Raw genomic sequence first — 115,343 nt, 5'->3', positions numbered from 1 at the left:
CACTGCATCATCAGCTATCAATGGCTCCGTGGGATCGGCTTGTATTCCTCCACGCCCAGTAGTAAAAAACGAACTTCTTCCTATTTTTCCACCAGAACTACAACTAGCAACAATTTGCTGCGAAGCATCAACCAGATTTACAGGTAGTTCCACTAATCCTTTACTGGGGTCAGCATCTGGTGAGTTGATTTGTACAGTGCCACTTAATGAAGGGTTTTGCTGAGAAAATGCAGTGATGTCACTTGTTGAGATGTTATTCGGGTTTATATCTTTTGGATCAAATATCTCCACCTCTGCACGGGTGCGTGGCACAAATCCAAAGATATTCTTAGCGGCGATCGCAATTTTACCACCAGAACCAAAGTTGGCATTGGCGGTAATATCGCTATTTCCGAAAAGAGTGGCGACGAGAAAGCCATTAGGTGCATTGATGGTGATATTACCGCCAGTTTTATCACCTCCGGCATTAGTAGAGATTTGACTGTTGCGACGCATCAGTAATAAGTCCCGCACCTGTACCGCAATGTCACCGCCCTTACCTGACTCACTATTAGATGTGAGTTTTCCTTTATCCAGCAGAATGGAACGAGCGCTTATATTGAGTTCGCCTGCTAGACCTAAATTGGGTACATCCCCTTGATAGTTAACATTTTTTCGAGCTTCACTGCTGACAGTTATTGCCGCCCCATCTTTGATAATCAATTGCCCTGTAGTTAGGGTCAAGTTGCCGCCATTTCCAGTCCCTTGAGTCCCAGCAAACAAGCTACTGAGCCTAGAACCATTTGCTGAGGTTCCTATTAATTCTACGGACTCAGAGGCGTTCACTATCAAATCTCCTCCATCTCCTGTAGCTGGTATAAATTGGTTAGAAAAACGCCCAAGTATACCCTCAGAACTTGTTGATATTGCTGCCCCTCCCTCAATACGTAACTTTCCAGTATTAATTATTATGCTGCCAGCATTTGGAGTGCCATAAGTTGCACTAAATAATCCACTGGATGTTAAATCACTACCATCTGGCAAAGGAGAAATGGGGATGCCTGCAATTAGTTCTACGGAATCTGAGGCGTTGATGGTCAATTGCCCCGCCAATCCCGACCCCAGATTGAACATTAAGACTTGCGCTCCATCTTTGACAATCAACTTTCTGGTAGTGATATTTATATCTCCAGAGTTTCCAGTGTCGAAAGTTCCAGTAGACAAGAACGCATTTAGTCCAAGTTCTACAGATTCGGAAGCGTTCACTGTCAAATTTCCTCCTGGTTGCGTTCCCAGGCTAAGAGCCAAAATTTGTGAACCGTCAGTCACCAATACTCGTTGTCCTTGCAGGTGGATATTACCGCCACCTTTGCCACTGGTATCTATAGTAGATGGAATCTCACTTTGCTGGGTGAGTTCGATGTTCTGAAAATTTTGAACACCTTCATATCCTAATACCCAACCTTGATTCGTTGAATTCAGACCAACCAAACTATTGCCAGCAACGCTTCCTAACTCAATTCTTCCCCCACTTGCCGTTAAATTTCCGCCCTCTAGCGTTATATTACCGCCTATAAGTGCTAGGGTTTTGCCTTGCTGCACCTGTAGACCAACACCTTGTCCGAAGGTATTAATTGTATTATTGGGACTTGCTTGGGATTGATTGCGGATGGGCGCCGCATTTGTTCCGAATTGTAAACCTATAGGAACACTTTCTGTGAGTAGAGGTGCAGTTTGACTAGATGTAGCACTAAAGTTTGTACCATCAGCAAAGTTCACACTACTCGCCGTACTCGCCACAAATGAACCGCCAATATTTAAAGAAGCATTGGTACCAAAAACAATGCCGTTAGGATTAATCAAAAATACGTTAGCTGTACCGTTAGCTTTGAGAATGCCATCTATATTAGAAACAGAATTGCCTGTCACCCGACTGATAATGTTCTGAATATTGATTGCATTGTTAAAATGGGCTGTCCTTCCCGCAGAGATAGAAAATTTTTCAAAGCTGTGGAGCAAGCTTGTACCACGAACTGCTCCACCATCAATCTGGTCTATAGGCTGACCATCAATGAGCTTTGGTGTAATGATCGAACTTTCAGATCCAAGTGTGGCATCTTTTTGAATTTGAGCTAAGGCAAAACTCTCAGCAAAAATGAGCACTCTAGCAATTACTAAAGTACTCACTATTCCTAACTTCCAGTGGCAACTGCTTCGATTTTGAGACATGAAAAACTGGCTCTCAAAACATCAGAGTTTATTAAAATACTGCTTTTTGCTAATTAGCGATGTTAGTACGCTGAGGTTATCTTTGTAGCCTAACTACTACATAAAAGCAAAGTTTAGTATTTTTACATTTACTAGAATAAACTCTTTGCAGTCCGAAGATTAAATTATTTAGCAGTTACAGCCTAAAGGGCTACCAGTTGATGGACAAGGGATACACAATGCTTTTTTGACTAACACAATTTCTGGTATTGAAGGTCTTGGAGTTGTTGGCAATAATGCATTGGGTTGCTGTTCATCAACTGCATCATCTGATTTGAGTTGATTGGGATCGAGATTACACTGCCAATGAATTCTCAAGACTCTGTACTCTAATAAGCCGTACTTTTCAAGCACTGAATGTAAGTCAGCGTTTTCTAGGCTTTCATTCATTTTCTGCTGAATCTCTTCTTGTAACTGCTGTAATATTTGAGGATCTATGACTTGTTGAGAACTCATGAGTGTTTTCGTTCCTGACGGGATGTGTATAATTACTGCTTCAGTTTAGTTAGCAATGATTACGCTCAGTGTCATAAAAGTTCATAATTTTCCTGCGGGATTTTCTTTACAGCTATTTTTATTAATACCAATTCAAATTATTTACAGCACTTCCGGCAGCTATGAGGTACATCCTCAAAGCTGAAAGCTATGATAGAAAAGGGCAAAAAGAAAAACTGTACTGTATTGCATAATAGCTGTCAGTGCTTTAACCCAAGTTTTTCTAGTCCTCTTCTAGAGGACTTGCACCATTAGACAGGGAATTCTATTCCCTGGCGGTCTGTATTGCATAATAGCTGTCAGTGCTGTATTGTCGAGTGGGCGTCTCGTCTAGTAACTCAAATCGGGCTTCCACTTACCGCCTGTTTCTCCACTAATTCTTAATCCCCGTCGCAGCAATACCTTGAAGAAATTGACGCTGACCGATGAGGAATAATACCATCACTGGCACTGTTGCTATTGTCACTGCCGCCATCATCAAGGGCCAATTATTCGTAAATTGCTCCTGAAACTCAGCCAACGCTAGTTGCACCGTTCTTAATTCTGGCCTTGTGGTAAATACTAGAGGCTTAAACAAATCATTCCACTCACCGATGAATGTGAACAAAAACAGCGTCACCAATGCTGGACGGGCTAAAGGTAACATCACCCGCCACAAAATTTGCAGTCGATTCGCCCCATCTATAGCTGCGGCTTCCTCTAATTCCACGGGAATTGTCTGGAAATACTGACGTAATAAAAAAATCCCAAATCCGCTAACCGCAGTGGGTAAAATCAGCGCCCAGTATGTATTTATCAGGTGTCCCCACTTCAATACCAAAAAGATGGGAATCACCAATAACTGAAAGGGAATTACTAAAGTTGCTAAAACGACTAATAGCAGTGCTTGGCGTCCCCGAAACTTCAATCGTGCTAGGGCGTAACCAGCCAAAGCAGAAGTGACAATCTGAAACGCCGTCACAGCGATCGCTACCAAGGTAGAATTAGCAAACGCCAGCAAAAATTTTCCTTGTTGCCATGCAACGCGGTAATTTGCTAAAGACCAGTTATTTTTGAACAAATTTTCTGGGCTGGCGGATGTCGGTGCAAAGGAGGTGAGAAAGACCACAAACAGCGGTAGTAGAACGATAAATGCCCCTAGCAGTAAGATTACTAGGCTCAAAAAATCACCAGATTTCACATTCAGGTTTGGTTTAGACATAACTTGAGCCGCAAAGCATTTATTTCGCTAGTACTAGAGCATTGCCCCCAGCAACCATTAATCTATAAACATAGTCTACTTGTTAAGTTAAATTAAACCACAGAGATTGTTACCCTCAATTCATAGGGTAAATTGAATCCTGGTGTCAAATAATTCAGGTTTACAGGAGTAAACATAACCATGCAGCAGCTTGCAGACCAATTTAAAGAATTAGATTTCAAGAGCGAAACATACAAAGATGCTTATAGCCGGATTAATGCGATCGTGATTGAAGGGGAACAAGAAGCCCATGAAAATTACATCACATTAGCCGAACTGCTGCCAGAATCTCATGATGAATTGATTCGCCTCTCGAAGATGGAAAGCCGTCACAAGAAAGGATTTGAAGCTTGTGGGCGCAATTTGAATGTTACCCCAGATTTGCAATTTGCCAAGGAATTTTTCTCTGGACTACACCAGAATTTCCAAACAGCAGCGGCGGAAGGCAAGGTCGTCACTTGTCTGTTGATTCAGTCTTTGATTATTGAATGTTTTGCGATCGCAGCATATAACATTTACATCCCCGTCGCCGACGCTTTTGCCCGCAAAATCACGGAAGGAGTAGTAAAAGAAGAATATAGCCATCTCAACTTTGGAGAAGTTTGGTTGAAAGAACATTTCACAGAATCAAAAGCTGAACTTGAACTTGCAAATCGCCATAACCTTCCCATAGTCTGGAGAATGCTTAACCAAGTAGAGGGTGATGCCCACACAATGGCAATGGAAAAAGATGCTTTGGTAGAAGATTTTATGATTCAATACGGTGAAGCATTAAGTAACATAGGCTTCACGACTCGCGATATCATGCGCTTGTCAGCCTACGGACTCATAGCCGCCTAACAAAGTGCTGAGTAACGAGTGCTGAGTGCTGAGTAGTTTAAATTCAGAACTCAGAACTCAGAACTCCTAACTCCTAACTCTACTAAATTCCACGCCTCAAGACAGCACAAGCCTAATAATCACTACATGTTTGGTCTAATTGGACATCTGACTAGTTTAGAACACGCTCAATCGGTAGCTAAAGAATTGGGATACCCAGAATATGCCGATCAAGGGCTAGACTTTTGGTGCAGCGCCCCACCGCAAATTGTCGATACCATTATTGTCACCAGTGTAACTGGGCAAAAAATTGAAGGACGGTATGTAGAATCTTGCTTTTTGCCAGAGATGCTGGCTAGTCGCCGCATCAAAGCCGCGACGCGCAAAATCCTCAACGCGATGGCTCACGCACAAAAGCATGGCATTAACATTACAGCTTTAGGCGGATTTTCGTCGATTATTTTTGAAAACTTTAAGTTAGACCAGTTTAGCCAAGTCCGCAACATTAAACTAGAGTTTGAACGCTTCACTACAGGAAACACACATACTGCCTACATTATTTGTAAGCAGGTGGAAGAAGCCTCAAAACAATTGGGAATCGATCTATCAAAAGCGACTGTTGCTATATGTGGGGCAACTGGAGATATTGGTAGTGCAGTTACCCGCTGGCTAGATGCGAAAACAGATGTCCAAGAACTTTTGTTGATCGCCCGCGATCAAGAACGTCTCAAAGAGTTACAAGACGAACTGGGACGAGGGAAAATCATGGGTTTGACAGAAGCACTGCCCCAAGCCGATGTTGTAGTTTGGGTTGCTAGTATGCCCAGAGGCGTGGAAATTGACCCGACCACTTTGAAACAACCCTGTTTGTTGATTGATGGTGGCTATCCGAAAAACTTAGCAACAAAAGTTCAGCATCCTGGTGTATTTGTGTTAAATGGTGGGATTGTCGAGCATTCCCTAGATATTGACTGGAAAATTATGAAAATCGTCAATATGGACGTGCCAGCCCGTCAGCTGTTTGCTTGTTTTGCCGAATCAATGCTGTTGGAATTTGAGAAGTTATACACGAACTTTTCGTGGGGACGGAATCAGATTACCGTAGACAAAATGGAGCAGATTGGTAAGGTATCAGTGAAACATGGATTTAGACCGCTGCTGGTTTAACTGTAAAAGTTAGGAGTTAAAAGTTAGAAGTTAAGAGTTAATAACTTTCATCAGTACACGCCTTCTAATACCTAACTCCTCACTCCTAACTCCTAACTCCTCATCCCTCACTCTGAAAAACTCATAACTCGTACTTATAACCCCTACGATGGCAACTACTGAGCGTAAACCGCTACTGTTAGATTTTGAAAAGCCCCTAGCAGAACTCGCAACCCGAATCGATCAAATTCGGCAACTTGCAGAAGAAAACGGCGTTGATGTTTCTGGTCAAATTCGTCAACTAGAAGCACGCGCCATGCAACTACGTGAGGAAATTTTCACTAGTCTATCCCCGTCTCAGCGATTGCAAGTCGCTCGTCATCCGCGTCGCCCTAGTACTCTCGATTACATTCAGGCAATTAGTGATGAATGGATGGAATTGCATGGCGATCGCTGTGGTGGTGACGATCCGGCTTTAGTTGGTGGTGTTGGTCGTCTGAGTGGGCAACCTGTGGTGATGTTGGGTCATCAAAAAGGGCGCGATACTAAAGACAATATTGCCCGTAACTTTGGAATGCCTTACCCTGGCGGCTATCGCAAAGCTATGCGGTTGATGGAACACGCCAACAAGTTTAGTATGCCGATACTAACTTTTATCGACACGCCGGGAGCTTGGTCTGGGGTAGAAGCAGAACACCAAGGTCAAGGAGAAGCGATCGCTTACAACTTGCGTGAAATGTTCTGTTTGGATGTGCCAATTATCTGCACAGTCATTGGTGAAGGTGGTTCTGGTGGCGCACTCGGTATTGGCGTAGGCGATCGCCTACTCATGTTTGAACACTCCGTTTATACCGTCGCCACTCCCGAAGCCTGTGCCGCAATTTTGTGGAAAGACGCTGGTAAGGCTCCTCAAGCCGCTGTGGCGCTAAAAATTATTTCCCATGACCTGAAAAAGTTGGGAATTATCGACCAAATACTGCCTGAACCCACTGGTGGCGCTCATTCTGACCCCTTAAAAGCCGCTACCACTCTCAAGCAAGTACTGATGGAAAATTTAGACGAACTCAATCGTTTAACCGCTCCAGAACGCCGCCAACTGCGCTATGAAAAATTCCGCAAAATTGGTGTTTTTACAGAAGTTGCCCACTAACGGCACTGCATAATGATTTATTAGTAAAGCAGCAATGCTATAATTGCCTATGTGCTTAAAGATTTTTAACAATCTAGCCATAGGCATTTGCATGTTTGGCAAATCTACTCAATTTGATTGAGTGGGTTTTGTCTTATGTAAATAATCTAATTTGAATGTACGGCGTGGTTTTCCAGGCAACAATTTGTTGTCTTCACTCTTAAAACCCACAAGATGGGGAGTATTGTGCTGCATCATAGCATTTGCTTAATGGAAATCATCATATTTTTAGATTCCTTTAATCTATCCAAACCAAGAAGTGTGAATAATGGGGTGGTAATCGGCTTTGGGAACTGCCAAAAAATTGGGAGACACCATGAGTGTTGAGCAAAAACGACGCGCCCTGATTACTGGGGCAAGTAGTGGAATTGGGAAAGCAACGGCTTTAGCCTTTGCAAAAGCGGGAATAGATATCGCCTTAGTCAGCCGTTCTTTGGATAAGTTGGAGGCGGTAAGAGAAGCCGTAGAGCATACTGGGGTCGAAGCTAAAGCTTACGCTGTAGATTTAGCGCGGATTTCCGAAGTCAAAGACAAGATCCAAGCGATCGCCCTTGACTTTGGTGATATAGACATTCTGGTAAACAGCGCGGGCATTGCCTATACAGCTACTTTGAGCGAAACTCCCCTAGAAGACTGGCAGCAAGTAATTAACTTGAATCTCACCAGCGTGTTTGGGTGCATTGTGGGGATTTTACCTTCAATGCGCGATCGGGGCACAGGCACAATTATCAACGTCGCCTCAATTGCTGCCAAGCAACCCTTTCCCGGTTGGGGAGCATATAGCGTCAGCAAAGCGGGTCTGATAGCCCTCTCTCAAACCCTGGCACAAGAAGAACGCACTCACGGCATTCGGGTCACAGCTATTTGTCCCGGCGCAGTCAATACCGAACTTTGGGATACAGAAACAGTCCATGTCAACTTAGACCGTTCCAAAATGTTAACCCCGGAAATTGTAGCTCAGTCAATTCTCTACACAGTTCTGTTACCACAACAGGCAGTTATTGATGAAATGACCCTAATGCCCAGCGCTGGCGCACTCTAATTGCGAAGTTAGAAGTTAAGAGTTAGGAGTTAGAATTTTTAACTCATAACTCATAACTCATAACTCATAACTAAATTAAAACCATAACCAAGACTGAATCATGACTATTGCTAGTTCCAACGGTTCCAATTGCTCTCAATCGCCTCTGATTCCCGACTTGGCAGAAGCCATAACTCCTAGACCCGATCGCAATACTCATAACGGGCGACAACCGGATGTGTTCCCGCCAAAAGAGGAACAACTTGAGGAAATGAAGGATGCCGTGCGAGCAATAATATTGGGAGTTGGCGAAGACCCTGAACGCGAAGGACTCCTGAAAACACCCAAACGAGTAGCCGAGGCAATGCGGTTTCTTACCAGTGGCTACAACCAATCCCTTGAAGAACTCGTTAACGATGCCATCTTTGATGAAGGGCATAGCGAGATGGTACTAGTTAGAGACATTAATTTCTTTAGTTTGTGCGAACACCACATGCTGCCATTTATGGGTAGAGCGCACGTTGCTTATATTCCCAACCAAAAAGTTGTCGGACTGAGTAAGCTAGCTCGGATTGTTGAGATGTATTCCCGGCGCTTACAAGTACAAGAGAGACTAACTCGCCAAATTGCTGAAGCAATCCAGACGATTCTAGAACCTCAAGGCGTTGCCGTAGTAATGGAAGCTAGCCACATGTGTATGGTAATGCGTGGCGTTCAGAAACCAGGTTCTTGGACTGTCACTAGCGCAATGGTTGGTGTGTTCCAAGATGAGCACAAAACCCGCGAAGAATTTTTTAACTTGATTCGCCACCAACCAGCATTCTTTTGAGTGCTGTTAGCGAAAGCGGGGCGTTTAGCCCGTGCTGAGTTAGGAGTTAGGAGTTAATTCACAACTGATGACTCCTAACTTCTAAGTAACTCAATGTTCTTGAGACTGTGAAATAGGAGTGCTACTTTATCTAAATCCTTATCTCCTGGTGTCCGTTCCACACCACTAGATAAATCAACGCCGCTAGGATTAACCTGATTTAGGGCTTGCACAATATTATCGGCTGTTAATCCTCCTGCTAAAAGCCAAGGACAATTGGGGTTAAATTGCTCTAGCATCGTCCAATCTAAAGTTTTGCCTGTACCACCCAGTTGTTGCGGATGGTAGGCATCAAGTAGCAAAGTATCCACGTATTTTGTATAATTATTTGCTGTATCAAGATGCTCAAGACTACGAATTCTCAGTGCTTTAATAATTTCGACATTGGGTAAAGCTTGACGCAATTGGTCGCAAAAATCTGGTGATTCATCTCCGTGTAACTGCACACCAGTCAATCCAGAATCAGCAACTATCTGACTGATTTCAGCAATATTAAGATTGGCAAAAACCCCAATTTTGTCAATATTTGCCGGGAGTTCTGCCACTGCTGCCCGAATTTGAGATGTAGTCACGTAACGAGGTGAGTTTGGCACACAAATAAATCCTAGGGCCGTTGCGCCTAGAGAGGCGATCGCTATAGACTGCTGTGGTTGAGTAATGCCGCAAATCTTAACGCGCATGAATATTTAAAAAATTTAAACTAATCATCAGAAAAGTCTAAACTATCTAAAAAATTTTTGAGCCTTGTAATTTTATAATCTTGTAGGTCTACATTAAATTTTCCATTCAGGAGACAAAAGCTTGATTTCCTCTATTTTACTAGCAGCAGCTGCAACTGTTCCCGCAACACCTGCGTGGAATCCCACAGTAGGAATCATCATCAGCATCAGCAGCTTAGTAATGGTTTTACTAAGTACTAGGATTGAAAAACCCCTAGTTGGCCCCAAGTTCCCTATTCTGCCGATTAGTATTCCAACATTCGCTGCTGCTATGGCTTTTGGTCATATTATTGGCATTGGCATCGTTTTAGGATTGACTAACATCGGTCGTCTATAGTTTTGTGATGACAGAGGTGTTACTTGTAACCGCACTATCAATGCAAAACTCCTAAAAATGATTTTGGGCAGGGGGAGTAGGGAGTAGGGAGCAGAGGAGCAGGGGAGCAGAGGAGAAGTTACAGTGAGTCTTTCCCTTCTGCCCCTCTGTCCCTCTGCCTCCGCTTCCCTGCCTCTTATGCCTCATGCCCAATTCCCAATTCCAGAGTTTTGCTCACAGGCATTAATTGTCTATTCTAGAAATAAGGGCATTTCGTCACTCGTTACTACCGAATTGATGCTCAATATAAATGTGTATACGAATATGCATAGTATCTCAGTATAAAAAGTACTGATTATATCTAGTTTTAGGGCAGTGTAATGCAAACAAATTGGAGAATTGGGTCATTATTTGGAATTCCCCTGTTTTTAGACCCGTTATGGTTTGTGATTTTAGGGTTGGCAACCCTTAACTTTGGGGTAGCTTATCAGGAATGGGGGCCTGTTATAGCTTGGAGTGCTGGAATAGTTATGGCACTGCTGCTATTTGGTTCGGTGTTGTTACATGAGTTGGGTCATAGCTTAGTAGCCCGATCGCAAGGCATTAGAGTTAATTCAATTACCCTATTTATGTTTGGCGGGATTGCTGCCATTGAAGAAGAATCTAAAACTCCTTTCAAAGCCTTTCAAGTTGCGATCGCTAGCCCTTTGGTGAGTATCATCCTATTTGTCCTGCTCCGTCTGGCAGCTTTTGTAATACCTGATACTAATCCCCTCAGTGTCATGATTGGAGATTTGGCGAGAATTAACCTAGTGGTGGCTCTATTTAACCTAATTCCCGGCTTACCTTTAGATGGGGGACAAGTGTTAAAAGCAGCACTATGGCAAATCACAGGTAATCGTTTTCAATCCGTACACTGGGCTGCAAGGGCTGGGCAAATATTGGGTTATGCTGCGATCGCTTTCGGATTTGTTGTAGATTTCGTCACCAGAGAGTTAGTACTTGGTTTGTGGATTGCACTGTTAGGTTGGTTTGCTGTCCGCAACGCTAACACCTATGACAACATGACTACATTGCAAGAAAGCTTGCTCAAGGTGGTGGCGGGCGATGCAATGACCCGTGACTTTCGCGTAATTGATGCTGACCAGACATTACGTTCCTTTGCTGATTTGTACCTGTTGGAAACCACTCCCTCACAGGTTTATTTTGCTGCTTCTGATGGACGTTATCGGGGTCTAGTTTCCATTGACGATTTCCGTTTAACCCAAAGGGGTCAATGGGAAACCGAAACTTTACACAGCATAGTACATCCGTTGACAGAAATACCTACCGTTGCAGAGTCAACAGCGATCGCTGAGGTAATTAACAAGCTAGAAAATGAGCAGTTACCGAGAATTACCGTCCTGTCTCCTGCTGGTGCTGTAGCTGGTGTAATTGACCGGGGAGATATTGTGCGATCGCTGGCACAAAAGTTAAATTTACAGATAAGCGATGCTGAAATTAAGCGCATCAAGGAAGAAGGTAGCTATCCGCCTGGGTTGCAACTGGGAGTAATCGCGAAATCAGCTACAAATTAAACGTCACATCCTCGTCATAGGTTTGCAATAGATACGTCAAAAGCGTGTGTGATATTGAATTTGGTATTTGGTTACAAAATGCTTTTTTTGGGTAAAAGGTAGGATTTCCTACCTTTTTTATTTTTCAAAGTATGGTATTACCAAACAGCCCATCGTAGACATCGCCTCAGATGATGGGGAAATTATTAAAACTTCAAGTTTAAAGCGAGTAAAATGTAAGTACATGATATACTACGTCTCTCACTTACCCTGGTTTTATGGCACTGCCAATTGTTGCAATTATCGGACGCCCAAATGTGGGCAAATCCACCCTGGTTAATCGACTCGCCGGGGAACAAACGGCGATTGTCCATGATGAACCGGGAGTGACACGCGATCGCACTTATCTTCCAGCTTTCTGGAATGATCGTGAATTTTTAGTGGTGGACACTGGTGGTTTAGTTTTTAATGATGATACCGAATTTTTACCACTGATTCGCCAACAGGCAATGACAGCCCTTGCAGAAGCATGTGGCGCTATTTTTGTCGTCGATGGTCAAACAGGCCCCACATCGGCAGATTTAGAAATCGCCGAATGGATGCGCCAACAACCCGTCCCTGTACTACTAGCTGTAAATAAATGTGAATCGCCAGAACAAGGCTTAATGCAAGCTGCCGACTTTTGGGAATTGGGATTGGGCGAACCTTACCCCATCTCCGCGATTCATGGCAGTGGTACAGGGGAGTTACTCGACGAGTTAGTTAATCACATCCCTGCTATTGAAGACATTCCAGAAACGAATGAAATCAAAGTAGCAATTGTGGGACGCCCAAATGTGGGCAAATCGAGCTTACTCAATTCTTTTGTCGGGGAAGAAAGGGCAATTGTCAGCCCCATTTCCGGCACTACCCGCGATGCTATTGATACCGTCATTGAACGAGCCGGACAAACCTACCGCTTGATTGACACCGCCGGCATTCGTAAAAAGAAACACATCGAATACGGCACAGAATTCTTTAGTATTAACCGGGCTTTCAAAGCGATTCGTCGCGCTGACGTGGTTTTATTAGTAATAGATGCCGTAGATGGAGTCACCGAGCAAGACCAAAAACTAGCTGGGCGGATTATTGAAGAAGGCCGAGCTTGTATCATCGTCGTTAATAAATGGGATGCTGTCGAAAAAGACTCTTACACAATTTACGATTACGAAAAAACTCTGCAATCACGGTTACATTTTACCGAATGGGCAGAAACAATTTTTGTGAGTGCCTTGTCAGGACAACGGGTAGAAAAGATTTTAGAATTGGTGAAAACGGCGGCGGAATCACACAAACGCCGTGTCAGCACATCAGTGATTAATGAAGTCTTAACAGATGCCGTTAGCTGGCATTCACCGCCAGCATCCCGTGGTGGGCGTCAGGGTAAGATTTATTATGGTACACAAGTTAGCAGTCAACCACCAACGATCGCTCTATTTGTCAACGACTCGAAACGCTTCAACGACAACTACCGCCGCTACATTGAACGGCAATTTCGTCAACAGCTAGGATTTAAAGGCACGCCAATTATTTTGCTGTGGCGGAGCAAAAAAGTCCGTGATGCCGAAAGTGGTAATGTTAATAGAGCTACTCGCGTCAAAATAAGTTAGGAGTTAGGAGTTAAGAGTTAGGAGTTAGGAGTTATGAGTTAAAGTCAAAGTTGCTAACTTATAGAACCCTATCTACTTGAGTTTGATAGCGGTACAAGGTGAAAGTTATAAGTTAAAGTCAAAACTCCTAACTCCTCACTCCTAACTCCTAACTCTATAACTCTAAAATGGATTTATTGCGATCGCTGCCACTTGGACTTTATTTAGAACAACCCCAAACTTGGCTGCATAAAATCGATCCGCGAGTCAAGTTCGCCTGGTTGATGAGCTTTTTAACAAGCTATGTTTTAGCCAACAACAATTGGCGGGTGCTGCTGGTGGTAGTATTGATTCTTGCCACCTTGATTGCCAGAATTCCTCGACGTGTATGGCAGCAGCAAATGGGTTGGCTATTAATGCTATCGTTTTTTGTGTTAGTGATCGCAGCCATTAGTCCTGATGGATTGGGTGTAGATTATCAATCACGTTTGCCAGCTAACGAACAAATCTTAACCCAGCCAGCAAACTCTAATAATATTAAAGAGCCAGCAGCCGAGAAAAAAGCATACAGCTACGTGCTATTTCACAAAGGCCCGGTTAAAGTAACTCGCTACTCATTGAGTTTGGCAGTACGCCTGAGTACACTTATATTTACCGTCATTTACAGCACCAACCTCTATCTGCTGACAACCGCACCAGAAGAAATCACATCTGGCATAGAAAGCTTAATGCAACCCTTGCGACGCTTCAAGTTGCCTGTCACAGAAATTGCTTTAACTTTAACCTTGTCCTTGCGCTTTATTCCCTTGGTTTTAGAAGAAGTGCAAAATTTATTTCGCTCTGTGATGACAAGGGCAATTAATTGGAAAAAGCTGGGATTAAAAGGAGCATTCAAGGTTTGGATGACAGTCGCAGAGAGACTTTTGGAAAATCTCCTCTTACGAGCCGATCAAATGGCGAATGCCATGATGGTACGGGGTTTTACCAGTCCCAACGAGCATCGAGTCCAGTGGCACGATTTACGATTAAAAGGGCGTGACTGGCTGGCGATCGCAACTTTAATCTTATTCTGGGGAATACGGCTAGCTATAGGAACTCAGGCGTAATTTTGCACCGAGAAAATGGTAAGAGGTAATACAGCAGAATTCAGGAGCGATGCCCTGAGCCTGCCGAAGGGTCTAGAATGGGCTACGCCCCGCTGCGCTAACAGGAGTCAGAAGTAAAAAATTAAATCGGCGTCTCTACCAAAGACTGATTATTGTAGAGACGGCGATTCATCGCGTCTCTTGCCTTAACCGAATAGTATTGAGCTATAGGTAACAATATGGTAGGGTAATTTGAATAGCTAACCCAGCCATAAAATTGATCCCCTAACATTTCCTGTAGATTTTAGGTATTAACCAGCGTTGCGCGAACACTACAAATTAATCTTAAGATTTTTGACCGAGTACCCTTATGAATCTCTGCACAATGCTCAGACACCAATTCCACCATTGAAAATACTGGATAATCAATAGACTTTTTGCATAAATGATAGTTTTCTTTCCANGTACCCAATCCNNNCTCCCAATTTTGTGCCATNNNGCGACAGTTGTGGCAGTATGGAAAGAAGTTGAAAAATTCGCTGTTGCCGTTGGGAATTTCAAAGGGTGTTTTTCCTTCCCACGTCGAACTTTCAACCAGAGGATCGGGAATATTTTGTACCTTGTCCCTACACATTGCTAAATTGAAGTCACCAAAGCAGATGGTGATATTTGTTGAACAGCCTCTACTCTTTGAATCTACGCTTCGCGGCATCTGTTGTACCATTGCGCTTCACTACCACTAGCTTCATCTGCCCATTAGGAACTAGATCAAGGTCTTCGTAACCGCAGCTTCGCATTTTAACCAAATATTCTGACGAATGTTGGTATTATCGTCTGAATGTTTGGAATTCACTGCGAAAAGATATATATACTTCCACCTTGACTACACCTTGACTCTTAAATGAATCCAGAAAACGCAGAAACTTACATAAACCATCCAACTTGGGGTTTACTCTACAAAATCTGTATGGTTGATGAGAACCAGGATTTGTTCACCACACTTTATGCTCAGCGCTTATTTTTTTTGGTGGCAAATGACGTTAAAGGTGTTAAATTCCAGTCTCTAGGACGTACTGAGGCGAGAATGATGTTGGAAAATCGCTTACGTACCCTGCGGCGCAGTGGGCATTCTCAGGAGTACGATCAGCTTCAGAGTGTTTTCCAGCGCACCTTCCAATGAACAGTTCGATTTCCGAACGTATTCTTTCCATTCGTTCCTCACTGCCAACTTCAGTCAAATTGATTGCTGTTAGCAAGCAAGTTTCTGCCCAGGCCATTCGGTCTGCATACAACGCCGGAATTCGTGATTTCGGGGAAAGTCGTATCCAAGAAGCTGCCAGCAAACAAGCCGAGTTGCAAGACTTACCGGATATTACCTGGCACTTTATTGGACATTTGCAAAGCAATAAAGCCAAAAAAGCCATCGAGCATTTCCCTTGGATTCACTCCGTGGATAATTTGAAGCTGGCACAGCGCTTAGACCAATTGGCGCAACAGCTAGGAGTGAGTCCCCAGGTTTGCCTGCAAGTGAAAATTCTCCCCGATCCCAACAAGTCTGGTTGGAGTGTGCCAGAACTTTTGGCTGATTTACCCACACTCAATCAATACAAAAATTTACAAATTCAAGGTTTGATGACAATTCCGCCATCAGGATTAAAAGATTCTGAAATTCTCAGTGTGTTTAATCGCAATCGTGAGCTAGCCAAAGAAATCCAGGAGCAAAACTGGTCGCATATTAAAATGCAGCACCTATCTATGGGTATGTCAGGCGACTACGAACTGGCAGTGCAAGCAGGCACAACGATGGTACGATTAGGAACAATCTTGTTTGGCGATCGCTCTTAGCCGATTAATCATCAGCCTTGTAGGGCAGTATTAATCGAAGCTAAGGATTTGATGACAAGAATTTTGTAACAGACTGGTGCAATCGGAAACAAAGGATATAGTATTGACAAGAGCAATCGCCAAGGGAAAATGGGGTATAAAGAAGTTTCCTTCGGATAAACCGTAGGATATAATCTTTACTCATTATTATGTTTAGGCGATGCACAGACCTTTCCAATAAGTGTCAGTTCATCGCCAAAACCCGTAGTATGGGCTACAACTAGCAATACAGTTGCTGAAGTATCCACCGATGTAGCGAGCGCTCCTATTTCAACTAATCCTCAGCCAAGTCAATACAGGCTATTCGCACCAGGAGAGTACACACACAATGAACAACATTTTTTCCAAACTCAGAGACTTTGTGGGTCTAAATGAGCAAGTAGAATACGAGTATTACGAAGAAGAACCAGAAACAGATAATAATAATTATCAAAATCTGTATCAGCAAGAAAATCCCCAGCCAGCACCACAAGAGAATCCAGCCGCTCAAAATCGACGCTGGCGGGAACCAGTGCCTACAATGGGAGATGATATGACAGCAGGTTCAAAGCCAATGGGGAATGTGATTGGTATGCCAGGAGCAATTAACGGAATTTCGGAAGTTTTAGTACTCGAACCACGCACCTTTGAAGAAATGCCCCAGGCAATTCAAGCGTTGCGCGAACGCAAGTCAGTGGTATTAAATCTGACAATCATGGATCCAGATCAAGCTCAACGAGCAGTAGATTTTGTAGCAGGTGGTACTTACGCACTAGATGGACATCAAGAGCGCATCGGAGAGAGCATCTTTTTGTTTACACCAAGTTGTGTCCAAGTTAGTACCCAAGGTGGCGTTCTTCATGAAGTACCACAACCACCAGTACGTCCTTCCCGTCCGACAACAGGTACTCCAAATCAAAGCTGGGGCAACGAAACTAACCGGATGGCACAATAAAGTTAAATTAGTAGTTAGTCCTTTGTCCTTTGTCATTTGTCCTGGGTTTTGCTCATGGTGACAAATGACAAACGACTAATGACCAATGACTAATGACTAATGACTAATGACTATAAAATTTGGCTTAATTGGTGGTGGGGTAATGGGAGAAGCGCTCTTATCCCGCCTTATCACGCGTGGAATTTATCAATCATCAGAAGTCATAGTTAGCGAACCGCTATCTTCACGCCTAGATTTTTTAAAGCAGCAATACGGTGTTACTGTGACGACAGATAATAGCCAGGTTTTCACTGAAGCAAAAGAAGTTCTATTTTTGGCAGTGAAACCCCAGGTATTTAGCGCGATCGCTCAAGAATTAGCAGATATTGATATTCTTAATAGAGAACATTCACCTCTCATCATTTCTATTTTGGCGGGTGTGCTCTTAAGTCAGCTAGAAGCAGCGTTTGTGCAATTGCCAGTGATTAGAGCAATGCCCAACACCCCGGCAACAGTAGGAGCAGGAGTTACTGCGATTTGTTTCGGTGCATATACCAATGCCTTGCATCACCAAATAGCACAGCAAGTTTTTTCTGCTGTGGGTGAAGTCGTAGAAGTTTCAGAAGGGCTGATGGATGCAGTTACAGGGCTATCTGGTAGCGGCCCCGCTTACGTGGCGTTGTTAATAGAAGCACTTGCAGATGGCGGAGTAGCCGCAGGTTTACCTAGAGTAATTGCCAATCAACTAGCCTTGCAAACCGTACTGGGAACAGCAAAACTGTTGCAGGAAACCAAAATGCACCCAGCAGAACTCAAAGATCGTGTTACCAGCCCCGGAGGTACAACCATTGCCGGGATTGCCAAGCTAGAACAGGCAGGATTTCGTTCCGCTTTAATTGAAGCAGTCAAAGCTGCCACAGAGCGATCGCAAGAACTGGGAAAATAAAGTTATGAGTTATGAGTTATGAGTTTTAACTCCTCACTCCTAACTCTTAACCTAACGAAGTTGACAAAAGACTCGTTAGTATAGTAAACAATCTGGTTGCAAATGTGATTGAGTGAATTATCCTGCACCGTCTCCAGAACTTGACTTAGGGACTATATTTCCCTTTGATCTGGATCAGTTTCAAAAAGAAGCGATCGCGTCCCTAAACGCTGGACGCTCCGTAGTCGTATGTGCCCCCACAGGTTCGGGCAAAACATTAGTCGGGGAATACGCCATTTATCGTGCCCTATCACGAGGGAAGCGTGTATTTTATACTACTCCCCTGAAGGCGCTGTCTAATCAAAAATTACGTGACTTTCGAGAAAAATTCGGGTTTGATCAAGTCGGGCTATTAACTGGAGATGCTTCCATTCACAGGGATGCACCGATTTTGGTGATGACCACAGAAATTTTCCGAAATATGCTCTATGGTACACCCATCGGGCAAATCGGCATCTCATTGGTAGACGTTGAAGCAGTGATACTTGATGAGTGCCACTACATGAACGATCGCCAGCGCGGTACAGTTTGGGAAGAATCAATCATCTATTGTCCCCGTGAAGTCCAACTGGCAGCCCTCTCAGCAACGGTTGCCAACAGCGATCAACTCACCGATTGGCTAAATCGCGTTCACGGCCCAACAGACCTGATTTACTCCGATTTTCGCCCAGTCCCCTTAGAATTTCACTTTTGCAATCCTAAAGGTTTATTCCCCCTGCTGAATGATAGCAAAACCAAAATTAACCCCCGGCTTCAGAAAAAAAAGGGGAAGGGGGGAGAAAGGGATAGGGGGAGAAATGGCAGACCGGAAGCTCCCGGTATAATTTATACCTTGAGCCAGTTAGAACAACGGGATATGCTACCAGCAATTTACTTTATTTTCAGCCGCCGGGGATGTGATAAAGCGGTGGCAGAAGTGGGTGACTTATGGCTGGTAAATAATGAAGAGTCTCAGATTTTGCGGCAACAGATTGATGACTTTTTAGCCCGCAATCCTGAAGCAGGGCGTTCTGGACAAATTGCACCCCTGTATCGAGGAATTGCTGCTCACCACGCGGGGATTTTACCTGCTTGGAAAGCACTGGTAGAAGAACTATTTCAGCAAGGGCTGATTAAAGTAGTATTCGCCACTGAGACACTAGCAGCGGGAATTAATATGCCCGCTCGAACAACGGTAATTTCTACCCTTTCCAAGCGTACCGACACCGGACACCGCCTGTTGAACGCTTCCGAATTCTTGCAAATGGCGGGACGAGCAGGCCGGCGGGGGATGGATAAACAAGGTCATGTGGTGACAGTCCAAACTCCCTTTGAAGGAGCCAAAGAAGCGGCGTATTTGGGAACATCCAAGCCAGACCCTCTAGTAAGTCAGTTTACGCCCAGTTACGGCATGGTACTCAACTTGTTGCAAACCCATACCCTAGAGCAAACCAGGGAACTGATAGAGCGCAGTTTTGGGCAGTATATGGCGACCTTGCATTTACGGCCAGAATACGATGAGATTGCCGAATTGCAAACCCAATTAGCTCAACTTCATGAGCAAATCGCCGCAGTTAATGAAAATGAACTGGCTGTTTATGAGAAATTGCGGCAACGCCTGAAGGTGGAACGCCAGATATTGAAAACCTTGCAAGAGCAAGCACAGGACGACAGACAAGAAGAATTGGGGATGATGTTGGGCTTTGCAGTGTCAGGAACTCTATTGAGTCTCAAGGGCAAAAATATCACAGTGTCTTCACCCGTAACCGCAGTTTTAGTGGGAAAATCGCCGGGTTCTGGTCAAGCTCCTTACTTGGTATGCTTGGGGCACGATAACCGCTGGTATGTAGCAACTACAGGGGATGTAGTCGATTTGTATGCCGAACTGCCGCGAATTGAGGTGCCACCTAATGTACTGCCACCGCCAGAGATGCCTTTGAAGCCAGGACAGTCACGCCGTGGTAACGAAGAAAGCTTTGCGATCGCTGTGCGTATTCCCAATCCGATAGAATCTTTGCATCTAGCACCAGAAGTAGCGGAACAACTCAGTCACGTTACCGCTATTCAAGAGCAATTAGAAGCTCATCCCCTACATCAATCAGGCAATGCCGCAACGCTTTTCAAGCGTCGAGCCCGCTATGTAGAACTAGAAGCCGAACTCGAACAGTTGCAAGGGCAAGTAGAGCAACAGTCACAACGTCATTGGGAAGAATTTCTCAATTTAATCGCCATTCTGCAACATTTTGACGCTTTGGATAACTTAGTCCCCACAGTATTAGGGCGAATCGCTGCCGCCATTCGAGGGGAAAATGAATTGTGGCTGGGTTTAGTATTCGCTAGTGGTGAATTAGACAATTTAGATCCGCATCATTTAGCAGCAGCAGCAGCGGCTTTGGTGATGGAAACGCCCCGTCCAGATAGCAAAGTTAATTTTGACCTTAGTAATGAAGTGGCAGAAGCCTTGAAAAAATTGCGGGGAATTCGCCACCAAATGTTCCAACGACAACGGCGGTATAACGTAGCCCTGCCGATATGGTTGGAATTTGAGTTAATTGCCATAGTCGAACAATGGGCACTGGGAATGGAGTGGACTGAACTCTGCGAGAACACTACCTTGGATGAAGGCGATGTAGTGAGAATTTTACGCAGAACTCTGGATTTATTGTCGCAGATACCCCACATTCCCCATTTGCCAGACTCTTTCTTGCGCAATGCCTATCGGGCGATGCAGTTGATTGATAGATTCCCTGTAAATGAGGTGGTTGAATAGTCTTTTTCTCTCAGCACTTACACAAAAGACGCTGTAGGGGCAACTAATAGATCGTTGGTGTCAACTTAAGCCGAAAACTATATCGGACAGGCGTTTTGCAAATCCCTTACGCCCTCATCCCCTAACCCCTTCTCCCAAGGGAGAAGGGGAATTGAATGTCTACCTCCCCTCTCGCGGATGGGAGAGGGGCTGGGGGTGAGGGCAAAACTTTGACACCTATGTTCATGGGTTGCCCCTACAAATCGCCGCAATAATCAATTTACATTTGGCCAAATAATAGTAGTGGTAGGTAGTTAAAAATGCTTTTTTGGTTTCGTATATCTTTTATAGGTGATTAATCACGTGTATCTAACAAAAGTTATAGTCGCTATCAGCGCTATTCAACCTTAGTACACCAAGTTTCCAGTACCGCGCAACTGACGCAAAGAATTTACACACAATGGACAGTCGCAACCAAAGACCTTAATTGCAGCATCGCTTTCCTCTTCAGTAAAGTTCAACATGGCAACATTCTGATCTGATACTGATGTGGCAATAGTTGAGGAACGTGTAGAGGTATAAGGTTGCTTTCTCTCTGAATCTCGAATGCACACAAAATCTTTTCCACCATGTGGGTTCGTGATACAGGTACGACCATCTTGTGTGTGCATTAATCGCTGAGTCATACTAGCATGGGCAGGGTTAAATGCCACCAGCGTAGACATCATCGACACAAAAATTGAGGAAGTGGAAAGCAAATTCAGAAGAATTTTTTTGTTCATAGATTTCCTTGAGAAAATTGTCTACTAGATTAGGGTATTCGATTAACTTTCAAACTTCAAGTAAATTTTCCCTGAGAATAGCTAGATAGACACTTGTTACCCAAGAAAGTTCCATCTCTTCACCAGTTGGATCGGAAATTATTTACTACATCATAATTCAACAATTAAATAGGCTTGATATCTAGCTTTTAGATGGAACGTTATGTAATTCAGCAAATTTCAATCTGCTGTATATTCCCAAGACGGTTGTGATTTGCTTGATGTAAGTATAAGAGCTTAATTTAGATTAAACCTCGTAATTAGCAGATCTAACCCTTTAAATTCTTATACAGAGCGATAAATCGCTCACTACGAACAAAAGTTATATCTTAGATTTTTCTATCCAATTGAGAACTGTTACCGCTAATTTTACCAGATTACAAATCTTCATTTTAACCAAAAAATAGCGTATATATTTAGCAATATATTTGAGATAGATTCTCGTTCTTAAAATCTCAACTTGTAAAAACTTCTTTTTTTCATTACATTTAAAAAAAGGCTCATATCTCAATTAATTTACTAGCCTACATAGAAAAAATGAAGCAGAAAGTACATTCGGAATCTTCAGATTGTTGTAGCTGTGAACATGACCATCACGAGAATCATAACCATGTTCATAATCACAATCATGATGAGAATCATAACCATGACCACAATCACGAACACGGTGGAGAATTCAATCTGAAAAATGAGATATTGCTTTTGGTAGCAATTTTAAGTTTATATGCACCTGGTGTAATTTTTGAAAATCAATTACACAATACATTCTACTCAATAGGTGAATATCTGCTTTTCATTCCTGCTTATTTATTAAGTGGATGGAGTGTTTTAAAAACTGCTGGGCGCAATATAGTCAGAGGTAGAATATTTGATGAAACGTTTTTAATGACAGTAGCAACATTAGGGGCGATCGCAATTCATAAATTACCCGAAGCTGTCGGAGTCATGTTATTTTATAAAATTGGAGAATTGTTTCAAGATGTTGCCGTCAGTCGTTCTCGTAATTCGATCAAATCATTATTGGAAATCCGCCCAGACTATGCAAATATTCAAGTAGAAGGAAAACTGAAGAAAGTATCGCCAGAAACAGTAAATATTGGCGATATTATTATTGTCAAGCCTGGAGAAAAGATTCCCTTAGATGGCGAAATTATAGATGGGAATTCGCAAATTGATACATCTGCATTAACTGGAGAATCTGTACCACGAACGGTAATAATTGGAGAAACAGTTTTTGCTGGGACGATTAATAAAATAGGTGCGCTCGTCATTAGAGTCACAAAACTATTTGATGAATCTTCCATTGCTAAGATTTTAGACTTGGTGCAAAATGCCAAAAGCAAAAAAGCAGCTACAGAAAAGTTTATTACTAAATTTGCCCGATATTACACCCCAATCGTAGTTTTTACATCTTTAGCAGTTGCAATATTACCTCCTTTATTCATTTCGGGTGCAACTTCTTCCGAATGGGTTTATCGTGCCCTAATTTTACTAGTTATCTCCTGTCCGTGTGGACTCGTTATCAGTATTCCATTAGGTTACTTTGGAGGTGTAGGAGGTGCAGCTAAACGTGGTATTTTGGTTAAAGGCTCTACTTTTTTAGATACTTTAAATGCAGTTAATACAGTGGTTTTTGATAAAACTGGAACCTTAACAAAAGGGGTATTCAAAGTAGTAGAAATAGTCCCATTAAATGGCTGGAATAAACAAGAACTGTTGCAATTAGCTGCCAAAGTAGAATCGCACTCAAATCATCCCATCGCACAATCTATCTGCAAGGCTTATGGTGGAAAAATTGATGAATTTGAGATTGGAGATTATGAAGAAATAGCAGGCTATGGAATTCGAGCCAAGATTGAAAATAAGGTAGTAATAGCGGGAAGCGATCGCCTATTGCATAGAGAGAAGATTTCTCACGATAATTGCCAGTTAGAAGGAACAGTTATTCACCTAGCAGTAGATAATATTTACGCTGGATATATTGTGATTGCTGATGAACTCAAAGAAGATGCAAGACTTGCTATTCAAGCACTCAAGCGCATGGGCGTAGAGAGAACAGTAATGTTGACAGGAGATAATCAAGCGATCGCTTCCCGCATTGCTCAACAGCTTGGCATAGATACCTACGAAGCAGAGTTATTACCTGAAGAAAAAGTTAATGCCATTGAGAAGTTACTCAGCACCGCCTGACAAGCATGGTAAAGTTGCCTTTGTTGGGGATGGAATTAATGATGCACCAGTGATTGCTAGAGCAGATGTTGGTATGGCAATGGGTGGATTAGGCTCAGATGCAGCGATCGAAACTGCTGATATTGTAATCGTGACAGATGCACCATCCAAAGTTGCAGAAGCAATCCAAATCGCCAGAAAAACAAGGCAAATTGTTTGGCAAAATATTGGGTTTGCGTTAGCAATTAAAGGTGTATTTATTGGATTGGGTATTTTAGGGATAGCGACAATGTGGGAAGCTGTATTTGCTGATGTTGGAGTAGCAATGCTGGCAATTTTAAACGCAACTAGAGCGATGAAATAAAGTTATTATAAAATCGGGAATCTTTAATTGGTAATTTGTAGTAGTTAAATTATGAGTACTCCTCACTCATATTCTACTAACCAATAGTAAAACCTATGAATTCATCGCTCAAAGGGATTGCTACAGCTACTTTAGCTTTACTGCTAAACTATTCAGCAAACCAAGCCTTTGCACTACCCCAGAAAATCAATCACCCAATTACTGTTGCTAAATCGCAACCCTTAAAAGATACCTTAATTGTTCCTGGGGAAAGAGTTAGCCTGATAACACGCAAAACCACCAAGCAGGATTTAGTCAGACTGTTTGGTGTATCCCATCTCGTTGATAAAACTATCTCTGGTGCTGAAGGAATAGGTAGTTTTGCAGCTACTCAGGTAAATCTAAATCAGGGACGCTCTCTGCTAGTAGTTTGGAGTGATAATACTCGTACCAAACCTCTAGATGTGCGTAACTTGGGTTCAGCTTGGAAAACCCCCGAAGGTATCGGTATTGGAACACCATTGAGCGAGTTACGTAAGAAGTTAGGTAACTTTAAACTCTATGGATTGGAGTGGGATTACGGCGGTACTATCTTGTTGGATAGTAGTAAATTATCCCGTTATCAAGGCAAACTCATTTTACGAGTAAACGCTGCTCCCAATGCTTATGAAAAGTTTCCCAATGACTACCAAGCAGTGTTAGGGGATAGTACTTTTTCCTCTAGCAATCCCCACTGGAAACGTTTGGGAGTCAGGCTAGCAGAAATTATCGTTGTATTAAATCCTAGTGAGCAATGATCGGCTAACATCTAATTTGCTGGCTTAGGTAAAAGCGGACTATCTAAACCAGATTTTTATACTAGGTCTGGAAGTGGTAAATTACTTTTATAAGAAACTACATAAGTTATATCTATTGTCAGCATGATGTTTCAGCTATTGAAACAAAAGGCGATCGCTCAGATTGCTGCATCAACATTCTGGCTACTCCTTTTGAGTAAAGATTATTCACTAAAAAAGTAATTGAATGTCCGATGAACAGTACTTAGAGCGTAGACGCCAAGCATTAGAACAGCAGCGTAACTTACTGATAGAGAAGGAAAAAAAACTACGGTGTGCTTGTGCAATCGAGGCAAGCACTGCCACTCGCTTCCAGCTCGAAAAGGAAATTGAACAAACAGAAACACAACTCAACGAACTCACTCAACAGCTTGATGCACTAGAACAAGCTTTATCTAGTGGAAGGGTGTATCGTGCTTTATTGAAATTGGGATATCAAACTCAGACGGGAGCATTCCGACAATTTATTAAAGCTCATTCTGTAGCAGCTTTCCTGATTCATGGCTCACTGTGGTATGGACAAGGCTGGTTATTGAATCGGTTGGTGTCAAAGTATGTTAGCAATAACGTTAACGCTAAGAGAGTGGTGATTAACCTTACCCGCATTGCCCGTAGAAGTGATGTTGCTGCACTATGGCGTGAACTTAGCTATGGGGTCGGTCTTGGCTGGGGAAGCTCAAACTCAGACATTATAGAAAGAGTGTATAAATGGTCGCGAACTCAAACCATCTTGCTGATTTTTGACAATGTGAATCACCTGTCTGAAGCTTTTTTACAAGAAATGATCCTTAAGTTCTGGTTTCCATTGGTGACTAAAGCTAGGGAGACTACTAGACAAACCAATCAATTCCAGCTATTCATGTTTTTGGTTGACAATGAGGGCTGTGTGGGCAGTTGGAATATTTCTTTTGCAGAGCAACTCAACCCAGATTGGGAACCGGATACCCCTATTAAGCTACCTATGATTACCGAATTTTCCGAAAATGAGCTAGTTACTTGGATAAAGTATGAAGCCGAGGAACTGTTAATCGACTTGGCAACAGAGGTAGAGGTAGATGAAGCAGTACGTGACATACTCCAAAAAAGTGGAATGGTATTCCAGAACCCGCCTTACAAGAAATTTGTCGCTTGTCTAATTGTGAATGGGAGCAAATATGGTTCAAGCCGTAGGTGGAAAACTCTTGGAATATACAGGTAAAGTTCAGCCACAGTTGGGAGAAAGAGGCGCGAACGGACAGCTTTTATATCCCTATTTTCCTAATCCCGAACTGGTAGAAGCGGTGAATTTGGCGATTTACTTAGAACGCCCCTTACTACTGAAGGGAGAACCAGGATGTGGGAAGACTTTACTGGCAAGTGCAGTTGCCTACGAGCTAGATTTGAAATTAGAAGCTTGGTATGTTAAATCCACCAGTCGAGCGCGGGATGGTTTGTATATTTACGATGCCGTGGGACGGTTGCGTGATGCCCAACTTGCAACCTCCAGTCGCCTAACACCAGAACAAATTCTGCGAATTGATGACCCGACTAGCTATGTACGCTGGGAGCCATTAGGACGAGCATTTCAGCAACAGCAGCGCAGGGTAGTGTTAATTGATGAAATTGATAAAGCTGATATTGATTTTCCTAATGATTTGCTATTGGAATTAGACCAAAAACGATTCTTTGTCGAAGAAACAGGACAAAAAATTGAGGCCAAAGCAGCACCAATTGTTTTAATCACCAGTAATGATGAGAAGGATTTACCGGATGCCTTCTTGCGTCGATGTTTGTTTCACTATGTGGAATTTCCAAGTCGTGAGCGATTAATAGAAATTGTTAATGCTCTGTTTCCTACTTCACCCGAAGCTTTGGTGAAGCAAGCCATAGATAGCTTCTGGCGTCTGCGGGAGAAAATGCAAGAAGACAAGGGGGAGGCTGGCAAAAAGGTCAGCACTAGCGAATTAATTGATTGGTTTCGCGTTCTGCGCCGTTATCCTGAAGATGAAGCTCTAGCAAAACTGGATGGCAAGATACCTTATGCTGGCGTGTTGCTGAAAAGGTGGGATGACCATTTACGTTATTTGAGACAAAGCCGTGGACGTGAATGATTTGCCTCTGCTGGAACTGTTTACCAAACTGTGCGATGCTGGCTTACCACTTGGCATAGAGGAGTATCAGTTAGTTCTACAAGCGATGCAAGCAGGCTTTGGAATTAATGACCAAGCTGCTTTGAAACGTCTGTGTGAGACTTTGTGGGTTAAATCATCACAAGAAAAGAAGCTATTTGAAGATTATTTTGAACTGGTAATAGCTAATGACCCTGCATTGCCAACTGCGGAAATATTGCATACACAATCCGAACAACATAAAATTTCCCCAATTATCCGCTACCTGATTTTAGGAATTGTAGGAGTTACTATTGGCTTGGGTGCTGGATTCTTTTCACAAAAGCCAATTGAAAAACTAATACCAAGTCAAACATCAGAACTAATTCAAACACTAATACCAAGTCAAACATCAAAACTAATTCAAACACTAATACCAATTCAAACACCAATTCAAGATCCAATACTATTGCCAACCACAAAACCAACTACAAACCCGACAGCCCAGCCAACTACAACACGAAAGCCGAACTCAAACCCAAACCATTCAGATTGGCTTTTTTGGAGTTTTTTATTAGTTACAGCCATGATTTTTAGGTGGTTAGTTAGGCGAAATAATCAACAGCGCATTGCTGAAAGTACCTCTCCACAAGTAACCCCCATTACAACTAATTCATCTCTGGCTGCAAAATTGACCCAGACCATAGAAGATGAGGTACAAGCAGTCAAAGCAGTTCTGGAAGCTACCAACAGAAATGAAGAAATTGTTTCCAGCCGCCTCATTTTGACTAGCGAGTATTTGCCTGTAACCGAGCGACAAATGAAACAAATTTGGCGTTACTTGCGCCACCCAGTACGTGAAGGGCCAAAAATAGAGTTAGATATGGCAGCAACTATTCACCAGATTGGATGCCAAGGTTTATTGCTTGAACCTGTATTCATACCGCGTCGAGTGAATAAATCAGAATTACTCTTACTAATTGACCAAGATGGTTCAATGGTGCCTTTTCACTCACTATCACGGCGGTTGGCTGAAACTGCCTTGCGTGGGGGACGTTTGGGCAAATCTGGAATTTACTACTTTCATAATTGCCCTATTGAATATCTTTATCACGACCCTCATCATCAGCAAGCAGAATTAATCACTAATATTGTTACCAATATTTGCTCAAATAGAACTGCTGTATTGATTTTTAGTGATGCTGGTGCTGTTCGTGGCAGATATAGCGACGAACGCTACGAATTAACTCAACAATTTATTGCCCAAATGAAACAACGGGTGCGTTATGTTGCTTGGCTTAATCCTATGCCGAGAAAGCGTTGGGTTGGTACAACAGCCGCAGAAATTGCCCATCTTGTCCCCATGTTTGAATTTAGCCACCAAGGTTTACAGGATGCTATTGCTGTGCTGCGTGGACGCTTTGCTAACTTTGAGAGGCAAATAATATGAGTAAGATTAGACTTGAAGAAATTGCGAAGCAACGCATTGAGTCTTTTGCAAAACTCGGCAAAGCTCATCTGTATTTAGCATATCATGCTGCTTTTCCCTTAGCACTCACACCAGATTTGTTGTATCGTCTATGGGTTCAGTTCCAACGGGATATTGATGACCAAGTGTTAGGTATCCCTTGGGTAGCAGTAGCAGATTTGCTGGTTTCAAGCTTGTGTAATGAAGTCGGATATGAACTATACGAGATGGATTTAACAGTACGAAATCTGTTGTTGAGTCGTTTGCAGGAAGATAAAAAATTTGGTCAACAGCGGATTAATGAACTATCAAACTTTTTACTCGACTATGTAAGGCCAAAACTTGAGAGTAAAGATCCAGATATTCAAGATTTTGCTCTAACCCAGCAGTGGACAGCTTTAGCATACACGCAGCCTAATAAGGTAGCTCATGAATTGGCATTGGAATTCGATAAATTGGATTTTAATAATGAAGCAGAACTGATAAGAATCGTCTCATTAACAGAAACATTTGCACAACCATTAGCTGAATTCGATCCTTTACTCAGTTATGCACGCGGAATGGGAAAGTTAGCCCGTGGCAATTTGGAAGCTGCAACAGATCAAATTAGCAAAATCTTAGAAGGAGAAAATAAAATACGGGTTGCCGGAGTTGATTTACCTATTCCCGAAAAGATAAAAGCAAATCTTCCAGAGCTATTCGAGCAACTCACTAACCATAAAAACGCNGCTAAAAAGAAGNNNATTTTCATCACTATTCTTTTTATCTATATTAGCTCTAGGAATGCTGATTGGAGGCACAGGAATATACATTTTTCGATTTCATACATCTCAACTTCCACAAAACTCATTATGTCCTAAAGATACGTATAGTTTGAATGACAGAATTAGCTTGGGTGAAGAAATTTTATTAAAACAAGATACAAACTCAGATAAAGAAGCTGGAGTTCAAGCATTTTTAGAGAGTAACTGTCAGCTTGCTATTGATAAGTTAAGTTTATATCGCAAAGCTAACAGCACAGACCCAGAAGCATTGATTTACTTGAATAATGCTAAGGCTCGTCAGAAAGGAGATCGGCTCAAAATTGCTGTGAGTGTACCTATTGGGACAAATCAAAATGTAGCAAAAGAGATGCTACGTGGTGTCGCTCAAGCTCAAGATGAGGTGAATAGCAGTGGCGGTATCAATGGCAAAGCTTTGGAGGTAGTGATCGCTAATGATGATAATAACTCAACCCAAGCCCAATATATTGCTAAACAACTCCTCCAAGATAAAAGCATTTTAGCTGTAGTAGGACATAACGCAAGTGATGCTGCCGTCCCAGCAGCATACGAGTATAGAGATAAATTAGTAATGATATCTCCTACCAGTTTTGACCAACGCTTGTCTAATCTTAGTAACTATATATTCCGTACAATTAGTACTAATGATTTAGCAAAATTTCTCTCCAATTACATAAACAATACTACTGCCAAAACTAATATTGTCATTTGTTTTGATGCTAATTCTCTCGATAGTAACTCGTTCAGAAATGAGTTTACCAAAGCGATAGAAGAGAGTAAAACCACGAAGATTAATCTTACTTCTTGCAACCTTTCTGACTCTAATTTTGACCCCAATAGAATGATTTCTCAAGCTATAACGAGTGGAGCAGACAGTTTGTTCTTGGCTCCTGATGTGCAGAGAATTGATAAAGCTTTAGAAGTAGTAAAAGCTAATCAAGGGCGGTTATCGCTATTTAGCAGTCCTACAATGTACACACAACAAACCTTAGCAGGTAGAAAAGCCGATGTTAATGGAATGGTACTGGCTATACCTTGGCATCCTCAAGCAATTCCTGGTAATAGCTTTCCCCATCTTGCTCAGAAACTTTGGGGTGGCCCTGTAAATTGGCGAACAGCGACAACTTACGATGCAACCAAGGCAATCATTGCAGGTTTGCAGCAGAGTAATACCCGCGAGGAACTGCAAAAGACGCTGCACAGTCCAGGTTTTTCAGTCGATGGTGCAACGGGAAAGATTCAGTTTTCACAATCAGGCGATCGCATAAATAATTCCATCTTCTTAGTCAAAGTTCAACAAATACCTGGCACTGACAACTATGAGTTTGTGCCGATTCAACCTTAAGCACAACGCAAACGATATAATGCTTTCACAGATTGCTTGTTGAAAGCCTTACCAGGGAAAGCAGCGGTGAATAAAATAAGGAATAAGGATGGCAGCGATAGTGAAATATCTACTGAAAGCGATCGCACTTCTCCACAAGTTATAGAGTATAAAAGGCGATGTCTAACGACAAGTTAGGAGCTACGCATTTATCACCCACCGCATGACAAACAAACTTTTACCAACGGTTATGCATTACTCATTGGCGTAGGTGCTGATTTACCAGTCACAGTCAAAGATGCAACAGCTATACGAGATATACTGATTAGATAGCGATTCGCCCTGCCTCACCATCCGCCAAATATAAATCACCCCATGAAGCTTTAAAGTTTAGCTTCATCAAATGCAATACCCCGACGCGCAAAATATTTATCAATATTGATTTGCACAAATAAATCTTTGAGTTCTTCGGCAATCTCAGTCGGCGGATTTCCTGATAAAGCGATCGCAATTAAACGCTCTGCTGTGTGAATTTCACCACATTCAACTCCGAGAGTTGCCGCACTACGATGTAACACTGAACGGGTTGGTTCTGCTTCGAGATTACCTGCGATTAATTCTGCCGCTAATCGTTCTTTTTCAAATGCTTGCCTGGATAATTGCGAAGCTGAAATCAAGTCACCTCTAGGTTTAGCAACCTGTGCCATCTCTGCCAAATCCATTGCCTGTTGATGTAACTCTTGAATTTGACTCATTTTTTCACGATGAATGCTAATTGCCAATATAGTTGAAAAACAGCCGTAAAGTCTCCTTTGACTTTGAGTTCTACACCCTGAATATAATCTTGGTCGGTTAAGCAGACAGCACAAGCTTCTGCTAATGCTGCACCAAATGCTGGGGTGATAGCGGGTAATCCTTGCTCAAGTTTGGTAATTACCAATTCCTTCGAGTTTGAATTCATCGAATAGCCCTCTTGTACCCCATTAGATTGTGAAGCAGTGAAAAGCGATCGCCTAATTATTGAAACTAGCATATCAGTGAGCTAAAGTGTGTCACCAAACAGCGTGTCTAGACATTGCACTTCTCCACAAGTTATAGAGTATAAAAGGCGATGTCTAACGACAAGCTAGGAGCTACGCATTTATCACCCACCCTATGACAAACCAAACTTTTACCAACGGTTATGCATTACTCATTGGCGTAGGTGCTGATTTACCAGTCACAGTCAAAGATGCAACAGCTATACGAGATATACTGATTGACCAAAGTCGCGCCGCCTATCCATCAGAACAAGTCACACTACTAACCGAAACCTCTGCAACTCGGCAAAATATCCTCGCAGCTTTTGACCAAATCATCGCTCAGGTAAATCAAAATTCTGATGCAACTGTAATCATTTACTACTCCGGTCACGGTGGACGCATCCAGCGTACCAATGAATACTTCCTTGTACCATTCGGTTATAACCCCAGTCAACGCACAGACACAGCAATCTCAGGTGTAGAATTTACCCAAAAAATTGAAGCAATTACAGCGCGGAAACTCGTAGTTTTATTAGATTGTTGTCATGCTGGTGGTGTTCCAGCTTTGAAAGAACCAGGGGAAGCCTTTGTAAAATCGCCCTTACCGCCGGAACTGTTAAATGTGCTAGGAACAGGAAGCGGTCGAGTTGTGGTTGCTTCTTCGCGAGAAGACGAATATTCCTACACTGGTCAACCCTACAGTGCTTTCACAGATTGCTTGTTAGAAGCCTTGCAAGGTAAAGCAGCAGTGAATAAGGACGGCTATGCACGTATTCTTGATATTTTAGTTTACTTGTTTGACCAAGTACCTAAAAGAGCATCAGAGCCGCAGCACCCGTTTGTAAATAAAGTGCTGGATTTGGGCGATAATTTTCCCCTTTGTTATTACGCAGGTGGAAGTAAATTGTTATCTGGTGAAGCAGCAACTATTGAAACTAGTCCAGTTTCTACTAGCTTAACTTCTGGACAACGACGGCGATCGCAACAAAAACTAGACGCACTTCAGGCAGAATTTGATATCCGCAGTGAAAAGTTAAAGCAAATGAAGAAAGCTGTAGCTATTGAGGCTGGTACGGCAGTCAAGTTTCAATTAGAACAGCAGCTTCTTGATGAAGAGACAAAACTGGCACATCTTAACGAGGAACTAGAGAAACTTGAGTCTGCATTACAATCATGAGACTTATGTAAATATACAGTTATTTAGTGCATATAAATCAGGGTTTACTCACCTAGAAACAAGGAAAATAGAGATATTCAGTTAATTGGTGTTTGTTTATACTATTTCATTTTTTTGTAATCGTTATACTCATAACTTAGGTTCTACCTGGGAATTAGGAAGTGGCTTTGCCACTTCTTTTTATTTATCTATTAGTCCAGTAAAAAATCGATTAAAAGTTAAAAGTAACTTTGTTGAACTTTTAACCTTTATTAATTGTTATACCATTTCGCCAAATATCTGCTAGTCATACATTGGTAGAGGCGTACATTTATACACCTCTACAAACGATTCATTTGTTACAATGATTGTTGACAATAGTTATGATATCGCGTGAGTTTAATTGGCCAAGCAGTCTGAGAGAATTTTGGTCATATAGACATGATGTTAGTCGTTACTCATTGTATCTTGCCATCTCTCACGCCTGGGCTTGTTCTCTACATCGCGCGATCGCATTTCTTTCCAAGTCCCCCAAATTAGGGATTGCTGTTTTTCAACATGGTTAATAAACTGCATAATTGAGTGATCTGCTTTAATGGGAGTTTTCAAATCAAACTGAATTGTTTGAAGAATCTTGATGTCACCCATGAGAAAGTACTTAGCTGTAATCTTAGTCAGCCATAGCACAACTCGATTACATAGCCAACCAACAATTCCTTTACGTTTTTTAGTCATCAACAGAACTTGGCCTTCAGTTTTTCCCCCTTCATGGAGGCGAACTGCAACCATCATGTGGATATGAAAGAAATCAGGGCCAATTGTCACAATGCCAATGCTACCATACCAATAGCAAATACTGTAAGTTATGACATTTTTGTAGAAAAGACGGATGAGCTTAATCAAGAAGAAATTGTCTTTGATGGGTGTAGTATTACTGAAGATAATCGCATTTTCGTTCAGTTCGTCTCTTTCAAAAATAATTTCTAGTGGCAATTTGTGAACTGTATTGAGGTGTTGAGCATCAATTGCATTAATCATCACCACATTGGGGTGACAGTTCAGCAAGAAGTGAGAATGGATAGCGACATCACACTCTTTTTGTTCCAACTCTGGAACAAAAGGTAGAGGTTGTTGTGGTATTTCTCCAGTCCAAACCCAAATCATCCCATATTTTTCAGCAGTAGGCCAAGTTTGTAATTTTAGGGAAGGTGGTATATCTAAACATGGGATATCAATACACATCCCCTCTGCATCAAACTTCCAGTGGTGGAAAAAACAACGTAGTGCATTACCCTCAACTTTCCCTTCAGCAAGGTGAGCGCCCATGTGTGGACAGTAGGCATCTAAAGTAACTACTCTTTTGTCTTTACCACGGTAAATTACTAATTCTCTACCCAAAATCGTGACAGGTTTTACTTCACCCACCCGCAGATTTTGAGAAGGTATTACCCAATACCATCCCTCAATAAAACGCTCTGGATTATTGAAAATTTTAGGTTTACGGATTGAGCTAGAAGTCTGCGAGTTGAGATTCATTTTATGGTTTCACTTGAAGTGAAGCAGTTGATCTAGAAGTAACATGGGAACTTCAAAAAAACAGTTACTTTCAGTACCATGAGAAACAGCTACCCCATAAATGAATAAAAATCATCAGTAGAATCTTGAACAAATATTATTAAAAATGTCAAAACTAGGCCGATTTAATATCAGCTAAATCACAAATATCCATTTATAATAGATAATTGAAAAATTATAACTTAGTAAAATCTCTAATTAGATAAAAAGTTCCAATACTGATGATAATATTTGCCTAAACTCTCCAACCGCTTGAATTTAGCAAAATATGTAATAATAATTACAAGAGTTGGGAAAATCTACCATGTTAACTCAAGATAAAAAACTGCTTTTAATTGGTCAGGTAACAGATTTAACTGGAATACCCATCAGGACAATTCGTTATTACGAGAGTTTAGGTTTAATCAATTCATTAAAACGAACAGAGGGAGGCTTTCGCCAGTTTTCATTGGATGTGCTGACTCGTCTAGCATTCATTAAAAGGGCACAAAATCTTGGTCTTAGCCTAGAAGAGATTGGAAATATTCTTCAAGTTTATGACCAAGGGCAAACTCCTTGTGGTGAAATCAAAGAAAAACTTGAAGATAAAGTCTTGCAGATTGATCGCCAAATCGATCAGCTGTTAACTTTGCGCTCTGAAATCAAGGGATTACTTTCAGGCTGGAAGAATATCAGCGCTCATCATGAGGAGACAATTTGTCCGATTATTCAAAACACCTCTCAGGACTGACACTAATCAGGAATCAGGACTTTTATAGAGAAGAAACCACCACAACTCTAGTCCAATTAAAGCTAAACCTGCGATCGCAACACCAACTTTCAAGCCTAAAGGTTGCTCAATGCGTTGAAATTGACTGGTTTGCTCTGATGAATGGGCTGGCATTTCTGCGAATGTTACACCTGATGTTCCAGTGAGCAGCACTAAAGCTATCAGGCTTCCCCAAAGCGTTTTTTGACTGAACATTTCCTAAATTACCCTGCAATTATGAGCTAATTTTTGGTTGAAAGTTACGCAATCTGAGGGCATTGCTAACAACAGACAGCGAAGAAAGAGCCATCGCCGCCCCAGCGATAATTGGATTGAGTAACCAACCAAAGATGGGGAACAAAATTCCTGCCGCAATGGGAATACCAATAACGTTATAAATAAAGGCAAAGAAGAGATTTTGCTTGATATTGTTGATGGTGGCGCGACTAAGTTGAATTGCTGTGACAATTCCTTGCAAATCTCCAGAAATTAGGGTGATATCGCTAGCTGCGATCGCTACATCTGTTCCCGTACCAATAGCAATTCCCACATCAGCCTGTGCTAGCGCTGGCGCATCATTTATCCCATCACCAACCATTGCGACAATTGAGTGCTGAGTTTTGAGTGAGAATTTATAAGAATTCTCTCCCCTTACTCCTCTGCTCCTCTGCTCCTCTGCTCCTCTGCTCCTCTGCTCCCCTTGCAATGATTGGATAATCGCCGCCTTCTGATCTGGACGCACTTCGGCAAAGATTCGCTCAATGCCAACTTGCAGAGCGATTGCATCAGCAGTTTTACGATTATCTCCAGTGAGCATTACTACTTCTAAACCTAACTTCTGTAAGGCTTTCACCACTGCTGCTGACGAAGGTTTTAGGGCATCAGCAATACCCATTATTCCTTGTAGTTCGCCATCTACAGCAATCAAAATAACCGTTTTACCAGCCGCTTCCCAGGCATCTTTATACTGCTGGAGAGTGATGGTGTTAATTCCAAGTTCTGTTAACCAGCGTTGTGTACCAATTTGCACAAGCTGATTTGCAACAACTGCTTGCACGCCACTACCTGCATTAGCTACGAAATCCTTTGCATCTATTAAACTCACTTCTTGGGACTGTGCATATTTCACCACAGCTTCAGCTAAAGGATGCTCAGAATTGCGTTCTACCGTTGCTGCTAACTGTAAAAGCTGGATTTCATTACCATTAGCTGTGCCGTTAACAGTTACAAAATCTGTAACCGTAGGTTTACCCTGAGTCAAAGTGCCAGTTTTATCTAGAACGATAGTTTGAATTTTGTGTGCTAGTTCTAAACTGTCTGCACCCTTAATCAAGATGCCATTTTCCGCACCTTTGCCCGTCCCCACCATTACAGAAGTGGGAGTAGCTAAACCCAAAGCACAAGGACAAGCGATAATCAGTACACCCACCGTTGTCATTGTTGCTAGGGTGAGGTTGCCCGTGAAATTAAACCAAATGACGAAAGTGGCGATCGCAACAGCAATCACAGCTGGTACAAACCATCCTGTCACTTGATCTGCCAAGCGCTGAATGGGTGCTTTAGAACCTTGCGCTTGTTGCACTAATTTGACAATTTGAGCCAAAAATGTATCATTTCCGATTCGTGTCACCCGAAACTGAAATGCACCCGCACCGTTAATCGTCGCCCCAATTACCTCATCACCTGGCTGCTTTTTAACTGGCAAACTTTCACCAGTCACCATCGCTTCATCTACTGTCGAAGCACCTGCAATCACTTCGCCATCTAGGGGAATCTTTTCACCGGGACGCACCAAAATCACGTCGTTGATTTTGACTTCAGCGATGGGAACATCAATTTCCACACCATCACGGATAACTCTGGCATCTTTGGCTTGCAGTCCGATGAGTTTGCGGATAGCTTCAGAAGTTTGTCCCCTAGCGCGATTTTCTAACAACCGCCCCAGTAAAATTAAGGTAATCACAATGGCGGCAACTTCATAATAAATATGAGGTATCAAGCCTTGAGCAATAAAAAATTTTGGGAAAACAGTGACAAACAAAGAATATAGATATGCTGCACTTGTACCCAAAGCAATCAGCGTGTCCATCGTCGCCGTATGGCGTTTGAGCGATTTCCAGCCATTCCGGTAAAAAGATCCTCCACACCAGAACACGACAGGTGTTGTCAGCACTAACTGCACCCAAGGATTTTGCAGGAAGTTGGGAATCAAGGGTAAATTTAGCCCAGTCATCATGGGCAACGACCCCAAAAATAGGAAAATGCTGATTACACCTCCCACCGCTACCTTGAGGGAGAGTTGGCGTTGTAATGCTTGCCTACTCGCAATCTCTGCATCATCTTCTTCGGTGAGCAATTCTTCTTGGAGTGAGTCAGAAGAGTATCCCGCAGCTGCGATCGCACTTTGGATTTTCTCTAAACTTGCTAGAGAGCGATCGTACTTGATGGTAGCTTGTTCTGCTCCAAAGTTAACGTTACAGTCAATTACCCCAGGAACAGAGCGAATTGCCTTTTCGATGTTGCTGGCGCAAGCGGCGCAACTCATGCCTCGAAGTTTGAGCGTGAGAGTATCCATAACTAGATGAACCCCTGTCATTGATGTGGGAGGATCTTAAAGATTAAGCAACTGGATAGCCAGCAGCAGCCAACGCTTCCTTAATTGCTGTTTCTGATGCTTGAGTTTCTACACTGACAAGCTTGGTTGTTGGATCGGCCTGAACGCTAGCATTGGCATCGACTGCTTGAAGGGCTTTGGTGATGGTGTTTGCACAAACCGAACAAGCCATGTTGGGAACTGTGAGTTGGAGAGTCATAGATTTACGGGATAAAATGAACAACTTAGCCAGATCGAGCTGGATGACTGAGACGTATCCCTCACACATCAGAAATAACTGGAAAGAGAGTCGTCTTAAATTCATCCTAGACTCTCTAGCTAGGCTGGAGAGTCTAGAGATTTTTAAAAGTTTTTCGCTAAACTTTAAATTTCTTTACAACTTTGGTTCTATCGAGTAACCATTGCCTATCAAAAATACAACGTACTACAAAACACTTGTCATTTGATGAAACTGTGTGTTATTAAGGCTATATAACCACATTAGTCAGAATTAACCTGTTGTTTTCCCCACAGTTCTGGAAAAATGACCTTCTGCACTAATTGAGACGCGGCTGCTGAACCAAGTCTCCTCCTCTCTTCACAACAAAGGGTCTTCTTTAAGACCTTATTTGGAGTTTTCATGCAGCCAAAAAATCTCAAACGTCTCCTGCGTGCTTTAGAGCGCCAAGGTTTAGATGTAACTTATAACAATCGCACTTATTCAGTTCGTTTAGTTAATTCTCCTGATGCCCCTGTAGCAGAAGTGTTGCTGCCAGAAGACTTCCCCGTAGAAGCTAAGGCATTGAAGCAGTTAGCAAATTTAGCAAGCGTCTGTCACCCGTCAGGTGGATGCGTTTGTCGTGCCTGTGCTACGCCTGACTTTCACCCAGGTGATGCGGGTGTTGCCATTGGTTCAATCGTAGAAACAGTAGGTCAAGTTATCCCTGGCGCTGTCGGTTCTGACATCAATTGTGGGATGCGCCTGCATATTGTTGATTTGACAATCGAGGAATTTCTGGCAAAGCGCGACCAGTTCGTAGAACGGATGAAGGGGGATTACTTCTTCGGTACGCGTGATGTAACTATGACTGCTCGTACAATGCAAGCTTTGTTTCAGTACGGAGTTCCCGGTTGGCTGGATGCCATGCTAAATAAGCCTACAGGGAGTATAGTCAAGTCCGATTTGCAACAACTTGCCCAAGAGAGCTATCGCATTTTCTTAGATGGTTCAATGGATGGTGACTGGAAACTAGCGCCTGAAGAATTAGTTCCCGATGCTGGACTAGTGCGCGATGGCGGACTGGCAACCATTGGCGGCGGTAATCATTTTGTCGAAGTGCAACGGGTTGATAAAGTCAAAAATCGCACACTTGCCCACGCCTGGGGAGTGCGCGAGGGACAGCTAGCTTTTATGATTCACTCTGGTTCTCGAAACGTGGGTAAATATATTGGGGGAATTTGGCGAGATAAAGCTAAGGCGACTTGGCAAAAAGGTCTGAAATATCCCGATTCTCAGATTTTTCCTCTCTCTACTTCTTCTCACCCCGAACTAGTCGCCAGTTACCTGCAAGCTGAAGCCACTGCTGCTAACTATGCCTTTGTCAATCGCCTGTTGTTAGCAGAACTGCTACGTCTGCGTTTGCGGGAAGTATACAAAGATGTCGAAGCACCTTTAGTTTATGACTTGCCCCATAACATCACCTTACCAGAAGGTCAGGGATGGGTAACACGCAAGGGCGCTTGTCCTGCCCATACAGGACAAGCAGTGATTATCCCAGGTTCAATGGGTGCTTATTCTTATCTGATGGTGGGTAAAGGAAATCCAGCATTTTGTAACTCGGCGTCACATGGGGCGGGAAGAATTCGTTCTCGGTTCGACCTCAGTCGCAGAGGTGCATCTCAAAGTGAGACAGAACTGGGATTAACTGGAGTAGACTGCATTACCCTGCGTGAAGAACGCCGAATTGAGGAAGCACCTGCTGCCTACAAACCGATTCAGTCTGTGATTGATGTGCAGGTTGAGGCAGAAATGGTAGACGTTGTAGCGCGATTGAGTCCAGTGTTGACGTTTAAGGCGTAGATGGCCAAATAAAAAGCCCCTGGCGTTGACCAGGGGTTATCCATCTTTATTCCCTCATCTAGAATGGCATCTGTGAAGCGATAGTAAACCCGTATTAATGCAATAAATGCATATTAATGATGATTATTTTGCAATCGGCTAGTTTAGATAGGAATTTACTCAGTTTCATAGATGAGAGCGATGTCTACGACGAGCTACGCCTAAGCTTTTTTCTCTTCACTCGATCAAAAAAAGGTTTAGGCTGCTAGTCTGTTTTGTCAAATTAAGCAATTGTTCTAATTGTTTGTATGTATAGCTTCTGAGTGCAATCTCCATTTAAAACATGGGATTGTGTTCATTATCCCAACACTTGCGATCGCTCCAATTTCTGCCAGTATCTTCGCATTCAGATGCATTATCTATCCAAGGAATCGATGTAGAGTGGTACGAGTTTCCAATGGCAGCAAATAAGCTAGCACTGAATAAGGGTAATAATAAGGATAAAATTATTAATGTACAAATTGGTAGAGTGATTAAATATCCAGTGAGCAGTATAATGTTGCTATGAGTCAAAATAAATGTACCTATTTTCTTGTTTTTTTGACGAGTTTTTAAGCTGGTTCTTGAATTCGAGAAATGCATAATGCAACCCTATTAATACCAGTTTATATAACAATCAAATTTGATTTCTAAAAGCCAAGCTAACTAAGAGCAAGCCCGATTGGGTTTTGCTCTCACTCTGTTTAGCAAAAATCAAATATGAGTCTTATATAAGTATGGATTTTTACGTAAGAACATTATTCAGGCTATACACTCTGATGTCAAAGCTATAAGTGATGACTTCTTAGAACTTTTAATCTCTGGGCGTAAAAAAATGTTTTACGTGAAAATATCTTGAAGTTTTGGCACTCGCTTTTGTGTAAATACTGACAAACTTCACTCACAGCCTTCTTTCGCAGATCCAGCAAAAATACTGATATATTGCTGGATATTTATATATAGCAGTTTTCAAGTTGGTGAGGTACACAAGCTAAGTCTATTATCCAGACAGAATGTTTTACTTCTGAAGTCTGCTGTATCTGTATCTGATACCAAAATTTGGTGTAATCCTGGCAGAATAGAAGTAGCACTAATTCTTTTTTATGCCTAGAGACGATAAATCCGAAACTTCACAAAAGAGTGCATCTGCGATCGTTAGTTATGANAGATTTTTAACTGAACTCAAAATCAAAACACGAATTTCTAGCGCTCAGTTACGGGCCGCAGTTGCAGTCAATAAAGAATTACTGTTACTCTACTGTCAGAAGAAAATATCTTCAATCTGCTGTCAGCGCGAGACGCAAAGAAGCAGAGAGTATTTGATAACTTCTCTGTATCCCTGCGTCTTCCATAAACTACTACTACCAAATTCGATTTCCATTTTCATCAAGTCGTGCCTGCCGAATTACGTCAGAGATTTCTTCAGCATCTTTAACGTGATGGAGTGCCTTCTTTTCGCCGTTGGGTTCATCCACAACAAAGTAAGTCGGTACTGTGATTCTATCGCCTGTAATGTCTGGTACATCATCAACCGCTGCCTGTTTAGCCTTCTCTTCAATTGATTGAGGCTTATCAGAAATTCTATCTCCTGGATTCGCGGTTAGGTTTCTTTCGTTCACATCTGGCTTTTCACGAGAATCCCGGTCTTCGCTTACTGGTTGATTAATTTGGTTTTCTTGATTTTTATCACTCATGGCACTTTCAGTTATTAAAATATATTGCTTGACTAACAACAGCTTAAAAAATCAAAAGCATAAAGAGTTCTTTCCCTGGAGAGAGTTTGAGAATATATTTTGAAGAGATTTTGTGAGGAACATATCTTAGGTTATAGCCTAGCTCTGAGGTTTATAAATAACCTCATACTCCAGAAATAAATAATAATTAAAAATTAAAGTTCAGGAACAGTTCTTAAAAAAGCCAATTTTATGAAAATCAATCCACAGTAAACATAAATGTACATTAATACTAATGCGATCGCGCCGTAGTATATTAGTAGACCTTTCTTGGTAAATCGAATCATCATGGAAGATTCTTCTAGTAATGGCAAAATTCCAGCGAAGATAAAAACACGCCGGGATTTTTTAACCTATATGCTAGGTACTACAGTTGCATCAGTAGCTATTAGATATCTTTTTCCCAAAGTCAGCCAAAGTCGTGAGATAGACCTAGAAACCCAATCTTCGCTTTATCCAAAGAATTCACGCTGTCAAAATTATCTTCCAGGGTCGGTGGCACTGGCTGAAGACGGCAAGCAAATTGAAGCTAATGCACTATTAGCAACCGCAAAGCCAGGAATTCCGATTCTCGTGAAAGGCTTGCCAGATCGTAGCGTTGATTATCTGATTATTCAAGACGGGCTACAAATTGCTGAGTACGCTATCAGTCCAATCTGCACCCATTTAGGATGTACAGTCGAGTGGGATCTTGAGAAAAATCACTTTATTTGCCCTTGTCATGGATCTCAATACGATTCTCAAGGTCGAGTTGTTCATGGCCCAGCTAAACTCTTAATACCACTAATCACCGTAGTAGTCAAGCAAAACCAAATTCGTTTAGTCGATCGCAAACCTGGTGTAGATCCTCGTTAACCTAGCATTAACAAATCAAATTTACAATGCCACCATACTTTTTCAGCAAATTTATGAATTATAAAAGACTAACAAAAATTACTGCATGATTTAAATTTGTCAGGTAAGCTGACAACAGCAGTTTCATTCTCAAACCAATGACCACAAGTAGTCCCAAAATTTTAGCTCTGGACTTTGATGGAGTGATTTGCGACGGATTAATTGAATATTTTGAGGTAGCATGGCGTACCTACTGTGAAATTTGGTCTTCTGCTAACGATACACCCCCAGATGATTTAGCTTTGAGATTCTATCGACTAAGACCTGTTATTGAAACAGGTTGGGAAATGCCCATTTTAATTAAAGCCTTGATAGATGGAATTCCTGACGAAAAGATTCTGCATGAATGGGTAAGCATTGCCCCAAAAATTTTGTTAAATGATAAGCTCCAAGCAAGAGAAATTGCTGCGAAACTAGATAACCAGCGAGATGAATGGATTACCACTGATTTAAGTGGTTGGCTGAGTCTGCATAGATTTTATCCGGCTGTAATAGAAAAAATAAAATTAACTATTGACAGTGGAGTTAAACTATACATTGTGACAACTAAAGAAGGGCGTTTTGTAGAGCAGTTGTTGCAACAAGAAGGAGTGAATTTACCACCGGAAGCAATCTTTGGGAAAGAAGTCAAGCGTCCTAAATATGAAATTTTGCGAGACTTAATTCAGTCAGCAGGAGACAAGTCAGTTAGTCTCTGGTTTGTAGAAGATAGACTCAAAACATTACAGTTAGTCCAACAGCAAGCAGACCTTGAAGATGTGAAACTTTTTCTTGCGGACTGGGGCTATAATACCCAAGCAGAAAGGGAATCGGCTCAAAACGATCCGCGAATTCAGTTGTTATCACTTTCACAGTTTGCCAAAGATTTCTCAGCTTGGCTTTAATATATTAAATATCTAGTGAAAAAGAGACGTAGTAGTGCTACGTCTCTACAAGGATTCTGAATAACGCATATTTAATTTGTAGACGTATATATGTAAATCAAACTATGTGTTTTATAAATTTAGGTGAAATAATAACTCATATCATATCCGCCAAATTATCCATAATAATAAAAGAACCCCACCCCCAACCCCTCCCCGCCTGCGGAGAGGGGAGCTAAAGCGCAGCTTTGGCGGGGTGGGGTTCCGGGTATTATGTTTAATTGCCCAGACATGATATCACAAGTATTCACTCCTCACTTACTTTTATGCTTGACCTAACAAAACTGGCGCGACAAATGCAGGGTTTAAGCCAGCATCTTACCTTAGAAGCTGCTGCCAGTCGTCAGCGTTTAGAATTGGCGCAACAACATTTAAAAAATGCTTACGAGTGTCAACAAGATTTAATCGATCGCCAGGAAAAATGGCGCGATCGCATTCTCTTTGCTAATGCTACCCCAATTGAACCACTAGAAACTTGCATTGATATCCCAGTTCCCCCAAAAGTCCATACTGTCATCGCTACCGATGGTTCTCAAATTGCCCCCAACCATCACGAAATTGCTTACTGTTATCTCCTAAATATTGGCAGAGTCGTCCTACACTATGGACAAAATCGCCATCCGCTACTCGATAGTTTACCAGAGGTATTTTATCGCCCAGAAGATTTATATATGTCTCGGCAGTGGGGAATTAGAACTGAGGAATGGATGAGTTTTCGCCGCACTGCTTCAGAAGCAACGGTGTTAGCAGAACTGGCGTGTGATGCAGCACAAGCGGAAATGCCAGCACTAGCAATGGTAGATGGTTCGCTAATTTACTGGTTTTTAGAACAATTGCCGATGGATGCACGCGATCGCATTTTACCCCCCATCTTAGAAGCTTGGCAGCAGATGCGTGATGCTCGAATTCCTTTAATGGGCTATCTTAGCGCCTCTCGCAGCATCGAAACAATGAACTTTTTACGGTTATTAGCTTGTCCCCATCCAGCGCCAGACTGTAAAAGTCATTGCCCAAATCAGCTAGAAAAAGTACCTTGTAAAATTTTTGAACAGTTGCGAGATACTTCTGTTTGGGCAACTCGACTCAAACCAGGACAACGCAGTACTCTGTGGCGCAGCAATTCTCCCATTCTCGAACTTTATGGCGATCAGACAATTTACTTTTGCTACGTCCACGTTGGCACTGAAATCGCCCGAATCGAAGTTCCGGCATGGGTAGCGGAGAATGCAACCATGTTAGACCAAGCACTGGGACTGATGTTAGCACAAGTGCAAAAAGGGTATGGTTATCCTGTAGCGATCGCTGAAGCCCATAACCAAGCAGTAGTAAAAGGTGGCGATCGGGCGCGTTTCTTTGCTCTTCTCGAACAACAAATGATTAAAGCTGGTTTGAAAAACGTGGGAACTTCCTACAAAGAAGCCAGAAAGCGCGGGAGTATTGCTTAAAATAATTTGTAATAACGCTCCTGCGTCGCTAACGCTACGCTAAAGTAATTCGTAATTGAATTCTTAGCTACTTAAGGACAATTACAGATAAAAATTCTGATTAATTCAGTTTACGTAACACTTCTTATCTTAAATTTAAAATATAAATGTTTACTTTACAGCTTTTTAGGGAAACCTTTACTTAGTAGAGAACTAAGTCAACAGCTAGCTAGCTTACTCAGTAAAAACTAGTAGATACTTATTGGCTTTAGGGACTTGCGTGAAAATAAAGTACCAATAAACCGAGTTTCGAGTGCGCTCAACTCTCGACATCTGAGGGTTGAGCGCAGCGATGCACTGAGCGCAGTCGAAGTGTCGAAACCCTCCTGGCTGGGACACTATTAACCCGCAGATCCCTTACTATCAAGCTCATTAACCAGTCTTCGTCATAACTGATATTAGGCGAGTCTCTAGATTGGAAAATCCTATTGCAATGGTTATTAAATTTTAACAATACACGTATTAAGTTTTCTCCAAAAATATTCATACCTAAAAAAAGCTGATGAAACTAGTTAAATCTGAGTACAAAAAATGCGAAGAAAAATACTCTCGATTTTTCTCACTTTCTATAGATTTATTGTGTATTGCTAACTTTGATGGTTATTTTAAGTATTTAAATCCAGTATGGACAAAAACACTAGGTTGGTCAATTCGTGAACTTATTGCTAAACCTTTCATCGAATTTATTCACTCTGAAGATCGTGAATTAACTATTGCAGCAGCCCAAAAAATTACACAATCTCTAGATGCAGTCAGTTTTGAAAACCGCTATCTTTGTCGCGATGGTTCTTATAAATGGCTGTCATGGAATGCGACTAGTTTCAGTGAAGAAAAATTAATTTATGCAGTAGCTCGTGACATCACTGCTAATAAACAGAATGAGATAGCACTAAAAAATTCTATCCAAGAATTAGAAGCTTTTAGATTTGCTTTAAATGCCCATTCACTAGTAGCTATTACTGATAGAACTGGAAGAATTACCTATGTCAATGACCTATTTTGTGAAGTTTCTAAATATTCTTCAGAAGAACTTTTAGGGCAAGATCATCGGATTATCAATTCTGGACACCACACAAAAGAATTTTTTGCAAACTTATGGAAAACTATTGCCCAAGGGAAAATCTGGAAAGGAGAAATTCAAAATAAAGCTAAGGATGGCACTTTTTATTGGGTGGATACTTTGATCGCCCCAATGTTGGGACAAGATGGAAAGCCTTATCAATATGTATCGATTCGTACAGATATTACACAGCGTAAGCTTTCAGAGTTAGCTTTATTGGAGCGATCGCGCTTGTCAGTTTTGAGTGCAGAAGTCAGTTTAGCATTATCTCAAAGTGGCACACTTCCAGAAATTTTGCAAAATTGTACAAATACTATTTCCCAATACCTTGATATCGGCTTTGTTTGTATCTGGACATTTGAACGACAGACAAACCAGCTACAATTGCAAGCTGGCGTTCATTGCACAGATATTACTTGTAGTACTTTGAGCGATACTCAAGATTTCCCAGAGCATATCGCTTTAGTCAATAATACTATTGGCTTAATGATTCAAAACCATCAAGCTATTTTTAACCAAGAACTGTCAATTAATCATTCAGAAAAGCTTATCGAGTCTACATTTTCAATTTCTCGATTTTCTGCTTATCCCCTAATAGTAGAGCAGCAAATAATCGGTATCATGGCTTTATTTAGTAAGCAATTATTTACCGAACCAACTCATAATCTATTAAATTGGATTGCTAATAATATTGCTGTAGCTATTGACCGAATCTGGGCGCGCGAAGAACTCCTCAGCCGTCGGGAAGCCTTGTTACTGCGTCTAGCTAGTCAAATCCGCAGTTCTCTTGACCTAGATATGATCCTAGAAACTGCTGTGAACGAAATTCGCAGCTTATTACAAATTGACCGTTGCTACTTTCTTTCTTATTTACCGCACCCATCCCAAGCAAGCCTAACTATTACCTATGAAGCACGAAACCCTAACTTGGCAAGTATGTTAGGCAGTATTCCACTGCACAAAAGCACTTTTTTGACTCAAAACCTTCTTTCTCAAGAGCTAATTTGTATAGAAAATATTAATAATAAATCACAACTTGATTATGATATGCAAGAACTTTTAACTGAGTTTGGGATCACCTCTCAACTAATGCTACCAGTTAAAAGCAATTCTGGAGAGATTGGAGCAATTGTTTGCAGTCATTGTAGTGGCGATCGCATTTGGAATAACAGTGAAATCAACCTGTTACAAGCTGTTTGCGATCAAATAGCGATCGCAATCGATCATGCACAACTTTATATCCAAAGTCGCACTGCTACTTTAGAAGCTCAAACTCAAGCTGAAAAACTCACCGAAACCTTGCATAAATTGCAACAAACTCAATCTCAACTGATCCAAAATGAAAAAATGTCTAGCTTAGGACAATTAGTTGCCGGAGTTGCTCATGAAATCAACAATCCAGTTAATTTTATTCATGGTAACTTAACCTATGCTAACGAATACTTTCAAGAGATGTTAACTCTCTTGCACCTTTATCAACAACATTATCCTCAACCGGAAGTAGAAATTGAAGATTTCGCTAAAAAAATTGATTTAGAATTCCTTACTAGTGACCTTTCTCAACTCCTATCCTCGATGAATATGGGTACTAATCGTATCCGGGAAATTGTTTTGGGATTGCGAAATTTTTCTCGTCATGATGAAGCAGATAAAAAATTAGTTGACATTCATGAAGGAATTGAAAATACGTTATTAATTTTGCATCATCGCTGGAAAAATAATGGAATTGGGTTAGATATATCTATAGTTAAAGAATATGGTGATTTGCCTCTAGTTGATTGTTATCCTGGGCAGCTAAATCAAGTATTTATGAATATTTTAACTAATGCGATCGATGCTTTAGAAGAGTCAATGGTTAAGATAAAAACAAATTATAAACCGCAAATTATAATTCGTACTGAAATTTTAGAGAGTAAATTTGTTGTCATCCGAATTGCTGACAACGGATTAGGAATGGTAGAAGATATTAAAAAGCGGTTATTCGATCCATTTTTCACCACGAAACAAGTAGGTAAGGGAACAGGTTTAGGACTGTCAATTAGCTACCAAATTATAGTAGAAAAACATGGTGGAATTTTGAATTGTCTATCAGAACCAGGAAAAGGCACAGAATTCTGGATTCAAATTCCAATTTAAAAAGACTCTACCAGAATATCTCAAAATTGAAATAATCAAGGAATATGGTGAGTTACCTCTGTTAGAGTGTTATGCAGGGCAGTTAAATCAAGTGTTAGGGTTAGGCTTATCGATTAGCTATCAGATTGTGGTGTAGAAAAACTCTGGAGTACTGCGGTGTGAGTCAGAACTAGGCAAAGGAAGCGAGTTTTGGATTGAAATTCCTTTGCATCAGGTGGGGAAATCGGTAAGCCACAACGGATTAAAATTGCTTACTGATTTGCAAAAGTCAAAAGTCTAGAGAAATTATTGACTAAAAACTATGCAAAATTTAAGTACATCCAACGCTATTATCGGACTGAGTTTGGAACTTTTTCATGTCCAAACCAACACTGCTTTTGAGTTAGCACCAAATACTGCGGTGTTTCATATGGGTAAACCCAATGACCAAATTCCGCCAGATATTGATGTTTCCAACTTGCCAGATGCAGATGTAGTGTCTCGCATCCATGCAAAGATTAAAATCTACAAAAACAATTACTTTATTGAAGATTTAGGGAGTTCTAATGGGACATTTGTCAACAACACTAAATTAGAACCTAGAACACCCTGTCAAATCAATTTAGGAGATAAAATAGACCTTGGTCAAGGAGAAAAAGTCACGTTTATATTTCAAGATAATATACAACATCAACAAAATCTTCTTCCCCTTGCAAGTTCCACAAAAATGCAGGCTCAAATTGCTGTTAACAATAGACAACCTCCAGTGAAGAAGACAAGCAAGTATATAGGCTTGGCTTTGATGATTGCAGGGATCATCATTTTAACTGCAAATATTCGTGTTGGTATATTTTTTGGCATTCCTGGTTTATTGCTATGTATTTCCGGTATTTTCGTCCTTTGTCAGCAGCGAATAAACCCTAACTTAGGATGGATTTTGATAGCGCTAGGCATTGTAGTCATAGCTTTTACTGGTAATGTATTTGCGTCAGTTAATCTTTTAGTTGTTGTGGCATCATCTGCGTTATTTTTCGTAGGATATCAACTTTTGAATACTGGAAAAATCTTAAATTATGATTTGCGATCGCTCCAGGAATTAATTAAAAAATAGCTTATTTTCAATAATTTAAAATTACCTTTTTATTCTTTCCACAATGCCACTTGCTCTTTCAGTTCCGTCATATCCAAATAATCGTGAGCAAAAGCTTTCCATAAAAGTGGATGAGGAATAAAACCATCATATTTTTGAATTTCTGGTGCTTCTGAGGTACTTACTAAATCTTCTGAGGTAATTCTTTGTTCACACAATGAAGCAATTTCACGATAAAGATATTTAAATTTATCCTTACCTAATTTGATTGTCAAATAATAGGGATTGACTCCACTAATACTTGTAATTTCCAATGATTCCCGACAGTATGAGTTGAGTAATCTTTCTAAGGTGCGATAAGCAAGCGTGCCCATCCAAGGAAAAATACAGCATTTACCTTTTTCTAATTGCAAAATATTCTGCTTATCTAATCCAACCTGCTGCACCAATTGGCGAACTTGATATAAACGTTGTAAAGCATTTTTTTGCAAGTAACTGTATTCAATATTCTCAAATAAGACTTGCTGCATTCGTTGCAAAACTTTCGTATGAATAGTACCACCACCACCACGCCAATAAATACTAGATTTACCCTCAGCTTGTTTAACAAAAATAACCTTCTTTTTAAAGTCAACTTCTACGACTTCCCAACTTCTGCCAGCTAAAGCAAATTGATTACCAACAGGAAGTGGCGTGACAATACTGCCAATTTCTGTTGCACCTTGCTTAACAATATATTCTTGCTGTTCAGCAAAGACGGCATAAAACTGAAATTTTCTTACTACCTTTTCTCCTGACAAACCCAGGATGAATTTACCATGTTCAGTATGCTGAATATGACCAATATCAATTAAATAGCGTAGTAATAGTTGTAAATCTTCTTTGGAAATCGCAGCAAAGGGCGGCAGATTAAAAATTTGTTTAGCTAAAGCATTAGCTGAAATTTCTCCTGCTGCCGTTAAAATACTCATTGTTTGGTGATAAAGCAAACTCAAAGGATATTTAATTGGTCTAATTGGTTCAATCCATTGTTCCTCTAAATAAAGTTGAATTATCGCAATACACTGTAAAAGTTGCCAGGGGATTTGTTCTGGCAGAGAAGCTTCTGCTAATGGCTTATCTTCAGCGCAGACAAAACGCATATCAGCAGCTTCGCCTCTTCTGCCACTTCGTCCCAAACGTTGTAAAAAGCTAGCTACAGACAAGGGTGATTCTAATTGAATAACTCGCTCTAAATAACCGATATCTATGCCTAATTCTAGAGTCAAAGTAGCGGCGGTAACAGCTGGATTGTTGGGTTCACGCATTGCATTTTCAGCAGCTTGCCGCAAACTAGCAGATATACTCCCATGATGCACATGATATATATCTGGTAATCCTTGTTCCGTGGCAATTTGTCGCAAAGATGCAATTACAGACTCGGTACGTGTGCGATTATTAGCAAATATCAGGCATTTGCGAGATTTGCTAAGGTTAAAAATATATTGTTCATCAGATGTCGCCTCTGATTCATCTACTTCATCAGTAATATAAAAATGTTCTACAGCTAGTTTTATTTGCCGTTTTATACCATCAACTCTTGGTGTAATAACTGGCTTATCTGTTCCCGATCGCAGCCAATTTTCCGCTATTGAGTAATCACCCAGAGTTGCCGATAAACCAATACGACGCGGTTGTTTTTGTGTCAACTTTGCTAAACGTTGTAATTGGCAAATAATTTGACAACCGCGTTCTGAACCCATAAAGGCGTGAATTTCATCAATGATCACAAACCTTAAATCACCAAATAAGCGAGGTATGTCACTATTTTTGTTAATTAACAAACTTTCTAGAGATTCTGGGGTAATTTGGAGAATGCCTTGAGGATTCTTTAAAAGCTTGTTTTTTCGAGTTTGCGAAACATCGCCGTGCCAGTGCCAAACTGGAATATCTGCTTCTTTGAGTAAGTCGTTAAGACGCTCAAATTGATCGTTAATTAAAGCTTTGATTGGACTAATGTATAATGCGCCAATTGTGGCAGCAGGGTTGGCATGTAATAGAGTCAAAACTGGTAGAAAAGCTGCTTCTGTTTTACCCGCAGCAGTTGCAGCAGTAACTAGCAAGTGAGCATCAGTGTCAAATATAACTTGACAAGCGGCAATTTGAACTGGACGTAATTCAGTCCACTGGTGATGATAAATATATTCTTGGATGAAGGGTGCAAGTCGGCTAAAGGGATCGCTCATATTTTTTATGGATAAAATTTTTAGTAAAACTACTCCTTGGTATTTCAGAACCCTCGAATCATGTATCAACCAGTTCCATGCTTGGGAGTAGCGATCGCTAACCTTCAATTTCTGCTATGGAGATTCTACGACAAGAGCATTCTATGTCATATATGGAGATTGTTGCTTAATTATTTTATGTCTATTCAAGTCTACGGAATTCCCAATTGCAGCACTTGCAAAAAAGCTATGATGTGGCTCCAACACAACAACATTGACCATGAATTTATCAATACCAAAGATACTCCGCCGACTCGTGAGATGATTCAAAACTGGGTAAAGTCTTTGGGTTTTGCTCCTATGCGAAACACCTCCGGTCAATCCTACCGCGCTTTAGGAGATGAAAAGAAGACTTGGGGTGATGAACAGTGGGTTGATGCATTCACTCACGATGCAATGCTGCTTAAACGTCCACTTTTCGTCAAGGATGGAAAAGCTGTGCTGGTTGGCTTTAGAGATGAGGGAATAGTTCGAGAAAAATTAGATTTAGCTTAAAGAGTTCTAAGCGTTGAGTTTCCCGATAGTTAAAACTAGGGAAAACTATTATTTGGCGTTATTATAGCGTTTCCTAATAAAACAAGTTACATCATAGCCCAGAGGGTTGGGGGTTGGTTTCTGTACCTACTTAACCGAGAATCGGTCGCGATCGCTTTTGTAAGTACTTTGGAAAATTTTGTCGATTTTTACTCCTATTGACTCAATGCAGATTAACATCCGTCAGTCAAACTGAAGTAATAGGGCAAGTATATAAATAGGCAAAAACCATGAAGAAGTATAAGGAAATATTACGTGTCATCCTGGCTATAGCCATTATTGTGGTTGGAGTGACACACTTTGTTATCCCAGAACCGTATGTCAAAATTATGCCACCACAACTTCCTTACCCTTTAGAGTTAGTTTATCTCAGTGGCTTTTATGAAATTTTGGGTGGTATTGGGTTATTAGTTCCGCCTGTAAGTCAAGCTGCTGCTTGGGGACTTATTACTCTTTTTATTGCGGTTTTCCCTGCCAATATCAACATGGCGGTTAATCACATTCAGCTAGAACATATACCAAACTCACCTTGGGTACACGTAGTGAGACTTCCTTTTCAAGCTGTTTTAATTGCTTGGGCTTGGTGGTACACAAAATCTTCATTTGGGGAAAAACAAGCTTCGATCATTCCTAAATCATTGATTCCCAAGGAACTAGAATGAGAATAAGTGCGTTTTTTTATATCTGAATCATGCGCCTTGCAACTTTGTTTGGAATAACACTCTCATTAGCAATTGGCATTGGAGAAGTTCCACTTCCGATGACTCAAGCTGTGCAGCTTAGAGATGGCTTAGTCTATTTCGTTCAACCGCCAAAACTTGTTAATGCAACAACTACTTACAAAGAGGTGAATGTTTGGGGCGCAACTTACTATTTCACCATCAATGTGCCGGAAAATGCTGGAGAATCCCTCCAAAAGGTAACGATCGCCCAAAAAGAGGGGTCAGAATACATCCGCTACAATCTTGATGATACCCGTGCATTTGTCGGCACACACCTACGCAAAGAAACGCAACTGAAACTAGGCTCAGTCACAAACGAGCGCGACACACGCACGGTTTCTGTAAACTTTGACCCACCTGTAACTCCAGGACAGACAATTACCATCGCCCTTCGCCCTGTAAGTAATCCAAGCTTTTCTGGTGTTTACTTATTGGGTGTTACAGCATTCCCTGTGGGTGAAAAATCTCACGGTCAATTTCTTGGCTTTGGACGGTTTCAGTTTTACAGCAATTGGGGAAGTTGGTAGTTTCGATAAAGGGAATAGGGAATATTTTCTAAAAGTTGTGTTATAAAAACGGGCAAGAGTCTTAAACAATACGAAAGGGCTTACCATCAAGCTTTTTCGTTAAATATTTTTGAGGATTCAGGAAAAATTAGCTGTATTTTTCCTGAGTCGCTGACGTATACTCTGATTTTTCGATAAATGCGTAATTCTTACAGCAATGGAATCAAATGCTACTGTCAGCAATCAAGCTTTAGCGTTTAATCATCAGTAATCTTTAAAACCCGAAAAAAATATGTTAAGTATTCCTATTAACTTAAATTTACCTCGTACACCCCATTTAATAACTTCCTTACCTGGGCCTCGCGCTCAAGCAATTGTACAACGCGATCGCGCCGTAACTTCCCCTTCTTATACCCGCGATTACCCGTTAGTTGTATCTCGCGGTCAGGGCTGTATGGTAGAAGATGTGGATGGCAATGTATTTCTGGATATGACCGCAGGTATTGCCGTCACAGCCACCGGACACGCCCACCCGGAAGTCGTCAAGGCAATTCAAGAACAGTCGGCGCGGCTGTTGCACATGTCAGGGACAGATTTTTATTATGAGCCGATGGTGGAACTAGCGGAACAATTAGCGATTCGCGCTCCCTTTCCCCACCCACATAGTAATAGTGGGTTTCCTGCAAAGATATTTTTCACCAATTCCGGGGCAGAATCCAACGAAGGAGCAATCAAACTAGCTCGATATTACACCAAGCGATCGCTAATCGTAGCCTTCTTAGGTGCATTTCACGGACGCACTTATGGAGCAATGTCTCTAACTGGTTCCAAAGTAGTGCAGCGAGCTAATTTTGGGCCTTTAGTTCCTGGGGTAACTCATATTCCTTATGGCACTCACGCAAGTTTAGATTATCTGGAACAACAGCTATTTACGACGATTTTACCACCGCAAGAAGTAGCAGCGATCGTCGTCGAACCGATTCAAGGAGAAGGTGGATATATCGTACCCGAAGATGGTTTTTTGCAGCGAATTCGGGAGATATGCGATCGCCACGGTATTCTGATGGTAGTGGATGAAGTACAAGCAGGGATGGGGCGGACTGGTCGCTTATTTGCGATCGAGCATTGGGGTGTGATGCCTGATATCATTACTACTGCTAAAGGTATCGCCAGTGGTATGCCGTTAGGAGCGATACTTGCTAGACCAGAGTTAATGACTTGGCCTCCCGGCTCTCATGCTACTACATTTGGCGGTAATCCTGTAGCTTGTGCTGCTGGTATTGTCACACTAAGACTGCTAGAAAGTGGTTTGATGAGCAACGCTACCCAGATGGGAGAATTATTACAAGCTAGTCTTACCCAGTTGCATCAAAGATTTCCGAGGGTATCGCCGCCACGAGGTAAGGGATTGATGGTAGCGGTGGATTTATTGGATGAACAGGGTAATCTCGATTATAAATTGCGCGATCGCATTATCCAAGAAGCTTTTTTACGCGGTTTATTATTGCTAGGTTGCGGTAAAGCAGCAATTCGTTTCTGTCCTCCTCTAGTTATCGACAGCGACCAAATTCAGATAGTCCTTCAGATTATCAGCGAGATTTTAAGTTCTTAAAAGATGAAGGGAGTGGGGAATAGGGTGCAGAAGGAGATTTCCTAACTTTTGACCCTTCTTTGACAAATGACAAATAACTAATCTAATATGAAACCCGAAATAACCCTTGATTTATGGAAATTACTTTGGCAAGAATACAGTGCCAGGGTCAATCATGCTCGTATCTACCAGCAAATGATTACTACTGCGGGTGGGACTGTCGCCAACGACCACATCGCCTTTCGGTCTTTGCGTTTATTAGTAGATACTCCACAGGGTCAAGTTAACTTAGGAATTGACTACCTTGGACAACTTGCAGAAGCTTTGGGTTACGTGGCGGCTGGAGAGTATACTTTTGCTCAAACTCATTTGTACGCCCGTCATTATCGTCATCTGCAGCAAGAGGAATTTAACTTACCCAAGCTGTTTATCAGCGAGTTGATTGTCGATGAATTGCCTAGCAATATCGCTCAACTTATCTCTACAACAGTATCTTCAATCCCAAAAGAACTGACCTCACCCCTTACTCTGCTACAAAAAGACGGGAACCTTGAAACCATCGCCAAACAACTCCAGCAAATCTTCACCCGCCCTTGGCTACCTCCGCAGCGTTTTGTCGTTGAAGAGGTGAATCAGGTTACTCAGTACGGGGCTTGGGTGTTGCTGCACGGATATGCTGTCAACCACTTTACAGGCTACATCAACGGACAGAATACTCCAGAATATCCAGATATTGATACTACCGCCAGTGCTTTGGCTAACCTGGGTGTACCAATGAAAGCAGAGATAGAGGGAAATGTTGCTTGTGGTTTGCGGCAAACTGCAACTCAAGCAGTAACGGAAATGGTGACGGTGTTAGATGATAACAGTGGTGCAGAAATTCAGATTCCTTGGACTTATGCCTATTATGAAATTGCCCAGCGCTATCTAGTAGAAGTGGAATCTGAAAAGCAGCAGCTTTTTGATGCTTTTCTAGGAAGTAATGCCCAGCAATTGTTTGAAATGACTCGTCTATCTAAATATAGCAATCCAATTTGATTTCTGAATTAATCGTAGAGACCAGGGACTGGGGAGAAGGAATAAAGGTGTACCTAGCTCCCTTAAAAATCAAATATGAGTCCTATAGCCGAGAGTTGTTATACCAATTAGAAAAAAGAATGCAACAAATAGACCATTTGTAGAGACGCGATTCATCGCGTCTTTACACAAAAATGCGTTGCAATCATTAATTGAATTGGTATTAGTAAAGGATTCAATTTCAAAATTCCGAGCTAGTAGTTTCGTCTTTTGGACAAACTACACTTGCAAGACAAAATCTTGATATATGCGGCTATGACAAATCTTATGTTACGTAGATTAGCCCGCAATCATCGTTGCTCTACTGCTTAATATTTATTTTATAAACACCCTCTAAGCTACAACAGTTTTTCTATATAAGCTAGTACCTACAAACCACAAACCCCTTGAAATTATTAGATTTCAAGGGGTTTAAGATAGTGCCAGGAACCGGACTTGAACCTAGTGACACGAGGATTTTCAGTCCGACCAGTTTTAGGCATTATTCCCGTATAGTCAAGCAATTGTTTTATTTTTATCGCTAATTTTTGCCTAAACCTTGCCTAGTAGATGCGCTAAAACGCGACAAAATGAAGATTATGCTTTATTCAGTGATCGAAATAGAAGAGGATGATCTTCAAGAATGGGAGGAACCTTTTATTACGTACTGCATTGTTGAAGGGGAGCATTCCTCAGCCCTTTTTGTTGGTGATTTAGCCAGAGCGAGGATTATAGAGTTCCAGCTTGTAGAAAAAGGCTTAGATCCTGAGCTTATACCTGATTTCATCAATGAAGAATTCGTTGATGAAACAAAATGAAGGTTACGCCCCATTCCCTGCTCCCTGCACCCTAAGTTGTCTAGAGTGAATCCCCACGCGAGACTACATTTGTCTTATAAGGAGTGACAGCCGTGCTGGGAGAACTGCCCATAAGTTATTTGTATCTCCCGAAACTCTTTACTAGCAAGGGATTGAAAAAACTTTATAGCAAACTGCTCATGCAGCGATCAATTCTCCTATTGACAAGCAAAAAAGTTTCAGTTACCCTGAATCCCCACGCGAGACTACATTTGTCTTATAAGGAGTGACAGCCGTGCTGGGAGAACTGCCCATAAGTTATTTGTATCTCCCGAAACTCTTTACTAGCAAGGGATTGAAAAAACTTTATAGCAAACTGCTCATGCAGCGATCAATTCTCCTATTGACAAGCAAAAAGCTTCAGTTACCCTGAATCCCCAGTGAGTTATTCATCCGGCTGAGTCGTTTCCTCGTACTCACGGATCTTGAAATCAGTATCACGCTGAAGAAACCGCTGGATATCTCTAGTGTAAAATAATACTCGCTTGAACTTGTGGTCAATTTTCTCATTTAATTGACCCAAAACCATCTGGACAACATCTTTTCGATTCACATACTCTTGAATATGTAAAGCTAATGTCCTATCAATCTCACGAATTTTTTCAGCATTCCTCGCTTGTTCTTCAAGAGTCTTTTCAATTTGAGTAATCGAACTTGAAATTCGATTCATTTTGCTGATGACGGTAACAGCTACACCACCAAGAACAGAAGCACTAACAAGAATCCCTAAAAATATACCAGTGCTTTCTAAAGTTAATGTTATTCCTGGAGAAGGACTAGAGTTTGTAGCTATTGTTGACGAAGTAGCAACCATTTATTTAAGTTGAAATTATATTTTTCTTGCCCAGATTTTTCGACCAGAAAAATAATAATTACTAGAGGCTGCATTCTTTGAAAACACAGTAAATTTAAACTCATGTAACCCATCAGTGGGGATGGTAATAGTTCTTTGAAGTATTGCATTAACAACAAGAGATGCATTATAGCAATCCATATCGTCAAAAGCCAAATTACCATCAATCTCTAGTTTTAATCTTCCAAGATTGGTTTTTAAAGTGGTTAGCACAGACAGATTGTAAGTTCCTACTGCTAGTAACTTCAGGAAACTAAAGCTATCATTAATTCCCGGTGGATCTTGATAAATTTCAACTCCATAAGCAAGACTAGCGTTTGTGTCAGTTTTCATTTGTCCGCCCACTTCCACCAAACTTTCATCATGCCAGTGAGCAAAACTAGTGGGAAGTAATAATTCTGAAAATACTGGATTGGATAAAGGCATTTTAAGTTAGCTCCCGCACTAAAGCACTACCGTTAGCCGCTGACCAAATACCACTAATTACCCCAGTGTAATTAAATGGCACTTCAAAATATCCACCTGCTGATAACTTGGCAGTAAAAGCGTTTGTTGCTGCGGTTGCACCAAATTCAATAAACAAATTAGCAGTGCTGTCGTTCCAAATCGTTGCACCTTTCCGGCTGGAATTGGCAGCCAAGATTGTCACACTAGTAGCGCTAGAAGCAACAGTGGCAGGCGTTGAGGTTCCACTAGTTGATTCGGTTACTGTTACTGATGCCGGATTATAAAGAGCCATTAGACACACTCCACAAACGAAAGTTTACAAATAGATGCAGAAATAGCAGTAACCTTTCCTAAATACAGGTTATTAGCATTAATTTCGTAGCTGCCACGGGGATTAAGGATAATTCCTTTACCTATTCCCCCTTGGTTTGTGTCCCCCAAGATTAAAGTAATATCTACGTTGGAACTATTGATGAATGCTGAGTATTTTCTGTTGGGATTAGTATTTAAAATCTCAGTTTTGTTGTTGGCTGATAAGCTTTTTTCATCATTAGTACAAGTAGTAAATTTATTACTAGACTCGCCTGCTGATACGTTGTTGATCATTGCTTCCTACCCTACAAAGATATTCCTAGCGCTAATTTTATTGCTTGCATATCATCTTCTATCGTGCTTCTATCTATACCTTCGTATTGGTAAATAGCAACATTAGCGTTGATAAACCATTTAGGCACTTGAAGTGATAGGAAGTAATTAATATTCAAGTCATCAAAAATGATTAAGTTGAATTTCCCTAAAAACAAGCTTTCCGGTTCGCCTACGAAACTTGCACCTAAACCAGTTGTCAAGCTGCGGCGCAAGTATCCCGCATACTTCCAAATTTTCCCTACAGGAACACTAGTATTCACAGCCACGGCAATGATGGATTTATCAAAGACTACAGGAATATTTATCTCAGTTATCCTTTGATAAATTGGCTTTCCTGCTGAATCATTTAAGTAACTTACAGCCGGAAAAGAATCACTATATTGCAATTGCCAATTACTTTCTATTCCTAGCTGTAAAATTCGGGACATATCAAGCGTGGTCAATTACAAAATCAACGTGTTCTGCAAATTCGTCTAATATCTCGAATGGGTTGGGTATACCGTAATGCTCTAACTTATCGAGGTATTCAACGATGTCAATTTTCCCCGTTAGCCAATCCCTACCCGCTTGATTGATGGCAAGCATTCCCCGAAACTCAGACTCAGAACAGTTGCCATCAACATCAACAGATAGCAGGTCTAACGGATCATCTGGAGTCCAAATAATTCCAGTTCGTTCTGCTATCTTGCTCATTAGCCTTCAGGAGTGAATCTAACCCGATTTTTGCCGCCGTTTCCTTCAATGAAGGTCACATACTCCGTTGTTTCTTCTATGGCTAAAACAGCGGCATCATAAGCTTCACCACCAGTACCTTGACCAAAAGGAGAAGTGACCGAATCTACGTCAGGTTTTTTGTACTCGACGCCAGTAATCCGACTGGCTTTCTTCACGGTTCCCGGCACAACAGTAGTAAGTGTTAGCCTGGCAAACTTGAACTTCTTCGCGTCAATCTTAATTGGCGTGGTTAGTAGGGCAAATTCGCTAGCTGTAGTGGTACGGCTAGCAAGCAGCCCCCGAAGTACATTGGCCACACCAGAACCTTGTCCAGTTTGATCGCTCTTGATCAATTGGGCAGGAACATATATCTTCGTAGTACCAGCTGTACCAAAGGGAGAAATATAGCCATCTATTTTTTCTGCCTTTGCCCGCTTGGTTTCGTCGGTAATAGCTGCAAATTTCTGCTGACGTTCTTGAGGAGTCGAATTTAGCCAAGCTTGATATTTGTCGTACCGAGCCTTTTGCAGCGGATATCGGTTCAGGTCTCTAAAACCCATAATTTTTATTGGTGATAGTTGCAGTTTCCACCAACTCTAGCCCTTTAAAATCCTTAGAATTCTGTGTGGAAACCTAATAGGTTTTTACCTTTATTCTCAGCCACAGCTACTTTCGCAAAATTGTTACAAATTAAGGATATTTGACTAATCCCTGATTCTGGAGCGTTGTATCTATCAAAAAGACTGGTGGGATAAGATTGCCCAAAGATATATAAGCGCTTCTGAATCTGAGGACTGCTACAGGTCTATACCTGCGGTTCTGTACCTGTTTGCCTAAAATCGTGACTTTCCCGGCTGATGCGGTTGTAGTGCTGGGTTTGTCTGGATCGTTCACAATTACCCTTTCTGCTTGAAAGGGTACATCAATTACGTTACAAATTTTTTGATAAATTTCTACTGCGTCAGTTCTAGAATTTACCAATAAATAATTCCCCTTGGGAAATCCATTATCAGGATCGGTGTAACTAGCTGATTTATTCCCTGTTGTATAAGTTATTCCTCTGCTGCTTGACAAGAAAGTGGTTTTAATTTCGTTAGCAATTTCTGTCATATTGGCTTTGGAAATAGCTGGCTTTGCATTTCCAGATGAACAAGAAAATTTCATCAATCTAACAGACTTTTCGTGCTGTATAGGTGATTCTTCAGAAGGTGACGCTGACTCATCTTGAGAGAAAACAAAAAATAACTGAGGATGTCCAGCAACGGGCGGAGCAGTATCAAGTCTATTACCGTAAAAAACAGCGAGATTTTTTTTACCGTAGCCAATAACGTTGTAAAACAAATCTGAACGCATCCAAGATGCGTACATATTATCATTATCTAACGCCCGACAAGCTAGCTTTAAAGATGGTCTAACGCCAGATAAATCACCATTGCCTTGGACATCTTTGAAGTATCTATCAACCCGACGATTATGCTCTTGATTCCAGGTTCTCTGGAGATGTTCAATATTGTCAAAGCCTTCTGGTAATGACATTGATTAATCCTCCCCATCGAATAAGTCTGAAAAATCAAAATTCAATGGTTGAGAATCAGTCTTTGACTGAGATTCTTTGGCTTTTAATTCGTCTGGTTCTGGGATAGGCGTAGCTTTGTTTACAGGTTTGTCATCTTCTTTTACCGCTTTTACAAATTCGGTTGCAGCCGTTGTTGATTCTGTGACGGCATTTACCACGTCTAGCGGGGCTTGTGTCACCATTTGTATGGTGCTTGCTCCATTTTGTAAACTTTCCAAGGTTTGCGTGACGCGATTAAATTTAGGTTGCGGGTTCATCCAGCCATAGGCACTTTCAAGAATGATTCCACCTTTTCTCAAAGCATTTCCTATCTTCCCTGTGTAGGCTGCGATTAATTCAGAAGCTTGGAGAATAGTTTGAGATAAATTCAAAAAGCTATTTATAACATTATTTGTTGCTTGATAAATTCTATTGGCTTTGGCCCATGCTTCCGTCATTTGTTGATAATTTTCAACTCCGATTGCACCTTTGATTAAATTTTCAATAGAGCCACTAATTACAGATCCAATATCAAAGGCGCTACCATCTTCCTTTTTTAATCCAATTAAGGTCAAAACATTACTAATAATTCCTAATAATGTTTGACCGATGTCATTGCTTAACATCAAGCCATTGTGGACAGTAGTGGCAAGAATCATAATATTTAGCACCCGATCTAGGTGCATCCAATCCGCAAAACGCGATAACTTCCCGCCGATGCCACCCGGCAATTGATCGCCAAGTTTGCCGTTGATGGTATCCAAAAGTGCTAGTTGTGCAGCACTCCCTGCGGTATTTATTCCGGTTAAAATGTCGTTGAGTTTATTTCCATTTGCCTTTGCAGCATCCTCGGCTTGCTTAATTGGCGCGCCAAGGCAACCAGTAGGCTGAGAAATTTCACACACAGCACCCTGCACATCGTCACGGTTTGCGGCGCGGACATTTGGGTTGTTTGCGATCGCATTCGGGATACCTTGTATTGCTGGTGTTAGGGCCGCAATTGCGGTTGCGATCGCAGTCAGTTGTCCGAGTTTTTCGTTAAAATCCTTTTGTTGTTGGTCTAACGCCGTTTTGATGCCATCGTTCGCCAATTCTGTTGGCGTTTTTGTGATCGGCGCTGTTCGCGATTTCGGTACGGGCGATAGCGCATCAGACATCGGTATGGGCTGCGCTGTGGTTGGCGCGGATGACGGGACACTCGTTATTAGCGTGTTTTTGTCGCGGGTAGAGACATCATTGCCGAATGCGTCTGTTCCCTCTGAAACAGTTATTGTTGACTGCGTTACGGTGCCTGCTGTTACCTCTACATACCCGATAGGCACGACGCCGCCCTCTGAAGGTGTAATCGTTAACCCCGTCCTTGGTACTGGGATATCCTCTGGTTCGGCGAATGGCAGTGATTTTCGCTGAGGCAATGGCTGCATCTGTGGCAACATACCGCCAAGGTTTGACGGTTGGTGTTCTGGATTAGGCAAGTAGCTTGGTGCTAATCCACCATGACCGGGGAAAAACGGCGCTCCGTTCGGCGTATTATTGGACGGCATGGATGGAGCGATTTGTTTATCCTTGCCTTTGTTCAAGCCAGCCGCGGGTAAACCCGATGGGATTGTGTTGTCGCCGCCGATTGGCGAATAACTGTATTGCGGTGGCGTATTGTCCGCTGGCGCTGGATTGTACCCGCGTCTATCCGGTGCGGTATCCCGTTGACCGTCTGCACGGGAAATAGAGGTCACATAAGGTTCACTGGTTGTTGAGTTCCCTACGACGGAAGCACCCGTGCTTACATCGTTAGAGAAAATTTCTACTTGCCAACGTCCATCGCTTAATCGCGTGGTTTTAAAGGCAGTGATAGGTCCGGGAATTGGCGCTGACTGGAAATTACTGACAGTTCCATTACCCAACTTCATCGACCAGAATACATAATACAATACGCCGATCCCCTGCCCTCCTATGTAGGGTTGGTAGTTTGGCGTGTATTGCTCGTGCCTTGCTGCTGTCGATGGTAATTGCTGTGGAAAGAGTGCATTCGCAAGATAACCACCCGCAAAACCGCCGATCATTGAACCAACGTATCCGCCAATTGGCCCACCAACAGCAGTACCAATAAGTCCGCCTGCGACACTACCTGCTGTTACTACTGCGGCAGTTGTAGCAGCTTGCTGAACGGACTGCCCAGCAATCAACGCACCCGCGAAGGTCAGGCCAGCGCCGACCCCAGGAATAATGAGTCTTCCCGCCGCCTGGGGTAAAGCTTTTGGTAAGGATTGCCCGATGCCGCCAACAGTATTACCGATCGCTTCACGTATTACGGCTGGCCGTGGTGTAGCGGTTGGCTCTACCAGTGAGTCAGCGCGTGCAGATGTACCGCTTGGGGTTGGTGGTGGACTACCAGTAGATGGCAATGGCTGACGCTCCGGCGTCGATCGCTGGTTTTGTGCAAGCGGTGACTCGCGTCGTGTTTGGGCAAATTCCGCTTCTATAACGTCACTACTCGGTTGTCCCTTGCTGCAATTCAACACGTTGCGTTTGCGCCTGAGAGGTTGATACCCTGGCTTGTTCGTTAGTAGACGCCGTTGATACCTTGCTTTGACGTGCTTGTTCCGCGAAACAGCCTCCCTTAGATTGCGTTCTCCGGCACTTTCTGCGAATTTCCGTAGCCCATAATTCAACTCATATCGCCGTCTTGCATTTATGGCGTCAAAATCAATTGGATCGCCAGCCGCGACAGCACTTGCTGGGCGATTTGTAAGGGAGCCGTGTAACGCCGCATCGCTGGCATCAAGTGAAGCAAATTGGCGTGGATTTTCCATACTGATTTTTCGCCAATTACCTTTAATTTGCCTTAAATGAAGCGGGCAGCGCGGTATTACTCAACGGCTGAATGTATGTCCAGTTCTTATTGCTGCCACTGGCTTGATCGGCAGAGACTTCGAGCGAAAGACGAACGATCATCCGTGTTTTCGCGTCAGCTGCTACCCAGTAATTATTTGCTTGGCAAGCGCGTTCTGTATAACCAACACCCTCAATAACTGTCAAGGTTGGATTGATGGTAAATAATGCAGATCCTAACCATGCCGCAAGTTTTTCTAATGTATCTATTTGAGATGGAATATCTGTTGCGGGATTAAATGCTGTCATTTGAAGAGATTTATAAATAGTTACTCTTCAGTTTTATGGGGCAATGAAAATTGTGTAAATGTTCCACTTTTATGTAAAAGAGGAAGTAGTTTCACTTACCGTATGTGTTGCTGCGATTAAGTTACAGAGATATTGATTATTCTGACGATAAAAAATATACCTATTTAACCCTAGAAACAGGTAAAACAGGAACTCAACTAAAATACAAGGCAGATATCATAAGTATCTGTACTGAATTTGACAGTAAAAGAATTTATACAATCTTTAAAAAGGATCGCACTTGCTTTTACCCTCTAAGGCGAATACCTTGGGGTAGAAATATGAATTGCAACTGCGCGATCGCTCTCTCAGGTAGAAGTGCGATCGCGTTTTACTATGCTTGTTTACATCTCCTCAAATTCGCCCAAGTGAGAAGTGACCACTGTCTTCTTCGGAGTTGTAAATATGAAATGGCTAACAGATGGGCGACTGGGCACAGTTTTGAGAATGCAACCCTCAATCCACTCGTAGTCATCATCTCCGAGAATCCGCACCTTAAACTTGTAGCTGGCATTCTCAATCTTGGAACTGAAATCTTTTCTTACCCTCTCTTCCCACTGTTGAATGGAACCACATTCTTTAGCCAGCCTGGGCAGCGCCTTTTTATCTGGGGTTGCCTTGATGGTCTTAGTTAATGTCTGCCCGTCCGGTGTCTTGAATATCAACCAGATTTTACTCTCACCACTTGTTTGGAAGCGGTGATATGGTTCGGCGCTGACCTCAACCGCTCCAAAGTCTGACTCTACTTTGAATATGAAAGGTTTAACTCCTTCAAAGGTTTTGTAATAGCTGCATTTCTCTGGGCAAGTGATAGCGCTGCTCTCGTTTTTGGTTTCTGTGTCAGTCGTGGTTACTTCCGCTTGTACAACAAAATTATTTTCAGAAAAGTTGGGTAAAGTAGGCGGATCAAGGCGGATCACGGGCGGATTAATCGGCTCGAAAGTCTTATTCTGTAAGGGCTGAGGTGTGATCTGCCTTGCCGGATCACTAGGCGGATCACTTTGTGGATTTTGGGAAAGTGATCCAGGTGATCTGCCTTGATCCGCCTTGTTACCCAAACTTTTTTGATTTTCTAATTCAGTTTCAACTTCTGAATTTGGGGAAAGTGATCCGGGTGATCTGCCTTGATCTGCCTTGTTACCCAAACTTTTTTGGTTTTCTGATGATGACTTCAACCGCCAAGCCCAAGGGCGACTGTTCCCAATTTTTTGTCTGTACTGTTCCCAACCGTTCGACCGGAGAATAGCTGAAACTCTTTTGGTGTAGAGCATCTCCTGTCTACCGAGTTCAATTCCTAGCGCAATTCTCAAAATTTCAGAGGTGGTTGTCTCTCCTTGCTGGCGAGAGTAAGCCAATACTGTGTCTGTCCAGGGGTCAACGGATTGGAAATCTTTGCTGGCTTCGTTGTGGACTTTCGACTCGGCTGGCGATAGCCACCACTGATGCCCTTTCTCGTAAAGGGCGTTAGCAGCTGCCCAAATTAAATCGCGTTCTCGGACTAACTGCTCGATATCAATTGGGATGTCGTCTATTACAGGGATAATCCAAAATCGTCGGTTGCCTGTGGGGTCGTTGAGAAGTTCTGTTTCGTTACTCGTTCCAACCAAGACACAGGCGCGAGGATGCTCTTTTACCTCGCGGGCATAAGGAGCGCGGAAGGCATCAACGCTCGAAGACATGAATTTTTTGATGCTGCTGATGTCCTTTCTCTTATACATGTGTTCGATTTCTGGGATTTCTAAACCCCAGAACTGATGCAGTTTCATTAGCTCGTCTTTCTCGTTGCCGTCGCTGAGTTCGTCTGTGAACCAGTCACGCCCGAACAGTTCCCGCCAAAAGCTGGATTTGTTTATTCCCTGTTCCCCTACCAGGATTAAAGCGGTATCAACTTTACACCCAGGACGACGGGTCCGAGCTACGGCTGATATCAACATCTTTTTCAGATAAATGTTGTGAAGTGGGTCGTCTGTACCAAAGTATTTAGTCGCTAAGTTGTCAAGAATTGAAGGGTCAACTGTACTGTATCTAGCGGCAACTTCATCTAAATATTCCACTACTGGATGGTAAGCATTTCGAGATGCGATCGCCTCAACAATCGCCTGTCCATCTCCTATTTGTACGTCCATGTCAAACTCCATTGCTATGTATAGCCGTAATTGGTTTAAGTCTATTTTTTGGTCGTTCAGTTCAATGATGTTTTTGAGTTGGTTTAACCGGAGATTATCGCCCCATCCATCTTTGATGATTTTGTAGGCGCGGTAAACTTTTGATGTGCGTTCCTCGTCATCATATTCTGTGTCATTTTTACGTTGCTCCTCTAAATCCTTCTTCCACTCTTCAATGGTTGGAGCATCTTCTATTAGTTGCTTGAAAGTTTCTTCTCCCTTAGCAGCAATAAAGTCATCCATGCCTTTAAGTTCAATTGATGGTAATTTAATTACCATAACTTTTGAACCTGTCGCGCTTAAATCTCTGGCTATGTTGATTAAGGATTGCTGGACAGGACGTTTATGCAATATGTCAGCGTCAAAACATAGGTAGAAAGTTCTGCCAAATCCAGCAAAGGCTTCTATCCATGAGTGAAGTCTGCCCATCTTTCGGCAAGTCGATACACCAGGTATAGATATAGTTGGAAGTCCGATGGTTAAACCCGTACCTGCTTTCTTGGCTCCTTCGGTAATGATTATAGGGATTGATTTATCAGCGAGGACTTGTTGCCAAAAATACTCTACCCCTGTGTCCAAGAACAAGGGAGAAGCACCATAACCAACTGCTCCCAAATACTTGTTTACTTTTCCATCTTTACCTAATGGTGAGACATCTGGCTTTGCTTGTACGCCTTCTAAGGTGCTTTCTCCTGTCAGTGGATTTACTCCTGAAACCATCCAGCAAGGTACTAAATGCTCCGAGTGTTTTTGTCTGGATTTTGTATTGCGATTGAGAGCTTTATCGACTTCTCTAGAGTCATATAAGGTTCTTACATTTCGCTGTATTATTTTTGCAGATACACCACTTAATTGCCATTCTTCCCAGTGGTGAGATGCAATGGTATCGACTGTTTGAGGAGTAGATAAAGTCATTGCTCTACCCTCCAATTAATGCTAGAATTGGCATTAATGAAGAAAGATTCTTTAATCTTTCTTTGAAAGTAATTTTTCATATTTTATTCCTTTTGACTCTAGCTGATTCCTGGGGTCTTTTTTTTTGTTAGGTAACAGGATGATAGGCATCTATTAACTGTTGTCTGAAGTTCTGGTTTTGCGATCGCACTTTCAAGTTCGGTTTTAAAACGGGTCGATCGCAATTTCAAGGCAGCCATTAATCCACTGTCCAATTTCATCAACGGTAGATAGTGTTGCAGCCGATTGCCTTAACGCTGCTAGCTCATTAGGAAATTCCCCTGTAGCATCCCAGCAAGGGGCGTTGATGTAATGCTGGCAGTATTCGGCGACAAGGCTGATTTCATTGGGGGAAAGTGTTTGATAGCTAAAAAACTTGAAGACCGCCGATCGCAATTTTCCTGATGCTTCATCCTGCCAGTTCAGAGGCAGTCCCAGTGGTGGGCGATAAATATCAGGTATTCGCTTTGGCTTGTAGATAGTTACTTCGATAATTTCGTCACTCATTGGCGATTAGCTCTTATCTTTTGGCAGTCGGCTTTGATGCCAGCAATGATCTCTGGGTTGTCTTCAAAAAGCATTGGCAATCCCTGCAAGATAGCGCCTCCCAAGATGGTTGCCTCGTGCCGTTCTAGCTCTGGGTCTAGGGTTTGGAGGTAATCGACGAATTTGTTTAGCTGTTCGCAAGCAATCTCAATCGCATTGTTCAGTTCTGGGGAAGCTATGCCGATCGCTTCAGGGAAGACGACGATCGCAGCTTTTATCTGTTCTTCTGTACTCATTGGNTTATTGGGTGTTGGGGAATCGGTAAGTTGCAAGTAAAGCAGAAAGTTGTCTAGCTCCTCTTCGGTCAACAGGAGGCGCGATCGCTTTCCGTAATATTTAATCAAATGCTCTCGACCTTGTTCTACCGTCCAGCCCAGGCGCTGCATCTCGGTATCTATCTTGGTCATGAGGTCTTCGAGTCTTTGTCCTTGGGTTTTTTGGTCTGTCATTGGGCATTGGTCGTTGGGGAACAACGATCGCACTATCTAGCAGGGGTAAAGTCAACGTAAAGGTCATACCCTACATAAAACTGAGAGGCTGCCTCTGGGTTGGTAATTTGGAGTTCAATTCGACCAGCTGGTGTCGCTTTCCAGAAGGTCAGGTTTTCTTCACTGGGCGGGTTGGTGGTGACTGGGTGAAGGATGACTGTTGCTGTCTGGGTTTCGTGGTTGAAAGTATTTTGTTGACAGGTAAATTTAGCTCTGATCATTGGTTTTATTCCTTGGTGGTCAGTGGGGAAAGATTAGGGAAGGCGGATCGAGTTGGCGCTTGATCCGCCATTTTGTTTACCGAAAGAGAAAATCAAATGAGTGACGTAATGATTTTGAGTGGACAATGAAATAATCAGGTTGGAGTAAAAATCTGAATTGTTTCATAAATGCTGAACTTGTCAAGTTTCAGCAGATCGACACAGCAAATTAAAAAAGCGATAAAGTCGAATTTTCCTAATTACAGGGTTTGGACTGCTGAACTTGAGGGATGCGACAGGCGTGAGTGTGAGATTCTGCGTACAACAGGCGAAAAGATTGGCAGAAGGGGAGGCTCAAGTTAGTTATTAGTTATCGTGTGGAATTCACTCCCTGACAACCCAGTTTTTGCAGAGTCCGGTCTGGAAAGAAAAGCTAGAGTCTCCTTTAGATGATCTCCGATCACAACTCAATCCCGAATAGTCACAGATGCGTCGCCTGCTAACAGACAGTAGGCGACATATCCATGAATAAAGCCGTTCTACCAGAGTAGGTAGGACGGCTATTATGAAGCTTCTTGAAATTGTTTTTGTAGTTTCCGTCTCAAAGTGCTTGTAAACTCTTGTACTTCTGATTTTAGGCGGTTTGCTTCGTGCAACAAGGCGCTGGATTTCAGTTGCTTTATTTGCTGGACCATGATACTAAGCAATATTCATCGATCAGGTTCGGTCAAGGATTCCCCCAGTAGTTGCTGTCTCCGGGGCTGAAGATACTTGATTGCGAGCTATCCGCTCGATTATTTCGCTAAAATTTGTTCGAATTCCTAGTGAGATTCGCTTTTTCCTCCAGCAACGCCACGGCCATCTTGAGAGACATTGACAGAGTCACGTTGACTGTCTTCCTCTGTCCATGTAACGGTTCTTCTCATCTTTGGTTATAGACATAGCACACTCCTAAATTATTGTATAAACTCCTGCACGTCTTTATAAATATCCGCTTGACTTCTTTATTGCACGTAGCAATAGACTATAAAAAGATCTATACGTGCAAACAACTAAATTTGTAACCGAATCTCGCTGCCCAACGCCTAATGACTATCACCCCAAACCAGGCAGAGATAGCAGCCTGCCAGCACTGAGCAAATACCAAAGACCTGCTAGGGGGGAAACTGACAACCAACACCTTTTAGACGGAGTACCTATGACCATTGGTGAGCACAACGCCTTTCCCATTGCGTGGAACCAAGACGAGCAACTGACTGAAGATGGACTGAATAAGCGTGAGCTATTTGCAGCGATGGCATTGCAGGGATTGCTGGCGAATCCCAACAATTTCAGTTGGGAGTTACAAATAACCCGTGCAGTTGAAATCTCGGATGCTTTGATTGCAGCCTTAAGCCTTACCCAGAAGAGATAAGCAGCCTGCCAGCACTGAGCAAATACCAAAGACCTGCTAGGGGCAAGTGACAACGGACAACGGACAACTGCATTCACCCGTAAGTCGTAGCGATCGCAGGGTTAGCAGCCATTAAAAATCCAGAGCGAAATGCCCTGGATATCCTCAATTCGATTGGCTAATAGCATTGAAAGAGTGGACGAAATGAATGTAACAGAAATCAACCGACTAGACATCCTCGCCCATATCATGGGGAGCTTCAACCGCGCTCAAAACACTGGGCTAAATTGCCTAATCTTCCTTGCGCTGCGGGAACAAACCACCATTGCCTACCAGAAGAAAGAATGGGGATTTGAGGATATACCCCAACAAATTATCGTTTGGTGCGATTCTCTCGAAGAAAACGACCTGATTGAACTGGGAGCCGACATTGCAGCCAAGCTTACTAGAGGAACTTGTCACCGATTCCAGAGATGCGCAAAAAGCTAAAAGACCCACAGTGCAAGGAATTGAGCCACAAAAACAACCCACTTTATTGAGCGACTATTAACGCACTATGACCGACCAACAGACGACAGATAAACCCCTTAACGGGCGACTGCCAAGCACCGTTAACAGCCGAAAAGGCAGAAAGAAGGAGTGGAAAGACTTAACTATAGACCCACTCTCGGAAGGGTACGAAAGCCATCAAGCCGACTATGTAGTGGGTAACTCGCCGATTACCTGGGCATTGCTCGAAGTCGGTCAACTCTTCTCCCGTTCCAAAAATGGGAAGAACTTACACGTCAAACTAAATGATGGTCGCGCTATCTGTTTAGATACCCGGCGTCCAATCGAGTTTAAGCCATCAATCCGCAACTCTACACAGGTTTGGGTTGTAACCAACTTCAACTCGACCAGTGCAAGTAAAACGGATTTTTAAAGGCGATCGCCATCCGCACAGATCCGCGATCGCCCACCAATACGATGTAGCCCCGCCGCTGCAAAACTAAACATCATCCAAATTATATGACTCAACGACCAAATCCCAGTAACGAAATTCACCATGTCGGCTTCCCAGAGGGGCAGCTACTAGGCAATGGTGCAAATGCCCAGGAGTGCGCCGAAATCTCAGCCGCTTATCTCCAAGGAAAGCCACTGCCCATCAGTGATAACGAAGTTATCAATCGAATCAACGACCGACTCACCGAAACTAGCGGATATGGCAAGTACAGCACCTGGGGGAACAGCAATGACTGACAAAAATCTTGCTGACCTGGTTGTTGAAACCTCAAAACAAATCTCTGAAATATACAACCACCCTGATTATCAAAAAATAGAGACTGAGGGGTATGAAGCAGACGCAACACTCGGTGACGCTTACCAGGCGATGGTTGACCTGAATGCCCAGATCGCAAAGAAGGAGCAGGAGTGAATCAAGCAATGATATTAATTTGCACCATAGCGGCTCTGGTAATTGCGATCGCAGCATTGTGCAAGCAAGAGAGTAATCGCCCTTTCTACCTCAAAATCGAGGTGCAGTATGGCAGATGAGCAAAAAATAGTAGTTGAGGTTCCGAGCGATCGCGGTCACTATTCCCCAATCCCCATTCCCCAGCCGTCCAGGTTGGAGGAATTTAAAAAGGGGTGGAGGGACGCGATCGCCCTCCCAGGCAATCTGCCAGACTTGGCTTATAGCCTTACTTCTACTGTGGCGATTCCGGCTTTGTTGAGTAGCTGTTGGGTGAGTATTCCGTTTCCTGGATTTATCCGCCTGGGAGTGTTGGGAGTTTTAGCGATCGCTGGAGTCGTCACCCTTTACTTGCGGCAAGCCGTGCCAGAGGTCAAAGATATTCTTTTGCTCCGTGTTGGGTTAGTTGCTGTGGGGGTTCTGTTAGGGATATGAGTAGTGATTTACATCCCTCCCAGTTACACCAACACTTGCAGATGTACGCCTGTGCCAAGTGGTCATTCTGGGGTAGTTTAATTGTCAGCGGTGGCTTATTATTCCTGGGGGCAACTCAAAAGCCAGAGTCTAAGCCGTGGATATTAGCGGCCTCCGTTGGTAGCCTAGAAGTCGGTCGCAGACATCGCCAAACAGCCAAACTCCTGCAAGAATCGCTAGGCGATATCGACCGAGCATCACGGCTTAACTTCCAAGCGTGGGCTAGCGCCAACACCCAGCCCACAGCACAGTTAGCGCTGACTGTTGGCGCTATCGATGCCAACTGGAAACCAGAGAACCTGATTACAGATCCAGTTGAGTACATCCAGAAAAAACAGAAACACGTTGCTCTAGTTGGCGGGACTGGTGACGGTAAATCGACTTTCACCCAATATTTGTCATCAAAAATCGGTGGACGAGTCGTTGTCTATGATTCCGATGCCAAGCCCGACGATTGGGCATGGCTCTCTCAAGCCGATGTTATTGGCCGCAAAGGCAACTTCAAAGCCATCGACACCGCAATGGGTAACGACCTCAAAACCTTAGAGGAATTGGTAGAGCTTCGCGGAGAAGGGGGAGATAACGCGATCGCTGGTCGAGAACGGTTCATGATCGCTGAAGAATTCCCCATTTTGGTAGACGAATGCGACAATGCTAGACCCTGGATCAAACGCCACGCCAAACGGGGGAGAAGATACCAGCAGTTCATTTGTGCTTTAGCCCAAAATGATACAGCTGAGAATTTTGGCTTGGAAGGCGACAAAGATACCCTCTACAGCTGCTTTGTGTTGGTGCGGTTGGGTCAATTTGGCCGCGACTACGCCAGGACTAAACTAAAAGATCCTCAGTTAGAGCAGTGGCTAAAGGCAGGTGGTAAAAGGCGGTTTATGGTTGATGACTGCCCTTGTGAACTTGACCTGAGCAACTGGGGGACAACTGCGATGCCTGCGGCGGGCTACGCCTACGCAACACCGGAAACCGTGCGGCGGTGAAGATAAGGTGCAACCACAGCCTACAGCCATGAATGAGTTTGAGCAATTTATCCTTGACTGGGGTCAACATCACCCAGGAGAAGTTTTAAAGGCTGGAATACTCAGTCGATCTACTCGCTTATTTGATGGTATGCAGCCAGACGAGATAAGGATTTTCTTCGCTTCTATGGCTGACAGGGGTTTAGGGGAAGTGGAGGGAAATGGCGATCGCCTCGGCTGGAGGTGGTCAAAGTAATGTCTACACTTTGCCTACAGTCCATCTACAGACTGTAGGCAAAGCAATACATGTAAATTACCGATTAGATAAGCAGTGGTTGAGTGGAAGTGCGATCGCTCGACTCCTAACCGCTAATCGCTCAAGAGTGCGTCTACACCGTCTACAATTTTTCAATCCCAAAAATTTGGCTGTAGACGCTAAAAATAGCCGCTAGAGCGGGTTTTAGCATCTGTAGGCAAAATTTTTGGGGTTCAAAAAACTTCAAAAATCGAAATAATTTTTAAATCTGCAATGAACTATCTTAGTTATCACGATCTAGAGAAAGAAGACAAGCACGGGTTTACTGCTGGGGAAGAACCACTAACTGAAGAATCTTTGGTAGTCCGCGAGATGGTTGTACCTGGAATGCTTGACTATCCAAATATGTACGTCAGGCATATCAATTTGGCTTTTGGAGAACAGCAATATCTGATCATCAGCATGACTGACTATGAATTGGACGAAGCCAAGAAATTAGAGATATGCGCTGGTGCTGTGAAATTCCTGAAAGAAAGAAGCGAAAGGAATTGATGCGATGACTCAAACAACTTGTCCTCGATGCGATTGCACAACGTTGAAATACCAAGAAAATTATGGTTACTGGGAATGCCTTGACTGTGGCCATGTCTGGGCACTGGATGCCGATGATCCAGACTACGACAACACTAAGATTGACAACCAAACTTTGAGGTATTACTTGGGGATGGCGCTCGATAACGCGACCCTATGTAATTGTAGCGGTGGGTGGATTCAGGAGGATGGCGAATTACTCTGCTGCCCCCGGTGTAATGGGAGTGGGTCTATTTAATGGATGACCCGCTTACCAAAATCAACGAGCGGCTAAAAATTGCTCGAATCGGAGTAAGCGTTGAGCAAATCGGCCATCGCCTTTACCTGCGGGCAACGCTCCCCCCGAAACCAAATTCTAGAAAAACCAAACCCTACCAGCAACGAATTGCCCTCGAAATTTATGCCAGCCGCGAGGGATTCAAGCGGGCAGAAGCTGAAGCGAGACTTTTGGGCGGGTTGATTGCCTGTAAGAATTTCCAATGGGATTCTTACTTGAAAACACCCGCTGGAGAATCCGGTGAGGTAGAAACCATTGAAAACCTGATTAAAAGGTTTGAAACTTTTTACTTTGACACCAGAGATCGCAACCACCAAAGCGAGACAACTTGGGAGATTGATTACTGGCGAGTATTTCAAAAACTGCCCCAAACCCAAACCCTCAACGCCGAAAACATTTTAAAAACTGTAACAGCGACAACTCCTGACACCAAAACCCGCAAGCGAACTTGTATGGCACTTTCAGCGCTAGCCAGATTCGCCCAACTGGAAATTAATCTCAAACCCTACAAAGGTAAATATTCTCCGCGCTTGGTAACGCCGCGAGATTTACCAATAGATACAACCATCGCCCAAACTTTTTATGAGATTGAATCGAACGCTTGGCGCTGGGTGTATGGGATGCTGGCGACTTACGGACTACGGAATCATGAAGTTTTTCGCCTCGACTTGGGGGCGATCGCCAACGGTAACTACATCATTAGCGTCAGCGACAACTCGAAAACGGGTTCTCGGCAAGTTTGGCCTTGTTATCCCGAATGGTTTGAGGAATTTGATTTACAAAATGTAGTTTTACCAAAAGTCGATTTAAATCAGTCAAATCGGGCGATCGGGCATGTCGTCACCGTTTGGTTTCATCGTCACGAAATTTTTGCGCCCTACAACTTGCGCCACTGTTGGGCAATCCGCACTTTGGTGTTTGGCTTGGATATTTCTTTGGCAGCCCAACAAATGGGGCATTCAGCCAAAGTTCACTCGGAACTTTACCACCACTGGATTAGCCAGCAACATCACCAAAGGGCTTTCGAGTTGATGGCAGGCAAAAAAGATAGACCCCAGGTTCCGCGGATTTTGGGACATGAAGCGGTAAAATCTTCTGACTAACATTTGACTATTAATCTGCCATGAGAATTAGTCAGAATTGCTTACTGCTTATTACTTTTGAGATGCCAGGAACCGGACTTGAACCGGTGACACGAGGATTTTCAGTCCTCTGCTCTACCAACTGAGCTATCCCGGCTGGGGCTTTTGTGAGCCACGATTAATAAATGTAGCAAAGATAAAAGAATATAGCAAGTCTTTGGAGAAAAATAGTTATGCAGGTTTCAAACTCAACTTAAACCAGACGAAAACGGCTACAAATAGGAGAAACTGGACAAGAACAATACTTGGCCCAGAAGCAAGGTTGAAAATACCTGAGACAATGATGCCAGCAATGCTGCTGATGGAACCAACTATTACCGATATGACTAGAAAGCGGCTAAAGTGGTGACTCATCAGTTTGGCGGTAGAGGCGGGAATGACCAAAAAGGCGTTCACTAGGAGAACTCCGACGGCTTTAATCGCGACAGCAACGGCGAGTGAAAGCAAGACCACAAAAGCGTAGCGGTACAATTGGACGGGAACGCCTTGAACTTGAGCTACATCGGGGTTAAGGGTCAATAAAATTTGCTGTCGTAGAGTTGATAGTAAAAATATGCTACCTCCCACAAGGACTAGCAGCGTCAAAATCAAATCTGTGGTGTCGATCGCTAGAATATCTCCAAACAGTACAGCCATCAAATTGCCACGATATCCTTTAATTTGGCTCGTGAGAATTAAACCGATCGCTAATGCCCCAGATAAAACTATGCTAAGTACGCTATCGCTAGCTAAGTCGGTTTTGTCGATAAAGTAGAGGACAATAACTCCAAAAACTAAGGTAAAAGGTAACAACATCCAAGTAGGATTTATTTGTAGCAGCACACCTAATGCCACACCTACCAATGCTGCATGACCAACCGCATGGCTAAAAAATGACAACTGGCGCAAGGTGACAAAACTACCCAACATCCCGCCAAGTATTCCCATCAATGCAGCACCGACGATCGCACGCTGTATTGAGGCAAGTTGTAACAACTCTAGCAAGTCATTACTACTAGCGATCGCGAGCCAAGTTATCTGATAATCATTGAATAAATTCATACTTATGGACATTAACTAATTCTGGGAATTTAATTACGAATTACGAATTACGAATTATTTTAATGTTGGTGCTGGTAGCGACTGAAACCTGGGCCGTAGGTTGCTAAGAGGTTTTGCGGTGAAAGGGCAATTTCTGGCTTACCAGTACAGACAATGCTTTGGTTCAGGCAAAGCACGCGATCGCAATGCCGATTTACCATATCAATATCGTGAGAAACTTGTAATACTGTCCAACTTTCCTCTCGCTTTAATTCATTTAGCAAAGCGTAAAAATCTGCTGCACCTTGCACATCAACACCAGCAAAGGCTTCATCTAGTACTAAGAGTTTCCGAGGCATTACCAAACAATAAGCCAATAAAACCCGCTTGAGTTGACCGCCGCTAAGAGTACCAATAGCTTGATGTTGTAAATGATAAGCATCAGTTCGCCGTAAAGCTTCTGTTACTGCTGCCGATTTTTCCCGGTCTTGTTTCCACAGTTTGGAGAAAAATAAATTCTTTTTTTCCCTTCTTTAGTCCATCCCAGTCCGACTAATTCGCTGACAGAAATAGGAAAGCTGCGGTCAAAAATAAAGTTTTGCGGCATGTAGCCCAACATCTGGCGTAAATGCCCCAATCTGGAAATTGGACGACCCAAGATTTCAATCGTCCCAGCACTTCGAGGTATCAAATCTAAAACCGCTTTTACCAGGGTACTTTTACCAGCACCATTAGGGCCAACAATGGCTGTATCTGTTCCTGGCAATAATTCAAAGGAAACATCTCGAACAGCTAAATAGCTGCCTTGATAGACAGTTAATCCTTCTACTTTCAAAATAGGAATGTCATTAGTCATTAGTCACTTGTACTGAGCGTAGTCGAAGTATTAGTCACTTGTACTGAGCGTAGTCGAAGTATTGGTCACTTGTACTGAGCGTAGTCGAAGTATTAGTCACTTGTACTGAGCGTAGTCGAAGTATTAGTCACTTGTACTGAGCGTAGTCGAAGTATTGGTCACTTGTACTGAGCGTAGTCGTTGGCGTAGCCTCTCGTAGAGAAGTATTGGTCATTAGTCATTTGCCAATGACAAAGGACAACTGACAAATGACAAATCTATTTACAAGATGTTTCCAGAGTTTGCAAATTAGCTTTCATTGCCTTGAAATAATGCTGCGGATCTGTTTCGCCAGTTTCTAGAGAATCCAGAGTACGCAAATTTAATTTCAAGTCTTTAGAGAGGCTGTTCAGCAGTTTATTATCTACTCCTGGTTCGCTAAATAAAGCTTTAACTTTGTATTTTTTCACAGCGTTGACGGCATTTTGGACATCTGTTGGTGAAAGTTGATCTTCGGGAATTTGCACTACAGCAACTTGCTTGAGGTTATAGCGTTTAGCTAAATATGGAAATGCATCATGAAAGGTAATAAAGGTGCAAGTGGGATTTTTCTGCAAAGTCTGCTGAAATTCACTGTTTAAACTTTCTAATTCTTTAATATAAGCTGTAGCATTTGCTTCGTAAGTAGCTTTGTTCGCCGGATCGGCAGCAATTAATCCATCTCGAATATTTGTTACCTGCTGTTTTGCTAAAACTGGATCTAACCAAACGTGCGGATTACCCTGACTATGTTCGTGGTCTTTTTCATCTGGCGTCGTTTTGACAACAGGTGAAATTTCATTTAAGGGTTTAATACCAATACTTGCATCAATTTCAGCTAATTTGGAATTTTGGGCATTTTTGACAGTACCTTCTAGAAATTCCTCTAAGCCTAAACCATTTTTTACTAACACCTTAGCAGTAGCGATCGCTTTGACATTTCCTGGTGTCGCTTGGTATTCATGTACCTCCGTACCAGGTGGCACTAGAATTTCTACATCTGCCACATCCCCAGCTACTGCCTTAGTAAACAAATATATCGGCAAAAATGTCGCTACTACTTTAGTTTTTCCCGACTGCGCCTGTGGGGTAGAAGCAGCTTCCTGTGCTTGCGGCGACTGTTCGGAAGTTCTTCTCTGATTTGGATTTGATTGGCTACACCCAGTAGCCATCGACAATATTAGCAGAGCAATTATGGGCAAGATGCCGCTTCTTTGCCTACCTGTTCTAATTTCTCTGCAATTCACAATCACAATATTTCTCCTCCAAACGGATGCTTGCTCTACCTCTGTCATCATCGCTATTGACAATGGCAAGTATTCTAAATTTTATACTATAATAATTCTCATTCTCATTTTAAGTACATAATATCATTCTGGGTTTGCTGTGTAATGAGTAACAACAAAACTTTTTCAGACGGTACAGCCCTCTGCAATTTAGTTTTCCCTGAATAATTAGGATTTCTTGACTTTTTTTGTTAAAAAGTTTCCTTACTTCTGATAAGATTGCTGACAAATATTCTCATAAAATGCCCGTTAAAAAAACGTGGTTTGGGTGTGAATTGGAGATTAGTGTGAGGAGAGAAATGCAAAAATTCTGGAAATATCTGCTAGTTAGTCCAGCAGTCTGCGGTGTCATGCTATTTGTTAATACTGCTACATTTGCAGGCTGAAACATTGGGTAATTCTGAAATAAATCAACCGCAAGTTTTAGCTAATCCAGACACAAAAGATCAGAAAATGGGACAAGTTACCTCCGTGTCCCAATTTTCTGATGTACAACCCACCGACTGGGCATTCCAAGCATTACAATCTTTAGTTGAGCGCTATGGCTGTATTGCCGGATACCCAAATAGCACTTATCGGGGTAATCGGGCATTAACGCGATATGAGTTTGCTGCTGGTTTGAATGCTTGTCTCGATCGCGTTAACGAACTTATTGCTACAGCTACAGGCGATTTAGTTAACAAACAAGATTTAGCGACATTACAAAAGTTGCAAGAAGACTTTTCCGCAGAACTGGCGACACTCCGAGGTCGTGTGGATGCAGTAGAAGCGAAAACTGCTGAATTGGAGGCGAATCAGTTCTCAACTACAACTAAATTGCAAGGACAAGTTGTCGCAGTTGTCAGCGATGTGTTGTCAGGAAATACAGTCAACGGTGCAGAAATTACAGACGAGAATACAACTTTAGGGGTACGGGCACGGATAGAATTAGTAACTAGCTTCACAGGGCAAGATACGCTGTTCACCAGAATTCAAGCTAATAATATTCTCAGCCCTAACATTGGTACACCAGAAGGTAACTTATTTTTTGCTGGCGAGGATGGTACTACTAATGCTGCCATAGATGCCTTGTATTACAAATTCCCTTTGGGCGAAAAAACAGAGGTTATCGCGATCGCTAATGGAGGTGCAGCAGACGACGTTACCAGCACTGTCAATCTCTTTGATGGTGATGGTGCTTTTGGTGCTTTGTCCACCTTTGGTACACGTAACCCAATTTATAGCCAAATAGGCGGCGCGGGGTTAGGAGTAACATACGAGTTCAGCGAAAAATTGGCATTAAGTCTAGGGTATTTGAGTGGTACAGCTAATAACCCTACACCCAATAATGGTTTGTTCAATGGTTCTTATGGTGCGTTAGCACAGTTGACAGTTAAACCAAGCGATCGCATTTCTATCGGTTTAACTTACATTAATTCCTACAACCAACCACTACTCACAGGTAGCAATGCCGCCACTTTCCAGGATATAGCAGCTATCCAGGGTTTACCAGAAGATCAAGTAGGATTTTCTAGTAATTCTTACGGCGTCCAAGCATCCATTGGCATCACTGATAATATCGTCTTGGGTGGTTGGGCTGGATACACCAACAGCCAAAGCTTGAGAGGAACCCGTGGAGACGTTGATATTTGGAACTATGCTGTCACCCTTGGCTTCCCTGACCTCGGTAAAAAAGGTAACTTAGCAGGTATCATCGCTGGTATGGAGCCTAAATTAACAAGTTCTGACATCGCAGGGTTGGATAGCGATCCTGATACATCCTATCATCTTGAGGCTTTCTACCAGTATAAGCTGAGTGACAATATCACCATTACTCCTGGAGTCATCTGGTTAACATCTCCAGATCATAACGACACTAATGATGATGTTGTTATTGGTGCATTGAGAACTACATTCAGTTTCTAATTTTTTTAAATCTTAAAAGAAGACGCAAATTTATCCTTTGCGTCTTTTGTTTTGTGTATAGGTTTAAAAACAGAACTCAATATTTTTACTGGGCTTGATATCTTCAAGCAACGTGAGTTCGATAGATAGAAAAGGTCAAAAAGGTTGCTAGATATCAATTTGCTCAACTGAACATCCACGCAGCCTGAAAAAAGTCGCGTTCACAAAACATCGCATAACGATAAGTTGAATGCACAACAGGGTTGGTAGCGGCATAATTGTCAACTAAATTTTCTAATTGTTGTGTTAGTGGTTGAAAATCTGTGCTGCTATAAGTACGAATCCAGTCTGCATATTGATGATCGGGAATACCTTTACAAGCCAATTTGTCTCCTAAAAAGGCATACAAACGCATACAGGGAGACATCGCCGCCGCAGTTAAACCCACATCTTTGCTCCAAGCAGTTGCTAATAAAAAATCAGTATAGCGGCGGGTGGCAGATGCAGGTTCTACAGCATACAAATTGACTCCCCACTCAGAAGCATAGCCACTATGCAGCCGTAGTTCTTCTAAAACTCCACTAGCTAAATTATGAAATGTGGTGAAACCTAACCAGTCTGGTGCTTTAGCTGCGGCGATACTGTAGGCACGGGCAAAAGCTTCTAAGAAAAAAGCATCTTGCCCTACGTAGTAAGCAAATTTAGCTCGCTCAAGAGTACCATCGCCAATACCTCGAACGAAAGGATGCTCTAGGCAAGCTTGGGCTAAGTCTTGATTTGCAGCCCATAATTCGTTAGATAAGTCATTTGTCATTTGTCATTTGTTATCTCCTTTAAAAAGGGAAGAACTGGAGCAAGACTGAGCCAATACTTCCCAAAAAGTCAACGAAGTTGGGTTTACCAGTACTTATCTTCTCATTGACGGGTGTTTGTAGTTCTGTTATAAAAGTTTGGGCTGTTAGGGTTCCAGTGCTGTTATTTTGGGATGTAAACAATTTTTGTGCAACTTGAGCATCTTGAAATGCACCTTGTCTATCTAGTATTTGGTAACGAGCGACACCACGAGCGAGATAGGCATCCGCATATTCTGGTTTAATTGCGATCGCTTGATTAAAATAACTGATTGCTTGCTGTTGGTTGCCTTTTTGCCCTTCTGCTACACCCAAAGCATAAAATTCTGCTGGTGAAGCAATTTGTGATGGTATCGCAACTGCACCTTGAAAGTTAGTCCCATTTAAGTAAGCGCCAGTTAGTTCTGCATTTGCTAAATAAGTATTTCTCAAATCAGCACCCGTCAAATTTGCCCCATTAAATTTAGCTTCGCTCAGGTTAACGCCAAATAAACTCGCGCCACTTAAGTTTGCACCCCGCAAATCTGCACCACTTAAGTTTGCACGGCTGAGGTTAGCACCTGTAAGATTAGCACCACTTAAATTAGCTCCAGATAAATCAGCCATTACTAAACCTGCACTCGTCAAATCACAGTTTTGACATTGTTTGGTTGCCAATAACTGTTTAATATGTTCAGAATTTGCTGCTTGTACGGTTGTTGTCAAACTAATTGTGGTTAAAAATGCGGCTATACCTAGAATTTGGTTTTTCATATTCGTGTAATATTTCTTACTCAACGCCAATTTACCTAAGACGGATTTATACCTCAGCATTATGATATGAGCAATCTCAACAATTTGCCCTCTGTAGTTGCCTATATAACTTATAAATTGGCGATACCTTTCCTGTGGAAGGCTACGCTAAAGGATTGTAGAAAAGTAGCGAAGCTANNNATTGAGCCAATATTAAGATTGATATCCCCGGAATTAAGGATCAGTGCGAATTATTCGTCAAGANNNGTGATACACTCCATGATAAATGAAACTAATGTTAAAAAATTATACTTATTGCAAAATATTGATTCAAAGAAAGCATCTGGAACATCCAAATAATTAGTATTTTTTAAAATCAAGTAAATTACTAAAGCAGTATCCAAGCCTACAATTTTCCCTGATAACTGGACTAGCCATTGTCATCAGTCAGGGATGCTCTCACTCAAGAGTAAAATGGTAAATTTGCTTTTGGATACCCTGATTTTAAATAAATATGAGACTATAGAAACATTAAGACAGTCAGAAAAACGTGAGTCAGCAAGACAAACTCTTAGACAAAATTCTCTCTGGGACTTCTGATACAGATATCCCTTTCGCCCAACTGTGGCAACTTTTATATACACTAGGCTTTGAAGAACGGATTCGTGGCGATCACCGTATTTTTGTCAAAGCCGATGTTGAGGAGATATTGAACCTACAACATAAAAGAGGAAAAGCCAAAAGCTATCAAATTAAACAAGTTAGGGCAGTGATTCTCAAGTATAAGCTAGGAAGTAAAAATGATGTTTCGGTATGAAATCATTCTCTACTGGAGTGAATTAGATCAAGCCTTTATTGCTGAAGTCCCAGAGTTATCAGGCTGTGCTGCTGATGGTGATACTTATCAAGAAGCTTTGCATAATGTAGAATTGGTTGTGCAGGAATGGATAGAAACTGCTAAAGATTTGGGGCGTCCAGTTCCTGAGCCTAGACCGCGTTTGATGTATATTTAACTGAGATACAAGCTAATTAAAACTATTTTTTTCGCCTTATCATAAATATATTTTATCTGCTCTAGATACAAATCAACAATATTTTTGCTATGGCGCTTATTGTACCCTTGGGTGTAGATAATTTTTCTGATCAAGACACTATAAATCGCGTCTCTACATCACGGTTTTGGGTTTTCGAGACTTATCTTAACTGTATTTAATTAGTGGCAATCTTACAAATCACCATAATATGTGAATTGTATTTATTAGTAGTATAGTGAATAAGTTGTAGTCCAGAACGTTCTAGTTCTTGCAATAGTTTAGGTATTTCATACTTGTGATGTCGCCAAATAGTAATCTCTTCACCTTTAGAGATTTCAATATTTTTATCTATACCCATCCGACTAAAGTTTATAGTGTAATCATGACGTAGTTTCAGATTAGCAACAATACTATCTGTTTTTAAATCGTACTTTCTCACCAGTTCACAATCTTCAGATTTAATCCCAATTTTATTTTTAACCCATCCATATACTTCTTCTACATGATACTTGCAGCCACCTCTAACTATTCCATCCCATGTTGAGTTAGAACCAGTTTCGTTAGTAAATACTAAAAGATCATTTTTTCCCATGCTATCTCTGAAGTTTTTGAACACTTCATCTCTATTTTGATGATTTCCAATGGTAACTCCTAAGTGTAAAAATATTTTTGCTGTGTCGTCAATTTCAAGGTTAGCTTGATTTTGGAATAAAATTTTAGGTACACAACTACTTTCTATGTCAATTGTAGAACTGATAAATTCGACTAGTGGGAACCATTTCTTAAAATTACTTTTGGAGACATGAAGCAATTCTTCACTAATATCTAAAGCAATATATTTATTAACCTTTCCTAATTTGTTTAACCTGCCGATAAACTTTTTAACTGGATAGGAATTACCTGCGCCAACATCTATAATATTTACTCTTTCACCAGTTTTTATATTACCATTCAGGTATTTAAAATTATCTTTTAAAAGGTCAATTTCTACATTTGCTCTTCCATACCATCTAGGAATAGCATGTTTCAGATAAAAATCGTTCCAGATTTTTGCACCTCTTCCTTTATAAGAATACTTGAGAGGGATTTCTCTTCTAACTTCTAATGCATGAATTATCCCTAAAACTTCTTCTTCAGAAAAAAGAGAGTAGAATTCATAACTTGGCTTTGCTGTGCGACTGATAGCAGATGAAATATCTAAGGGAAGTTGGGAATTGCGATGAAAATTTTGAGCCATGATTCTTGTTCTTTGGTTTTCTTCGGTCTTGAAATTGATTAGCCGCAATGCTTGCTAGAAATGTATTCTCCCATGCCACTGTCCCAAAACCTGGAATCTTGATCACAAAGAAGAGGGCTGTTTTCCATATTACATTCCCCACTCTCAAAGAATAAATTGGTTTTTTACAATCAAAATACGAGATAATTTTCCAATGATACAGGGGTGAATTGCAGTGGTTCAGCAACCAGAACTCCAGGAAACTTCGTCGATCAAGGCAACCCAGCGTGTGCTTAAGAGTTTAAGCACTTACCGGTGGACTTCACTGGGAGCGTTAGTCAGCCTGTTGCTGTTGACGATCGCAAATGCTGTAACCCCACAATTATTTCGGTGGGGAATTGATCAAGGGATCACGCAAAAAAACCTCCAAATTGTGCTATATAGTGCCGCCTGGATGGTCGTTGCCGCGATCGCTCGTGGTGTATTTAACTTTGGACAAAGCTATTTAGCAGAAGCAGCGTCTCAAGGTGTTGCTTATGACCTGCGAAACAAGATTTTCAGCAAAATTCAAAATCTCAGTTTCAGCTTTCACGATCAGGCGCAGACTTCCCAACTACTAACCCGTGTCACCAGCGATATTGAACAAATTCGTACCTTTGTTGGCACTAGCTTAATTCAAGTCGTCGGCTCAATTGTGACATTGGTGAGTATTTCGGTAGTTTTGCTGCTGATGAACTGGCGATTAGCACTAATTACTCTCACAGTAGTACCCATAGCCGCATGGTTAATGGCGCGATTCATCAACCGAAATGACAAACTTTTTCGGCAAGTACAAGAGCAACTGAGTAACTTGAATGCTGTATTGCAAGAGAACTTGCTAGGAATCCGGGTAGTGAAAGCTTTTGTGCGGGAGTCAACCGAAAGGTCGCGTTATACAACTCTGAATGATGGCCTAGTTAAGGCAAACATGAAGACCATTAGCGCCATCCGTGATACCTTCCCGCTGATCTTTTTGCTGAGTAATTTGGTAACATTGGCAGTTTTCGCCTATGGGGGAGCGCAGGTGATTGGAAATCGGTTCTCCATAGGCGAACTGGTGGCGTTTAACTCCTACCTAGCATTGATTCTCCAACCGATTTTGTTAATTGGATTTGCCGCACCCGCGATCGCTCAAGCAGCTGCTTCCGCCGAACGAGTCTATGAAGTTGTGGATGCAGAGGTAGAAATTCGCGATCGCCCTGGTGCTGTCCCCTTTGACACCTGCGGTGGTAGAATTACCTTTGAAAATGTTTGCTTTCGCTATCCCGGAGCGACAACCGAAACTCTCAAAGAAGTCTCCTTTGAAACCAAGCCTAACGAGCTAATCGCCGTTTTAGGAATGACCGGTTCGGGAAAAAGCACAATTATGAACCTGATTCCCCGCTTTTACGATGTCACCAAGGGAGCAGTTCGCATTGATGGACGAGATATAAAAAGTTTCACACTCAAAAGCCTCAGATCGCATATTGGTATTGTCTTTCAGGAAACCACCCTATTCTCTGGCACAATCCGCGAAAATATTGCCTACGCTAAACCTGATGCCACCTTAGAGCAAGTGATTGAAGTTGCAAAAACTGCCCAAATGCACGATTTTATTAGCGGTCTAGCCGATGGCTACGAGACGATTGTGGGTGAACGGGGCGTGGGCTTATCTGGTGGACAAAAACAAAGAATTGCGATCGCTCGTACCTTACTAACCGATTACAGCATTCTGATTTTGGACGATAGTACCTCAGCTGTAGATGCCAAAACCGCTGCTCAAATTCAAGCCGAACTAGATGGCTTAATGCGCCAAAAAGCTTGTACAACCTTTGTAGTAGCTCAACGTATTAGCACCGTTAAAAATGCCGATCGCATTTTTCTCATGGATAAAGGACACTTGGTAGCACAAGGCACTCACGAGGAATTGATGCAAAGCAGTCCACTCTACGGTGTGATTTTGGAATCTCAGGTAAAGCCGAAGGAGAAAACATGATCTCCAATTAGCATAATTAATTTTGCTTACAGCCTTGTAATAAAGACTTTTAATCTAAAATCGTTCGACTGAGCGACTTGCCTTGAGCGGAGCCGAAAGGAGCCGAAGTCCAAAATCTAAAATCCAAAATTTTTATGAGAGGCACTATTCCCGTTGTTGCATCCGAGGAAAACGCGAGTCAGCAACTTTCCACCCTGCGGCGCTTTTTGCAATATGTGCTACTTTATCGCAAAGAAATTCCCCTCGCCCTGACATTAGTATTAATTGGTGCCATAACTCAGGCAGTTGGGCCATTCTTTCTCGGCTGGTCGATCGATCGTCTGATTGCACAAGGGGATTTACAAGGACTGCTGGTATTGTTAGGGCTACTAGGGCTGAACTATGGACTTGGTGTCTTAGCAATTCGGGGTCAAATTATTCGAGTTGGCTGGATTATGCAGCGATTGCTGGCTCAATTGAGGCAAGATATTTTCATTAAAATCCAAAGTCTGCCACTCAGCTTTTTCGATCGCAGCGAAGCAGGCGATTTAATGAGCCGATTACTGAATGATGTCAACACCGTAAATCAAGCATTTGGACTAACGATCGCCCAAATGCTGGGCAACACTTTCAGTTTAATTGGCATTGTAATTGCCATGCTCTCTATCAACCTGCAACTTGGTTTGTTGAGCAATCTAGTTGTGCCACTGATGATTTTTACCACAAGCTTATTTGCACGTTGGGCAAGAGTCAGATTTCGCGTCACCCGACAAACCATTGGGGAACTCTCTGCCAAGTTAGAAGAAGATATTGGCAGCGTGCGAGAAGCGCAAGCATTTAATCGCGTACAGATGAATATCAAAGAATTCGATATTCTGAACGCCGCCAATAGAGATGCCAACGTTGAAGCTGTGGCAATTACTTCCGCCTTTTTGCCCTCTATCGATTTTCTCAACACATTAGCAACGGCAGGTGTGCTAGCCTATGGCGGTTATCTAGCGGTAACAGGGGCTGCAACAGTAGGTGTAGTAACATCTTTTTTACTTTACGTCCAGCAATTCTTCCGCCCGATCCAAATTCTCAGCCAGTTTTATACTCAAGCTCAATCTGCCTTCGCCGGATTAGAGCGAATATTTCTATTATTAGATGAACCGTCACAACTCAAAGATGCACCCGATGCCACAGAAATGCCGCCTATTCAAGGTGAGGTGACATTCGAGAATGTCAAATTTGGCTACAACCCAGATCAACTGGTTCTCAAAGGCGTGAATTTACACGCCTATCCAGGACAGATGGTTGCATTAGTGGGGCCAACCGGTTCAGGAAAAAGTACAATTATTAACTTAATTTTGCGTTTCTATGATGTATCAAGCGGTGCAGTGAAAATTGATAATCTTGATGTGCGTAGCGTGACTCAAGCAAGTCTGCGCCGTCAAATTGGCATCGTCCTGCAAGACAATATTTTGTTCACTGGTACTGTTGCCGAAAATATAGCTTTTGGCGCTCCTTACGCCACTCAAGCTGATATCGAAGCGGCTGCACAACTGGCAAATGTGCATGAGTTCATTACCTCACTACCACAGGGTTATACAACTCAATTAGGCGAACGGGGAGCGCCTCTGAGCCAAGGACAGCGACAACTAATCAGTATTGCTCGTGCGGTATTAATTAATCCCCAAATTCTGATTCTCGATGAAGCCACCAGCAGCATCGATACCCGCACAGAAGCGCTAGTACAAAGTGCGATCGCTCGTTTGCTCCAAGGTCGTACTAGTTTCGTAATTGCCCACCGCCTCAGTACAGTTACTCAGGCAGATCAGGTATTAGTAATTCAGCAAGGACAAATTGTAGAACAAGGTACTCACACTGAACTCGTTAATCAGCAGGGTGTTTATGCCAACCTCTATGCTCTGCAATTAGGTGCAGCAGACACAATGGTTCTTCAAAACGAAAAGTAAAATATATTTGAAGAAGGAGTCAGAATTCAGAATTCAGAATCAATTAGTGGTGTGTTTGCATCCCCCACTAAATTTAAGATTTAGGGGATTTATTAAACCCACTTATCACTCGCTAATAATATAGAATTTATTCTGTTAGCGGTAGCGGGGCGTTCACCCATTCTGACTCCTGACTCCTGAATTCTTTTTTTATTTCCCAGGAAAAAAAATGAAGCTCCCTAATCTAGATTCGGAAACCATCGATCGCATCATTGAAATGGCATGGGAAGATAGAACACCTTTTGATGCTATCGAGGCTCAGTTTGGGCTACTGGAGAAACAGGTAATCGCCCTAATGAGGCGCGAAATGAAAGAATCTAGTTTTAAGATGTGGCGAGAGCGAGTCACCAAACGCAATACAAAGCATTTATCTCAGCGAGAATTTATTGCAGGTCGCTTTAAATCGCATAATCAAAAAACGTAAAATTGGGTAAGCTATTGCTCTTTTGTGATATGAACCACCAAGGGCTAAAATGCTGTAGAAAGGCGTTCGCTTGCACTCATTGAGTGAAAACTACCAAATTCAGAAGCACAATGACGAAAGTTACACTCTACATTGCAGCTAGTTTGGATGGCTACATTGCTCGCAGCGATGGCGGAATTGATTGGCTATCCCCCCTTGATACAGAAGGAGAAGATTACGGTTACACTGATTTTTACGAATTGATTGATGCGATCGTCTTAGGTAGCAATACGTATGAAGTAGGGCTGGGTTTTGATCAATGGCCTTATCCAGAAAAAAAATCCTTCGTATTCACCCAGCGTCATCTCCAATCCGAGCGTGAGGATGTTGTGTTTGTTTCTGAACCAGTAAAACAAGCGTTAGCCAATATAGAGGCTCAAGGTTTTAAAAATATTTGGCTAGTTGGTGGCGGAAAATTAATCAATTCGTTTCTTCAGCACAGCTTGATTGACGAATATATCATTTCAACTATTCCAACTATCTTAGGTGGCGGTATACATCTTTTTCCACCACCTACCCCTGAAGAAAAATTGGAACTAATTAACTCAAAACCATATCCTAGTGGTTTACTCCAAGCACATTATAGGAGAAAAATAAATCCTGAAAATAATTCGTAATTCTTAATGATGCTATCTACGAATTACGTTAGCGCAGCGTTAGTGACGCAGGAGCGTCATTACGAATTATCTAGCCTACATTCCGCACCCTCAACTGTCACAATCGGTTTTTACTGTTTTTTAGAAGAATACAGAGCTAGTTTATATACTTAAAAACCTTGTTTATGCGTAGAGTAAAAGTTTTATCGGCATAATTTATAGCTTCAAACTTAGAAAAATTAAGTGATTATGGTGTGTGACACCTTAGGGTGCGGAATGTGGGATCTAGAGAAGCTTCTGAACAGCATTGCTAAAGTCTTCGTAAGGAGAAACTCCCACAATGGTTTCTGCTAAAATACCATCTTTGAAAATTAAAACTGCTGGAATACTGCGAAGACCGAATTTTTTGAAAATGGGCTTATTGCTGTCAACGTCTACCTTAACGACTTTAGCACGACCTTTGTATTCTTCAGCAAGTTGATCCATTAACGGGCTGACTAAGCGGCAAGGTCCACACCAAGTAGCAGTAAAATCAACAACAACAACTTTCTCTTCACTTCCATTTAAAACAACATCAAACTCACTTTCTTCGACGTAAGTAACTATGTCAGTATCAGTAGACATTTTTTAATTCCTTAGTGTCAAACTAAAATTTCAGCAAAAAGCTAACTATACAAACTATACTCCCTTCTGAGTGTCAAATTCATTAGTTACCTACATTCATTGGGAAACTCCCACAGATGATTTTTGCTTACTAAAGTATATTTAATAACTTAAATTTTTGTACGTAGGGTGCGATCGCACCCTACCAACCAACCTAATCCAAAAACCCATACCTTATAAGGCATAGAAGCGTCAATAGTCATCCGGCTGGCCAAATAATTCTAACAACCCAATTGTGCCGACAAAAAAAGTATAAGTAGCATATTTTATTGGCATCTTTTGTCTTGAATGTGCATAAAAAGCTGCTATAATGCTCTCAACAAAATGGCTCATCATCGCAAAACGCTCAATCCAAAAAATTAGATTCAGGCTACTTGGTACATTAATATTAGTTATTACTGCATAAATATTCCACGATTCCAATCCAATTGCGCTTGTTATAAGCACTGTAGATATAATTTTTACAAAGGTATAAATCTTTTTCTTGATAAATTTTAAGTCCATACTGTTCACAACAATAATATTTAACATATCTACAAAACTTGGAAAATTAACAGACAAGTTAATGTGTCTTGTCTAAAAATTTGCCCTAAGTCAACCAATCTTATCTCATGATTTCCATTTTTGTAAAAGCCTATATTTACTACATCATAGTCCCCTCCTCGCAGGGCTACGGTGTATACACAAGTCCTAAAATCATTGCCTGGTAAGATACAAGCTTTGGTAGGCAAGGTTTTGAGTTAAGCGAACTGATTATCAATAGTGTCAGCTTATTGATAGAGTTCTAACGGAAAATCAAGGATTTAAAAAATAATTTTCCGTTGTTTTTCGTTGATTTGATTGCCAACTCGACTTGTGTATACACGGTAGCCTCGCAGGTAGGGGGTTGGGGGTGGGGTTCTTGTACCTCACTCAACTGATACCATTTCTTTGTGAGGCTGCGCCAAATTTTCTTTCTTCTTTGTGTCCAACTCTACGAGACGCTGCGCGTAGCTTGCTTCTCCGAAGAGTGTGCGCCCTTTGCGGTTCGTTCCTCATATAGTTTGGCGCATCTTCATACAGAATTGGTATGAGAACCGCTATATAAAAATATAGATATGTTACAAAGTTAAATTAGCAGAGCTAGCTATATTTGTACGTTTGTAGTACAAGCGCACATCCAGGTGCATTTAAGATGAGATGTTTTTTAACTTAGAAGTATCTGAAGTCAATATTCCCAAAATTTTGAGAAGAGAACAGGCTAAAACTATGAAAAATCAAGATGAAATCGCCAGATATTTCAAAAATGACAAAAATGTGGAATAATACATAAGTGGAAAATTTGATTGCATTCCATATATTAATAAATGTAAAGCTATGATTGCTCAACATTACAACTCAATTCATGTTGAAAATAACTTGCTTAAACAAATCAAAATTAAAGAAAGTCAGCTAAAAATTGCACAAGAGTCTGAGATGCTTCATGTAGCAGAAGAATTACAGAGTCAATTATTAAAGCTACAGTCTCAATTATCAGAGCCGCAAGAGCAAGACGTTGAAATTCAAGCGTTGATGAGTTTGCTAGACGAATAAGATTGTAAAATTTTGTTGCAAAATTTATTGAAAATACAATACTTCTCTTGACTATAAGGAAATCATAGTGATTGTGATCCTTGGCAATATAGCTTATGTGCTACAGCTTAAGAATTAACAGGACAAGCAAAAGCCAATAGAAGAGTGATGATTCTTACTTAGATAAAACGTTGGGGTTTGTGCTGAGTATGTGGTTTTTTGCTTTGCGGTACTGAATCAATCATAAGAATAGGTTTAATTGGGCGCTGTTGCCTTTGATTAAGAATTTGAATTTCTCTCTCAATTGAATCTTTTCCTTGTCTAAAAAATTCTTGAGAATTATATGGAACCAAGTCACGGGAAAAATGTTGAGCTTGTCTTGGAGTCAAACTAGGAACTGCTTGTTCAGCATTGGCAGAAGTCTGTACAGCCAGTAAAAAAGCTGTTGAAAGCACCAAAGGTTTTATTTTTATATATCCGGTGAATATTAGGTTTAACATAGTTCATACATCTGTTGCGTGAATACAGCTTCCAACCATATTAGTGTTGGTCTTATTATAAATAAAGTATACTTATTTCCTTACTAATTACCTCCTACAAATGGATGAATTAATCAGCTAAACTATTAGTACAGTAGAGCTTACATACAGCTACTATCTAAATTAACCAGATAAGTTGCTCAAGCAACTCATTAAAGTTAGACAAACCTTCCACTACTTTAAATTTCGATAGATGTTTAAAGCAAGACAATTGTGCTATTGAGTAGCTAATGGTATTTTCGCCTTTTGAAACACCTGCTCAACAGTAAATTGCAGTCCTTAAAACAAAGAATCTGTGAGTAGTTCTTCTCCCATATAAGTTTGTGGTGCTGCATCTGGATAAAAAACAGTAATGCTTCTGGCTTTACTATCTAATACCCATACCCGCAGCACCTCAGCATCCAAATAGTCTTTGGCTTTAGCCGCCATTTGTCCAAAGGTTTGTCCTGGTGAGAGAGTCGCAGTCTTGGCGGTTTCCACCGATTGCGATAGCGTAGCGTTAGCGAGTCTTCGAGCGTCACTCTCGAACCCGAAAAGTGAAATAATCTCAATCACCAAATCAGGAGGAATAGAACATATTCCTTCTTGCTCCCAATCAAGGGGTAAACGTTCATTAGAAATGTATAAAATATCAGGTATTGCCATCCAATCTCGTCCTCGACGAGTTAATGCGATAGCTAATTCTGGGCAAACTTCTCCTTTCCCCTCACAGCATTACTCAATTAAATTGAGAATGGCGCGGGTAAGTTTAGAGTGAAATTTTTTTGGTGACATTTTAGGAATTGCTTGACCATCAACAAGTTCGTAGGTGATATCTCCCTCGCCTGGTGGAAGATTCAAGAACTCTTGCAAGGTTAATTGATTTTTGGCTTGGAGTATCATAGCTCATTAATTCGTAATTGAAGGACAGAGCAACTAACTTTTATTCTGACTCCTGAATTCTGACTCCTGAATTCTTATTCAAATTATTTACATTCCTCGCAATACTTGCCGAATAATATCTGATGGCACTTCATCGGTAATTGTTACTACACCAATCTCTGTTGGTAAAACAAACCGAACTTTCCCCTCTTTGACTTTCTTATCTAACTGCAACGCCTCAATAATTGCTTCAATATCTAACCCATCTGGTAACTGAGTCGGTAAACCCGCTTTTTGAATTAAAGCATTTTGACGTTCTGTGTCTTCCTTTTGCCACAATCCTAAATCCACAGCAATTTGACTAGCTGCTACCATACCAATAGCCACCGCTTCACCATGATTTACTAGACGATAACCAGTCAGACTTTCCACTGTATGACCGATGGTGTGTCCATAGTTGAGAATTGCCCGTAATCCGCCTTCTTTCTCATCTTTGCTAACAACATCAGCTTTAGCTTGACAAGAGCGCGTTAATATGGTGGTTATTAGGTCAGGTTTGACATAGCGGAGTTGGTCGAGGCGTTTACTTGCTTCTAACTGGGCAAACAATTCGGCATCCCAAATCACACCGTACTTAATAACTTCTGCCATCCCTGCTCGAAACTCACGCATAGGCAGAGTTTTTAACACATCTGGGTCAATCAAAACCAAACGCGGTTGATGGAATGCCCCAATTAAGTTTTTACCGTGGGGATGATTCACACCAGTTTTGCCACCAATTGCCGAATCTACCATCGCCAACAAAGAGGTAGGCACTTGGACAACATTAATACCACGTAGCCAAGTTGCAGCTGCAAAGCCAGTCATATCCCCAATTACACCTCCGCCCAAAGCCACCATCGTAGAAGAACGTTCTAGGCGGTTTTCCAAGGCTACATCGTAGAGTTTTTGGATAGAATTGAGGGTTTTGTAGCGTTCACCAGGTGGTAGAGTGCAGCTAGCAACTTCAAATCCAGCAGATTTTAGGGATGTAATTGCTCTTTCGCCAAAATGCTTAAAAATTGTCGGATTAGAAACCAGCAGTACCTTCTTGCCTAGCTTGAGACTAGCCATTCGTTGACCCAGTTGATCTAAACTCGAAGGTGCGTTAGCGTAGCTCGACGTTCGCGTAGCGTCTCGTTCGCGCAGCGTCTCCGGCAGGAGAAGAGAAGTTATCGCAATCTCATAAGACTGCTCTGGTAGATTCACATTAATTACAGAAGTCATTGCCCAACCCCAAACAAGCGCTCGTGGGCTGTATTGTATCGCAATCTAGGAGTGGGAAGATGAGAGGACAAGGGGAATCAGCAATGCCCACTGCTCAACAACTAATGATTCAATAGATTTAGGAAGTATTCTGGAGAGCAATAAATGTTTGCAATTGTATCTTATGTCGTCTTCTTGGGTTTATTCTTTGGCTTATCTGTAGGTTTGCTGTTCGGTCTGCGGACTGCCAAGATAATTTAATCGAGAGGTATATTCAACCCCAGACTCTTGTGGGGTAGGCATCTTGCCTGCCCTCAGTTTATCAATATCCTATAAAATCCTTACTTTTTCACCAAGTTCACTTGAGCGGACTTAGTAAAATCGCTGTAGGCTTTAGTCTGTCGGCACTTACTCTCTGATGTTGACAAGAAGTTAATTGTTTTTTCCTAAAGTATTGTTACCGCATCGTGATATGATTCAGCTGACTGAATGTGCAGTCANTCATATTTAACTGTACTGGTTTCAAGTCCCGTGAGCTTGTCTGACGAATCAATTGCGCCCACTCCGACAACGCAACAAGATGCTAAAACCGGTTCTGAAGACACAGAATCGGGTAACTCCATGCAAGAGTTCTATCAACTCTTCCAGCGATTGTTGGTAATCACGCTTGTCTTGACGGGGGTTATTTTTATCTCTGTGTGGATTTTTTATTCCTTAAACATTGCCCTAAATTATTTAATTGGGGCGTGTACAGGTGTGGTTTACTTAAAAATGTTGGCTAGAGATGTTGAGCGACTCGGTAGTGAGAAAACCAGTTTGAGCAAAACTCGTTTTGCTCTATTTATGGGAGTCATGATCGTAGCAACTCAATGGCGTGAGCTACAGATTCTACCCATTTTTTTGGGATTTCTAACTTACAAAGCCACGCTCCTCGTCTATATGGTGCAAATTGCGTTCATTCCTGATTCTTAAAAAGTCAGGCTCACAAAGATAGTAATCCCATCCTCGCTCGTTGGGGAAAATGCTTGAAGAATGCAAATGCTTAGTGTCTTAAACGCCTTTAATTCTTTTCCCCTCGCCGAATTAGAAGTAGGACATCATTTCTACTGGCAGTTGGGCAATCTTAAAATTCATGGGCAAGTTTTTCTCACCTCATGGTTTGTGATTAGTATTCTAGTAGTGGCTTCAATAGCTGCTACTCGAAATGCACAAAGAATTCCCAAGGGCATCCAAAATTTGATGGAATACGCCCTAGAATTTATTCGTGATTTGGCCAAAAACCAACTCGGTGAGAAAGAGTACCGCCCTTGGGTGCCATTTATTGGCACATTGTTCTTGTTTATTTTCGTATCGAACTGGTCAGGCGCACTAATTCCCTGGAAGCTCATCAAGCTACCTTCGGGCGAATTAGGAGCTCCCACCAATGACATCAATACGACTGTTGCATTGGCATTGCTGACTTCCTTGGCGTACTTTTACGCAGGTTTTAGCAAACGGGGTTTAGGCTACTTTAAGAAATATATAGAGCCAACACCCGTTTTGTTGCCGATCGCAATTCTAGAAGATTTCACCAAACCCCTCTCCCTAAGCTTCCGGCTATTTGGTAATATTTTGGCGGATGAATTGGTAGTAGCGGTGTTGGTGCTGCTAGTTCCTCTATTTGTACCTCTGCCTGTAATGGCCTTGGGTTTATTTACCAGTGCCATTCAAGCCCTGGTTTTCGCCACCCTAGCCGGAGCATACATTCATGAGGCAATGGAGGGACATGGCGGAGATGAACATGAGGAGCATTAAACTTCTCAGCTTGATAGCACAGTTCCCAGAGCATATTCGCTCAAAACATCGCAAAGCGCGATCAAAGAACTCATGTGCAGCGTGAAAACCACGTTTCTAATCGTTAACGTACTTTTGTTAGTTTTGTAATCAAAGCAAGGAAAATCAACATGGATCCATTAGTTCAGGCTGCTTCAGTTCTCGCTGCGGCTTTAGCGATTGGTTTAGCTGCAATTGGCCCTGGTATTGGTCAAGGAAACGCTGCTGGACAAGCAGTAGAAGGTATTGCTCGTCAACCTGAAGCAGAAGGAAAAATTCGCGGTACTCTGCTATTAACCTTGGCATTCATGGAATCCTTGACTATCTATGGTCTAGTAATTGCCTTGGTATTGCTGTTTGCTAACCCCTTCGGTTAATACCTGAAAGTTTTTGTGAGTGTGGAGACGTGAACCATCACGCCTCTACAATCGGAACTTTTTGGATATCTTAATAGTTCTAATGTTCAGTTGACCCTTATTGGCTATGGGTCTCTAAAATATGAAAGGTTGGATGATGTTGCTAGCCACGAAAACTGCTACTCCAGCCAAAGAGGAGACAAATGTTTGATTTCGATGCTACCTTGCCCTTCATGGCATTGCAATTCCTGCTACTAGCAGCTTTGTTGAATGCAATTTTCTATAAGCCACTGACCAAGGTACTAGACGATCGCGATAATTATATCCGAACGAATACCCTGGAAGCGCGGGAGAGCTTGGCTAAAGCCGAGCGCTTGGCTACTGAGTATGAACAGCAACTCGCAGACGCTCGCAGACAATCGCAAGCAACTGTAGAAGCAGCTCAACTCGAAGCTAAGAAAATTACTGCTGAGAAAATCGCTGAGGCCCAAAAGGAAGCTCAGACTCAACGGGAACAAGCTGCTGTTGAAATAGAACAACAAAAGCAGGAAGCTTTTCGCACCTTAGAGCAACAAGTTGATGCTTTAAGCAGGCAGATTCTAGAAAAACTATTAGGACCAACTCCAGTTAGATAAACTAACTAGACTGGTTCTGTGAAAGCATACGCGCTAACTGGCCCCTAGTCCAGAGCGCAAAATTTAAGTGTCAAAAAAAGGCACTTTTTCCCTTCTGGGGAAAGATACTTAATTTCCTTACGGGGAAAAGATACTTAAATTTCCTTCAGGGAAAATACAACGTATTAGCAGCGAGCAGCGCACTTGTAAATGGGTATCATGGGGACATTCTTATTACTTGCCGCAGAAGCGAACGCTGTTCACTCTGAATTGGCAGAAGGCGCAGCAGAAGGTGGTTTCGGTCTAAACCTAGACATTTTTGAAACCAATCTGATTAATCTAGCGATTCTGATTGGCATACTATTCTACTTCGGACGTAAAGTTTTAAGCAATATCCTGAACGAGCGACAATCCAATATTGCCACCGCAATTCAGGAAGCAGAAGGGCGCTTAAAAGAGGCAAAGACTGCCCTTTCAAAAGCGCAAGAGCAATTGAAGCAATCTCAGGCAGAGGCAGAACGCATCCGTCAATCTGCCACAGAAAACGCTCAAAAGACCAAAGAAGCCTTGTTAGCGAAGGCAGTGCAAGACGTAGAACGCTTGAAACAAACAGCAGCAGCAGATTTAAACACTGAAACCGATCGAGCGATCGCTCAACTGCGGCAACGGGTAGCTACACTAGCATTGCAGAAAGTCGAATCGCAACTCAAAAGCGGGATTGCCGACGATGCTCAACAAAGTTTAATTGACCGCAGCATCGCACAACTGGGAGGCAACGTATGACAAGTCAGGTAGCGTCAGCCGAAGTAGCCCAACCCTACGCACAGGCACTTTTGTCAATAGCGCAATCGAAAAACTTGACTGAAGAGTTCGGGGAAGATGCGCGTACTTTCCTGGGACTGCTCAGGGCAGACAAACAGCTACACAACTTCTTCAGCAACCCGTTTATTCAGTCTGAGAACAAAAAAGCTCTCATCAAACAAATACTCGGTGAAGGCGCTAATCCCTACTTACGCAATTTTTTGCTGATATTGGTAGATAAACGGCGCATTGCATTCTTGGAAGATATTTTTCAACAATATCTGGCGCTGTTGCGGCAGCTGAATCAAACCGTATTAGCGGAAGTAATTTCAGCCGTTCCCCTCACAGAAGCTCAACAGCAGGCAATCATCCAAAAGGTCATCGCCATCTCCAATGCTCGCCAGGTAGAACTAGAAACCAGGGTAGACAGCGAGTTAATTGGTGGTGTGATCATTAAAGTAGGTTCACAGGTAATTGACGCTAGTATCCGGGGTCAGTTGCGCCGCCTTTCATTGCGCTTAACCAGTGGTTAGAAAGTTAGGAGTTAGGAGTTAGGAGTTAGAAGTTAGAAGTTAGAAGTTAGGAGTTAAGTAAATAGTAATTTATTTTGACTTTTAACTTGTCATTTTTGCATTTTTAACTCATCACTCTTAACTCATCACTCCTAACTGTTAACTCCTAACTCTTGAATTTTTCCGTCTCGAAAGCAAAAAAGATAGACACATGAGCATATCAATTAGACCTGACGAAATTAGCAGCATTATCCAACAACAAATCGAGCAATACGATCAAGAGGTCAAAGTTGCTAACGTTGGTACTGTTCTCCAAGTTGGTGACGGTATTGCCCGGATTTATGGTCTGGAAAAGGCTATGTCTGGGGAACTTTTGGAATTTGAAGATGGCACAATTGGCATCGCCCAAAACTTAGAAGAAGATAACGTGGGCGCGGTGCTGATGGGTGAAGGGCTAGAAATTCAAGAAGGTAGTTCTGTAACTGCTACTGGTAGAATTGCCCAGATCCCAGTAGGAGAAGCCTTAATTGGCCGAGTTGTAGACGCCTTGGGTCGCCCCATCGATGGGAAGGGAGACATCAAATCCTCCGAAAGCCGTTTGATTGAATCTCCAGCACCCGGTATCATTGCTCCTCGGTCTGTACACGAACCCATGCAAACGGGTATCACAGCTATTGACTCAATGATTCCCATCGGTCGTGGTCAACGGGAATTGATTATTGGCGATCGCCAAACCGGTAAAACTGCGATCGCGATCGACACCATCATCAACCAAAAGGAAGAAGATGTAATTTGTGTCTACGTAGCGATCGGTCAAAAGGCTTCCACAGTTGCTAACGTGGTACAAACATTGCAAGAAAAAGGCGCAATGGATTACACCATCGTCGTCGCCGCTAGTGCCAGTGAACCTGCAACCCTACAATACCTAGCTCCTTACACAGGTGCGACTATTGCTGAGTACTTCATGTACAAAGGCAAAGCTACCCTGGTAATTTATGATGACCTTTCCAAGCAAGCCCAAGCTTATCGCCAAATGTCCCTACTGCTGCGTCGCCCACCCGGACGCGAAGCTTACCCTGGTGATGTATTCTACATCCACTCCCGCTTGTTAGAAAGAGCAGCAAAACTGAGTGACGAATTAGGTAAAGGCAGTATGACCGCCCTACCAATTATCGAAACCCAAGCTGGTGACGTTTCAGCATATATCCCCACCAACGTAATTTCTATTACCGATGGTCAGATATTCCTGTCTTCTGACTTGTTTAACGCTGGTATCCGTCCCGCTGTAAACCCCGGTATTTCAGTATCCCGTGTGGGTTCTGCCGCTCAAACCAAGGCAATGAAAAAAGTTGTGAGTAAGATTAAATTGGAACTAGCCCAATTTGACGACCTACAAGCCTTCGCTCAATTTGCTTCCGACTTAGATAAAGCCACTCAAGACCAGTTGGCACGGGGTCAACGGTTGCGCGAACTCCTCAAGCAGCCACAAAATTCCCCACTCTCGGTATACGAGCAAGTAGCAATTTTGTACGCTGGTATTAATGGTTACTTAGATGATGTACCTGTAACTCAAGTAACCACCTTCACTGCTGGTCTACGTGAGTACTTAAAGACTGGCAAGACCCAGTATGCTCAAGGAGTACAAGCATCGAAAGCACTAGGTGATGCCGAAGAAGCTGCTTTGAAGGAAGCGCTGACCGAATACAAGAAGACCTTCAAAGCTACAGCGTAATTAAAGTGAGGAGTGAAGAGTTAAGAGTTAAAAGTTAATGAAATACTCCTAGCTCTTAACTCCTAACTCCTAACTCCTAACTCCTAACTCAAGAATATGGCCAATTTAAAAGCAATACGCGATCGCATTCAGTCGGTCAAAAACACCAAAAAAATCACAGAAGCCATGCGTCTCGTAGCTGCGGCTAGAGTGCGCCGGGCGCAAGAACAAGTCCTAGCAACTCGCCCCTTTGCTGATCGCTTGGCACAAGTATTGTATGGTTTGCAAAGCCGTTTGCGGTTTGAAGAAGCAAACCTACCACTACTGAAAAAACGCCAAGTTAAGTCAGTCGGGTTGTTGGTTATTTCAGGCGATCGCGGTCTATGCGGCGGCTACAATAATAACGTTATCCGTCGTGCAGAAAACCGCGCCAAAGAAATCCAGGCAGAAGGTTTAGACTATCAATTTGTGATTGTCGGGCGTAAAGCTACACAGTACTTTCAACGCCGCAATCAGCCAATTGATGCCACCTACAGCGGCTTAGAACAAATCCCCACCGCAGCGGAAGCCAATCAGATTGCTGACCAACTACTTTCCTTGTTCCTTTCGGAAGAAGTTGACCGCATCGAATTGATCTATACCAGATTCCTTTCCTTGGTTAGCTCCCGTCCTGTGATCCAAACCTTACTGCCCCTCGATCCCCAAGGTCTAGAAGCAGGCGATGATGAAATCTTCCGCTTGACAACCCGTGGTGGTAAATTTGAAGTCGAACGCGAGAAAGTGACTAAGGAAGTCCGCCCATTGGCTCCTGACATGATTTTCGAGCAAGATCCCGTGCAAATTCTCGATTCTTTATTGCCCCTGTATCTGAGTAATCAGCTATTGCGGGCGCTACAAGAATCGGCAGCTAGTGAACTAGCAGCGCGGATGACAGCCATGAGTAATGCCAGTGAAAATGCTGGTGAACTAATTAATACCCTCACCCTGTCTTACAACAAAGCTCGACAAGCTGCAATTACTCAAGAACTCCTTGAAGTTGTGGGCGGTGCTGAAGCACTAACTTAGGGTATAGCTAATTATTTATTTGTAGTGCGTTGTAATATATAGCCAATTGCTAATTATCTTAAGATTAGCAATTGGCTATTTTAGTATTGGGGACTTTTAATTATGTCTATTAACACATTTCAAGAATTGCGTATTATAATTGAAGTATGAAGCGCATGGGTCCGTCACGGTTTCGACAGGTTGGCGAACGCTGCTCTGTGATTCAGGTCGAGAGTGAGTCTCCTCTCGCAAATCAAAGGCTCAAACAAAAAGTAAATGCGAATAACATCGTTAACTTTGCTCGTAAGGATGCTCTAGTAGCTGCCTAAACACCTCTTATAGGTTCGAGCGTCTTCGGTTTGACTCCGTTAAGGACTGAAGACCAACCCCCAACGGATGCTCTAGCAAGCGTTCTCTGGTTGGCTTGCTGGCTAAGATCAAATCAGAGCATCCTACGTTCGGGATAATGAACGATTCCCGCCTTGAGGATTAGAAAGGCTAAACCTGTGAATGAGCGGGGGGTTAATACCCAATTTGGACAGCAGTTCGACTCTGCTCGGATCCACTAAAAGTTAACAAGTCCACTTGACACTGTGATGTGTAAGTGGACTTTGTTTTAGGGACTTCCAGTTAAAAAAATATCCTGTCGTAGGGGCGCAAGGCGCTTGCGCCCCTACAAATCTATAAATAATTTGGGATAGTTTATTTTTTGCCAGTCCCTTATGGGACAATACCGTTCAGTTAAGCCCAAATAACACAAAGAAGCGCAACAAGCACTATCTCTGCAAAAAGCAAAAACCCTTCAAGAAGATATCGATTAAGCCCGTGCAGAAGTAAAGCAACAACAAGTACTATCTCTGCAAAAAGCAGAAATTTGTCAAGAAGATAATCGTGATGGTCATCCACGATCTAGCGATCGCAAAACAAACGAGTGATTTGAGTCCAAGATGGTTTAATTAGCTAATTATGCTTGCTGTTTCTGGGTTTGTGTGCGTGTGCTTCCAAACCTCCTTCCCCTTTTTTTCAGTACCCGTCGTAGTCGATCTGCACTCAAGTTTACTTGACGTTCAGATGCTAGTTTTTTTGCTAATTGTTTAGAGTTATAAGTCTCTGACTCTTGAGCTAAACAATTTTCGAGATAAACCAAATCCGATTCCGAATATCGGGGTTTTCCTCCTCGACCAGGAGCATCCCATAAACCTGCTAAACCCATTTTTTCCCAGCGATGAAGGGTTTGACGCACTGTTGAAATCGCCCAGTTCAAGCCTTTTGCAATTTGCTCATTTTTTAAGCCACGAGTATTCAGCAGTAAAACTTGAGCACGATCCTTAGTACGTTGAGGAACATCTTTAGCTTTTCTCAACTCTTCTAAAGTTAGCTTTTCCTCTTCTGTGAGAAACACTTTTAATCGGCATCCCATAAAAAATAACCTTTTACAAAATCAATTTTTGTCATTTTTGTATCTATTTACGTCTGTATACTGAATTACTTAGGTATTTCACCATACATTCGAGAAAACTGAACTACAAGTATTAAGGATGTCAGCGTATATAAGGCTGCAACACGATCAGTATTGGCTTGAGAACACTATTAAAGTTTGCAATTTTTCATCAACAATGGATTTTTATAAAAAGTTCGGCACATCGAGATTACACATTAACCTATATAGGCAAACCTATCTGATAGCCTGAAGCTGTAGCTTATAGCTATGACAATAAAAAGTTGTTGGCGTTATCTTGATTAATGTTTAAAGTCGATAATAAAGGACTGTATCATTAAATTCCTGAAATTATTCTTATGCTTACGCAGGTTTATCGAAACTTTAAAAATCCTTTTTACGCTAGTTTCCATTTGGATGAGCGGAAAAAGATGTACAAGGCTAGTTCTTTTTATTCAACTAGTCTCTGGAACTTTGACTTGATTATCTCCAAAAAAATATCTGTTTTACCGACTTTACATAAAGTTTATATTTTATGTACCATATTTTTGATTAAGACAACAAGAGATNNNATATCTATTGAANNNACTAATGTTAACAGCCTATTCGATGCTTTTTGGAAGTCTAATAAGGTTTGTCCTACCTTTCCTACTTTTCCCACCTTTCCTACTTTTTATAATTAAGGGAGTATCCGAAAAAAATATTTTTCTACTTGAGAAATGTATTCTCTGACAATATTAAGCATCACAAGTAATTTAGACTTGGTAAATAGACCTGCAATCTAATATTGTTTAAATTATGCTGTTCTATTGAAAAAATATAATTGCTATGATGTTTTTGAATTAATATAAAACCACATCAATAGCAAAAAATATGTACTCAGTAAAACTTCGGAATAAATTAATATTTAGTGGATTTTTGAATCACATTTTTTGCTAAAAAACAGCAATATTTGATACAAGTTAAATTTTTCAAAAACTGATATTCATTACAACTTCAAATAAAAATAATAGAGAGAATGGGGGCAGAAGAAAAACCTGTTAATTTGCGCTCGGAGACGAATAATGGTATCGATGTCTACGATCAGCAAGGCCCACGAAGAGAACGTTCAACATCGGCTAACTATACAAACTGTAGAAATTGCCCCTAACACAACAGCGATTCGCTCTCTTGACTGGGATCGCGATCGCTTTGATATCGAATTCGGACTGCAAAACGGTACAACCTACAATTCATATCTAATTAGGGGCGAACAAACAGTTTTAATTGATACTTCTCACCAGAAGTTTCGCGATCTGTATTTAGAGACCCTTAAGGGTCTTGTAAACCCCAAAACAATTGATTACATAATTGTTAGTCACACAGAGCCAGACCATAGCGGTTTAGTAGAAGATGTCCTCCAGTTAGCTCCTAGAGCTACTGTTTTAGCCTCAAAAGTTGCGCTTCAGTTTTTGGAAGGCTTAGTACACGATCCTTTTTCCAAGCGGGTTGTGAAAACTGGCGATCGCATCGATATCGGCAAAGGCCACGAAATGGAATTCGTGAGTGCGCCTAACCTACACTGGCCGGATACAATCTTTAGCTTTGACCGCAAAACCCAAATTCTCTACACCTGTGATGCTTTTGGGATGCACTTTTGTGACGATCGCACCTTTGACGAAGATTTAGAAGCGATCGAAGCTGACTTTAGATTTTACTACGACTGCTTAATGGGCCCTAACGCTCGTTCGTTGTTGAATGCGATGAAGCGGATGGGCGATCTCGGAAAGATTAATATTATTGCCAATGGTCACGGGCCATTATTATACCACCATTTAGATGTTCTGACCGGGTGTTATGAAAATTGGAGCCAAAAACAAGCGAAAGCAGAAACCACAGTTGGCTTGTTTTTTGTCTCAGAATATGGATATGGCGAGCGCCTTGGTCACGCAATTGCCGAAGGTATCTTGAAAACTGGCGTTGGCGTAGAAGTACTAGATTTGAGTACTGCTGGGAGCCAAGAAATTCAAGAACTAGCCGGGAGAGCAGCTGGCATCATTATCGGTATGCCCTCGACTACCGCCGCCGCCGCCCAAGCTAGTATCAGTTCGGTGCTAGCTGTTGCCAAGAACAAGCAATTTCTTGGGCTGTTTGAATGTTACGGTGGGGATGATGAACCCATTGATACCCTCCGCAGACAATTTCTTGACTCTGGCATCAAAGAAGCTTTCCCACCCATTCGGATTAAAGAGGCTCCCACAGCATCAACATTCCAGTTGTGTGAAGAAGCGGGTAAAGACATCGGACAATTGCTAGTGCGCGATCGCAACATCAAGCAAATCAAGTCCCTTGATGTCAACATGGAAAAGGCACTGGGTCGCATCAGCAGCGGACTATATATAGTCACTACAAAAAAAGATAATGTCTCAAGCGCAATGCTGGCATCGTGGGTAACGCAAGCGAGTTTGCAACCATTAGGATTCACAATTGCCGTTGCGAAAGACCGCGCCATTGATTCCTTAATGCAAGTAGGCGATCGCTTCGTCCTCAACGTTTTGGAAGAAGGCAATTATCAAGAACTCAAGAAACACTTCCTCAAGCGCTTGCATCCTGGTGCTGACCGCTTTGCAGGAGTGAAAACTCAGACCGCGAAAAACGGTTCGCCGATTCTGGCAGATGCTTTGGCATACATGGAATGTGAAATACAGACCAGCATGGAATGCAGCGACCACTGGGTTTTATACTGCACTGTCCAAGAAGGTCGTGTCTCCAAAAACGATGGATTGACAGCCGTTCGCCATCGCAAAGTAGGTAATTACTACTAAGAAAGAGACAAGAGGAAACAGGTGACAGGGGAAAGCAAAGAAAACTATCCCCTGTTTCCTACGATCTATACCCTATAACCTATTCCCTATTCCCTAACTTTATCCAACAGCTATGACCAATTCCAAGCCACGCGACGTACAAGTTCTACCAATTGCTACAAATACTAAAGCGATCAGAGCACGTAGTTGGTCACGTCTGCGGTTTGAAATTGAATACGCACTTGAAAGAGGTACTACCTCCAATTGCTATTTAATTGAAGCTGATAAAACCGCACTTATCGATCCACCGCCAGAAAGCTTTACCGAAATTTATTTAGAGGCATTGCGACAGACTTTAGATTTGCAACATTTGGATTATATAATCCTGGGTCATTTTAGTCCCAATCGAGTTGCAACCCTCAAAGCAATTTTAGAACTGGCACCACAGGTAACTTTTGTCTGTTCTCTTCCTGGTGCGAACAATTTGCGTGCTGCTTTTCTAGATCAGGATTTGAAAGTCTTGGTGATGCGGGGGAAAGAAACTCTGGATTTAGGCAAGGGTCATGTTTTAAAATTCTTCCCCACTCCTAGTCCACGTTGGCCGGAAGGACTTTGTACTTACGACCAGCAAACCCAAATTCTTTACACAGATAAGTTATTTGCAACTCATCTCTGTGGTGATGAAGTATTTGATGATAATTGGGAAGCACTTAAAGAAGACCAGCGTTACTACTTTAACTGCTTGATGGCTCCCCAAACTCCTCATGTGCAAGCAGCTTTGGAGAAAATATCAGATTTGCAGGTGAGAATGTATGCTGTAGGTCACGGGCCCTTAGTACGCACAGGCTTAATTGAACTTACCAAAGCTTATGGAGAATGGAGCCGTTCTCACAACGATCGCGAGATTTCCGTTGCCCTACTTTACGCTTCAGCTTATGGCAATACAGCGACTTTAGCACAAGCGATCGCTCTGGGACTAACTAAAGGTGGAGTCGCAGTCAAATCGATTAACTGCGAATTTGCTACCCCTGATGAAATTCGCATCAATTTAGCACAGTCAGAAGGTTTTATCATCGGTTCTCCTACCATCGGTGGTCATGCGCCAACTCCCATTCATACTGCTTTAGGGATTGTGCTATCGAGTGGTGACAACAGCAAACTCGCTGGGGTATTTGGTTCCTATGGCTGGAGTGGCGAAGCATTTGACTTAATCGAAGGTAAACTCCGGGATGCTGGATATCGCTTTGGCTTTGACACTTTGAAGGTGAAGTTTAAACCTGATGATGTCACCCTCAAGTTTTGTGAAGAATTAGGTACAGACTTTGCCCAAGCACTGAAAAAGGCTAAAAAGGTACGTGTACCACAACAAGCTGCTACTCCAGTAGAACAGGCTGTTGGTCGGATTGTTGGTTCCGTTTGCGTGGTGACAGCAAAACTTGGAGAAGTGTCTACCGCAATGTTAGGCGCTTGGGTTTCTCAAGCCACCTTTAACCCACCCGGAATAACAGTTGCGATCGCTAAAGAGCGAGCGATCGAATCTTTGATGTATCCAGGCGGTAAGTTTGCCTTAAATATTTTACCTGAAGGGAATCATCAAGACTACATGAAGCATTTCCGTAAATCTTTCGCGCCTGGGGAAGATCGATTTGCTAACTTTAGTACAGCAATTGCAGATAACGGCTGTACTATCCTGACTGATTCATTAGCATATTTGGAATGCTCAGTCAACCAACGTCTAGAATGTGGCGACCATTGGGTTGTGTATGCAACTGTGGATGAAGGTAAATTACTCAAGCCTGATGCTGTTACTGCCATCAACCATCGCAAAACAGGCACTCATTATTAGATACAACGTAATCGCCTGAGATTGAATATAGCCAAGGCGTTTGATGAGAAAATTCTCTTTTTTCTGTGATGGGCAAGATGCCATTGGCATCAAGTTAAGGCTGGTTCCCAAATGTCAAGTGACCTTTTGGCATTATCCCTATGCCATTTGCGAACAGCTTTAACAAGTCCCATTGAGCGATGATTTTCGACAAGCCAAGGTATAAGTTCTAACTGTGGGTTCTGCAAGCAGGAATCCCCTCCCCGCAAGCGGGGCTACCGTGTATACACAAGTCCTAAAAACCTAGCTTGATAGGACTTTCCTCGTTCCCAGGCTCCGCCTGGGAACCCATTCATTGAGTCTTTGACTCAATGTCTGACAGGAGGCAGCGTAAGCTACGTTCTTTATCTTTTCAATGCGTAAACAATCATGCACCCACGATGCTCGAAAAAGCAAGACAAAACTATCCCCATATCCGTTTTGATGTTGCGGATGCTAGTAACTTTCAAGTAGACAAGCCATTAGATGCTGTGTTTTCCAACGCTGTATTGCATTGGGTGAAAGANAGCAATAGCGCGNNNTTTACCGCCGCAGGCATCGCTTCCATCCATCAATTCCTAAAACCTGGAGGCCGTTTTGTGGCAGAATTNTGGGGTAAGGGAAATGTACAGGCNGATGCCACAGCTTTATACAGTGCTTTAGAATCCTTTGGTATCTCTCAAGCACAAGTAGAGAATCCTTCGTATTACCCCAGTATTGGTGAATACGCTAGCCTCTTAGAACATCACGGCTTTGATGTTATTTATGCTATCCTGTTTCCTCGCCCAACTCCCCTAGCAGAACGAGAAACTGGCATCGCAAACTGGATTAAAATGTTCGCCAGTCCTTTCTTAGCAGGACTTGCACCTGAGCAACAAATACAAATAATTCCCGTCGTCGAGGAATATCTGAGGCCAACACTATATCAACAAGGAACTTGGACAGCAGATTATCGAAGAATTCGTATAGTTGCCATTAAACTTTAGATTGTGCCCTAATTACGAATTATGAACTTGTACTGAGTTTCGACTGCGCTCAACTACCGCGTAGCCGTAAAGCCTGCGGCATAGCTACGCTTCGGGCGCAGCCTATCGTAGAGAAGTATTACGAATTACGAATTAGTATCAGTTATGCATATACCTAAATTGTGCGATCGCCCTTGGTGTTGGCGCAGCCATCGCCAGACATCATTTTCATTACTACTAACTATTACCCTCACAGCTTTACTAGCCCCGCCCTCACTAGCGCAAACCCGTTCAATACCATCACCTTCTAGTGCGCCTTTAGAACTAGACTTATTAACCAAGCCAAAAGACTATGTAATCACAGCTAACACCATTCATCCACAACGATTAACTGTTCCCAGTTTATGGTGGGCACAACAAAACTCCGAGAAAAAGCTATTGGATAATTGGATAGCATATCCAACTTCTGGCAAAGAACCTGCACGAGTAGACTTGATCGTGAATCAGCAAATTTGGAGTTTACTAGAGTATGTAGAGCGCTACGACTTCGTAAATCGCTTGGGTAGCGCCGCACGGAACTTTGGTTACAACGTCCGAGTATTTAATTATCAAAAAGAACCCTTGGCAACCTACACTTGCAACTTTAGTACAAGTCCAGCTTTATGCAGTATCCAAACCACTATTAAGAATAAGATAGGGTTACAGCGTTGACTCTAGTAAATAGTTAAGAGTTAGGAGTTAGAAATTGGGGGACATGAGGGAGAAATAAATTCAAAATTCAAAATTAAAGAACTTCTCTCTCCTACCTCTTCTTTCCCAATTCCCAATTAAACCTTAATTTTGGCGAATAAAGACTCGTATTGCTTTATTGCTGATGGAGGTAAGGGAAGTAAAAATTCGCTTTTATTGAAAATGTTGCGTAGGCGTAGCCCGTCGTAGACATCGCTCTCTAACAAACTCCATAATGGTTCTTGGATATCGGAAGCGGCAATATTTGTAGAAATTGGCGAATTAGTTTTAGTCAGCACCGAAATTTGTTTAGCTGTGCTTGGTTGCCAACAAAAATCAATCCATTGATCTGATAAAGTATTCTTAGTAATCCCTGCGGGACGTACCCATAAGTCCGCCCAAATTGCTGTTCCTGACTGGGGGATAACTGCGGCAAACTGCGGATAACGTCCTAAAACAGGCAATACATCGCTTGACCAACCAACCGCTAGCCAAGTGTCTTCCATAATTAGAGGTTCCAAATAGTTATTGGAACTGTAAAATTTCACCTGTTGGTTTAATATCTGTAATTCCTTTTCCAAGTCTGGTACTTGGTCAAGATTGTCTGTATTATAAGATTTTCCTAACTTTTTTAAGACCAAACCAATAACTTCTCGTGGTTGATTGAGTAGGGAAATACGCTGCTGCATTCCATCTCGCCACAAATCACTCCAATCTTTGGGTGTCCATCCCAATTTTCGGAACTTGTCACGGTTATAAACAATTACTGTACTACCCCACCTGTAAGGCGCACCCCACACCTTCCCTTGAGTATCCAAATTACCTTGGTCATTGCGCGTTACCAGTTGTTTCCATCTTTCATCTAAAGTAGACCACTGCTTTAATTGGTTTCCCTGTACTTCTTGGAGTGGTTGAATCAATTTCTGTTGAATAGCTGCTTGTAGCCAGTAATCTCCCAATGTTACTAGGTCTGCGTCAGCTGCTTTTTGACCTTGCCTAAAGGGTATAAAACGACTCCATCCCTGCTCATTGCTGGTCTTTGGCTTCTGCTGCCAATTTTGTAATTGCTGAAATAAATCCTGTATATGCTCAACTGGAGCAAACTTTAACTGCACCCGTTGCTGCAAACCTTTGTGGAACTGATTCACCACCTGGCCAGGTATAGAACCTTTTAATAACTGTACTTTTAGTTGCGTTTGCTTGTTTCCACCACAGCCAAAAAGCAGTTGTGAAAGTGCCAATGTGCTTGTACCTAGCAAAAAAGACCGTCGATCCATTGATTTTGGATTTTGAGATTTTTGATTATACCTAATATTAAGCAGAGATTCACCAGTGGTTGACTAGCTAAAAAAGTGGAGTTGGAGATTTATCAGTATTTTTTCTTGATAATACGGATAATTTTGAATATTTAGCTCAAATTAGCGAGATTTTTGTCAAATTAGTACCTAATGATTAATTTTTCTCCATAAATTTACTTGGTGGTACTTGTAGTGAAACCTTACTTGTATTGAGAAGTAATGACTTAAATGTCACATTTCCAGCAAAAATTATCAATACTTAAATAATCCATAAGTATCGTTAAGGTTGGGAGTAAATTGAATAACATAGAGAAAATGTACGAATAAAGGTATTAAATGGAGCTATTACAGCAGCAGATCCTGACTTTAAGCCAAAAGCTGGATGACCTGTGCCAAGTAATTGAGCAGCTTGATAGTAAAGTCACTCAAACTTTCTCAGAGTGTTCTTTAGCGAATACCCAAGCAAAGGATAATTGCCAACAAAATGGCGCGACTGGAGGCTACCAGTTTAAAGGAAGTAAAAATTTAAATCCAGAAATGGAACACAAAGATGTGTTGACAGATGGCATTTATCTAGACATGCATCGTCAAGCTGGAGATAACATAACACCAGAAATTCAAATACAACGACTGACAGCGCAGTTAACAGCAGCGTACAATCGCATTGCTGCTTTAGAAGAACAATTACTTAGAGAGAGAATTCATTAACTTAGCCTGAGTTCAACGAATTAAAAAATGGCTGGAGGTAGGGAATGCAAGCCTTTAGGTTCAATGTCGAATCATGGCTTTATGTCCATATGTTAAATATAAGCAACTAATCCAGCCATCAAATTGATAATAAACTTAAACATAATTATTACATATATTTACATAGAACCGCGATATATGTACGTTATAGATTTTAGGGAGTAACTCACTATGAAACAAAAAAACCAACCCTAAGACTAGTGTAGCTAGGGTATTTTATGCTTCAAAAAGCAAGCTTTTCTTATTAAAAGGAAAACAAGACCCTGTAGTACGAGAAGAGAGGCAAGCCGACCTAGATATGTTGGAATTAGCTGCTGCTACCGGAGAAATAGACCTGAAGTATTTGGATGAATCAGGGTTTTGTGCATGGAGTGAGCCAAGTTACAGCTATTACCAACGAGGTGAGCAAAAACGCTTAGTTAACAGCTAAGATAATTTACAGCATTTTCTATCTTTTTGAACCATAAGAAGGTAAAAATACGAAATTGAACTGATTTTACCCCGCTAGCATCTCTACAAGAATTCTGGATAACGCATCTTTAATTTCACCAGATATTTAATAACCTTTCTCAAGATATTTGATGCAGAGACACGATTTTACTCGCATCTCTACAATGTATTTTCATGAGTTTTATTCTGCGTTCACAAATTCAAAATATCCATTGCTAAGTTCTTTCACTGCTAAATCATAAAATTGCTTACCATGTTCTGGCGTTGCTAAAGCTGGATTTGATCCCATGCGTCCATCTGGATAACGCACTCGAAAGTCAGCAGCGTTATAAATCCTATGTCCACTTGCAACTTCTGGTGAAAGAGGTGCTTGCTTAATCACCTCTGGATAAACATACTGGGTGAGGGCTACTTCACTTGGCGTTGCATGAGAACCTTCTTGATCCCCATATAATTCTTTAGCTAGTTTATATACAGAACCGCACATAAACCAGTTTGCTACTTGACATTGCACCTGTTGAGCATTGGCAATCTGCAAATCTTCTAAATGAGCGTAGGTTTCTGAAAAAGCAGCTTTGAGGGTGGCAATATTACCACCATGTCCGTTAATAAAGTAGAATTTGCTAAAACCAGCTTTGGCTAAACAAGTTACATAATCTCGCACTACTTGAATTAAAGTGCTGGGACGCAGACTAATTGTGCCAGGAAAAGCAGTATGGTGTAGTGCCATGCCCACATTGATTGTAGGGCCAACGATCGCTTGAGTTGCATCACCTACACCGCCTGCGATCGCTTCTGCACAAATAGCATCAGTACCAATTAATCCCGTTGGCCCATGTTGTTCTGTGGAACCAATAGGGAAAATAATCCCCTTTGACTGCTGTAAATAAGCTTCGACTTCTTGCCAAGTACTTAAATGCAGTAACATTGTTAGTTATTTTCCTCAATAAAATTGCGGTGGGATGAAAGCTTTTGCTACTAAATAGCATCTTCCGTAACTAAACTCTCACTAACACAATTATGAACTCTCTGAATTTTCTGTGCTGGCGATCGCACAAGATCCCCGACTTCGCAAAAGTTGTCGGGGATCTTTGTTTACTGCCAAATTTAGAGAGAATNNNACGATCTATTTCTACGAATATTGTTTNAGGGATGCAGTTGCAACAAGTTTCGACAGAGATGGATATAAGCAATTTACCGATTCTGCCATTTTATCCTACGATACTCGCCGCGAACTTTCCCATAATAGAAATCAAAATTGATTTATGAAATGTTGCTTTTCTGGATAATTGAGAAAAAAGTTGATCGACTTTGATTTTTGACTACTCAAAGTAATAATGCTTCTTTACGTCCTTCGTAATTTCCCATGTACAGGACATACCAGCCGGAAAAATCACTAAGTCGCCCTTACCCATTTGCACTGCTTCTCCGCCATCAGGAGTAACAAGTACGTCACCTTCCAAAAAATAGCAAGTTTCTTGAGAATCATAAGTCCAAGGGAATTTTGACACTTCCTTTTTCCAAATTTCCCATTTAAATACACCTAATTCATTGGGATATTCAAGTCTTAAGTTGATGCTAAATTTTAATTTCCATATTGTTTTTTTCCAGTTATATTCAGCAGTAAGATTGAATATCCTCTCCACACTGATCTACTAGATAACACAAAGCGCGAAAACGCAAGTAGACAAGTTCGTTATAAAGCGGATTCAGCTTGCACATTGGCGGAATATGAGCTATTTTACGGCCAAAAAGCATGATATCACGCTCGAATGGACACTGAGCAGGAATTAGTTTAGCAATAAATTTGGCTAATTTCCGATTCTGAATCTCAATTTTATCGAGCCATTGACGTAATGGTTGCAATAAATCTAATTTGGGTTGAGCAAATTGCTTTTTACTACCTATTTGATTCTTTTCTTCTAAAGGTTTAATAAAAGCAGGCAAAAAAATACGATGACTCTGTGTTTTAAGCATAGTTTTAGGCAAGGCTTTCCTTGTGTAGATGAACTATTTACCGAGCAAAAACGTTCACATGTAATATTTTTGGTCAATTTGCATTGTGCTTGTAGATTCAGAAGCAAAGTAAGCATAATGCAAACAATTTACATGTATCTTTGGGAAGGGAAATGGTTTAACTAATTGTTATTTAAACCCACCAAATCATGAAGAACTGTCCCGTTAAATACAAAATAACAAAGAAAATATAAAAATGGCATTTCTTTGACTTAGAGATTTCTAATCTGTAAGATAGCAATCTTATATATTCAATATAAATACTTGGTTCTGGAACTGCCTAGTATCTAGAGATGTAGTTTATGGCATAAAAACACAGTTTTGTTCTGACCCTACATACATTTCGCTAGGATTAGCCCCTAATATCTTTTGATTTTAGAGTATTCAATATCCATACATTTGTCTGATACACTACACAAGATAACCTAGATATTATCTAATAAGTAGCAATAAATCGTTTGATAAGTCAAAACTAATATTAGGTTTACACAAAGGCAGAGGGCACTTGTACTGAGCAGTTTGACCCTTCAAGAACTCTTACAGTGAGCTTGCCGAACGGCTCAGAGAAATGCAGGTTTGCCAAAGCTATCTGCCAAACTACTAAATGTGAGATTTTGCCGTTGGTGCAGTCTCTAGTAGAGAATTATTGGTTATTCTGCTATAAAAAACTTATTATCTAAAATATCTTAGCCCAGTACTAACCTGATATTTACTGATATAATCTACATTTTGTTGCTCCAATTTTGACAGCAATTTAGCTGGAAATGTCTTTGGTGAATATTTAGGACGATACCAAGGTTGGTTATTAAAGTAATTTTGCAATTCAGTATTATCAAAACGGCGGCCATGAATGGCAAAAATCGAATTTCGCATAATATCTAGTTCAAAACCGCTCTTACTATCCAAATCTGCATCAGTTACAAGTCTTTGAGAAAGCCAGAGATAATTGTTGAGAGTTGTGGGATCAACTAGCGGTATTGATGTAGTCGCGGAAGGTGATTGAGTTGGAACAGATGGGGTAGTTGGTGTAAATGTAGGAGTTATCACTGGGCTTGTAACATTTGACGGTGTTTCTGAAGGCAATACCGTTTTATCTGCTATGGGTTGAGAAGATTTGGGTAACACTTGACTAATAATCACAGATGCACCAACTAACCCACCTGCTATCAAACTGCCCATGAGAATATTATTCTGCCTATTACTACTTTGAGGGCTAGGCTGTGGTTTGAGAGGCACTGTCTGAGGTGGCGGTGCAGAGACTATAGTCGGTTGAGTCAAGAGGGGTTGCGTCGGTGGAATTGGATTTGCTATGCTCTGCAAAGAATCCAGCATTGCTCTGGCTGTAGGATAGCGATCGCGCGGATGATAAGCGATCGCCCGATCGATTACTCTTGCCATAATTGGGCTAACATGACTGGCATACTGTCGCCAGATAATTTCACCCGTTTGAGAATCGGTTTCTAGTTGTTGCGCCTGTTTACCAGTGAGCAAATAAATTACCGTCATTCCTAAACTGTATAAATCACTAGAATAAACAGGTCTACCTGCGGCTTGTTCGCTCGGCATATAGCCAGGTGTACCAATTACAATGGAACTGGTAGGATTACCTTGAGAATTTACTACTGTTCCCATTGACTCCCGCACAGCCCCAAAATCAATCAGCACTGGTTTACCATCGCGATAACGCACAATAATATTATCTGGCTTAATATCCCGGTGAACGATATGTTTAGAGTGAACGTAATCCAGGACAGGTAATAAATTCATGAACAATTCCTGGATAGCACCTTCACTAAATAGTCCCTGCTTCTGGACTTTTTCAGTTAAGGTATCGCCTTCAACCCATTCTTGAACTAAGTAAAATTGTCCACCTGAAGAGAAGTAGGCATATAATGCCGGAATTTGGTCATTTGCGCCACCAAGTTCTTCTAAAATAGCTGCTTCGCGTTGAAACCTCTCTTGCACTAACTGGTAAATTTGGGGATTATTGTGAATCGGTCTTAGCTGTTTAACCACACAACGACGCTTTGAAGGCATATAGGTATCTTCAGCTAGATAGGTTTCACCAAACCCACCAGCACCCAGTGTACGGATAACTTGATAGCGATCGTTCAGCAGCTGTATTGTCATGGGAGATTACAAACGATATTCATAAGATAGTTTTCCCCAAAACTACCTTCATTTCAAATCTAGTAAACCTTCTTCTTTCAATTTAGGATTGAAACGAATCTGCATTTGCAAACCCCGCACTTCTAACAATTGCGTTGAAATTTCTGCTTCTACTCTCCGTGCCACGTTTTTAAGAACTTTTATTTGTGCTAATTCATCATTAGCTGGATTTTGATAACTTGCCTGTTCTTCAGGTGTCATTACAACTTTGACATTAATGGGATGAGTCCATTTTTCC

At 41.9% G+C, this 115,343-nt stretch carries 113 protein-coding genes, 1 tRNA gene, 1 other RNA gene and 4 pseudogenes (2 of these 119 running past the window's edge); 74 read left to right on the top strand and 45 right to left on the bottom strand.

Features of this window, described 5'->3' with window-relative positions; all coding sequences use genetic code 11:
* The 3 genes from QUD05_RS04970 to QUD05_RS04960 form a co-directional block, all read right to left on the bottom strand.
* Positions 1-2,208: the 5' portion of a two-partner secretion domain-containing protein gene (locus QUD05_RS04970; RefSeq protein WP_289795119.1), read on the bottom strand. 255 nt of this gene lie to the left of the window's left edge; the window shows 2,208 of its 2,463 coding nt (coding positions 1-2,208); its start codon is at positions 2,206-2,208; its stop codon lies off the left edge, out of view.
* Positions 2,209-2,376: 168 nt separating this feature from the next.
* Positions 2,377-2,703, bottom strand: a complete 327-nt coding sequence (locus QUD05_RS04965) for a hypothetical protein (protein WP_289795118.1) — start codon at positions 2,701-2,703, stop codon at positions 2,377-2,379.
* Between the two features lie 412 nt (positions 2,704-3,115).
* The gene (locus tag QUD05_RS04960; protein WP_289795117.1) at positions 3,116-3,943 is read right to left on the bottom strand and encodes a carbohydrate ABC transporter permease; all 828 of its coding nucleotides are present in this window, start codon (positions 3,941-3,943) and stop codon (positions 3,116-3,118) included.
* A gap of 180 nt (positions 3,944-4,123) precedes the next feature.
* Here QUD05_RS04960 and QUD05_RS04955 point away from each other — a divergent pair, with 180 nt between their 5' ends.
* The 5 genes from QUD05_RS04955 to folE all read left to right on the top strand — a co-directional run bounded on the left by QUD05_RS04955 (position 4,124) and on the right by folE (position 8,986).
* Entirely contained in the window at positions 4,124-4,822 is a 699-nt protein-coding gene (locus QUD05_RS04955; RefSeq protein ID WP_289795116.1) for an aldehyde oxygenase (deformylating), read from the top strand.
* 126 nt (positions 4,823-4,948) lie between these two features.
* Entirely contained in the window at positions 4,949-5,968 is a 1,020-nt protein-coding gene (locus QUD05_RS04950; RefSeq protein ID WP_289795115.1) for a long-chain acyl-[acyl-carrier-protein] reductase, read from the top strand.
* A 148-nt stretch (positions 5,969-6,116) separates the two neighbouring features.
* Positions 6,117-7,097, top strand: a complete 981-nt coding sequence (locus tag QUD05_RS04945) for an acetyl-CoA carboxylase carboxyltransferase subunit alpha (protein WP_094349744.1) — start codon at positions 6,117-6,119, stop codon at positions 7,095-7,097.
* Between the two features lie 355 nt (positions 7,098-7,452).
* Positions 7,453-8,178 (top strand): SDR family oxidoreductase, encoded by a 726-nt coding sequence (locus QUD05_RS04940; RefSeq protein ID WP_289795114.1) that lies wholly within the window; start codon positions 7,453-7,455, stop codon positions 8,176-8,178.
* A 100-nt stretch (positions 8,179-8,278) separates the two neighbouring features.
* The gene (gene folE / locus QUD05_RS04935) at positions 8,279-8,986 is read left to right on the top strand and encodes a GTP cyclohydrolase I FolE (protein ID WP_289795113.1); all 708 of its coding nucleotides are present in this window, start codon (positions 8,279-8,281) and stop codon (positions 8,984-8,986) included.
* Positions 8,987-9,060: 74 nt separating this feature from the next.
* Here the strand turns inward: folE and QUD05_RS04930 are convergent, their stop codons facing one another.
* Positions 9,061-9,705: a phosphoribosylanthranilate isomerase gene (locus QUD05_RS04930; protein ID WP_289795112.1), complete on the bottom strand. Its 645-nt coding sequence runs from the start codon at positions 9,703-9,705 to the stop codon at positions 9,061-9,063.
* Positions 9,706-9,826: 121 nt separating this feature from the next.
* On the opposite strand from QUD05_RS04930, the gene psaK reads away from it, so the two are divergent.
* From psaK to QUD05_RS04885, 9 genes are all read left to right on the top strand, one after another.
* Positions 9,827-10,081 carry a photosystem I reaction center subunit PsaK gene (gene psaK, locus QUD05_RS04925; protein ID WP_289795111.1) on the top strand — a complete coding sequence of 85 codons (255 nt, stop codon included), beginning with the start codon at positions 9,827-9,829 and terminating at the stop codon, positions 10,079-10,081.
* Between the two features lie 359 nt (positions 10,082-10,440).
* The gene (locus tag QUD05_RS04920) at positions 10,441-11,637 is read left to right on the top strand and encodes a site-2 protease family protein (RefSeq protein WP_289795110.1); all 1,197 of its coding nucleotides are present in this window, start codon (positions 10,441-10,443) and stop codon (positions 11,635-11,637) included.
* Between the two features lie 257 nt (positions 11,638-11,894).
* Positions 11,895-13,265 (top strand): ribosome biogenesis GTPase Der, encoded by a 1,371-nt coding sequence (gene der / locus QUD05_RS04915; RefSeq protein WP_289795109.1) that lies wholly within the window; start codon positions 11,895-11,897, stop codon positions 13,263-13,265.
* 167 nt (positions 13,266-13,432) lie between these two features.
* Complete coding sequence (locus QUD05_RS04910; RefSeq protein ID WP_289795108.1) at positions 13,433-14,350, top strand: energy-coupling factor transporter transmembrane component T family protein; 918 nt, start codon at positions 13,433-13,435, stop codon at positions 14,348-14,350.
* An 880-nt stretch (positions 14,351-15,230) separates the two neighbouring features.
* Entirely contained in the window at positions 15,231-15,509 is a 279-nt protein-coding gene (gene pipX / locus QUD05_RS04905) for a transcriptional coactivator PipX (protein WP_069068710.1), read from the top strand.
* Positions 15,506-16,174 (top strand): YggS family pyridoxal phosphate-dependent enzyme, encoded by a 669-nt coding sequence (locus tag QUD05_RS04900; RefSeq protein ID WP_289795107.1) that lies wholly within the window; start codon positions 15,506-15,508, stop codon positions 16,172-16,174. The genes pipX and QUD05_RS04900 overlap by 4 nt, the downstream gene beginning before the upstream one ends.
* Before the next feature lie 367 nt (positions 16,175-16,541).
* Complete coding sequence (locus QUD05_RS04895; protein ID WP_289795106.1) at positions 16,542-17,147, top strand: cell division protein SepF; 606 nt, start codon at positions 16,542-16,544, stop codon at positions 17,145-17,147.
* Between the two features lie 106 nt (positions 17,148-17,253).
* Complete coding sequence (gene proC, locus QUD05_RS04890; protein WP_289795105.1) at positions 17,254-18,072, top strand: pyrroline-5-carboxylate reductase; 819 nt, start codon at positions 17,254-17,256, stop codon at positions 18,070-18,072.
* A gap of 112 nt (positions 18,073-18,184) precedes the next feature.
* On the top strand, positions 18,185-20,860 hold the full coding sequence (locus tag QUD05_RS04885) for a DEAD/DEAH box helicase (protein WP_289795104.1): 2,676 nt from the start codon (positions 18,185-18,187) through the stop codon (positions 20,858-20,860).
* A gap of 386 nt (positions 20,861-21,246) precedes the next feature.
* Here QUD05_RS04885 and QUD05_RS04880 read toward each other — a convergent pair whose 3' ends face one another.
* On the bottom strand, positions 21,247-21,621 hold the full coding sequence (locus QUD05_RS04880; protein WP_289795103.1) for a hypothetical protein: 375 nt from the start codon (positions 21,619-21,621) through the stop codon (positions 21,247-21,249).
* Positions 21,622-22,197: 576 nt separating this feature from the next.
* Here QUD05_RS04880 and QUD05_RS04875 point away from each other — a divergent pair.
* The 7 genes from QUD05_RS04875 (at position 22,198) to QUD05_RS04850 (ending at position 30,690) form a co-directional block, all read left to right on the top strand.
* Complete coding sequence (locus QUD05_RS04875) at positions 22,198-23,850, top strand: heavy metal translocating P-type ATPase (protein WP_502911379.1); 1,653 nt, start codon at positions 22,198-22,200, stop codon at positions 23,848-23,850.
* Positions 23,819-24,193 carry a hypothetical protein gene (locus tag QUD05_RS34295; protein WP_502911378.1) on the top strand — a complete coding sequence of 125 codons (375 nt, stop codon included), beginning with the start codon at positions 23,819-23,821 and terminating at the stop codon, positions 24,191-24,193. The genes QUD05_RS04875 and QUD05_RS34295 overlap by 32 nt, the downstream gene beginning before the upstream one ends.
* 95 nt (positions 24,194-24,288) lie before the next feature.
* Positions 24,289-24,969 carry a hypothetical protein gene (locus tag QUD05_RS04870; protein ID WP_289795102.1) on the top strand — a complete coding sequence of 227 codons (681 nt, stop codon included), beginning with the start codon at positions 24,289-24,291 and terminating at the stop codon, positions 24,967-24,969.
* A 226-nt stretch (positions 24,970-25,195) separates the two neighbouring features.
* Positions 25,196-26,206: a hypothetical protein gene (locus QUD05_RS04865; RefSeq protein WP_289795101.1), complete on the top strand. Its 1,011-nt coding sequence runs from the start codon at positions 25,196-25,198 to the stop codon at positions 26,204-26,206.
* The gene (locus tag QUD05_RS04860) at positions 26,163-27,098 is read left to right on the top strand and encodes an AAA family ATPase (RefSeq protein WP_289795100.1); all 936 of its coding nucleotides are present in this window, start codon (positions 26,163-26,165) and stop codon (positions 27,096-27,098) included. Before QUD05_RS04865 ends, QUD05_RS04860 begins: the two co-directional genes overlap by 44 nt.
* Positions 27,085-28,545, top strand: coding sequence for a hypothetical protein (locus tag QUD05_RS04855; protein ID WP_289795099.1), 1,461 nt, complete (start codon positions 27,085-27,087; stop codon positions 28,543-28,545). Before QUD05_RS04860 ends, QUD05_RS04855 begins: the two co-directional genes overlap by 14 nt.
* Positions 28,546-29,436: 891 nt before the next feature.
* The gene (locus QUD05_RS04850) at positions 29,437-30,690 is read left to right on the top strand and encodes an ABC transporter substrate-binding protein (RefSeq protein WP_289795098.1); all 1,254 of its coding nucleotides are present in this window, start codon (positions 29,437-29,439) and stop codon (positions 30,688-30,690) included.
* A 362-nt stretch (positions 30,691-31,052) separates the two neighbouring features.
* Here the strand turns inward: QUD05_RS04850 and QUD05_RS04845 are convergent, their stop codons facing one another.
* Together QUD05_RS04845 and QUD05_RS04840 are read right to left on the bottom strand one after the other, a co-directional pair.
* Positions 31,053-31,424: a hypothetical protein gene (locus QUD05_RS04845; RefSeq protein ID WP_289795097.1), complete on the bottom strand. Its 372-nt coding sequence runs from the start codon at positions 31,422-31,424 to the stop codon at positions 31,053-31,055.
* On the bottom strand, positions 31,421-31,702 hold the full coding sequence (locus QUD05_RS04840) for a hypothetical protein (RefSeq protein ID WP_289795096.1): 282 nt from the start codon (positions 31,700-31,702) through the stop codon (positions 31,421-31,423). Before QUD05_RS04840 ends, QUD05_RS04845 begins: the two co-directional genes overlap by 4 nt.
* 122 nt (positions 31,703-31,824) lie before the next feature.
* Between QUD05_RS04840 and QUD05_RS04835 the strand changes: the two genes are divergently transcribed.
* Entirely contained in the window at positions 31,825-32,868 is a 1,044-nt protein-coding gene (locus QUD05_RS04835; RefSeq protein ID WP_289795095.1) for a caspase family protein, read from the top strand.
* A 426-nt stretch (positions 32,869-33,294) separates the two neighbouring features.
* Here QUD05_RS04835 and QUD05_RS04830 read toward each other — a convergent pair whose 3' ends face one another.
* Positions 33,295-34,383: an aromatic ring-hydroxylating dioxygenase subunit alpha gene (locus QUD05_RS04830; protein ID WP_289795094.1), complete on the bottom strand. Its 1,089-nt coding sequence runs from the start codon at positions 34,381-34,383 to the stop codon at positions 33,295-33,297.
* Between the two features lie 343 nt (positions 34,384-34,726).
* On the opposite strand from QUD05_RS04830, the gene QUD05_RS04825 reads away from it, so the two are divergent.
* Complete coding sequence (locus QUD05_RS04825; RefSeq protein ID WP_289795093.1) at positions 34,727-35,152, top strand: heavy metal-responsive transcriptional regulator; 426 nt, start codon at positions 34,727-34,729, stop codon at positions 35,150-35,152.
* Between the two features lie 6 nt (positions 35,153-35,158).
* Here QUD05_RS04825 and QUD05_RS04820 read toward each other — a convergent pair whose 3' ends face one another.
* Genes QUD05_RS04820 through QUD05_RS04810 form a run of 3 tightly spaced genes read right to left on the bottom strand, consistent with a single transcriptional unit; the run spans position 35,159 to position 37,983 of the window.
* A complete protein-coding gene (locus tag QUD05_RS04820) occupies positions 35,159-35,386 on the bottom strand; it encodes a hypothetical protein (RefSeq protein ID WP_289795092.1) in 228 nt (75 codons plus the stop codon).
* Between the two features lie 19 nt (positions 35,387-35,405).
* Positions 35,406-37,745 carry a heavy metal translocating P-type ATPase gene (locus QUD05_RS04815; RefSeq protein ID WP_289795091.1) on the bottom strand — a complete coding sequence of 780 codons (2,340 nt, stop codon included), beginning with the start codon at positions 37,743-37,745 and terminating at the stop codon, positions 35,406-35,408.
* A gap of 43 nt (positions 37,746-37,788) precedes the next feature.
* A complete protein-coding gene (locus tag QUD05_RS04810; RefSeq protein ID WP_190912624.1) occupies positions 37,789-37,983 on the bottom strand; it encodes a heavy-metal-associated domain-containing protein in 195 nt (64 codons plus the stop codon).
* A 420-nt stretch (positions 37,984-38,403) separates the two neighbouring features.
* Between QUD05_RS04810 and QUD05_RS04805 the strand changes: the two genes are divergently transcribed.
* Both QUD05_RS04805 and QUD05_RS04800 read left to right on the top strand, forming a co-directional pair.
* The gene (locus QUD05_RS04805; protein ID WP_289795090.1) at positions 38,404-39,843 is read left to right on the top strand and encodes an RtcB family protein; all 1,440 of its coding nucleotides are present in this window, start codon (positions 38,404-38,406) and stop codon (positions 39,841-39,843) included.
* Positions 39,844-40,165: 322 nt separating this feature from the next.
* On the top strand, positions 40,166-40,390 hold the full coding sequence (locus tag QUD05_RS04800) for a hypothetical protein (protein ID WP_289795089.1): 225 nt from the start codon (positions 40,166-40,168) through the stop codon (positions 40,388-40,390).
* 832 nt (positions 40,391-41,222) lie between these two features.
* Here the strand turns inward: QUD05_RS04800 and QUD05_RS04795 are convergent.
* Positions 41,223-41,555 (bottom strand): hypothetical protein, encoded by a 333-nt coding sequence (locus QUD05_RS04795; RefSeq protein WP_289795088.1) that lies wholly within the window; start codon positions 41,553-41,555, stop codon positions 41,223-41,225.
* A gap of 327 nt (positions 41,556-41,882) precedes the next feature.
* On the opposite strand from QUD05_RS04795, the gene QUD05_RS04790 reads away from it, so the two are divergent.
* The 6 genes and pseudogenes from QUD05_RS04790 (at position 41,883) to QUD05_RS04760 (ending at position 49,181) form a co-directional block, all read left to right on the top strand.
* The gene (locus tag QUD05_RS04790; RefSeq protein WP_289795087.1) at positions 41,883-42,449 is read left to right on the top strand and encodes a Rieske 2Fe-2S domain-containing protein; all 567 of its coding nucleotides are present in this window, start codon (positions 41,883-41,885) and stop codon (positions 42,447-42,449) included.
* Positions 42,450-42,586: 137 nt separating this feature from the next.
* Entirely contained in the window at positions 42,587-43,372 is a 786-nt protein-coding gene (locus QUD05_RS04785) for an HAD family hydrolase (RefSeq protein WP_289795086.1), read from the top strand.
* 305 nt (positions 43,373-43,677) lie between these two features.
* A complete protein-coding gene (locus QUD05_RS04780) occupies positions 43,678-44,856 on the top strand; it encodes a DNA double-strand break repair nuclease NurA (RefSeq protein ID WP_289795085.1) in 1,179 nt (392 codons plus the stop codon).
* A gap of 541 nt (positions 44,857-45,397) precedes the next feature.
* Entirely contained in the window at positions 45,398-48,091 is a 2,694-nt protein-coding gene (locus QUD05_RS04775) for a PAS domain S-box protein (RefSeq protein ID WP_354666115.1), read from the top strand.
* Between the two features lies 1 nt (position 48,092).
* A pseudogene (locus tag QUD05_RS04765) lies at positions 48,093-48,371 on the top strand (hypothetical protein); the annotation flags it as partial.
* A gap of 21 nt (positions 48,372-48,392) precedes the next feature.
* Positions 48,393-49,181 carry an FHA domain-containing protein gene (locus QUD05_RS04760; protein WP_289795084.1) on the top strand — a complete coding sequence of 263 codons (789 nt, stop codon included), beginning with the start codon at positions 48,393-48,395 and terminating at the stop codon, positions 49,179-49,181.
* Between the two features lie 29 nt (positions 49,182-49,210).
* Here QUD05_RS04760 and QUD05_RS04755 read toward each other — a convergent pair whose 3' ends face one another.
* A complete protein-coding gene (locus tag QUD05_RS04755) occupies positions 49,211-51,385 on the bottom strand; it encodes a DEAD/DEAH box helicase (RefSeq protein WP_289795083.1) in 2,175 nt (724 codons plus the stop codon).
* A gap of 177 nt (positions 51,386-51,562) precedes the next feature.
* Between QUD05_RS04755 and QUD05_RS04750 the strand changes: the two genes are divergently transcribed.
* The 6 genes from QUD05_RS04750 to QUD05_RS04725 all read left to right on the top strand — a co-directional run bounded on the left by QUD05_RS04750 (position 51,563) and on the right by QUD05_RS04725 (position 56,651).
* The gene (locus tag QUD05_RS04750) at positions 51,563-51,919 is read left to right on the top strand and encodes a Spx/MgsR family RNA polymerase-binding regulatory protein (RefSeq protein ID WP_289799883.1); all 357 of its coding nucleotides are present in this window, start codon (positions 51,563-51,565) and stop codon (positions 51,917-51,919) included.
* Positions 51,920-52,188: 269 nt separating this feature from the next.
* Positions 52,189-52,620: a DoxX family protein gene (locus QUD05_RS04745; protein ID WP_289795082.1), complete on the top strand. Its 432-nt coding sequence runs from the start codon at positions 52,189-52,191 to the stop codon at positions 52,618-52,620.
* A gap of 29 nt (positions 52,621-52,649) precedes the next feature.
* Positions 52,650-53,207 carry a DUF2808 domain-containing protein gene (locus tag QUD05_RS04740; RefSeq protein ID WP_289795081.1) on the top strand — a complete coding sequence of 186 codons (558 nt, stop codon included), beginning with the start codon at positions 52,650-52,652 and terminating at the stop codon, positions 53,205-53,207.
* A 271-nt stretch (positions 53,208-53,478) separates the two neighbouring features.
* Positions 53,479-54,798: an acetyl ornithine aminotransferase family protein gene (locus tag QUD05_RS04735; protein WP_289795080.1), complete on the top strand. Its 1,320-nt coding sequence runs from the start codon at positions 53,479-53,481 to the stop codon at positions 54,796-54,798.
* Between the two features lie 87 nt (positions 54,799-54,885).
* Complete coding sequence (locus QUD05_RS04730; RefSeq protein ID WP_289795079.1) at positions 54,886-55,815, top strand: DUF1338 domain-containing protein; 930 nt, start codon at positions 54,886-54,888, stop codon at positions 55,813-55,815.
* 608 nt (positions 55,816-56,423) lie between these two features.
* The gene (locus tag QUD05_RS04725; protein ID WP_289795078.1) at positions 56,424-56,651 is read left to right on the top strand and encodes a hypothetical protein; all 228 of its coding nucleotides are present in this window, start codon (positions 56,424-56,426) and stop codon (positions 56,649-56,651) included.
* A gap of 424 nt (positions 56,652-57,075) precedes the next feature.
* Here the strand turns inward: QUD05_RS04725 and QUD05_RS04720 are convergent, their stop codons facing one another.
* The 13 genes from QUD05_RS04720 to QUD05_RS04660 form a co-directional block, all read right to left on the bottom strand.
* Positions 57,076-57,504 (bottom strand): hypothetical protein, encoded by a 429-nt coding sequence (locus QUD05_RS04720; protein WP_289795077.1) that lies wholly within the window; start codon positions 57,502-57,504, stop codon positions 57,076-57,078.
* A 15-nt stretch (positions 57,505-57,519) separates the two neighbouring features.
* The gene (locus QUD05_RS04715) at positions 57,520-57,969 is read right to left on the bottom strand and encodes a hypothetical protein (protein WP_289795076.1); all 450 of its coding nucleotides are present in this window, start codon (positions 57,967-57,969) and stop codon (positions 57,520-57,522) included.
* A gap of 1 nt (position 57,970) precedes the next feature.
* A complete protein-coding gene (locus QUD05_RS04710; RefSeq protein ID WP_289795075.1) occupies positions 57,971-58,282 on the bottom strand; it encodes a hypothetical protein in 312 nt (103 codons plus the stop codon).
* On the bottom strand, positions 58,282-58,596 hold the full coding sequence (locus QUD05_RS04705) for a hypothetical protein (RefSeq protein ID WP_289795074.1): 315 nt from the start codon (positions 58,594-58,596) through the stop codon (positions 58,282-58,284). Before QUD05_RS04705 ends, QUD05_RS04710 begins: the two co-directional genes overlap by 1 nt.
* Before the next feature lie 11 nt (positions 58,597-58,607).
* Positions 58,608-59,066, bottom strand: coding sequence for a hypothetical protein (locus tag QUD05_RS04700; RefSeq protein ID WP_289795073.1), 459 nt, complete (start codon positions 59,064-59,066; stop codon positions 58,608-58,610).
* Position 59,067: 1 nt separating this feature from the next.
* Entirely contained in the window at positions 59,068-59,331 is a 264-nt protein-coding gene (locus QUD05_RS04695; protein WP_289795072.1) for a hypothetical protein, read from the bottom strand.
* Entirely contained in the window at positions 59,331-59,912 is a 582-nt protein-coding gene (locus tag QUD05_RS04690; RefSeq protein ID WP_289795071.1) for a hypothetical protein, read from the bottom strand. The genes QUD05_RS04695 and QUD05_RS04690 overlap by 1 nt, the downstream gene beginning before the upstream one ends.
* Positions 59,913-60,042: 130 nt before the next feature.
* A complete protein-coding gene (locus QUD05_RS04685) occupies positions 60,043-60,888 on the bottom strand; it encodes a hypothetical protein (RefSeq protein WP_289795070.1) in 846 nt (281 codons plus the stop codon).
* A gap of 3 nt (positions 60,889-60,891) precedes the next feature.
* Entirely contained in the window at positions 60,892-63,717 is a 2,826-nt protein-coding gene (locus QUD05_RS04680; RefSeq protein WP_289795069.1) for a hypothetical protein, read from the bottom strand.
* Between the two features lie 22 nt (positions 63,718-63,739).
* On the bottom strand, positions 63,740-64,045 hold the full coding sequence (locus QUD05_RS04675) for a glucose-6-phosphate dehydrogenase (RefSeq protein ID WP_289795068.1): 306 nt from the start codon (positions 64,043-64,045) through the stop codon (positions 63,740-63,742).
* Positions 64,046-64,428: 383 nt separating this feature from the next.
* On the bottom strand, positions 64,429-67,164 hold the full coding sequence (locus QUD05_RS04670; protein WP_289795067.1) for a VapE domain-containing protein: 2,736 nt from the start codon (positions 67,162-67,164) through the stop codon (positions 64,429-64,431).
* Positions 67,165-67,368: 204 nt separating this feature from the next.
* Positions 67,369-67,710 (bottom strand): hypothetical protein, encoded by a 342-nt coding sequence (locus tag QUD05_RS04665; RefSeq protein ID WP_289795066.1) that lies wholly within the window; start codon positions 67,708-67,710, stop codon positions 67,369-67,371.
* A 520-nt stretch (positions 67,711-68,230) separates the two neighbouring features.
* Positions 68,231-68,458, bottom strand: coding sequence for a hypothetical protein (locus tag QUD05_RS04660; protein WP_289795065.1), 228 nt, complete (start codon positions 68,456-68,458; stop codon positions 68,231-68,233).
* 1,021 nt (positions 68,459-69,479) lie between these two features.
* Here QUD05_RS04660 and QUD05_RS04655 point away from each other — a divergent pair.
* The 13 genes from QUD05_RS04655 to QUD05_RS04595 all read left to right on the top strand — a co-directional run bounded on the left by QUD05_RS04655 (position 69,480) and on the right by QUD05_RS04595 (position 74,952).
* Positions 69,480-69,851, top strand: a complete 372-nt coding sequence (locus QUD05_RS04655) for a hypothetical protein (RefSeq protein WP_289795064.1) — start codon at positions 69,480-69,482, stop codon at positions 69,849-69,851.
* Between the two features lie 183 nt (positions 69,852-70,034).
* Entirely contained in the window at positions 70,035-70,319 is a 285-nt protein-coding gene (locus QUD05_RS04650) for a hypothetical protein (protein ID WP_289795063.1), read from the top strand.
* Positions 70,320-70,386: 67 nt separating this feature from the next.
* Positions 70,387-70,752 (top strand): hypothetical protein, encoded by a 366-nt coding sequence (locus QUD05_RS04645; protein ID WP_289795062.1) that lies wholly within the window; start codon positions 70,387-70,389, stop codon positions 70,750-70,752.
* Between the two features lie 86 nt (positions 70,753-70,838).
* Entirely contained in the window at positions 70,839-71,069 is a 231-nt protein-coding gene (locus QUD05_RS04640) for a hypothetical protein (protein WP_289795061.1), read from the top strand.
* Positions 71,062-71,244: a hypothetical protein gene (locus QUD05_RS04635; protein WP_289795060.1), complete on the top strand. Its 183-nt coding sequence runs from the start codon at positions 71,062-71,064 to the stop codon at positions 71,242-71,244. The genes QUD05_RS04640 and QUD05_RS04635 overlap by 8 nt, the downstream gene beginning before the upstream one ends.
* A complete protein-coding gene (locus QUD05_RS04630) occupies positions 71,241-71,363 on the top strand; it encodes a hypothetical protein (protein ID WP_289795059.1) in 123 nt (40 codons plus the stop codon). The genes QUD05_RS04635 and QUD05_RS04630 overlap by 4 nt, the downstream gene beginning before the upstream one ends.
* Positions 71,353-71,715: a hypothetical protein gene (locus tag QUD05_RS04625; protein WP_289795058.1), complete on the top strand. Its 363-nt coding sequence runs from the start codon at positions 71,353-71,355 to the stop codon at positions 71,713-71,715. Before QUD05_RS04630 ends, QUD05_RS04625 begins: the two co-directional genes overlap by 11 nt.
* Complete coding sequence (locus tag QUD05_RS04620; RefSeq protein WP_289795057.1) at positions 71,712-72,746, top strand: P-loop NTPase family protein; 1,035 nt, start codon at positions 71,712-71,714, stop codon at positions 72,744-72,746. Before QUD05_RS04625 ends, QUD05_RS04620 begins: the two co-directional genes overlap by 4 nt.
* A 7-nt stretch (positions 72,747-72,753) precedes the next feature.
* On the top strand, positions 72,754-72,981 hold the full coding sequence (locus QUD05_RS04615) for a hypothetical protein (RefSeq protein WP_289795056.1): 228 nt from the start codon (positions 72,754-72,756) through the stop codon (positions 72,979-72,981).
* A complete protein-coding gene (locus QUD05_RS04610; protein WP_289795055.1) occupies positions 72,947-73,177 on the top strand; it encodes a hypothetical protein in 231 nt (76 codons plus the stop codon). The genes QUD05_RS04615 and QUD05_RS04610 overlap by 35 nt, the downstream gene beginning before the upstream one ends.
* A 77-nt stretch (positions 73,178-73,254) precedes the next feature.
* The gene (locus tag QUD05_RS04605) at positions 73,255-73,533 is read left to right on the top strand and encodes a hypothetical protein (protein WP_289795054.1); all 279 of its coding nucleotides are present in this window, start codon (positions 73,255-73,257) and stop codon (positions 73,531-73,533) included.
* 4 nt (positions 73,534-73,537) lie between these two features.
* Positions 73,538-73,810: an eL43 family ribosomal protein gene (locus QUD05_RS04600; protein WP_289795053.1), complete on the top strand. Its 273-nt coding sequence runs from the start codon at positions 73,538-73,540 to the stop codon at positions 73,808-73,810.
* On the top strand, positions 73,810-74,952 hold the full coding sequence (locus QUD05_RS04595) for a site-specific integrase (protein WP_289795052.1): 1,143 nt from the start codon (positions 73,810-73,812) through the stop codon (positions 74,950-74,952). Before QUD05_RS04600 ends, QUD05_RS04595 begins: the two co-directional genes overlap by 1 nt.
* A 63-nt stretch (positions 74,953-75,015) precedes the next feature.
* Here the strand turns inward: QUD05_RS04595 and QUD05_RS04590 are convergent.
* The 4 genes and pseudogenes from QUD05_RS04590 to QUD05_RS04575 form a co-directional block, all read right to left on the bottom strand.
* Positions 75,016-75,088 (bottom strand) — tRNA-Phe (locus QUD05_RS04590).
* A gap of 74 nt (positions 75,089-75,162) precedes the next feature.
* Positions 75,163-76,032: a metal ABC transporter permease gene (locus QUD05_RS04585; RefSeq protein ID WP_289795051.1), complete on the bottom strand. Its 870-nt coding sequence runs from the start codon at positions 76,030-76,032 to the stop codon at positions 75,163-75,165.
* 59 nt (positions 76,033-76,091) lie between these two features.
* Positions 76,092-76,867, bottom strand: a pseudogene (locus tag QUD05_RS04580) (metal ABC transporter ATP-binding protein).
* Positions 76,868-77,124: 257 nt separating this feature from the next.
* Positions 77,125-78,057, bottom strand: coding sequence for a metal ABC transporter substrate-binding protein (locus tag QUD05_RS04575; RefSeq protein WP_502911426.1), 933 nt, complete (start codon positions 78,055-78,057; stop codon positions 77,125-77,127).
* Between the two features lie 413 nt (positions 78,058-78,470).
* Here QUD05_RS04575 and QUD05_RS04570 point away from each other — a divergent pair.
* Positions 78,471-80,076 (top strand): annotated as a pseudogene (locus tag QUD05_RS04570) (iron uptake porin).
* Between the two features lie 163 nt (positions 80,077-80,239).
* On the opposite strand, the gene QUD05_RS04565 reads toward QUD05_RS04570, so the two are convergent.
* Positions 80,240-80,869, bottom strand: coding sequence for a TenA family protein (locus QUD05_RS04565; protein WP_289795049.1), 630 nt, complete (start codon positions 80,867-80,869; stop codon positions 80,240-80,242).
* Positions 80,870-80,888: 19 nt separating this feature from the next.
* Positions 80,889-81,659 (bottom strand): pentapeptide repeat-containing protein, encoded by a 771-nt coding sequence (locus QUD05_RS04560; RefSeq protein WP_289795048.1) that lies wholly within the window; start codon positions 81,657-81,659, stop codon positions 80,889-80,891.
* A gap of 529 nt (positions 81,660-82,188) precedes the next feature.
* Here QUD05_RS04560 and QUD05_RS04555 point away from each other — a divergent pair.
* On the top strand, positions 82,189-82,455 hold the full coding sequence (locus tag QUD05_RS04555; RefSeq protein WP_099103576.1) for a toxin HicA: 267 nt from the start codon (positions 82,189-82,191) through the stop codon (positions 82,453-82,455).
* Positions 82,439-82,651, top strand: a complete 213-nt coding sequence (locus QUD05_RS04550; RefSeq protein ID WP_289795047.1) for a type II toxin-antitoxin system HicB family antitoxin — start codon at positions 82,439-82,441, stop codon at positions 82,649-82,651. Before QUD05_RS04555 ends, QUD05_RS04550 begins: the two co-directional genes overlap by 17 nt.
* 196 nt (positions 82,652-82,847) lie before the next feature.
* On the opposite strand, the gene QUD05_RS04545 is transcribed toward QUD05_RS04550, so the two are convergent.
* On the bottom strand, positions 82,848-83,909 hold the full coding sequence (locus tag QUD05_RS04545; protein WP_289795046.1) for an L-histidine N(alpha)-methyltransferase: 1,062 nt from the start codon (positions 83,907-83,909) through the stop codon (positions 82,848-82,850).
* Between the two features lie 214 nt (positions 83,910-84,123).
* Between QUD05_RS04545 and QUD05_RS04540 the strand changes: the two genes are divergently transcribed.
* From QUD05_RS04540 to QUD05_RS04525, 4 genes are all read left to right on the top strand, one after another.
* Positions 84,124-85,902 (top strand): ABC transporter ATP-binding protein, encoded by a 1,779-nt coding sequence (locus QUD05_RS04540; protein WP_289795045.1) that lies wholly within the window; start codon positions 84,124-84,126, stop codon positions 85,900-85,902.
* A gap of 134 nt (positions 85,903-86,036) precedes the next feature.
* Positions 86,037-87,839, top strand: coding sequence for an ABC transporter ATP-binding protein (locus tag QUD05_RS04535; protein ID WP_289795044.1), 1,803 nt, complete (start codon positions 86,037-86,039; stop codon positions 87,837-87,839).
* 208 nt (positions 87,840-88,047) lie between these two features.
* Positions 88,048-88,302, top strand: a complete 255-nt coding sequence (locus QUD05_RS04530) for a TIGR03643 family protein (protein ID WP_289795043.1) — start codon at positions 88,048-88,050, stop codon at positions 88,300-88,302.
* Positions 88,303-88,412: 110 nt separating this feature from the next.
* Entirely contained in the window at positions 88,413-88,958 is a 546-nt protein-coding gene (locus tag QUD05_RS04525; protein ID WP_289795042.1) for a dihydrofolate reductase family protein, read from the top strand.
* A gap of 264 nt (positions 88,959-89,222) precedes the next feature.
* Here the strand turns inward: QUD05_RS04525 and trxA are convergent, their stop codons facing one another.
* Both trxA and QUD05_RS04515 read right to left on the bottom strand, forming a co-directional pair.
* Positions 89,223-89,561, bottom strand: coding sequence for a thioredoxin (gene trxA / locus QUD05_RS04520; RefSeq protein ID WP_289795041.1), 339 nt, complete (start codon positions 89,559-89,561; stop codon positions 89,223-89,225).
* A 231-nt stretch (positions 89,562-89,792) separates the two neighbouring features.
* Positions 89,793-90,104 carry a hypothetical protein gene (locus QUD05_RS04515; RefSeq protein WP_322687094.1) on the bottom strand — a complete coding sequence of 104 codons (312 nt, stop codon included), beginning with the start codon at positions 90,102-90,104 and terminating at the stop codon, positions 89,793-89,795.
* Positions 90,105-90,956: 852 nt separating this feature from the next.
* Between QUD05_RS04515 and QUD05_RS04510 the strand changes: the two genes are divergently transcribed.
* Entirely contained in the window at positions 90,957-91,172 is a 216-nt protein-coding gene (locus QUD05_RS04510) for a hypothetical protein (RefSeq protein WP_289795039.1), read from the top strand.
* 158 nt (positions 91,173-91,330) lie between these two features.
* On the opposite strand, the gene QUD05_RS04505 is transcribed toward QUD05_RS04510, so the two are convergent.
* The 3 genes and pseudogenes from QUD05_RS04505 to aroB all read right to left on the bottom strand — a co-directional run bounded on the left by QUD05_RS04505 (position 91,331) and on the right by aroB (position 93,817).
* Positions 91,331-91,651, bottom strand: coding sequence for a hypothetical protein (locus QUD05_RS04505; RefSeq protein ID WP_289795038.1), 321 nt, complete (start codon positions 91,649-91,651; stop codon positions 91,331-91,333).
* A gap of 318 nt (positions 91,652-91,969) precedes the next feature.
* A pseudogene (locus QUD05_RS04500) lies at positions 91,970-92,572 on the bottom strand (Uma2 family endonuclease).
* An 87-nt stretch (positions 92,573-92,659) separates the two neighbouring features.
* A complete protein-coding gene (gene aroB / locus QUD05_RS04495) occupies positions 92,660-93,817 on the bottom strand; it encodes a 3-dehydroquinate synthase (protein ID WP_289795037.1) in 1,158 nt (385 codons plus the stop codon).
* Between the two features lie 144 nt (positions 93,818-93,961).
* Between aroB and petL the strand changes: the two genes are divergently transcribed.
* The 10 genes from petL to ssrA all read left to right on the top strand — a co-directional run bounded on the left by petL (position 93,962) and on the right by ssrA (position 101,214).
* Positions 93,962-94,057, top strand: coding sequence for a cytochrome b6-f complex subunit PetL (gene petL / locus QUD05_RS04490; RefSeq protein WP_084227316.1), 96 nt, complete (start codon positions 93,962-93,964; stop codon positions 94,055-94,057).
* 228 nt (positions 94,058-94,285) lie between these two features.
* A complete protein-coding gene (locus tag QUD05_RS04485) occupies positions 94,286-94,768 on the top strand; it encodes an ATP synthase subunit I (protein ID WP_289795036.1) in 483 nt (160 codons plus the stop codon).
* 60 nt (positions 94,769-94,828) lie between these two features.
* Positions 94,829-95,590: a F0F1 ATP synthase subunit A gene (gene atpB, locus QUD05_RS04480; protein WP_289795035.1), complete on the top strand. Its 762-nt coding sequence runs from the start codon at positions 94,829-94,831 to the stop codon at positions 95,588-95,590.
* Between the two features lie 149 nt (positions 95,591-95,739).
* Positions 95,740-95,985: an ATP synthase F0 subunit C gene (atpE, locus tag QUD05_RS04475; protein WP_012411162.1), complete on the top strand. Its 246-nt coding sequence runs from the start codon at positions 95,740-95,742 to the stop codon at positions 95,983-95,985.
* 182 nt (positions 95,986-96,167) lie between these two features.
* Positions 96,168-96,599, top strand: coding sequence for a F0F1 ATP synthase subunit B' (locus QUD05_RS04470; protein WP_094351161.1), 432 nt, complete (start codon positions 96,168-96,170; stop codon positions 96,597-96,599).
* Positions 96,600-96,788: 189 nt separating this feature from the next.
* Positions 96,789-97,361, top strand: coding sequence for a F0F1 ATP synthase subunit B (locus QUD05_RS04465; protein ID WP_289795034.1), 573 nt, complete (start codon positions 96,789-96,791; stop codon positions 97,359-97,361).
* A complete protein-coding gene (gene atpH, locus QUD05_RS04460) occupies positions 97,358-97,912 on the top strand; it encodes an ATP synthase F1 subunit delta (protein ID WP_289795033.1) in 555 nt (184 codons plus the stop codon). Before QUD05_RS04465 ends, atpH begins: the two co-directional genes overlap by 4 nt.
* Before the next feature lie 190 nt (positions 97,913-98,102).
* A complete protein-coding gene (atpA, locus tag QUD05_RS04455; protein ID WP_289795032.1) occupies positions 98,103-99,623 on the top strand; it encodes a F0F1 ATP synthase subunit alpha in 1,521 nt (506 codons plus the stop codon).
* A 96-nt stretch (positions 99,624-99,719) separates the two neighbouring features.
* Positions 99,720-100,667 (top strand): F0F1 ATP synthase subunit gamma, encoded by a 948-nt coding sequence (locus tag QUD05_RS04450; protein WP_289795031.1) that lies wholly within the window; start codon positions 99,720-99,722, stop codon positions 100,665-100,667.
* Between the two features lie 157 nt (positions 100,668-100,824).
* Positions 100,825-101,214, top strand: a transfer-messenger RNA (tmRNA) gene (ssrA, locus tag QUD05_RS04445).
* A 396-nt stretch (positions 101,215-101,610) separates the two neighbouring features.
* On the opposite strand, the gene QUD05_RS04440 is transcribed toward ssrA, so the two are convergent.
* A complete protein-coding gene (locus QUD05_RS04440; protein ID WP_289795030.1) occupies positions 101,611-102,066 on the bottom strand; it encodes a helix-turn-helix domain-containing protein in 456 nt (151 codons plus the stop codon).
* A gap of 1,082 nt (positions 102,067-103,148) precedes the next feature.
* Between QUD05_RS04440 and QUD05_RS04435 the strand changes: the two genes are divergently transcribed.
* The 4 genes from QUD05_RS04435 (at position 103,149) to QUD05_RS04420 (ending at position 108,407) form a co-directional block, all read left to right on the top strand.
* A complete protein-coding gene (locus tag QUD05_RS04435) occupies positions 103,149-104,888 on the top strand; it encodes a diflavin flavoprotein (RefSeq protein WP_289795029.1) in 1,740 nt (579 codons plus the stop codon).
* 112 nt (positions 104,889-105,000) lie between these two features.
* On the top strand, positions 105,001-106,713 hold the full coding sequence (locus QUD05_RS04430) for a diflavin flavoprotein (protein WP_289795028.1): 1,713 nt from the start codon (positions 105,001-105,003) through the stop codon (positions 106,711-106,713).
* Positions 106,714-107,063: 350 nt separating this feature from the next.
* Entirely contained in the window at positions 107,064-107,717 is a 654-nt protein-coding gene (locus QUD05_RS04425) for a class I SAM-dependent methyltransferase (RefSeq protein WP_289795027.1), read from the top strand.
* Positions 107,718-107,861: 144 nt separating this feature from the next.
* The gene (locus QUD05_RS04420) at positions 107,862-108,407 is read left to right on the top strand and encodes a hypothetical protein (protein ID WP_289795026.1); all 546 of its coding nucleotides are present in this window, start codon (positions 107,862-107,864) and stop codon (positions 108,405-108,407) included.
* 116 nt (positions 108,408-108,523) lie between these two features.
* Here QUD05_RS04420 and QUD05_RS04415 read toward each other — a convergent pair whose 3' ends face one another.
* Positions 108,524-109,702 carry an extracellular solute-binding protein gene (locus tag QUD05_RS04415; protein WP_289795025.1) on the bottom strand — a complete coding sequence of 393 codons (1,179 nt, stop codon included), beginning with the start codon at positions 109,700-109,702 and terminating at the stop codon, positions 108,524-108,526.
* A 357-nt stretch (positions 109,703-110,059) separates the two neighbouring features.
* Between QUD05_RS04415 and QUD05_RS04410 the strand changes: the two genes are divergently transcribed.
* Positions 110,060-110,431 (top strand): hypothetical protein, encoded by a 372-nt coding sequence (locus tag QUD05_RS04410; protein ID WP_289795024.1) that lies wholly within the window; start codon positions 110,060-110,062, stop codon positions 110,429-110,431.
* Positions 110,432-110,768: 337 nt separating this feature from the next.
* A complete protein-coding gene (locus tag QUD05_RS04405) occupies positions 110,769-110,900 on the top strand; it encodes a hypothetical protein (RefSeq protein ID WP_289795023.1) in 132 nt (43 codons plus the stop codon).
* 201 nt (positions 110,901-111,101) lie between these two features.
* Here QUD05_RS04405 and QUD05_RS04400 read toward each other — a convergent pair whose 3' ends face one another.
* The 5 genes from QUD05_RS04400 to QUD05_RS04380 form a co-directional block, all read right to left on the bottom strand.
* Positions 111,102-111,848, bottom strand: coding sequence for a creatininase family protein (locus tag QUD05_RS04400; protein ID WP_289795022.1), 747 nt, complete (start codon positions 111,846-111,848; stop codon positions 111,102-111,104).
* Between the two features lie 394 nt (positions 111,849-112,242).
* A complete protein-coding gene (locus QUD05_RS04395; RefSeq protein WP_289799882.1) occupies positions 112,243-112,497 on the bottom strand; it encodes a cupin domain-containing protein in 255 nt (84 codons plus the stop codon).
* A 40-nt stretch (positions 112,498-112,537) separates the two neighbouring features.
* On the bottom strand, positions 112,538-112,897 hold the full coding sequence (locus QUD05_RS04390) for a Mo-dependent nitrogenase C-terminal domain-containing protein (protein ID WP_289795021.1): 360 nt from the start codon (positions 112,895-112,897) through the stop codon (positions 112,538-112,540).
* Positions 112,898-113,608: 711 nt separating this feature from the next.
* Entirely contained in the window at positions 113,609-115,066 is a 1,458-nt protein-coding gene (locus QUD05_RS04385; RefSeq protein ID WP_289795020.1) for a protein kinase domain-containing protein, read from the bottom strand.
* Positions 115,067-115,114: 48 nt separating this feature from the next.
* Positions 115,115-115,343 carry the end of a GIY-YIG nuclease family protein gene (locus QUD05_RS04380; protein ID WP_289795019.1) on the bottom strand. Its footprint extends 320 nt past the window's final position, so 229 of the gene's 549 nt are visible here — the last part of the coding sequence; the start codon falls outside the window, past its right edge; its stop codon occupies positions 115,115-115,117.

Origin of the sequence: Nostoc sp. GT001 (genome assembly GCF_030382115.1) — a bacterium.
Lineage (GTDB): Bacteria > Cyanobacteriota > Cyanobacteriia > Cyanobacteriales > Nostocaceae > Nostoc.
This window is presented reverse-complemented; position numbering and strand designations above follow the sequence as displayed.

What these genes read in the sequence shown, in the direction of transcription:
- QUD05_RS04875 (WP_502911379.1), top strand. Translation starts at nt 22,198, where the DNA reads ATGAAGCAGAAAGTACATTCGGAATCTTCAGATTGTTGTAGCTGTGAA.
- QUD05_RS04585 (WP_289795051.1), bottom strand. Translation starts at nt 76,032, where the DNA reads ATGAATTTATTCAATGATTATCAGATAACTTGGCTCGCGATCGCTAGT.
- QUD05_RS04760 (WP_289795084.1), top strand. Translation starts at nt 48,393, where the DNA reads ATGCAAAATTTAAGTACATCCAACGCTATTATCGGACTGAGTTTGGAA.
- QUD05_RS04820 (WP_289795092.1), bottom strand. Translation starts at nt 35,386, where the DNA reads ATGTTCAGTCAAAAAACGCTTTGGGGAAGCCTGATAGCTTTAGTGCTG.
- QUD05_RS04715 (WP_289795076.1), bottom strand. Translation starts at nt 57,969, where the DNA reads ATGCCTTTATCCAATCCAGTATTTTCAGAATTATTACTTCCCACTAGT.
- QUD05_RS04720 (WP_289795077.1), bottom strand. Translation starts at nt 57,504, where the DNA reads ATGGTTGCTACTTCGTCAACAATAGCTACAAACTCTAGTCCTTCTCCA.
- QUD05_RS04535 (WP_289795044.1), top strand. Translation starts at nt 86,037, where the DNA reads ATGAGAGGCACTATTCCCGTTGTTGCATCCGAGGAAAACGCGAGTCAG.
- QUD05_RS04745 (WP_289795082.1), top strand. Translation starts at nt 52,189, where the DNA reads ATGAAGAAGTATAAGGAAATATTACGTGTCATCCTGGCTATAGCCATT.
- QUD05_RS04645 (WP_289795062.1), top strand. Translation starts at nt 70,387, where the DNA reads ATGACCGACCAACAGACGACAGATAAACCCCTTAACGGGCGACTGCCA.
- QUD05_RS04635 (WP_289795060.1), top strand. Translation starts at nt 71,062, where the DNA reads ATGACTGACAAAAATCTTGCTGACCTGGTTGTTGAAACCTCAAAACAA.
- QUD05_RS04560 (WP_289795048.1), bottom strand. Translation starts at nt 81,659, where the DNA reads ATGAAAAACCAAATTCTAGGTATAGCCGCATTTTTAACCACAATTAGT.
- QUD05_RS04420 (WP_289795026.1), top strand. Translation starts at nt 107,862, where the DNA reads ATGCATATACCTAAATTGTGCGATCGCCCTTGGTGTTGGCGCAGCCAT.
- QUD05_RS04605 (WP_289795054.1), top strand. Translation starts at nt 73,255, where the DNA reads ATGAACTATCTTAGTTATCACGATCTAGAGAAAGAAGACAAGCACGGG.
- QUD05_RS04730 (WP_289795079.1), top strand. Translation starts at nt 54,886, where the DNA reads ATGAAACCCGAAATAACCCTTGATTTATGGAAATTACTTTGGCAAGAA.
- QUD05_RS04780 (WP_289795085.1), top strand. Translation starts at nt 43,678, where the DNA reads ATGCTTGACCTAACAAAACTGGCGCGACAAATGCAGGGTTTAAGCCAG.
- QUD05_RS04960 (WP_289795117.1), bottom strand. Translation starts at nt 3,943, where the DNA reads ATGTCTAAACCAAACCTGAATGTGAAATCTGGTGATTTTTTGAGCCTA.
- QUD05_RS04450 (WP_289795031.1), top strand. Translation starts at nt 99,720, where the DNA reads ATGGCCAATTTAAAAGCAATACGCGATCGCATTCAGTCGGTCAAAAAC.
- QUD05_RS04810 (WP_190912624.1), bottom strand. Translation starts at nt 37,983, where the DNA reads ATGACTCTCCAACTCACAGTTCCCAACATGGCTTGTTCGGTTTGTGCA.
- QUD05_RS04665 (WP_289795066.1), bottom strand. Translation starts at nt 67,710, where the DNA reads ATGAGTGACGAAATTATCGAAGTAACTATCTACAAGCCAAAGCGAATA.
- QUD05_RS04945 (WP_094349744.1), top strand. Translation starts at nt 6,117, where the DNA reads ATGGCAACTACTGAGCGTAAACCGCTACTGTTAGATTTTGAAAAGCCC.
- QUD05_RS04870 (WP_289795102.1), top strand. Translation starts at nt 24,289, where the DNA reads ATGAATTCATCGCTCAAAGGGATTGCTACAGCTACTTTAGCTTTACTG.
- QUD05_RS04860 (WP_289795100.1), top strand. Translation starts at nt 26,163, where the DNA reads ATGGTTCAAGCCGTAGGTGGAAAACTCTTGGAATATACAGGTAAAGTT.
- pipX (WP_069068710.1), top strand. Translation starts at nt 15,231, where the DNA reads ATGAATCCAGAAAACGCAGAAACTTACATAAACCATCCAACTTGGGGT.
- QUD05_RS04930 (WP_289795112.1), bottom strand. Translation starts at nt 9,705, where the DNA reads ATGCGCGTTAAGATTTGCGGCATTACTCAACCACAGCAGTCTATAGCG.
- folE (WP_289795113.1), top strand. Translation starts at nt 8,279, where the DNA reads ATGACTATTGCTAGTTCCAACGGTTCCAATTGCTCTCAATCGCCTCTG.
- QUD05_RS04785 (WP_289795086.1), top strand. Translation starts at nt 42,587, where the DNA reads ATGACCACAAGTAGTCCCAAAATTTTAGCTCTGGACTTTGATGGAGTG.
- QUD05_RS04465 (WP_289795034.1), top strand. Translation starts at nt 96,789, where the DNA reads ATGGGTATCATGGGGACATTCTTATTACTTGCCGCAGAAGCGAACGCT.
- QUD05_RS04405 (WP_289795023.1), top strand. Translation starts at nt 110,769, where the DNA reads ATGTTGGAATTAGCTGCTGCTACCGGAGAAATAGACCTGAAGTATTTG.
- QUD05_RS04695 (WP_289795072.1), bottom strand. Translation starts at nt 59,331, where the DNA reads ATGAGCAAGATAGCAGAACGAACTGGAATTATTTGGACTCCAGATGAT.
- QUD05_RS04895 (WP_289795106.1), top strand. Translation starts at nt 16,542, where the DNA reads ATGAACAACATTTTTTCCAAACTCAGAGACTTTGTGGGTCTAAATGAG.
- QUD05_RS04920 (WP_289795110.1), top strand. Translation starts at nt 10,441, where the DNA reads ATGCAAACAAATTGGAGAATTGGGTCATTATTTGGAATTCCCCTGTTT.
- QUD05_RS04790 (WP_289795087.1), top strand. Translation starts at nt 41,883, where the DNA reads ATGGAAGATTCTTCTAGTAATGGCAAAATTCCAGCGAAGATAAAAACA.
- QUD05_RS04620 (WP_289795057.1), top strand. Translation starts at nt 71,712, where the DNA reads ATGAGTAGTGATTTACATCCCTCCCAGTTACACCAACACTTGCAGATG.
- QUD05_RS04955 (WP_289795116.1), top strand. Translation starts at nt 4,124, where the DNA reads ATGCAGCAGCTTGCAGACCAATTTAAAGAATTAGATTTCAAGAGCGAA.
- QUD05_RS04595 (WP_289795052.1), top strand. Translation starts at nt 73,810, where the DNA reads ATGGATGACCCGCTTACCAAAATCAACGAGCGGCTAAAAATTGCTCGA.
- QUD05_RS04410 (WP_289795024.1), top strand. Translation starts at nt 110,060, where the DNA reads ATGGAGCTATTACAGCAGCAGATCCTGACTTTAAGCCAAAAGCTGGAT.
- QUD05_RS04600 (WP_289795053.1), top strand. Translation starts at nt 73,538, where the DNA reads ATGACTCAAACAACTTGTCCTCGATGCGATTGCACAACGTTGAAATAC.
- QUD05_RS04510 (WP_289795039.1), top strand. Translation starts at nt 90,957, where the DNA reads ATGATTGCTCAACATTACAACTCAATTCATGTTGAAAATAACTTGCTT.
- QUD05_RS04690 (WP_289795071.1), bottom strand. Translation starts at nt 59,912, where the DNA reads ATGGGTTTTAGAGACCTGAACCGATATCCGCTGCAAAAGGCTCGGTAC.
- QUD05_RS04910 (WP_289795108.1), top strand. Translation starts at nt 13,433, where the DNA reads ATGGATTTATTGCGATCGCTGCCACTTGGACTTTATTTAGAACAACCC.
- QUD05_RS04685 (WP_289795070.1), bottom strand. Translation starts at nt 60,888, where the DNA reads ATGTCATTACCAGAAGGCTTTGACAATATTGAACATCTCCAGAGAACC.
- QUD05_RS04835 (WP_289795095.1), top strand. Translation starts at nt 31,825, where the DNA reads ATGACAAACCAAACTTTTACCAACGGTTATGCATTACTCATTGGCGTA.
- QUD05_RS04750 (WP_289799883.1), top strand. Translation starts at nt 51,563, where the DNA reads ATGTCTATTCAAGTCTACGGAATTCCCAATTGCAGCACTTGCAAAAAA.
- QUD05_RS04415 (WP_289795025.1), bottom strand. Translation starts at nt 109,702, where the DNA reads ATGGATCGACGGTCTTTTTTGCTAGGTACAAGCACATTGGCACTTTCA.
- QUD05_RS34295 (WP_502911378.1), top strand. Translation starts at nt 23,819, where the DNA reads ATGCCATTGAGAAGTTACTCAGCACCGCCTGACAAGCATGGTAAAGTT.
- QUD05_RS04435 (WP_289795029.1), top strand. Translation starts at nt 103,149, where the DNA reads ATGGTATCGATGTCTACGATCAGCAAGGCCCACGAAGAGAACGTTCAA.
- QUD05_RS04755 (WP_289795083.1), bottom strand. Translation starts at nt 51,385, where the DNA reads ATGAGCGATCCCTTTAGCCGACTTGCACCCTTCATCCAAGAATATATT.
- QUD05_RS04735 (WP_289795080.1), top strand. Translation starts at nt 53,479, where the DNA reads ATGTTAAGTATTCCTATTAACTTAAATTTACCTCGTACACCCCATTTA.
- QUD05_RS04740 (WP_289795081.1), top strand. Translation starts at nt 52,650, where the DNA reads ATGCGCCTTGCAACTTTGTTTGGAATAACACTCTCATTAGCAATTGGC.
- QUD05_RS04670 (WP_289795067.1), bottom strand. Translation starts at nt 67,164, where the DNA reads ATGACTTTATCTACTCCTCAAACAGTCGATACCATTGCATCTCACCAC.
- proC (WP_289795105.1), top strand. Translation starts at nt 17,254, where the DNA reads ATGACTATAAAATTTGGCTTAATTGGTGGTGGGGTAATGGGAGAAGCG.
- QUD05_RS04825 (WP_289795093.1), top strand. Translation starts at nt 34,727, where the DNA reads ATGTTAACTCAAGATAAAAAACTGCTTTTAATTGGTCAGGTAACAGAT.
- QUD05_RS04575 (WP_502911426.1), bottom strand. Translation starts at nt 78,057, where the DNA reads ATGGCTACTGGGTGTAGCCAATCAAATCCAAATCAGAGAAGAACTTCC.
- QUD05_RS04565 (WP_289795049.1), bottom strand. Translation starts at nt 80,869, where the DNA reads ATGACAAATGACTTATCTAACGAATTATGGGCTGCAAATCAAGACTTA.
- QUD05_RS04400 (WP_289795022.1), bottom strand. Translation starts at nt 111,848, where the DNA reads ATGTTACTGCATTTAAGTACTTGGCAAGAAGTCGAAGCTTATTTACAG.
- QUD05_RS04865 (WP_289795101.1), top strand. Translation starts at nt 25,196, where the DNA reads ATGTCCGATGAACAGTACTTAGAGCGTAGACGCCAAGCATTAGAACAG.
- QUD05_RS04775 (WP_354666115.1), top strand. Translation starts at nt 45,398, where the DNA reads ATGAAACTAGTTAAATCTGAGTACAAAAAATGCGAAGAAAAATACTCT.
- atpH (WP_289795033.1), top strand. Translation starts at nt 97,358, where the DNA reads ATGACAAGTCAGGTAGCGTCAGCCGAAGTAGCCCAACCCTACGCACAG.
- QUD05_RS04800 (WP_289795089.1), top strand. Translation starts at nt 40,166, where the DNA reads ATGGGATTGTGTTCATTATCCCAACACTTGCGATCGCTCCAATTTCTG.
- QUD05_RS04840 (WP_289795096.1), bottom strand. Translation starts at nt 31,702, where the DNA reads ATGCTAGTTTCAATAATTAGGCGATCGCTTTTCACTGCTTCACAATCT.
- QUD05_RS04610 (WP_289795055.1), top strand. Translation starts at nt 72,947, where the DNA reads ATGGCGATCGCCTCGGCTGGAGGTGGTCAAAGTAATGTCTACACTTTG.
- QUD05_RS04515 (WP_322687094.1), bottom strand. Translation starts at nt 90,104, where the DNA reads ATGGACTTAAAATTTATCAAGAAAAAGATTTATACCTTTGTAAAAATT.
- QUD05_RS04805 (WP_289795090.1), top strand. Translation starts at nt 38,404, where the DNA reads ATGCAGCCAAAAAATCTCAAACGTCTCCTGCGTGCTTTAGAGCGCCAA.
- QUD05_RS04525 (WP_289795042.1), top strand. Translation starts at nt 88,413, where the DNA reads ATGACGAAAGTTACACTCTACATTGCAGCTAGTTTGGATGGCTACATT.
- QUD05_RS04530 (WP_289795043.1), top strand. Translation starts at nt 88,048, where the DNA reads ATGAAGCTCCCTAATCTAGATTCGGAAACCATCGATCGCATCATTGAA.
- QUD05_RS04845 (WP_289795097.1), bottom strand. Translation starts at nt 31,424, where the DNA reads ATGAGTCAAATTCAAGAGTTACATCAACAGGCAATGGATTTGGCAGAG.
- QUD05_RS04470 (WP_094351161.1), top strand. Translation starts at nt 96,168, where the DNA reads ATGTTTGATTTCGATGCTACCTTGCCCTTCATGGCATTGCAATTCCTG.
- QUD05_RS04385 (WP_289795020.1), bottom strand. Translation starts at nt 115,066, where the DNA reads ATGACAATACAGCTGCTGAACGATCGCTATCAAGTTATCCGTACACTG.
- QUD05_RS04430 (WP_289795028.1), top strand. Translation starts at nt 105,001, where the DNA reads ATGACCAATTCCAAGCCACGCGACGTACAAGTTCTACCAATTGCTACA.
- QUD05_RS04900 (WP_289795107.1), top strand. Translation starts at nt 15,506, where the DNA reads ATGAACAGTTCGATTTCCGAACGTATTCTTTCCATTCGTTCCTCACTG.
- QUD05_RS04710 (WP_289795075.1), bottom strand. Translation starts at nt 58,282, where the DNA reads ATGGCTCTTTATAATCCGGCATCAGTAACAGTAACCGAATCAACTAGT.
- QUD05_RS04390 (WP_289795021.1), bottom strand. Translation starts at nt 112,897, where the DNA reads ATGCTTAAAACACAGAGTCATCGTATTTTTTTGCCTGCTTTTATTAAA.
- QUD05_RS04440 (WP_289795030.1), bottom strand. Translation starts at nt 102,066, where the DNA reads ATGGGATGCCGATTAAAAGTGTTTCTCACAGAAGAGGAAAAGCTAACT.
- petL (WP_084227316.1), top strand. Translation starts at nt 93,962, where the DNA reads ATGTTTGCAATTGTATCTTATGTCGTCTTCTTGGGTTTATTCTTTGGC.
- QUD05_RS04680 (WP_289795069.1), bottom strand. Translation starts at nt 63,717, where the DNA reads ATGGAAAATCCACGCCAATTTGCTTCACTTGATGCCAGCGATGCGGCG.
- QUD05_RS04545 (WP_289795046.1), bottom strand. Translation starts at nt 83,909, where the DNA reads ATGGCTCAAAATTTTCATCGCAATTCCCAACTTCCCTTAGATATTTCA.
- QUD05_RS04830 (WP_289795094.1), bottom strand. Translation starts at nt 34,383, where the DNA reads ATGAATCTCAACTCGCAGACTTCTAGCTCAATCCGTAAACCTAAAATT.
- trxA (WP_289795041.1), bottom strand. Translation starts at nt 89,561, where the DNA reads ATGTCTACTGATACTGACATAGTTACTTACGTCGAAGAAAGTGAGTTT.
- QUD05_RS04650 (WP_289795063.1), top strand. Translation starts at nt 70,035, where the DNA reads ATGAATGTAACAGAAATCAACCGACTAGACATCCTCGCCCATATCATG.
- atpE (WP_012411162.1), top strand. Translation starts at nt 95,740, where the DNA reads ATGGATCCATTAGTTCAGGCTGCTTCAGTTCTCGCTGCGGCTTTAGCG.
- atpB (WP_289795035.1), top strand. Translation starts at nt 94,829, where the DNA reads ATGCAAATGCTTAGTGTCTTAAACGCCTTTAATTCTTTTCCCCTCGCC.
- QUD05_RS04815 (WP_289795091.1), bottom strand. Translation starts at nt 37,745, where the DNA reads ATGGATACTCTCACGCTCAAACTTCGAGGCATGAGTTGCGCCGCTTGC.
- QUD05_RS04940 (WP_289795114.1), top strand. Translation starts at nt 7,453, where the DNA reads ATGAGTGTTGAGCAAAAACGACGCGCCCTGATTACTGGGGCAAGTAGT.
- QUD05_RS04505 (WP_289795038.1), bottom strand. Translation starts at nt 91,651, where the DNA reads ATGTTAAACCTAATATTCACCGGATATATAAAAATAAAACCTTTGGTG.
- QUD05_RS04725 (WP_289795078.1), top strand. Translation starts at nt 56,424, where the DNA reads ATGAAGATTATGCTTTATTCAGTGATCGAAATAGAAGAGGATGATCTT.
- QUD05_RS04640 (WP_289795061.1), top strand. Translation starts at nt 70,839, where the DNA reads ATGACTCAACGACCAAATCCCAGTAACGAAATTCACCATGTCGGCTTC.
- der (WP_289795109.1), top strand. Translation starts at nt 11,895, where the DNA reads ATGGCACTGCCAATTGTTGCAATTATCGGACGCCCAAATGTGGGCAAA.
- QUD05_RS04700 (WP_289795073.1), bottom strand. Translation starts at nt 59,066, where the DNA reads ATGTCCCGAATTTTACAGCTAGGAATAGAAAGTAATTGGCAATTGCAA.
- QUD05_RS04880 (WP_289795103.1), bottom strand. Translation starts at nt 21,621, where the DNA reads ATGAACAAAAAAATTCTTCTGAATTTGCTTTCCACTTCCTCAATTTTT.
- QUD05_RS04950 (WP_289795115.1), top strand. Translation starts at nt 4,949, where the DNA reads ATGTTTGGTCTAATTGGACATCTGACTAGTTTAGAACACGCTCAATCG.
- atpA (WP_289795032.1), top strand. Translation starts at nt 98,103, where the DNA reads ATGAGCATATCAATTAGACCTGACGAAATTAGCAGCATTATCCAACAA.
- QUD05_RS04965 (WP_289795118.1), bottom strand. Translation starts at nt 2,703, where the DNA reads ATGAGTTCTCAACAAGTCATAGATCCTCAAATATTACAGCAGTTACAA.
- QUD05_RS04550 (WP_289795047.1), top strand. Translation starts at nt 82,439, where the DNA reads ATGATGTTTCGGTATGAAATCATTCTCTACTGGAGTGAATTAGATCAA.
- QUD05_RS04660 (WP_289795065.1), bottom strand. Translation starts at nt 68,458, where the DNA reads ATGATCAGAGCTAAATTTACCTGTCAACAAAATACTTTCAACCACGAA.
- aroB (WP_289795037.1), bottom strand. Translation starts at nt 93,817, where the DNA reads ATGACTTCTGTAATTAATGTGAATCTACCAGAGCAGTCTTATGAGATT.
- QUD05_RS04705 (WP_289795074.1), bottom strand. Translation starts at nt 58,596, where the DNA reads ATGATCAACAACGTATCAGCAGGCGAGTCTAGTAATAAATTTACTACT.
- QUD05_RS04795 (WP_289795088.1), bottom strand. Translation starts at nt 41,555, where the DNA reads ATGAGTGATAAAAATCAAGAAAACCAAATTAATCAACCAGTAAGCGAA.
- QUD05_RS04675 (WP_289795068.1), bottom strand. Translation starts at nt 64,045, where the DNA reads ATGACAGCATTTAATCCCGCAACAGATATTCCATCTCAAATAGATACA.
- QUD05_RS04625 (WP_289795058.1), top strand. Translation starts at nt 71,353, where the DNA reads ATGGCAGATGAGCAAAAAATAGTAGTTGAGGTTCCGAGCGATCGCGGT.